The organism is Billgrantia sp. C5P2 (assembly GCF_051062895.2).
Genome location: NZ_CM128542.1, coordinates 2,726,709 through 2,839,600 on the forward strand (window position 1 = coordinate 2,726,709; position 112,892 = coordinate 2,839,600).

Below are 112,892 nucleotides of genomic sequence, written 5' to 3' on the forward strand. Positions count from 1 at the left end.
GAAGTCCAAAAGATCCTGATTGAGTCGCTCCTTGTGCGTGTCGGCCAGGCCGTGTGGGGCACCTTCGTAGACGATCAGCTCGGCATTCTCGACCAGTGCCGCCGATGCCCGTGCCGAGGTATCGAGCGGAACGATTTGATCGTCGCCGCCGTGGATCACCAGCGTGGGCACGTCGAACTTCTTCAGGTCGTCGCGGAAATCCGTCGCCGAGAAGGCTTCGATCGAGTCGTAGGTGTTCTTGTGGCCCGCTTGCATGCCCTGCACCCAGAAGGACTGGATCAGGCCCTGGGAAGGCGTGGCGCCAGGCCGGTTGTAGCCGAAGAACGGACCGGAGGCGATATCCAGATAGAGCTGCGAGCGGTTTTCCAGCGATGCCTGGCGCAGCCCGTCGAATACCTCGATGGGAAGGCCATCGGGGTTGCTGTCGGTCTGCAGCATTAGCGGCGGCACGGCAGCCACCAGGACGGCTTTCTTCACACGATCCGTGCCGTGGCGCCCGATGTAGCGCGCGACTTCGCCGCCACCGGTCGAGAAACCGACCAGGGTGACCTCCGTAAGCTCCAATGCTTCGAGCACCGCCGCGAGGTCATCGGCGTAGTGGTCCATGTCGTTGCCTTCCCACGGCTGGCTGGAGCGCCCATGCCCGCGGCGATCATGGGCGACGACGCGATAGCCCTGCGATGCCAGGAACAGCATCTGCGATTCCCAGCTATCGGAGTTCAACGGCCAGCCATGACTGAAGGCGACGACCTGGCCGTCGCGCGGCCCCCAATCCTTGTAGTAGAGGCTCACACCGTCGTTGGTCGCCACATAGCTTTCTGAGCGTTCCGCTATGACGGGTACCGCCGTGGTGTCACCACCGTTGGCGAGTTGGGTAGCGTCGGCGGCAACGGAGCTGGCGAGAGCCATGGCGGCAAGAGCCAGGGCGCGATTCAATGTGCTCATGATCATTCCTCGATGGGTGAAGGCTAGGCGGTATGCGCTAACCACAACGCCATGGTATCCATCAAGGATGTCGTATCGGCTGCAGATAGTCGCCGAAACCATGCAGATCGTCTAACAGTCTGCCTGGCCTCGGCGCTCGACTTGAAGTGCATAGCTTGGACTTGCTAGCCCTCGGCCAACTCGGTGGCCTTGAATGTCTTGGCAATGGCTTCGTGGGCGGTCTCCACCGCGTTCTGCCTCATCTCGTCACCCATTGCCACGCCTTCGGCACGGATCACGGTGACATCGTCGATGCCGATGAAGCCGAATACGGCGCGCAGGTAGCGCTCCTGGAAGTCGTTGCCGACATCCGGTCCTTGCGAATAAATCCCACCGCGCGAGGAGGCGACGATCACCTTGCGTCCCCCGGCCAGCCCCACCGCGCCGTTTTCGGTATAACGGAAGGTCTTGCCGGCCTGGAGAATGCGGTCGAGCCACGCCTTGAGCTGGCTCGGAATGGTGAAGTTGTACATCGGCGCACCGATCACGATCACCTCGGCCGCCAGAAACTCCTCCAGCAGCGTCTCCGTCAGCACCGCCTCCTCACGCTGACGCGCGTTGCGCTCCTCCTCTGACAGGCCGGCGCCGGCAAGGATCTCACCGGACAAGTGGCTGGGTGCATCCGCTATCAAGTCGCGGTAAACGACATCGAGCGAGGGCGTGGTGGCATGCAGACGTTCGACGATGCGAGCGGAAAGCTGGCGAGTGACGGATTGATCCTCGAACAGGCCGGAATCCAGATGCAGCAGCTTCATGGGTAGCTCCTCCGATGGGTGGCTGGCGTGATTGACGCCTCTGCGGCCACCTTAGGGGTTCTCCATATCTGCAACTAGATAGCGCTTGTTGAAATCATTGTTCCAATAATAAGACAATCAAAGCCCCTAACGGAGAGGCGGCATGCAAGATCTCAACGATCTCTATTTCTTCGCCCAAGTCGCCGAGTACGGCAGCTTTACCGCGGCGGCGCACGCCCTGGGCATGCCAAAATCCACGCTCAGCCGCCGCATCGCTCGGCTCGAGGAGCGGCTGGAGATCCGCCTGCTTCACCGGACCACGCGACGCCTGACCCTGACGGACACCGGCCGTGCCTACCTGGCCCACTGCCAGGATCTGCTGGCAGCGGCGGAAGCGGCTGAGAGCGTTGTCGAACAGGTGCAGGGGGAGCCGCGCGGGCGGGTCTTGCTGACCAGCCCCATCTCGATTTCCCAGTCGCTACTCGGGCGGGCACTGCCCGAGTTCATGGAGCGCTTCCCCAAGGTGGAAGTGGAGCTGGATGCCACCAATCGGCGGGTGGATCTCGTATCGGAAGGAGTGGACCTCGCCATTCGCGTTCGCCTACGCCTCGAGGATTCGTCGCTGGTATCGCGTCGATTCGCAGCCAGCCCCGCCATGCTGGTGGCCAGCCCTGGGCTGGTGGAACGCCTCGGCATGCCGGCGGACCCGCACGACCTGAAGCGATTCCCGAGCCTCTCCATGCGCTTTGCGGAGGGCCGCCACGTGCAGGAGTTCACCGATCCGAAGGGTAATCGTACGCCGATCTCGCTGTCGCCGCGCCTCGTGACCGACGACATGAGCGTGCTGCACGATGCGGCCATCGCCGGCATCGGCGTCGTGGTACTTCCGACCTTCATGTGTCGCCAGGCATTGACAACCGGCGAGCTGCTCTGGCTGCTACCGCAATGGCACCTACCCCAAGGGCAGTTGCACGCGGTGTATCCGTACCGACGCGGCCTACGCCCGGCGGTGCGCCACCTGATCGATTTCCTGGCGGAACGGCTGCCGACGCTTGCCGCGGAGACGGGGGTTTCCGAGGCGTGCCCGGCACCTAGCCCCACGGATGATGAAGTGCCGCCGAAACCGGCCATGACGAACCCACCGGTAGCGTGAGCATATCAACGACACTGAGCTGAAGGACATGGAGCGTCTCGGTGTGCCTGATGTGTGCCGCAGAGCAATGCGAAACGAGCCGTCTGCACTAAAAAACCCGAGCCGGTTATGGCTCGGGTTTGATTAACGTAGGCCGCACGCGATCAGGCCCCATAGGTACTAAAACTCGCTCCAGTCCTCTTCGGTCGCTGAGCGCTGGCGTGAACCAGTCGGCTTGGGATCGGTAAGTCGAACCAGCTGATGCGGTCTCTTCTCTTGCTTCGCCTTACCGCCTCGTTGCTCCCGCTGGGCATCGGCCTGGCGGTCGACCCTTGCCGTTGTCGAAGTGGCCCGCTCGTCGACGCGGAAGGTAGCGATCAGCGCGGCGAGGCGACTGGCCTGCTCTTCAAGCGAGGCAGCCGCGGCACTGGTCTGCTGCACCAGGGAGGCATTCTGCTGGGTGACCGAGTCCATTTCGGTCAGCGCCGTGTTGATCTGTTCGATACCGCTGTTCTGCTCCCGCGTGGCCGTGGAAATCTCACCCATCAGGGCGCTGACCTGGCGAATCGATTCGACGGTTTCGTTGATCGTCTCGCCGCTTCGCTCGGCCTGCTCGGCACCGCTGGCCACTCGGGTCGTGGTGTCCTCGATCAGCTTGCGGATCTCCTTGGCCGACTCCGCGCTGCGGCTGGCCAGCGAGCGCACTTCACTTGCCACCACGGCGAAGCCGCGGCCCTGCTCCCCTGCCCTGGCTGCCTCGACCGAGGCGTTCAGCGCCAGAATGTTGGTCTGGAAGGCGATGGAGTCGATGACGCCGATGATGTCGTTGATGCGCCGGGCACTGTCGGCGATCTCGCGCATCAGCTTCACGGTGCGCTCGACCTCCTGCCCGCCGGCCTCGGCAGTCTTTGACGCCGCGGCAGAGAGACGGTCGGCCTCGATCGAGGTATCAGTGTTCTTGCTGACGGTAGAGGCCATCTCCTCCATGCTGGAGGCGGTTTCCTGCAGGGCCGCAGCCTGTTGCTCGGTTCGCGACGAGAGATCCTGGCTGCCCGTGGCAATTTCGCCGGCGCCGGTAAAGACGTTCTCGCTGCTCTCGCGCAGCGAGACCACCAGCGTCTTGAGCTTATCCTGCATGCGACCCAGGGCGCTGTAGAGCTGACCGATCTCGTTGCGACCACGATCCTCGATGCGCGCGGTCAGGTCGCCATCGGCGATACGCTCGAAGTGGTCAATGGCTTCCCGCAGCGGCGTCACCACCACACGCATCAAGGCGATGCGAATCAGGAAGGCGGCCACCAATGCCGCTACCAGCAGTGTCGTGGCAACGATCGCCACGCGGCGATCCAGGGTCTCGACCGCCTCAATATCGTGGATGGAGCGCTCTTCGATGTAATGGATAAAAGCATCCATGGCCCGATCGAGCTGCGCGCCCAGTTCGGCCAATTGCTCCTGGTTGCGCTGGACCTGGAACGGCGCGGCATCCAGCAGCGGCACCAGGCCCTCGTTGACGAGCGCATCGTAAGCCTCGGTGATGGCCGCGACGTGTGGCGTACGAGTATCCGCCGGATCGAGAGGTACTTCGCGGAATTCAGCGAAGCGCTGCTGTGCCGTTTCTACAGCGGCCACGGCCAACTGCTGGTTCTCACCCGCCTTGTCCGGGTTGCCCTGGGTGCTCAGGCTGGCGTAGCGGTCCAGGAAGGTCTGCGCCCGCAGCACGTTCACCTGCGCGCGGTTGGCCGTGTCGGCCAGCTTCATGTTGGTTTCTGCCAGTTCGTGCAGGGCCGCTTCACCCTTGGCATTGGAGTAAAACCCCAACCCGCTGATCAAGCCGATCATCAGCACCAGGACCACTAATGCCGCTGTCAGGCTCCATTTGATGGATACGTTCTTCATCGCTAGCCCCTTGCATGGTGCGTTTTGGGTTTTGGTTTTTTTGGTTATTTCTCTTTTCAATCGGCAAAAGGGACGAAAAGTTGAGAAAGCGTGAGAGAGAAATTATGACTTTGGATATAAGCCGATAGCATAAGCAATCGGGATCAATCCGCCGCGATGCTGGTAACAAGCATGACCAGGTGCATAAACGCTATGCTGTGTACCAACAGGAGTCTTGTACTAGCACTGGGATGAGCCAATGGGAGAAAGGATGCAGGCCTCACGAGACACTGAACCGGATGAGCCGGCAACGGAACCGCACAATCTCGTCGAGCTGATGCGCGCCATCGAATCCATCGACACGCCCTCGGGGCGGATCCGCTTCGACGAGGTGCTCGATGCCATCGGCCGGCGCGCATTCGGCCCGCTGCTGCTGCTGGCTGGGCTGGTCACGCTGATGCCCATCGTCAGCGGTATCCCCGGCGTGCCCACGCTGATGGCGCTGTTCACGCTGCTGGTCTGCGCGCAGCTATTGATCGGCCGGCGCACCTTCTGGTTGCCGGGCTGGCTGCGCAACCGCACGCTGCCGAGCGACAAGGTCCACAAGGGGCTCAAGTGGATGTACAAGCCGGCCCGGTGGGTCGACAGGCTGCTGAACGCTCGCATCACCTTCATGACGGGGAAACAGGGCATACGCCTGACCGCCTTGGCGTGCTTCGTGCTGGCCCTGGCCATGCCCCCCATGGAGCTGATACCGCTGACGGTCAACATCGCCGGCGTGGCCCTGACCCTTTTTGGTCTGGCGATCATGGCTCGCGACGGCTTGCTGTCGATCCTGGCCTTCCTCATCACCGGCACCAGCCTGTTCGTACTTATCTACAATTTGCTGTAGGAGTGGCCCATGCTCCGGCTCGAACGCCTGCAGGCAGCCCAACGTCTCATTGCCGATACCCTCTTGCCTACGCCGCTACTGCTCGACCACGCGCTATCGGAGCGGTTCGCGCGACGCATCTGGCTGAAGGGTGAGCTGTTCCAGCGCACCGGATCGTTCAAGCCACGCGGTGCCCTGAACTGGGTGCGCACCGCCAGCCGAGAGGAACTGGCCGGCGGCCTGGCTGCGGTGTCCGCCGGCAACCATGCCTTGGGGCTTGCCTGGGCGGCGGGCCAGGCTGGCGTGCCGGTGACTATCGTGATGCCGGAGAACGCCAGCCGGTTCAAGGTGGAGGGCAGCCGCGAGCTGGGCGCCGAGGTGATCCTGCATGGTGACATCAATGCCGCCTGGGAGCGGATGCATGAGCTGGTGGCTGAGCGCGGCCTGACCTTGGTGCACCCCTACGACGATGAACGCATCATCGCCGGCCAAGGCACCGTCGGGCTCGAGATCCTCGAGCAGGCGCCTGAGGCCACGACCATTCTCTGCCCGGTGGGCGGTGGTGGACTGATCGCCGGCATCGGCTCGGCCGCCGCGGCGCTGCGCCCCGAGCTGGCAGTGTTCGGAGTGGAACCCAGCGGCGCCGCCAGCATGGCTCATGCCTGGTCGCAGGGCGCCCCCTCACGGCTGAAGAAGGTGGCAACCTGCGCCAAGAGCCTGGGCGCAGCCATCGTCGGCAAACACACCTACCCGCTGTGTCGCAAAACCACTCGGGCCCTGGTGCAAGTCGACGATGCCGCCATAGGCCGCGCCATGCGCCACCTGCTCTATCAAGCCAAGCTGATGGCGGAACCGGGCGCCGCCGTGGGCATTGCCGCCCTGTTGGAGGGAGCCGTCCCGCTGCCGACCGAAGGCGATGTGGTGGTGGTGATCACCGGCGGCAACATGAGCCGGGAGGAGCTGGAACCGTTCCTTTGACTCCCGCCGCCGCTGGCTGTCCTAAGCATTACGCCAGAATGAAGTAGACACAGGCCGCGGTGAGCCCTCCCATCGTCCAGTTGAAGATTCGCCAGGCGCGTGGCGTATCGAGCCACTGGCCGATGGCCACGCCGAAGCCTGCCCACAGCGCGATGCACGGCAGCCCGACCAGCTCGGCGAAGGCAGCCAGCAACAAGGCGTTCATTATCGGATCGCCGCCCTCCGGCAGAAAACCTGCTATCAGCGCCAGGCCCATCACCCACGCCTTCGGGTTGGCGAACTGGAAGGCCGCCGCCTGCCAGAAACTGAGCGGTTTGCCTTCACTCCTTTGGCGCATATCGGGCGGCGGCGCCGTGGCGATCTTCCAGGCCAGGTAAAGCAGATACGCGCTGCCAATGACGCGCAGGGTCATCTGTACCGCCGGGTAGCGCTCGAAGATCAACCCCAACCCCAGGGCGATGCCGGCGAACAATAGAAAACAGCCGCCCAGGATGCCAAAGATATGCGGCAGGGTGCGCATGAAGCCGTAGTTGGCTCCGGAGGCCGTGAGCATCATGTTGTTAGGGCCGGGAGTGATGGTCATCGAGATCATGTAGAGGGCCGCAGGCCCGAGGAACGCCAGAGCTTCCATGTCATTGAACCCATACAATTAAGAAATTCGATTGGATAGAGCGCACAATTGTCAGCATAATGAGTCCAGATATTCCGTCAAAGGTTTTATTGTCACCATGACAATGTGGGTCCCACAGCTTGCTGAAGATGGCGTTCGCTACCGTGCCATTGCCGATTCCATCGCCGTGGCGATTCAATCCGGTGAACTCTCCGCCGGGCAGAAACTGCCTCCCCAGCGCCGGTTGGCCGATCGCCTCGGGGTCACGGTGGGCACCGTGACTCGCGCCTATGCCGAAGCCGAGCGCCAAGGGTGGGTCGTGGCCAGAGTGGGCAGCGGCACCTTCGTGCGCGGCAACGAGGCTCCGTCAGGCCAGGACTTCCTGGCCAGCCGTCCCGTCGAGGACGGCATCGTCGACCTCAGCCTGAGCCTGCCGCCCCCGCATCCGATGCGTGTCGCCACCCTGGGACGCGTACTGCGTGAAATAGCCGAGCAGCCCGAGATTCTCCAGCGCGCGGTGGAGTACCAACCGGACCGCGGCGTACCTGCCCACCGCGAGCAGCTAGCCGACTGGATGACCCGCCTCGGCATGCCCGCCGAGCCCGAGTCGCTGGTCGTCACCCAGGGTGGGCAGCATGGGATCAATCTGGCGCTGCAAGCGCTGACGCGCCCAGGCGAGCGCATCGCCGCCGATGTCCTCACCTACCCCGGCCTGATCACCGCCGCCAGCCAAGCGCACCTGAAGGTGCTGGGCGTGCCGATGGATGACCAGGGTATGGACATGGACGCCCTGGCCCGGCTCTACGTTCAGCAGCCGCCACGCCTCGTCTATGTCACGCCGGACCAGAACAACCCCACCGGCACGCCGTTGAGCGAAGCCCGGCGCGAGCGTCTGGTGGCCCTGGCCCGGCGCCACGACTTCTGGATCGTCGAGGATGGCGTGCAGTACCTGCCCGAGGCGGAACGCGGCACGCCGATTTATCGCCTGGCCCCGGAGCGCACGCTGTTCATCTTCAGTACGTCGAAAGTGCTGGCTGGCGGCCTGCGCATCGGCACCCTGCTGACACCGCCGGCGCTGCGCGACCGGTTGGGCACGACGCTGCGTGCCCAGAGTTGGATGGTGCCGCCACTGATGGTCGAGGCGGTGTGCCGCTGGGTGGCCTGCGGCGACAGCGCCATTCTGCTCGAGTGGCTGACCGAGGAACTGGGTGAGCGCCAGCGCATGGCTCGGGAGCGCCTGGCCGGCTACACCACGAGCGGCCGCCCCCACGGCAACAACCTGTGGCTGCCGCTACCGGAAGGGCTGCGCAGTGCCGTGTTCGTGGAAGCACTGGCTCGTCGGGGGGTACTGGTCAGCAGCGCCGAACCCTTCTGCGTGGGCAGCGAGCCCGCGCCCCAGGCGCTACGGCTCTGCCTCAGCGCTGCGCCCTCGCGCGAGGCCCTGGCCCAAGCGCTGGATACGCTGGCCCAGCTACTGGCCGAGCCACCCGCCGCGCCGTGGCAAACGCTGTAACATCGACTGGATTCGTCAGGACAGGCGTAGCCGCAGCCCGCGAAAACGACGCCGATACCGGCTGGGCGTCAGCCCGACGCGACGCCCGAACAGGCGGCGGAAGAAGCTGGGATCGGCATAGCCGAGCTGTTCGGCAATCGCTTCGATGGGCTCGTCGCCCTGCTCCAGCAACTGCTTCGCTTCCTCCAGCCGCAGAGTGTGTACGTAGTCCATCGGCGTCATGCCAGTAGCGGCCTTGAAACGGCGCTTGAAGGCACGCTCCGACAGGCCGCTGACTTCCACCATTCCGGCCACCGGCGAATGGCAATCGTAATGCTGGGCGACCCACACCTGGCAGCGCGCGATGCAGGCGTCCGCCACCTGGCGCGAGCTACTGAGCACGGCATAGGGCTGCTGTCCGTCCTGGTGCCAGTCGATGAGATGGACACGGGCCAGACGCATTGCCTCGTCGGTGCCCAACAGTCGCGCCACCAGGTAGAGCGTCAAGTCGAACCAGCTGGTACCACCGCCGGCCATGACCAGCCGTTGCCCTTCCCCGCTGGCAACGAGGATTCGATGCGGATACACCTGCACCTGGGGATAGCGGCGCGCCAAGGCCTCGCAATACGCCCAATGAGTCGTAGCCTCCTCTCCTTCCAACATTCCCGCTTCGGCCAGCAGCATGGCGCCGGTGCAGGCCGCCGCCAGTAGCGCCCCCTTTTCATGGCACTCACGCAGCCAGGCGATTTCCGCCTCGTAACGCCCCGTCAATGGCTCATCGGGAGCAATGAAGAGATCGGGGATACAGGCCGCGGCGGGCAACGGACACTCGGCCAGGCTGCTGTCGGGCTGAATCCAGGCACCATTGGAGGCGCGAAACCCTTCGCCACTCTGCGAGACGATCAATGGGCGCAGCAGTGGCTCACCCAATCGACCGTGAATCAGGAAGTTCCAGTCCCGCCCCGCCGAACCGAACAGGTCGAACATGCCGTACAGCGTCGAGGCGGTCGCCTCGGGCGTGGCCAGAAGCGCAATGGTCAACGGTTCGTCGGCTTCGACATCGCTCCTCATGGCAGAAAACTCTCGATTACGTCGTATTGCTCTTGCGTAGCGCCGAACCGGCGGTCGTAACGTGGCTCATGCCGCTGCCATACACGGAATACGAGCACGGCCAAGACGATAGCCACAACAGAACAAAGGAGAGCGACCATGTGTGACATTCACGCGCTTGGTACCCAGCATGACAACACCAATATCAACATCGACGCTGCAACCGAAGCCTTCGAGGAGCGGCTGGTAAACGCACTCAACGAAAGCGGCTTGATGCTGCTGCTCTCGCTCGGCCATCGCACCGGCCTACTGTCGGCCATGGCCGGCGCAGCACCGGAAACCAGTGTGGCCCTGGCCATGCGCACCGATCTCGACGAACGCTACGTGCGTGAATGGCTAGGGGGCATGGTCGCCAGCGGCGTGGTCGAGACCGACCCGCAGGCTGGCACTTACTGGCTGCCGGAGGCTCATGCTCGTCTGCTGACGGACAAGGGCCCGGCCAATCTCGCCGTCTACTCGCAGTTTATCGCCATTCTGGGAAGTGTAGAGGACGACGTGGTGCGTTGCTTCCGTGAAGGTGGCGGCGTGCCCTATTCGCGCTACCCGCGCTTTCAGGAGGTAATGGCCAGCGACAGCGGCCAGACGGTGCTGCCGGCCCTGTTCGACGCCATCCTGCCGCTGGCCGAGGGTCTTATCGAGCGGCTCGAGAGCGGCATCAGGGTGCTCGACTGCGCCTGCGGTCGCGGCCGGGCACTGATGGCCATGGCCGAGCGTTACCCAGCCAGCCGTTTCGTCGGCTACGACCTCTCGCAGGAAGCCATTGATTGGGCGCGCCGCGAAACCGACCGGGCCGGCCTCGCCAACCTCACCTTCGAGGTGCGCGACCTGAGCGATTTCGATATCACCGCCGAGCCCGATGCCTTCGACTTGGTGACCACTTTCGACGGCATTCATGACCAGGCCCGCCCGCGCAGCCTGCTCAAGGGCATCCACCGCACCCTGGCACCGGACGGCGTCTACCTGGTGCAGGATATCCACGCTTCGAGCCACCACCATCTCGACCGAGAGCATCCCTTGGGCACCATGCTCTACGCGGTATCGGTAAGCCACTGCATGACGGTATCGCTGGCCCAAGGCGGCGAAGGCTTGGGCACCATGTGGGGGCGCGAGCGCGCGTTGGCTTATCTGGAGGAGGCTGGCTTCCGCAGTATCGAGGTTCACCAGTTGGAGCACGACATTCAGAACGACTATTTCGTGTGTAGGCTCTAGCGCGCCAGTTCGGCGGCGGTGTACCAGGCGATCATGCGCTCCTCGTCGGTGGGAACGACCCATAGCCCGAGCCGGCTGTCGGCGGCGGCGATATCGGTAGCATGGTCGGCATTGGCGTTGGCATCGAGCCGCGCGCCGAGCCACTCGCAGCCCTGGGCCACGGCGGCGCGCACCGGAGCGGCATGCTCGCCGATGCCGGCGGTGAAAACAAGATGGTCGAGCCCGCCCAGCGCCGCCGCCAGGCTGCCGATCTCGCGCACGATACGGTAGACGAACAGCTCGACGGCTTCGGTCGCCTCGGGCGCCTGGCTGGCCAGCAACTCGCGCATATCGCCGCTGATGCCGGACACGCCGAGCAATCCCGACTCCTTGTAGAGCATGCGCTGCACCACCTCGGCGGCCATGCCCTCGTGCAGGATCAAGTGCAGCACCAGGCCCGGGTCGAGGCTGCCGCTGCGGGTGCCCATCATCAGCCCCTCCACGGCGGTGAAGCCGGTGGTGGCGGCCACGCTCCTGCCATCGCGTAGCGCGCACAGGCTCGCACCGTTGCCCAGATGGGCGATGATCGTGCGTCCTCCAGACACCGCCTGGCGATGCTGCGGCAGCACCTGTTCGGTCAGGGCGCGGCTGACGTAGTCGAAGGAGAGGCCGTGGAAGCCGTAACGGATTACGCCCTGCTCGTGAAAACGACGCGGCAGTGGGAAGGTCTGCGCCACTGCTGGCTGAGTCGCGTGAAAAGCGGTATCGAAGCAAGCCACCTGGGGCAGCGACGGGCGCAGGCCAGCCAGTGCCCGCACCGGCGCCAGGCCATAGGGCTGGTGCAGCGGCGCCAGGTCGACCAGCGACTCCAGGCCCGCCAGGCTCTCCTTGTCGAGGCGCACCGGCTCACGGTACTGCGCCCCGCCATGGACAATCCTATGGCCCACGGCGTGGATGTCGCCCAGGGCCGGGCTAGCCTCGATCCACTCCAGCAGCCGAGCCAGCGCGCCTTGGTGACCCAGCATAAGCGGTACGTTACGCAGTGCGGCAGTACATGCTTCGTCAGCAGCTTCATCGAAACCCGTCCCCAGCTCGACTCGCGCCTGGTCGCCAAGCCCCGAGAACTGACCGCGACAACGCAGTTCCATGGCCATGGGGCTGTCGGCGCAGGCCGCGTCGAAGAGGGCAAACTTGAGGCTCGAGGAGCCGCTGTTGACGACCAGGATCTCGCGGCTCATGACAGCCTGACCTTCTTGTGCTGCTCCGCCACCAGCAGTGCCAGGGCGCAGGAAGCCATTCGGGTGATGGCATCGTCGGCGCGGCTGGTCAACACGATGGGCACCCGGGCGCCGACCACCAGCCCGGCACCTGTGGCATCGGCCAGGTAGGTGAGCTGCTTCATCAACATGTTGGCCGACTCGAGATCCGGCGCCACGAGGATGTCGGCGCGCCCCGCCACCGGTGAGACGATGCCCTTGGCCGCGGCTGCCGCCTCGGAAACGGCGTTGTCGAAGGCCAGCGGGCCATCGAGCACGCCGCCGCGAATCTGTCCCCGCTCGGCCATCTTGCACAACGCAGCAGCCTCCACGGTCGAGGCGATCTTGGGGTTGACCGTCTCCACCGCCGAGAGAATCGCCACCTTGGGCAACTCGTTGCCTACCGCCTGAGCCAGGTCGATGGCGTTCTGTATGATGTCCTTCTTGTCGCCAAGGGTCGGATAGATGTTGATGGCCGCATCGGTAATGAACAATGGTCGTGGGTAGGTCGGCACGTCGAAGGCCATCACATGGCTCAGGCAGCGCTCGGTGCGCAGGCCGGTGTCGCGCTTGACCACCTCATGCAGCAATTCCTCTGTGTGCAGCGCCCCCTTCATTAGCGCCTCCACCCGGCCTGCCCGGACCAATGCTACGGCCTCGGCGGCTGCGGCGTGGCTGTGCGGCACGTCGATGAGTTCAAACTCGGCGATGTCGATACCGGCGGCTTCGGCGGCAGCCTGTATCTTGGCCTTTGGCCCTACCAGTACCGGGCGAATCAGCCCCTGACGAGCCGATTCATAGGCCCCCAGGATCGAGACTTCATCCACCGGATGCACCACCGCCATGGTCACCGGCGCGGGATGCTCGGCGGCGCTGAGCATCTCGTGCAGGCGCGCCCGCTCGGCCAGCCGTACCCGCGGCAGCACGGCGCGAGGCCGTCGAATCTTCTCGGTGGGCGCCTGGACCTCCGCCTCGCCCTCGATGACGGTCTCGCCATTCTGGTTGGTGCACAGGCACGCGAAGGTGATGCGCTTGTGCTGGGTATCCTTGCGCTGGGCACGTACGCTGACCCTCAGCACGTCACCGAGGCGCACCGGCTTGCGAAAGCGGAGGGTCTGGCCCAGGTAGATAGTACCCGGCCCGGGTAGCTCGGTGCCCAGCACGGTGGAGATCAACGCCCCGCCCCACATACCGTGGGCCACCACTTCCTGGAAGCGCGTGCTCTTGGCGAAATCGTCGTCCAGGTGAGCCGGGTTGATGTCCCCGGACATGATCGCGAAGAGCTTGATGTCATCGAAGGTCAGGCGCTTTTCGAGCGATGCCGTATCGCCAACCTGTATCTCGTCGAAAGTGCGGTTCTCGATATGCCCGTTACCCGCCCACTGACTGTCCATGCGCTATGCCTTGTCCGGGAGTGAAATGAACCGAGAGGCGCCGAATACTGCAACGCAACAAGCCTCAGCCGATAGCATCGGATACGCTCCCCATGAAGGCAAGTGCTTGCGCCTCTTGAGCGAGACGCCACAATGACTGTGACAACAACCCAACGAGGCCCAGCCGCCATGCATCGCTTCCTCAACGATCCGACGCTTGCCGTTCCGGTCTTCCCGGGCAGTCACATTGCGATGGATGGCCACTATCTCTTCCTCTCCGGCCTGACGGTGACCGATATTCAGGGGGGGGAGGCCGTGCTGGGCGACATTGCCGAGGAGACCCGCTGGGTGATGCGCCGGCTGTCGCGCATGCTGGAATACGCCGGCGCCTCGATGGCCCACGTGGTGCGGGTCGACATCCACTTGACCAATCTGGATACCATCCACACCATGGATGCCGCCTATGCCGAATTCTTCGAGAACCATAGTTACCCGGCACGCACCTGCACCGAATCGCCGCGTCTCAGCGGCGGCGCCAATGTCGAGATCACTCTGATGGCGCGACAGCCGGCACCCGCCCCTCGCTCGGACCGTGATACCGACACCGAAGCATGACGCAACGTCTTCGCTCCCCCATCTCGACAAAAAAAGAGAGTTGCACCATACTGGCCGCGCTTGCGAGTGGGAATGATACTCAATAGCCAGTTTATACGTTTTCCTAGCGGGCCAGTACGCGAAATACGAGGCATCTTCAGCCGTTTCGACATTTGCTCCCGCCCCACACAGAGCGATGACCCAAAGCACATGGACAGCCACCTCTCGAAGGCTCTCTGCTGCACGGCGCTGGCTTTCAGCTGCGCCGTTGCACAGGCGGAAGAAATCACCGTTACCGATATCGCCGGACGCGACGTTACCCTCGATGTTCCCGTGGAACGCGTCATCCTCGGTGAAGGGCGCCAAGTCTATCTGCTCGGCGCCCTGCAGCCGGAAGACCCCTTTGCCCGCGTGGTGGGCTGGCGCGAGGACTTCTCCCAGGCCGATCCGGATAGCTACGCACGCTATGCCGCCAAATTCCCCGAGCTCGAAGAACTCCCCACCTTCGGCGGCTTCAAGGACGGCACCTTCGACGTCGAGCAGGCGGCATCCCTCACCCCCGATGTCGTGCTGATGAACCTGGAGGCCAGAGGGGCCACCGAGGATGCCGCCTACGACGCCAAGCTGGCGGAACTCGGCATCGCCATCGTCTACGTGGACTTTCGCGAGGACCCGCTAAGAAACACCATTCCTTCCATGCGTCTGCTGGGCCAGCTGTTTGGCGAAGAGGAGGATGCCGAGGCCTTCATCGAATTCTCCGAGTCCCAGATGGAACGAGTTAAGCAGGTAATCGAAGCCGAGGTCGCGGACGATGAGCGGCCGAGCGTCTTCGTCGATCGCGCCGGCGGCTATTCGGACGATTGCTGCATGAGCTTCGGTCCCGGCAACTTCGGCGAGTACGTCGAGATCGCCGGCGGCGACAACATCGCCAAGGACATCATCCCGACCACTTTCGGCACGCTGAACCCCGAACAGATCATCGCCGCCAACCCCGAGCACGTGGTGGTGACCGGCGGCAACTGGGACGCCTACGTCCCCGGTGGTGCCTGGGTCGGCGTGGGGCCGGGTGCCGACCTGGACGCAGCTCATGCCAAGCTCGAGGCGCTGACCGGGCGCACCGCCATGACCGGTATCACAGCCGTGGAGAACGACAATTTCCATGCCATCTGGCACCAGTTCTACAACAATCCCTACTACTTCGTCGCCGTGCAGCAACTGGCCAAGTGGTTCCATCCGGAGCTGTTCGACGACCTCGACCCCGAGGCCACGATGAAGGAGCTGCACGAGCGCTTCCTGCCCGTGGACTATGAACCCGGCTATTGGGTCACGCTGCATGAGCGCTGAGATCGCCCAGACCATCGAGCAGACCAAGGGACACGGTTTCTATCGTGCCCTTGTGCTGCGGCGCCAGCTCATCCTGCTGGCGCTCACGCTTGCCCTGGCACTGAGCTTCTGCATCGACCTGGCGCTGGGCCCTGCCCGCTTCAGCCTTGGTGAGGTAATAGCCGCGCTGGCAACGCCGGATGCCGTTAGTCAGCAGGCCCGGGTCATCCTGTGGGAAATCCGCATGCCGGTGGCGCTGATGGCGCTGGTCGTCGGTGCCAGCCTGTCGATAGCCGGGGCCCAGATGCAGACCATCCTCAGCAACCCCCTGGCCAGCCCCTTTACATTGGGCATCTCGGCGGGTGCAAGTTTCGGTGCAGCGTTGGCGCTGGCCTTCGGCGTGGTGATCGTCCCGGCCGCGGTGGAATACGTGGTACCGATCAATGCGTTCGTCATGGCCATGGTGACCGCCTTCCTCATCCATGCGATGAGCCTGCGGCGTGGGGTCACGATCGAGACCATCGTGTTGCTGGGCATTGCCATGGTGTTCATCTTCAACTCGCTCATGGCACTGATCCAGTTCTTCTCCAGCCAGCAGGCCGTGGCGGCAGTGGTGTTCTGGACCATGGGCAGCCTGACCAAGGCGACCTGGCCCAAGTTCTGGGTCGCGCTGACGGTGCTGGTTGCCGTGCTGCCGCTGCTCGCCCGCCACGGCTGGGCGCTGACCGCCATGCGCCTGGGCGATACCAAGGCCGAGAGCATGGGGGTGAATCCCCGCGCACTGCGCCTGGAGGTGATGGTACTGGTCTCGCTGCTGGCCGCCATTGCGGTGGCATTCGTCGGCACCATCGGCTTCATCGGACTGGTCGGGCCGCATATCGCACGCATGCTGGTGGGGGAGGATCAGCGTTTTTTCCTGCCTGGCTCTGCCCTGTGCGGCGCACTGATCCTGTCGATCGGCTCGGTACTGTCGAAGATCATCCTGCCCGGCACCGTCATTCCCATCGGCATCATCACGTCGCTGGTAGGCATCCCCTTCTTCCTGTTCCTGATCCTCAATCACAAGAAGGCCTCATGGTAACGCTACAGCTCGACCGCCTGTCGGCTCGCTACGGCCGCCGCCAGATTCTGGCGGAAATCACCACGCCCCGCTTCGAGGGCGGCCAGGTAGTGGCGCTGCTCGGCCCCAACGCCGCCGGCAAGTCCACCCTGTTCCGACGCATCTTCGGGCTGCTCAAGGGCGGCGGTGAAGTTCGAATCACGGGTGCCGGCACGCAGAAGCCAGTGGCCTACATGCCCCAGGACACCGGCGTCAATGCCGTGCTGACGGTGTACGAGTCGGTGCTGATGGCGCGGATGCAGGGGCGCACCCTGAAGGTGAGGGAGGAAGACCTGGCCAAGGTCGACCAGGCGCTGGACGAGCTGGGGATCTCGCCACTCGGAGCGCGCGATATCGGCGACATCAGTGGCGGCCAGCGCCAGCTCGTCAGTGCCGCCCAGGCACTGGTACAGGAGCCGGAGATCCTGCTGCTCGACGAGCCGACCTCGGCGCTGGACCTCAACCGTCAGATCGGACTACTGACCATCCTGCGGCGGCTCGCTCGGGAGCGCGAGATGCTCATCATGGTGGCGCTACACGATCTAGGGCATGCGCTGCGCTTCACCGATGAAGCCATGGTGCTGGAGAACGGACATTTGATCGCCTGCGGCAAGACCTGCGATGTGGTCACGCCGGAGTTGTTGCACAGGGTCTATCGGGTCGCGGCCCGTATCGAGCCCTGTTCGAAGGGCCAGCCCCAACTCATCGTCGAAGCCGACGTTTGAAACCAGGCTGCGGGATTGCCTATTCCGGCTTTGCTATAGCGTTCCACCGAGTTCGATCCGGTAGCCCAGGTCGATGGTGCGCTCCTCCAGCGCTCCGCCCTGGATGCGCCGCAGCAGCTCGGTCGCGGCGCGCTTGCCGATCGCTTGACGCGGCGTCACCACACTGGCCAGCCGCGGGCTCATCACCTGGCTCACGTCGTGGCCGTGGAAACCGGCGATGGCGAGCTGCTCCGGCACCTTGATGCCGCGCCTCAGACAAGCAAAGTAGGCCCCCACCGCGACGTCGTCATTGGTACCGAAGATGCCGTCGGTCTCGGGATGCTCTTCGAGAAGCTCGTTCAATAGCGCAGCACCCACGGAATAGGAAGAGCGCTGGCTGCGCTGCTTGGTCAATGGTTGCAGCCCGTGCTCCTCCATGGCTTGGCGATAACCCTGCTCGCGCTGCAGGGTTCGAGAGTCGAGACGCACGGCGAGGTAGACGATCCGGCGCCGGCCACGGTGAATCATCGCGCTCACCATGTCATAGGCGGCGCGCACGTTGTCGAAACCGATCGCCTGGTGCAGCGGCGGAGTCAGCGAATCCATGATTTCCACGATGGGTATGCCCGCGGTTTCGAGCATGCGGCAGGTTCGCGTGGTGTGGTGGCTGTCGGAAAGGATCACGCCGTCGACGTTGTACGAAAGCAGCGAGGCCAGGCTGCGCTCCTCCAGCTCCTGACTGTAGCCGTAATGAGAGAGCATCAGGTGGTAGCCCAGCGGCTCGGTGACCTCCTCGATGCCCACCAGCACGTCGGCGAACACCTGATTGGTCAACGACGGTACCAGCACGCCGATCGAGTGGCTGGTGGCGCGCGATAGGAGATCAGGTGCCCGGTTGGGGATGTAGCCGACCTGCTCCGCCGCGCTGAAGATGCGCTCGCGCAGCCCTTCCGATACGGTCGAGGGGTCGCGCAGGCAGCGACTCACGGTCATCTTGGTCGCCCCGACCCGGTCGGCGATGTCTTGCAGTGTCGGTCGTTTCTTTTTCACGATGCCCCGCTGGCAGCTGATGATACTGGCGCGTGCCAACGGCACCCGCCAGCATGATACCGGAGTCGCCGTGCCCGTGCCGTTGACGCTGCACCAGGCTCAGGGGTCGTACCGGCGGGAGGTCGGTAACGCCTTCAGGAAGACCTCGACGATCGCCTCGGGCGTGTCGGCGATACTGCACACCACGGCCTCCGTCTCGCCGGGAGGCTCGAGGTCCTGGAGCTGGCTATCGAGCATCGCCTCACCGCGAAAGAAGTGCTCTTCCCGCGCGGCCAGGCGTTGGCGCAGCTGCTCGCGCTGCCCTTCGAGAAACAGAAAGGCGAGCCCGGGGTCGCCGCGTCGCAACAAGTCGCGGTAGCGCCGCTTGAGCGCCGAACAGGCCAGCACCAGTGACGCATCGCGCCGCCGATGGTCGCCGATCAGCCCCGCCAGGGTTTCCAGCCACTCGCGGCGGTCGTCATCGTCGAGCGGGATACCGTTGGCCATCTTGTCAACGTTGGCCGGCGAGTGGTAATCGTCGCCATCGATGAAGGCGACGCCCAGGCGGCTGGCGAGCAAGGCGCCAATGTGCGACTTGCCCGACCCCGACACTCCCATCACCACGATGCGGTGTGTGCCATCCTTCACGAGACCTCCGGTCGTCAGTTGCCGCACTCAGTTTCCACGGACTGCGGCCATGTCGGGCAGCCAGGTCACGATCCCGGGGAAGGCGATCAACACCACCAGTACCACCAGCAAGGCCGCATAGTAAGGCAGCATCGCCCTGACAAGTTGCTCCATGCTGACCCGGCCGACACCACAGCCCACGTAGAGGCAGGTGCCCACCGGGGGCGTCAGCAGGCCGATACCGAGGATGAAGGCCATCAGCACGCCGAAGTAGACCGGGTCGACCCCCACCGAGGTGACGATCGGCGTCAGCATGGGTGCCATGATCACCATCGCCGGGGTCAGGTCCATCACGAAGCCCACCAGCAGCAGCAAGCCGGCCACGATCATCAGCAGCCAGAAAGGATCCTGTGTGATGGCCTGCACCTGGCGTACCAGAGTCTGCGGCACCATGTTGATGGTCAGGAACCAGGCGATGACGGTAGCGAACGCCAGCAGCAGCAGCACCATGCCGGTCAGGCGCGCGGTGCGGATCAACATGCCCCACAGCTCGCGCGGAGGAAATTCGCGGTAGACCACCAGCGAAATGAACAGCGAATAGAGCAGTGCCGCCACGGCGGCCTCGGTGGCGGTGAACACTCCGCCGAGAATGCCGCCGATCACGATCACCGGCAGCACCAGCGCCAGCCAGGCGGCCTTGAAGGCCTGCCACAGCCGGCCCAGTTCGAATTTGCGGGTCTGACCGGCGTGCTCGATGCTGGCCATGATGAAGGTAGTCACCATCAACGCGAAGCCGATCAAAAGGCCCGGCACGATGCCGGCGATGAACAGGCGGCTGATCGAGGTTTCGGTGACGATGCCGAACAGGATCAGCGGGATCGACGGTGGAATGATGATGCCGATTACCGAAGAGACGGTGTTGATCGCGGTGGCATGTGGGGCGGAGTAGCCCTGCTGCTTCATCGACGGGATCATCATCGCCCCGGTGGCGGCGGTATCGGCTACCGCCGAACCGCTGATGCCGCCGAAGAACATCGAGCCGGTGATCGCCACCTGCCCGAGCCCGCCACGTACGAAGCCGACCAGCGCGCCGGCGAGTTCCATCAACCGGCGGGCGATACCGCCGTTGCTCATCACCTCGCCTACCAGGATGAAGAACGGGATGGCAAGCAGCGGGAAATTGTTGACCCCGCGGATCGACTGCTCGATCAGGATCGACAGCGGGATATCGGAAAGAACGGCCATCACCACGGCGGCGACTCCGAGGCCAAAGGCGATGGGCAGCCCAATGATGATGGAGGCGAACAGGATGGCAAGGAAAATCCACAGCATGGGTCAGTCTCCCGCTTGCCGGACGGCGGCTTGAGGGTCGCGAATGAAGCGCAGGCATAGCCAGGCGCGCCAGAGAGCCACCGCGACGATGAACAGCGCACACAGCACCAGGGAGACGTTGATCAGGTTCCATGGTACGCCGAGGATGGCGGTACGGCCGGAGGAGCGTGACATCACCAGGTAGCCACCCCAGACGATGATGCCCATCAAGGAGGCGATGATCAGGTGCTGGAGCAAGAAGAGAGCATAGGCGGCCCGCGGCTTGAGCCGGCGCACCAGGAAATCCACGGCAATATGCTCGTAACGGGCGAAGGCCGCCGCGGCACCGACGAAGATCAGCCAGATGAACAGCATGCGTGCCAGTTCATCGGCCCAGGGCAGTGAGCGGTTGAATATCGAGCGGCCGATGACATTGGCCGACACCGAAACGATCAGGGCGACCAGAATCGTGGCGATAAGGTGTTCCATGGCCACGGTCAGCCAGCGAAAGGCCGCCGGACCACGGCGACCCTCGGTGTCGAGTTCCAGCGGTTCGCGATTGGGGTCGTCGAGATAGGCACTGGGATCGGCCGGAGGTGGGTTTGGCGTGGTCATGCAGCGCTCCGTGCAGGGCAAGGGGAAGCCCCCTGCCCTGCCAAGTCAGTCGGTTAATAGAATTACTGGTTGGCTTCGACGATACCCTGGATCTCGGCGATCAGGTCTTCACCGATCTTCGGTGCCCACTCGTCGTATACCGGCTGCACGGCTTCCTGGAAGGCGGCGATCTGCTCGTCGTCGAGACGGGTGATCTGCATGCCCTTCTCTTCGAGTTGCTCACGCGACCAGTCGTCGTACTCGGTAGCCAGCTGGATCTCGTACTCGGCCGACTGACGCGCCGCCTCCTGCACCAGCTCCTGATACTCCGGCGCCAGGCGATCCCAGGTGCGCTCGGAGATCATCATGATGAACGGCGTGTAGACATGACGGGTCTCGGAGCCGTAGTCCTGCACCTCGTGGAAGTTGGAGGTCAGGATGGTGCTCCAGGGGTTCTCCTGGCCATCCACGACACCCTGCTCCATGGCCGAGAACAGCTCACCAAACGCCATGGGAGTGGGGTTGGCGCCGAGAGTCTGCCAGATCGACAGGTGTACCGGGTTTTCCATGGTGCGAATGGTCAGGCCACGGACGTCGAGACCGGCCACGTCCTCTGGCGACTCCACCGGGCGGGCGCTGTTGGAAAGCTGACGATAGCCGTTCTCGGAGAAGGCCAACGCCTTGAGGCCGGTACCTTCGAAGCCGTCGAGCATGCGTTGGGCCGTGTCGCTCTGCATGACCGCGACAGCCGCTTCGCGAGTCGGCAGCAGGAACGGCAGGTCGAACACCGCCAGCTCCGACACGTACGTGGTCGCCGGCGATGAGGAGGGATAGGTCATGTCCAGCGAACCGGTCTGGAGCATTTCCATCATCTGCACGTCGTCACCCAACTGGCTGTTGGGAAAGACATCGACGGAAATACGCCCCTCGGTGCGCTGGTCGAGAATATCGGCGAAGTACTGGACGGAAAGATACTGCGGCGAACTTTCGGCCAGGCCGATGCCCATGCGCAGGGTATGGCTACCGTGGTCACCCACCACATCGCCCTCGATGGCGGGCGGGTCGGAAAGCTCGGGACTCTGGGCATAGGCAATGCCCAGGGAAAGGGTAGCAGCACTGGCGAGCGTGAGGGTGTTGCGCCAGATGGTGGTCATGGCGGACTCCAGTCGAATTATCGTTGTGAGTTGGGCGTCGAATGCCGGCGAGTTGTTACCGGTAACATTCGATGCTAGAAGGCTAGACATACGCTAATGGGCTGTCAATCTCGAATAGGGGCGACAAGAGTTAGACGTTCGTCGCACAAGAAGGCCAACCCAGCAGCTTCGACACGTTCCGTTCAGCCCTCGAACGCCCCCGCCTCCCTCACGGCACGCCCCACTGCGGCCAGCATCTGCTCGTTGCGCGCCAGATCGAGTTCGCCGTGCACGCAGGCTACGATCACCACACGGCGAGCGTCATCGCCCTGCCCCTGCGTGGCGATGCCCGCATCACAGGCATGGCGATGCTGGGTGCCAGTCTTGTGAGCCAGGCGAATGTCGCGACCCAGGCCGGCCTTGAGGCGCCGTTCGCCGCTGGCGGTGCGCGACATCACCGCGAGCAGCTCGGCGGTGGCAACCGGTCCCAGCGCCCTGCCCCGGGCCAATGCTTCGAGAACATCGCCGAAGGCATCGAGCCGGCCGCTGTTGAAGTCGGTAGCGTAATAGCGCCGAAACGCCTCGTCGATGCTCGGTAGCAGCAGCTCCTGCGGGGCCAGGCCAAGGCGCTGACGCAGCCACGCCACCCGGGCAGCATCGCCCTGTCGCTTGCGCAGCTCGATGAAATCCATGCCGCTCAGGTGGAAAGCATCCGGGTGCAAGTGGGAGTATGCATGACGGCGCACGTCGACCAGCGTCGTGATAGGTCCCAGCCCACCGGGTGGCGTGAGATGACGCGCGCGTGCGTTGATCGCTTCCAGCCCCAGGTGGCGCATCAGCAGGTCGCTTGCCGTGTTGTCGCTGACGGTCAACATCGATTCCAGCAATTGACGCAACGTGAGTGCGCTGCCGGGTGCCGCCCAGTTGGTGGAGCCGGCACCGTCGACATAGTCGCCGCGCGCAAGGGTCAGGCGCTCCTGCAAGGCCATCTCCCCCGCTTCGACCCGGGCCATCAGCTCGATCGCCACCGGCACCTTGACCAGCGAGGCCAGGTACCAGAATTCGTCGTCGCGCCAGCCGTGGCGCGCGCCGGTCTCGAGGTCTCGCACGTGCACGCCGAGTTCACCGTCAAAACCGGCTTCGAGCAGCGCCAGCCTGGCGTCCAGGCGTTCGGCCCAGGGCGGTTCCACCCAGGCCTCGACCTGCTCCGCCCAGCCGGGCTGGGCAACGGCCAACGACGGTATCGCCATGACCGTCAGCAACAGCGCCCGTACCAATCTCCTGCCCATCATTGACTCAACTCCCTGAATCGGCGCACCAGGGCAATCCAGCCCGCGGTGAGAAGTATCAGTGCCAGGCCGATTGCCAGCACCTGTGGATAGCTGTAGACCTGCCAGGCGCCCAACAGCAAGCGCAGCACCAGAAAAATGGCCACGATATGGAAGATGAACGCGCGCAGGGCATCGCTTCCGATCACGCTGAGAGGCGTGAGCCAGGTAGCTGCACGCCGACCGCCCAGCAGGCAGAGTGCCATGATCACCAGCGCTCCGCCGGTACTGAAGAGCATGAAGGGCACCTCCGGCGGATGCTTGCCGGCGTTCCAGGCCACCGCCATCAAGGCCTCGTACAGTTCAGGCAGGGAAAACGCCACGAAGCCAAGCAGAAATACCGCCCCGATTCCTGCCAGGCCGGCCACCAGGTGCCGCCGTGCGGTCGGCTCGCCATACCAGCGCAGGATGGCCTCGCCGATCAGCAAGCCCATCATCACCAATGGCAGCCTCGCGAGCTGGCCCCAAGTGTAATGGTCGGCGTCCTCGACCAGGAACGCCTTGAGGATGTCGCTGCCCCAGAAGTGAAAGTGGCGCTCGAGCATCACCGAGAGCACGCCCACGACCACCGGAACCAGCAGCCGCGACCACAACGGCATACGACACCACAGCGGCAGCACCCAAGGCAGCCACAGCAATGCCAGAGCATAGAAGCCGAGGATCTCCACCCAGATGGCGAAACGCTGGTAGAGAAGGGTCTCCAGAATCTCTTGGGGAGTGAACAGCGGGAGCATCTCGACGATAGTCAATGCCTTGTACCAGAACAGCACTTCCAACCCGCGCAGCATCAGCTTGCGCCGGCGTTTCGGCCAGTCGGGCGTGCCGACCTTGGGCAGGAAGGCCACCGCCAGGGCGATGCCGAACACCAGAATGAACAGCGATGAAGAGAATTTTGTGAGGAGATGGATCGGCACCATGCCCCAATCGGGGACCTGGCGAATCCCCAGCAAACCGCTGACCGCGTGACTGAGAATCATCAGTGCGATGGCGATGCCACGAGCCAGGTCGATGGCTTCGACCCGGGCGGGCAATGACGGCAGTTGCGGCCGCTGGCTGAGCCCGATCATGGCGGTTCCCTCGCTGTGGCGCGTTTTCCTTGCTCCTGCCTAGCGCCGCTCGACCGGCTCGATACTCTCGAGGGTCAAGCGACGTCCTTTGCTGGGAGAGTACTCGAAATCACCGACGACGCGCACCGTCTCGCCCAAATGGGGGGCGATCCGTTCCTGGGGAAAAATTTCCACCCGGTTCAGGTCCTCATCCTCGATCCAGTAATGAAGCGGGTCCTCGAAATACCGCACCGTTCCTTGGGTGGCCACCCGGAAGCCATCGAGTTGCTCGGCCTGGTCGACGAGCACCGCCAGGCTCGCTTCACGCACTTCGCCCGACGAATCCGAACAGGCCGCGAGGACCAGCAGTGCCAGTCCGGCCATGACACCATGACGTTTCGACTTCACTGCCTTTTCCCAGTCTGGTCGAGTTCAGGACAAGTCTACTCTACGGCGCACGATATTCATGCCTGCCTGCTAATCAACGCAGCCATGTCGCCACGTCCTTTTCAGCCGCGACAGCAGCAGCATAACTTGGAACTCGGCACCGGCCACGGCATCGCCGCTTCGGCTACAGCGATCAGGCGGCCTGACCGGCTTCGACGCGGTACAGCAGCGTATCGGCAAGCCGGCGCGCCTCGGCCTCTTTCAGGTACGGCAGGCTTTGGCGACCGTTGGCCAGTTCGAGCTGCAGGGTGGCAACGCCACGCCGACGCTGCAGCCAGCTCTGCTGGAGGCTCAATGTGATGAGATGGTGCATGGGAAATATTCCGGTGCGCTGCCCCAGCACCCCACGGCGGATACGCAGGTAGTCCCCGTCAACGGCCCAGGCGGTGGCCATCCAACGTAGCTGGGCCAGTCCCGCGGATGCCAGCAAGACCACCCCGACCAGCCCACCCCATACCGAGGCAGGCAGTTCCAGCGAAGCGAACGGAACCAGAACCAGCGTCGCAACTACCCCCAGCAGCAGCGCATGACGCAACAGCAAGACCCGCCGGTAGCTCGCATCCACCCGCTGCAGGGGACGTTCGGCGCAATACCCCGACCACAAGCGGGCCATCAGCTCGCCACCCTGCTTCCGGGTGAGACCCGGCACCACGAAGCGCCGCGACTCGGCCGCATCGCCGCCCAGTGCACCGAACTGGTGGCAGACCAGGTAGCCACGCCCCAGCAAGCGGCCAAGGCCCGTCTGCGCCCACTCCACTACCTGCAGCCGTGCCAGGCTCAACGCTTGCTCCTGGCGGTTGAACAGGCCACTGATCTGAACCTGACGATCGCCTTCGTCACGCAGTACATAGCCGTGGAAACGCCACCAGGCGGCGAGAACGGCCAGTAACGCCAGCAGTGTCACGATTGCCACGATGCCCAGTGGCACCGCCACCCAAAGTGAGGCAGGCAGCCAGGCGGCCAGGTCAAGCTGGGGTAGTCGCTCGTGCAGCCAACGCTCGAGCGGGCGCACCAACGGCGAGAGCATCGCCGCGATCACGTAGATCGAACGGCTGGCCAGGCCATGCAGAGCGATGGCCCGGTAGGTGATGGCAAAGAGCGGCTCATCGCCATGGGCAAGCTCCTTGGCATTGGTGTAAGCGCCTGGCTGGCGGTCGAGCCCTGCGCCTGACAGGCCGTCCGTAGCACGCAGGCGCTGGCCGAGGGCCTCGGCCCTGTCACGCCGGATACCGGGCAGTGTGATGCGCGAGGCCTCCCCCGCCAGCGTTTCCACTTCCCACAGCACCAGTCGGAAGGGACGCATGTAGGCCGGCTGGTGAATGGCAACGTGCTGCACGTGACGCGACGCCATCTTGAACTCGCGATGCTCCAGCAAGCCTTTCTGCACGATCAGCACATCGCCGTCGAAGCGGTAGCGAAAGCGTCGGTAATAGAGCAGGCTGACCAAGACCGCCAGGCCCAGCAGCAAGGCGCCGCCCAGCGCCAGCTCTCGCCACCCCACACGCTCGAGCAGCGCCAGGCTCGCACCCGCGCCGAGTACGAGCGGCATGTGCTGACGCAACAGCGTGGTCGCTCCGCTGAGCAGCAGCAAGATGACCGCCCAGGGCGAAAGGCGCTGCCACTGGGACAGATCGCTTGGCGTGTCGCCCGGCCGCATCTCTTCACTCATGGCACATCCGGCCCCGAATGCGTTTCCGGCGTACCCTCCAGTTGCGCCAGCAAGTGCTGGCGGATCGCCGCTGCACGCTCGGCCGTCAGGCCTTCGAGTACCATGTCCGCCCCTCGTCCGCCTGCCGTGAAGCAGGCCAGCCGTACCAGGCCAAAGGCTCGCTCTATCGGATTGCTCAGCGTTTCGACGTGCTGCAAGCGAACCAGCGGTAATACTTGAGTACGCCGCACCAGAAGGCCGCGACGATAGATCAGATCATGGAGGCGCAGCCCATAGGCCCGCCGGCGCGCATCGCACCAGCCCATCAGCACGCTGCTTCCCCCCAGCGTTGCAACGCCGACGAGCAACCATGGCAGCCACACGGCGAACTCTTCGCGAAGGAGGGGAAGAAAGCACGCCACCAGGGCAAGAAACAGCCAGTGCAAGGTGCGCAGCACCGCCTGGCACGGGGCCAGACGCCGCGATACGGGCTCGAGCAGAGCCTCCTCCAGCAGCGGAAGCCGTTGTGCCTCCAGCGAAGGGTTGGAAAACGTCACAAGGGTTCCTTCTCCAGGTTCAACGAAGGGCGATTTCAGCCCTCTCTCACCGCCCGTTAGCTATGCTGATGAGGCGAGGACACACCGCCGCAGGGAGGCACTCCACCCGCGTATGTCGGCCGCCGTGCCGAGGGAGACAGAATCATGGCTATCCCGGCAACCCTTCGGGAATACTTGAGAGCCTGTGATATCGATTACGAGGAGATCAAGCACGCCCGTGAAGTCAGCGCCAGCCGCGTTGCCCAGCAATCCCACATCACCGGCGAGCAGCTTGCCAAGGCCGTCATGCTGCACGGCAGCTCAGGCTACCGGATCGCCGTTCTGCCCAGCACCTGTGATGCCGACCTGGACAGCCTGTCCCGACTGTTCGACGAATCGGTAGAACTGGCAACGGAAGACGAGATCGTCAGCCGCTTTCGCGACTGCGACCCCGGCGCTACCACCCCCGTTGGCCAAGCATACGGCCTGCAGGTCTATGTCGACGATATATTGCGCCACCAGCCCGACATCTATTTCGATGCCGGCGATCACGAAACGCTGCTGCACATGAGCGGTAACGAGTTCGAGAAACTGATGGGCAACAGTCCACATGGCCAATTCAGCCGCCACCACTGAACGCGCCAGGAGCCAGACGACCTGTCGCGTACTCGCCCTCCTTCTCGGGCCTCGCCAACGACGAGGCCCGTTTCGTTGCTGCGGCCTGGCTCAGCGCTGGGTCATGGCTTCGAGCGTGGCCGCCAGTGCCACGGTGAGCCTGGTCATGGTGGTGTAATCGAGGCGGTCGTGGGTGTCACTGGGGCCATGATAGTAAGGATTGCGAAAATTAGCCGTGTCCGTCAGCATCATGGCGGGGATGTCCTTCTGCCAGAAAGCCCAGTGATCCGATCGGCGGATATCGCCGAGCTGCGGCGGCGCCGTCACCCCTTCGGAGGGCACTTCGGCGTGGCGGCGAAACGCACCAATGGCCCGATGGAGCAGGCGGCGCGACTCCAGGTTGCTGACGAAGGCGAGGAAATCGCCCGTATCCGGATAGAAACGGTCGAGCGGGAAAGGGTAGGTCTGGCTGCCTGGTTCGTTGCTGAAGTAGCCGAGCATTTCCAGCGAGATCATACCCACGATGTCCCGCCCCTCGGCACCGGCCTGCTGGACGTAGCGCAGGCTGCCCATCGCCTCGCTACCGAAGAACGGAATTTCCTCGTTGACGAACGCCACCAGGTGCAGGGAACGGTCGAGCTCGGCGTCGCGCAGGAGATGCGCCAGTTCGATCAGTACGGCGACACCGGAGGCATTGTCATCGGCCCCCGGGCTGCCTCGTACCGTATCGTAGTGCGCACCTACTACCAGCACTTCCTCCGCCAGTCGCCCACCCGGCAGGACCACCTCGATGTTATGGAACATCCGACTACCGGTCGGCACGGCCTGCCGCCGCGGCCGATGCCCAGCCGCCTGGAAGGAGCGCTCGATATAGTCGCCCGCTGCCTGCAGGGCTTCCGGTCGCCAATAGTGGCGCTCGCCGATTTCCTGCGATAGAGCCTGCACGTGGGAGCGGAGACGCTCGCGCAGGGATTCGCCCTCTTCCCCCAACGGGGCGGACTCACCGCGAAAGGACGTTCCCGGCATGTACAGCACCAGCCCGTATCCTCCCGCCAGCGCCATCAGCGCTAGAAGCGTAAGCGCACCCAGCAATAACGTCAGGAGCGAGCGCCTGCGCCTCACCATGCGCTCCTATCGGCGCCCCAGTCATCACCCTGCCACTCGTTTCGCCTGCTTCCGCTCATCGCCCCTCCCTGGCCTTGTTTCCCTTCCCTGGTCAAGATAGGTGCCCGGCATATGGCTGAACAGGAGAATCGCTACTGCATCTTGCGGCTCGCGGCGAAATCGTTGAATGGTTCGGCCTGGCATACCCGGTTACGCCCGCAGGCCTTGGCCCGGTAGAGTGCTTCATCCAGGCGCTTGTAGCATTGCGCTTCCGACTCATCGGGCTCCAGCTCGGCAACACCGAAGCTGCTGGTAATGCCGGGAACGGGGGCGAAGTCCTCCTCCTCCACCGCTCGACGCAGGCGCTCGGCCAACGTCACGGCGCCAGCCAGCGGCGTGCCTGGCAGCAACAGCATGAACTCCTCGCCACCCCAGCGGGCTAGCACGTCCACTTCGCGCAGCAGCGCACTGCAGGTGCGCACCAACTTGCCCAGCACCATATCGCCCACGCTGTGACCGTAGGTGTCGTTCACACGCTTGAAGTGATCGATGTCGAACATGACCAGGCTCGAGGGCCGGCCGTCGCGGCGAGCTTCCTGCCGCTCGCGCGCCAGCAGGTCGATGAAGCGGTTGCGGTTGACCGCCCCGGTCAGCGGGTCGTGGCCGGCATGATACTCGAGCTCCGCCTGGTAGCGCTTGGCCTGGCTGATGTCACGCATGATGGTGGCGATGCTTTCGACTCTGCCGCTCTGGTCTCGACGGGCGATGATCAGCTGCGAGACGGGAATTTCGCCATTGCGCCCCAGCACGGCGGTCTCTGCATACCAATGGCCGTGTTCGACGGCATAGGGGATGCCCTTCTCCTGGATCAGCCGGCGCGCCCATAGCGGGTGCGCGGCTATCAGCGCTTCCGATAGCGCTTCGGGAAGAATGCCCAGCTGCTCACGACCCGCCTTGTTGAGATAGACGACTCGCTGCTCGGCATCGGCAATCGTGACGATATCCGGCGACGCGTCCAACAAGTGGGTCAACCTGTCCTGGTTGACCTGAGCGGCGTGACGCGCCGTCACGTCCTCGACGATACCGCTGTAATCGACGCTGCCGTCCGAGGCGGTCTTGCGGTAAGCAGTGACTTCGGCATGGATGAGACGGCCCTTGAGGCTACGCAAGTTCAGCGGGCGGCGGATCACGGCGCCATCACGCTCGAGGTCCGTCATGAACTCACCGACCTGCTTGGGACACTCGTAGAGAGAGGTGATCCGTGCAGCGAAGAGTGCCTCGCGTGAATCCGCCTCGAAGATGCGCAGCATGGCGGGATTGGCAGCAGTGAACCGCCCTTTCGGCCCCGCCGTGTGGCGGTAGATGCCCACCGGCAGGTCGTGGAACAGATGGTTGTAGCCCTCCAACTGGGCGCAGTAGCGCTTTTCGTCGGTCACGTCGACGATGATCGAATGCAGGTATTCGCGGCCCTGCAGAAACACTGGCCCAGAATAGACGTGGACATCGCGAATCTCGCCATTGGCCAAGCGATGGCGGAATTCGAAGAAGAGCTGCTGGCAGGACTCTGCCCTGGCCAAGCTGGCATGCACCTCGTCGCTGCTCTGGCAATTGATGTCGGTGATCTTCAGACGCTTGAGGGCAGCGAGCGAATAGCCGTAGAACGCCACGGCAGAGGCATTGGCATCGACGATGCGTCCGTCGGAAGGATCGATCAGCAGCTTGATCGCCGGGTTGGTATTGAACATCTGCTTGTAGAAGGAGTCGCTCTCCAGGCGGGCGCCTTCCGCCAATGGAACCAGCGTCAGCTGCCACGCGTCCTGGCCTTGCCAGGTGGCACGACGCAGCAACGCCTCGAAGGGCGGCTTGCCATCGACCCCCTGGCACGTAACGCTGGCTTCGATGGGTTCCGGCTGGGCCAGGGCGATTTCGAGCGCCTGCCGATCGGCATCGCCAAAGCGTTGCAGCAGTGACTGGTCGTCGATACCGTCGGCAAGTTCGAAATAATGGCGGGCGGCATCGTTGGCATAGAGCAACCGCCACTCCCGCTCAACGCGAGCGACCAGTACCGGTAATGGCAGCACATCGAGAAGACGGCTCAAGTCGTCGCCAACCGATGCCGTCGAGTTACCTTCGTTCACAGCCGGATCCCTTGCGTATCGACGCTTTTGCCAGAATCGCCAAGGACCGTCATCTGTCCAGGAATCTGAAACTAGCGCCTTATAATAGTCGTTATTTCTAGTGGCATGTACGAGCTGAGCCGAAATCAGGATTTGAACTACTACTTACAGATTAGGCCTTCCTGGCGCGAATTAACAGATTCCGTGGGGTCAATTCCGAAGCACAGAACGTCCCTATTTCCACTGCATATCCCGACTCTTTCATCAGTAAAGCACGATCCAATACCAGCCATGTTTCCAACGGTCGCCGAAACAGGTGACGTACCAGTTCCATACGCTTCACTTCGGCCTGTCGCTGCCAGCCCGCCCGCTCGTAGGGCGTCAGATCGAGAGAGTCAGGCACAACGAGCCCCTTGAGTTGCGCCGCCCAATGGCAGAAGGCACCGAAGCTTTCGGGCATGCGGCCATAAGCCAGGCTGGGCACCGGCAGGTAGCCGTCCTCGCCGCGCAGCTCGCGCTGCAGCTCGTCGAAGCCCAGCCGCCAAGCATTGGCCTGCTCGCGGTGTCGGCGCACCCCTCTTGGAGCGGTGACGGTCTCCTGCACCGCCAGTGTCAGATCGTTGCGCTCGAGATGCAGCGAGTGCCTGACACACAGCTCGCGCCCTCGCCGGGAAACGGGACGGTAGTCGGCTTCCCGGGTACGGTGATAGCAGCACGGTGCGAGAGTCATCGCACTGCCTGATGCCGCTGTCAGCTCGAGCAGCCGCAGGTGCAGGTCACCGCAAGCGTGCAGGGCAACGACATGCGTCTGCGGGGTAAGAAAACGACCGGTTTCGACTGCCATGACGTCCTGCTGCTGCATATGCACGGGCGCCTGCTGTGCTGACGCCAAACGCCGCCCCTCCTCACACAGCGACGCCTGCCACTCCAGAGCGATGACCTCGGCGGAGTGACAGCGGGCCAGTGCCCGGGCGAGATGCCCCTTGCCGGCACACCAATCCAGCAGGGTGTCTTGCGGGGCCGCCTTGAGGTGTCGAGCGAAAGCCTCGATCTGTTGCCATTTGCGGCCTCCCACATGCTGACCCCAGGCTTGAGGCAGCGGCACGGCCTCGTCAGCGAGCGGCGGCAGACGTACCAGTTCGGCCATTTCGGCGACCGGCAGCCAGTCTCTCAGCGGCGAGTCGTGCCAGGGGTTGGCCTGAAGGCGTTCCACCTGGAGATCGTCCAGCCTCAGCAATACGTCGGCCAGGTCCGGATATAACTCTTGCCACGGGGGACGTCGATACATGAACGGCGCCGGGCGCCAGAGCGACTGCCACTCGGCCAATAGCGACGTGAGTCGGGCAAAGCGCGGCTCAGTACTCGATGCGGGATGCTTCGGCATCGAACTCCACCGATATGCCGATGCCTTCGTCTTCGACAGCCTCTTCCCCCAGTTCCTTCTGCAGGGCCAGGATTCCTTCCACCCTACCCGCCACATGCGCCTTGCTTCCCTGCCTATCGAAGGTGTGCAGGTTCAGGCGTACCGTAGCGTTGTCCGACGTGAACACCGGCGGCACGGCAGTGGCGCCGATGGGGTGCAGTACGTCGACCTCCGTCACTTCTCCCTCGACCAGGGTGATGCTGAGCGAAAGCGAATCTCGTACCCGCCAGTCATCGGCCTCGACGAAGCCGACCAGATCGATCTGAACCTGATCGCCGAGCTCGGTGAAGGTGGCATTGGAGTCGGCGTCCTGGCTCACGATGAACCATTCGCGCTCCTCCCCGTCGAGCAATCCCACCATGTTGCCGATGATCTCGGGCTCTTGCGGCGTACTGGCCGCGGCTGGAATGGCCAGTGCCAGTGCCAGTGGGCCTAGCCAACCCCACAGCGCGTGTTTACCCTTCATGTTTCCCCCTCGCCGTCGCTCGGCTCGCCTGCAGCCGTTCGGCGGCCATTCTCAAGGGCACCCGGTTACCTGACAAGCCCCAGGCGTTCGTGCCACTCCGCCAGGCTCTCGTCCGGGTAGTGCTCGAAGCGCTTGTCGCTCGGCCGGATGTCCGGCTCGACCCAGTTGGCCTTGCTATCCAGCAAAAGATGAACCCGCTCGGGCGGCACCGGCAGGGGCGTGTCGATGGCCGAGGCAAAGGGATGCACCAGGTCGGGCCAGCTCGGATCGTAGACCCACAGGGCACTGCCGCAGCGGGAACAGAAGTGCCGCTCGCCCGAACTTGGCTGGCCATCGATCACGGCGTGGTAGACCGAGATGCTCGATTCGCCTGTCACCCGCAGCGTGGCGTATTCGCCGCCCAGGTTGATGGCGTAGCCGCCGCCTCCCGCGGTCTTGCGACAGATCGAGCAGTAGCAGCGCTGATAGGGATAGGGATGCGGCGATTCGAGTTCGAACGTGACTGCGCCACAGTGACAGGAGCCTTGCAGGAGCATGGAATGGCCTCGCTGGTACGACGTGCGTGTTCATTCAGCGTAGCTGCTGTGGTGGCTCTGACGAGACATGCCCCAGGAGGAACGTTACGTCACGCCATGACGAAGTGGTAAGGTCTTGACAGCCTCTGTCGTACATTACTTACAAGGGCTCATCCCCCTCAGGCGCAAGGACAAGACGATGATCGACCTCTGGACCTGGAGCACGCCCAACGGCCGCAAGGTTTCCATCCTGCTCGAAGAGCTGGGCCTGCCCTATCGCACCCACGCCGTGGACATCACCCAGGGCGAGCAGCACGAGGCGGAATTCCTCGCGGTCAGTCCCAACAACAAGATTCCGGCCATTCGCGATGACGATACCGGCATGACGCTGATGGAATCGGGAGCCATCCTGATCTATCTGGCGGAGAAGACAGGGCGCTTCCTGCCCACTGGGTTCGAGCAGCGCCATCGCACCCTGGAGTGGCTGATGTGGCAGATGGGCGGCCTTGGCCCCTTCCTCGGCCAGGCGCACCACTTCCTGCAGTTCAACCCCGGCAAGGCGCCCTACGCCGAGGAGCGCTTCCATGGCGAGGCCAAGCGTCTCTACCGCGTGCTGGATACCCGCCTGGCCGACAACGCCTACCTGGCCGGCGACGAGTACACCATTGCCGATATCGCCTGCTGGCCCTGGGTGTCGCGCTACGAGTGGCAGCGTATCGATCTCGCCGACTATCCCAATGTGAAGCGCTGGTATGTCGAGATCGCCAGCCGCCCGGCGGTGCAGCGCGGCTACCAGGTGCCCAAGAAAGTCAACGAGATCCCACTGCCATGAGTGATGGGCCCTTGTCTGGAACCGGCACGGCACCGAGAAGCATCCTGGTTACCGGGTGCTCCAGCGGTATCGGCCATGCCGCTGCGCACGCCCTGGTACAGCGCGGCTGGCGGGTCTTTGCCACCGCTCGCCACCGGGAGGATCTCGATCGGCTGCGCCGGGAGGGGCTCGAGGCCGTGCCCCTGGAACTCGCCTCGAGCGAGTCCATCTCCGCCTGCGTGAGGCAGGTGCTCGAACGCACCGGTGGACGGCTCGACGCCCTGTTCAACAATGCCGGTTACGGCCAGCCGGGGGCTGTGGAGGATCTCACGCGGGATGTGCTGCGCACCCAGTTGGAAACCAACCTGCTGGGCACTCATGAGCTCACCTCGCGAATCATCCCGGTCATGCGCGAACAGGGTGCCGGGCGTATCGTGCAGAACAGCTCGGTACTCGGCTTTGCCGGCCTGCCTTACCGCGGGGCCTATGTGTGCTCCAAGTTCGCCCTGGAGGGTCTGACCGACACCCTGCGCCAGGAGCTGTACGGTAGCGGTATCCACGTCAGCCTGATCGAGCCCGGCCCCATTGCCAGCCGCTTCCGCGAGAATGCCTATCGCGCCTTTCTCGCCAACATCGATACCCGGCATAGTTATCATCGCGATACCTACCGCGCCGTGGAAGCCCGCTTGGCGGGCAAGGGCCCTTCAAGCGGCGCCTTCACCCTGGGTGCAGATGCCGTGGTCGACAAGCTGGTCCATGCCCTGGAGAGCCGGCGCCCCAAACCGCGTTATCATGTCACCCTGCCGACCCACCTGTTCGGCGTGCTGAAGCGGTTGCTCACCACGCGGGGCATGGATTGGGTGTTGTTGGCGTCGACGCGCGACGAGCGCAGAACCTAGCCTGCCATTCGATCAAAGGAAGGAGAAACACTTGGGTCGACTCATCTCGCTGCTTTTCATTGCCGCTCTCGCCTATGGCGGCCTCTATCTCTATTACGGTCATGTCGTCAGGCAGGCCATCGACGAGCAGCTCGAAGCACGCGGCCTCGATGCGCTGGAGGTGCAGCGAATCGACTATGACCCGCTGGCCCCCGTCAGCAACGAGGCCACGATACGAGCGGAAGTCAGCTACCGCGGCGCCGATGCCACGGTCACCATACGCCTCCAGGGCCATCCGATCTTCTCGGACGAGATGCGTATGGAGCTCGACGGCCTGCAAAACCTGCGGCTGAGGTTCGGGGCGGGCGGATAACGGCCAAGGAAACGCCCAGCCTGGGCTTTCGGTGTCGAAGGCCCTGCATGTTAAGCTGCGCGTTCTTGCATGACACTCACTTGGGCGGCACGCACGCCAACCCTTCATACAGGAGCACGATATGGCCAGGGCAACTGCACGGCACATTCTGGTAAACGACGAAGCGAAGTGTGAGGCCCTCAAGGCCGAGATCGAGGGCGGTCGCGATTTCGCCGAAGTCGCACGCGAGCACTCGAGCTGCCCCTCTGGCCGCCAAGGCGGCGATCTCGGGAGCTTCGGCCCGGGCCAGATGGTGCGCGAATTCGACGAAGTGGTGTTCTCCGGCGAATTGAACAAGGTGCACGGCCCGGTGAAGACCCAGTTCGGCTATCATCTGCTGGAAATCACCAGCCGCAGTTGAAGCCCGGCGCCGGGGCGGCCGCCCCGGCATGCCCTTGCAAAGCCGCCGTGCCTGCCACGGCGGCTTTGTCGTTTCCCCATGGGCCAACCTTGACCTCGCGAAAGCCTGGCCTGCTACCTTTAGGCATCCATGCAGGCAATAAGGAGCAGGATGTGACAAGGATGCAACACGAGCAGGATGCTCTTTTTCGCGATCGAGTGCCCGACCCGCCGCAAGGCAAGCAACGCATCAAGTGGTACGGTCCCGGCTTGCTGTGGATGCTCTCTGCCGTGGGTACCGGCTCGATACTCTTCACTCCGCGCGTGGCCTCCGCCTACGAGTACCAGTTGCTGTGGATACTGCTCCTCGTGGTGCTGTTCATGTGGGTCATGATTCGTGAGATGGCGCGCTATTCCATCGTGACTGGCCAGACCATGCTGGAAGGCATGCACACCCTGAGCGGGCCGAGGAACTGGGCCGTGTGGGTCATCTTCGTGCCGCAGCTACTGGCGGCGGCAATCGGTATCGCCGGCCTCGCCGCCGTCGTCGGTAGCGCACTGGGTGAGTTTCTGCCCGGCTCCAACACGCTGTACGCCATGGCCATGGTGGCGACCTCCACGCTGTTCACCGCCAGCGGGCGTTACTCGCTGATCGAGACCTTCAGCCGTGTGATGGCCCTGGCGCTGATGATAATGGCCATCATCACGGCGGTGATCGTCTTTCCCGACGTGGCACGCATTGCCCAGGGGCTGACTTTTAGCTGGCCGCACGACCCCGACCTCTACGTGGTCCTGCCTTGGGTAGGCACTATCCTGGCCGGCTCCATGGGCATCGTCTGGTTCGGCTACTGGACCGCCACCCGCGGCTTCGGCGGCGGGCTACAGAGCCGCGAACCCGACGACGAGATGCCCGACGACTCACGCAAGGAGATGAGCAGGACCCTCCCCAAGCCCCATGACACCCGTATCGACCACCTGAGGAAGTGGATCCGCACCATGACCATGACCGCGGCACTCGGCGTGGTCGGCGGCTTGGTGGTGATCTTCTCCTTCCTGGTGCTGGGCGCCGAGCTGCTGGCACCGGAGGGCATCATGCCCGAGGGACCGGAGGTCGCAGTGGACCTGACCAACATTTTCTCTGACGTGTGGGGCGAAGTTGGCCGCTATGTGCTGCTGGCCGCGATCGTCATCGCCTTGGGCGGTAGCATCCTGGCCAACCAGGACGGCTGGGGGCGCAGCTTTGCCGACATGACACTGATCGTGACCCGCAGCCACCGCGAGACCGGAAAGCCGAGCCTGCTGTCGAAGAGCCTGAATGCCCTCGACCGGTGGCTGCCATGGCCCATGTTCGAGCGGCGCTGGCTCAAGCGGCTGTACATCGTCAGCGTGACCGGCATCGTTCCGCTGCTCATCCTGCTTGCCTTCAGCGATCCGGTGCAGGTCATGTCCGTTTCAGGCATCATTGCGGCAGCCCATACGCCCTTCATTGCCCTGGCGGCCCTCTACGTCAACCGGACCCGCCTGCCACCGCAACTGCGGCCGGGAGGGCTGGCCACCATCACCATGACTGCTGCCGGCCTGTTCTACCTCGGCTTTGCGGTGCTCTATGTATTGAACATGGCTGGCGTGATGGGCGGCTGAAGCAAACGGCAAGGCGACGACGGCGCCCGGCGTGGGCTTCGCAACACGAACCCTGCGTCAGGCACCTGCACGCGCTAGGATAGGGCAATGTCGATTCGCACTCACCGAGACAGGGACGCCGCATGACCCTTTCAGTCAATCCCTTGCCGATCACCATGCCGCAGCAGGACAGCACCGAGGGTGGCAACGGCGGAGCCGGCACGCCGATCATCCAGGTCGAGAAGCTCTCCAAGACCTATGGCGACGGCTTCCAGGCGCTCAAGGAGGTGGATCTGACGATCCGCCGCGGCGAGATCTTCGCCCTGCTCGGCCCCAACGGGGCCGGCAAGACTACGTTGATCAGCGTGATCTGCGGATTGGTCAATGCCAGTGGCGGCAGCGTCCGGGTCGATGGCTACGACAACGTGGCCCAGTATCGCGAAGCCCGCGAACGCATCGGCCTGGTGCCCCAGGAGCTGACCAACGAGGCCTTCACCACGGTGTGGGACACCGTCAGCTTCAGTCGTGGCCTGTTCGGCAAGCCCCAGGACCCCGCTCACATCGAGAACGTGCTGCGCGCCCTGACGCTGTGGGACAAGCGCGACAACCGCCTGCTGGAGCTATCGGGCGGCATGAAGCGCCGCGTGCTGATCGCCAAGGCGCTCTCTCATCAGCCGCAGGTGCTGTTTCTCGACGAGCCCACCGCCGGGGTCGACGTGGAGCTGCGCCGTGAGATGTGGGAAGTGGTACGCGGCCTGCGCGACCAGGGCGTGACCATCATCCTCACCACTCATTACATCGAGGAAGCCGAAGAGATGGCCGACCGTATCGGCGTGATCCGGCGCGGCGAACTGGTGCTGGTGGAAAACAAGACCAGCCTGATGCAGCAGTTGGGGCGCAAGGAGCTGACCCTGCATCTCGCCTCGCCGTTGGAGGCAGTGCCCGCCGCCTTGGTCGGTCACGATCTGGAACTGGGCGAAGAGGGCCATGCGCTGGTCTACACCTACGACGTCACCCGCGTGGACGAGGGTACCGGCATCGCCGGATTGCTGGCGGACCTGGAAGCGACCGGCATTCGCGTCAAGGACCTGCATACACGGCAGAGTTCGCTTGAGGAGATCTTCGTCAACCTGGTCAGGGAGAGCGCATGAACCTGCAGTCGGTCAAGACCATCTACCAGGCCGAGATGGCCCGCAGCCTGCGCACCGTACTGCAGAGCATCGTCTCGCCGGTAGTCTCTACCTCGCTCTACTTCGTGGTGTTCGGCGCCGCCATCGGCTCACGCATCAGCGAAGTCGATGGCGTAAGCTACGGCGCCTTCATCGTGCCCGGGCTGATCATGCTGATGCTGCTGACACAGAGCGTCTCGACGGCCTCGTTCGGCATTTTCTTCCCACGTTTTTCCGGCTCGATCTACGAGATTCTCTCGGCGCCGATCTCCTATCTCGAGATCGTGCTCGGTTTCGTCGGCGCCGCGGCGACGAAGTCGGTCATCCTGGGGTTGATCGTGCTCGGCACGGCGCGCCTCTTCGTTCCCTTCTCCATTCAGTATCCGTTGATGATGCTGCTGTTCCTGATTCTCACCGCGCTGACCTTCAGCCTGCTCGGCTTCATCATCGGCATCTGGGCCGATGGCTTCGAGAAGTTGCAACTGGTGCCGCTGCTGATCGTCACGCCGCTGACGTTCCTCGGCGGCACTTTTTATTCCATCGACATGCTGCCGCCCTTCTGGCAAGCCGTGACCCTGCTCAACCCGGTGGTCTACCTGGTCAGCGGCTTCCGCTGGAGCTTCTACGGCACCGGTGATGTCAGCATCTGGGCCAGCCTCGCCATCATCACGCTGTTCCTCGGTATTGCACTAGCGGTCATCAACTGGATCTTCCGCACCGGTTATCGCCTCAAGCCCTGAGCCAGGCCAGGTGTTTGGCGTTTGGGCATAGTTCCGCCTGGCGCTCATCGCGGTTCTTGACCATCATGCTAAAGCCTTACCTTTTCGTTACAGTGGCGTAAGGGAGGAGCAGGTGCATTACCAGTCAGTTCAGGAAAAAACCAAGAAGAGCCGTTGAATGGTGTCAGGCGACCTAGGCACCATCTCTCAAGGGAATCACCGATGACTGCTGGCCAGAACGAGGCTGGGGAGGGGGCTTCGCTCGATTGGCGCGACGAGTTCCAGGACTCGTCGCTGGAGACCCTTTTTCGCCGTACCATGCAGATTCAGGATGCGGAACAGCTTTGCCGAGCGCTGTGGATCGTCGCTGGCATCTTTCTGCTCTTCATCGTGGCGGATTATCTGCTGCTCGGCCCCGGAGCCGGGTTCCTGGCCTTGGCCGCCATACGTATCGGCGTCGCGCTCTGCTGCCTGGCACTGGCGCGCCTCGTGGGCCGTCACCCGGCCCACGCCCATCGGCCACTACCGCTCAATCTGGTCTATTTTGCCGCCAGTACCGGCCTGCTGCTGACGATTCTTCTCCACCCTGGCAGTATCGGTCTGCACGTTTCCAGCATCGTGGTGGCAAGCCTAGCCATCTATCTCCTGGTTCCCAATCGCTTGCCGTGGATCTTGGCCTGGAGCAGCTACCTGGCGTTCGGATTCGTTCTGGTAGCCGCATTGTGGAAGCCACTCTCGCCCGGGATGCTGGCAAGCATTATTCTGATACTCGGCTTCGCCAACCTGATGGGCTGGTTGACCTATAGCCGTCTCAACCGGCTGCAGCGCAGGCAATTCGCGTTGCTGGTGGATGAGCGTGAAGCCAACCGCAGGCTGCAGAAGGAGATCGAAGAGCGCCAACTGCTGGAGGCCCAATTGCGGCACATGGCCAGTACCGATCCGCTGACCGGCATTGCCAACCGACGCCACTTCTTCGAGCAAGCAGAGCGAGAATTTCACCGTGCCCAGCGGGAAGGCACCCCACTGGCCATCTGCATGGTCGACATCGATCTATTCAAGACTCTCAACGACCACCACGGCCATGCCGTCGGCGACCTGGTGCTGACCACCGTCGCCTCCTGCTGCGCCTCGGTGCTGCGCGAGACGGACCTCATCGGCCGCTATGGCGGTGAGGAGTTTGTCATCGCCCTCCCCCAGGCCGACCTCGAGACTGCCACCTTCATCGCCGAGCGCTTGCGTCACAAGGTGACATCCCTGCGCCTGCCAATGCTCGACGAAAATCAGCGACTCTCGGTCACGGTGGGCATCAGCCAGGTAGAGCCTGGCGAGGCGCAACTCGAGTCGGCGCTGCAACGCGCCGATGATGCGCTCTATGCCGGCAAGTCCCAAGGCCGCAACTGCGTGATCGTCGCCGGCGAGGCGCCTCGTTCCATCGTTGCCCAGGCCTGAGGACTACCTGGCCAATGGCTTGAACTCGCCCATGAGCCCGGTATGATTCGCCTTTCTGCTTTCCGGCACAGTGCTCCCGTGCCCTCTCGCAGCCTCCCTTCGCTTCGCAGGATCACAGGTCATGCCGATACAGCACTGCATCGTTCACGACATCGACAAGGCCGGAAGCGAGCAGCCCGCCAGCTTGCGGCCGGCCACCACGGAGCTGGCGGCCTCGCCGCTGATGGAGGACCTGCTCTCGCGCTTCCACGATGCCTACCATGCCAAGACCAAGGCATGGGGCCATTTTCTCGGCAAGGACGAACTCGAGGCCGCCTCGACGCCCGCCTTTGCCCAGGCGCTGTCGGTTTACCTGGATGGCGGCAGCGATTTCGGCGAATTCAGCCGCAGCGTTGCCGAGCGACTGCTACCCTTGATCGATGCCCACCTCTCGGCTTCGGGGCATCTGCTGTGCATCGACTACCGCCAGGGCGAAACGCACTACTTCAGCCTGGCGCTTCTGCACCAGCGTGACGGCTTCGGTGTCGACGCCGCCCTGCAAGTGGTGCCCGCCGCCCAGCTCAATCTGGCACGAATGAGCCTAGCTCTACGTATCAATCTCACCCAATGGCGCGAAGGCGCCGCTTCGCGCCACTACCTCTCATGGATTCACGACCGCGGCGGCAAGAAGCTCTCCGAGGACCTGGCGACCCTGCTCGGCGCCACCGAGGGCATCGACGCCACCGGCGAGACCCGCACCCTGCTAAAGGCCTTCAGTGACTTCGTGGAGCAGGAGGACATGGCCGAGGAACAGAGCCGGGAAAAAACCGAAGCACTGATAGACTATGCCAACGAACAGGCCAGCCGCGGCGAGCCGATCACACTGGAAGAGCTCTCCGAGCTGCTCGACGAACAGCAGCCCAAGGCCTTCTACGACCATATTCGCAATGCCGACTATGGCCTTTCCCCCGAGATTCCCCCCGACAAGCGCACCTTGAGGCAATTTCGCCGTTTCACCGGCCGTGCCGGAGGCATGTCGATCAGCTTCGACTCCCATCTGCTCGGCTCCAGCATCGAGTACGACGAGAGCCAGGACCGCCTAATCATCAAGCAGGTGCCCAAGCAGTTGAAGGAACAGTTGAAGCAGCGCAAGGAGTAGCGTTCGGCGTCACTCGATATCGTACGCTGCTTCCGCATTGGCCAGCCATTCGCGCAGCACCTGCTGGCCTCGCTCCTTCAGACTGAGGCCATGGCGCATGGCCTGCTCGCGCAGCTCGACCGGATCGACCTCGGCGGCAGCCAGTTCGGCGGCGTGGCCGATCAGCCAGGGTTCGATCCTGGCCGGATCCACCTCGAGATGGAACTGCAAGCCCAAGACCTGGTTGCCCAAGGCAAAGGCCTGGTGCGAGCAGGGGTGGCTGTATGCCAAGCGGGTGGCGCCGGGAGGCGTCTCGAACATGTCGCCATGCCAGTGCAGCACCACGTCGGGATTGCCGATATGTCGCAGCGGCCCCTCCTGACCTTCACGGGTCAAGTAGACATCGGCAAAGCCGATCTCCTTTTCCGGCATCGGAAACACCCTTCCACCCATTGCCCGCGCAATGAGCTGGGCCCCCAGGCAGATGCCGAGCAGCGGTCGCCCGGCATCCAGTCGATGACGAATGGCATCCAGCTCGGCGCCCAGAAAGGGGTAGAGCGCATCGTCGTTGGCGCTTATCGGCGCCCCCAGGATCACTATCAGTTCGGGGCTGTCGACATCCAGCGCCTCGAGGGCGTCCGGCCCCAGCAGGCCCGGATCGAGATAGCGAATCCGATAACCGAACTCCTCGAGAATCGGCTCGAAGATGCCCAGATCCTCGAAGGCAACGTGGCGAATGGCAACGACACTCTTCATGCGCAAGAAGCTCCTTTTCCCTTCATGACGATACGCAAATCGGCGAAGCACCTTCGCAGCATAGACAACGGCGCTTGCACGAGGCGAAAAGTTGCGTTTGCCGTACTGGCACAAAGCCGACTAGCTTGAGTGTGCAGTAACCTAATGCCGTCAATGGATTGAAGAGGGAGCCCTGGCCATGCAGGACAAGGAAGCGGCAGCCCGAGGGAAACCGCTGGTGATCATTACGGGAGCGTCGGGAGGTGTCGGCACGGCATTGACCCAGAGCCTCAAGGATGACTATTTCATCATCGGCCTGGACAGGAGCGCCGGAGAAGAAGCCGATGAAAGCTACGAATTCGACCTGACGGACGTCGACTCCATCAAGCAGGTGCTGGCCAAGATCAGCGAGCGGCACGGACGCGACATCGCTGCAGTGGTCCACCTCGCCGCCTACTTCGACTTTACCGGCGAAGAGTCGCCGCTCTATGGGAAGGTCAACGAACAGGGCACTAGGAATCTGCTCGATGCACTCGAAAGCCTGAACGTCGAGCGCTTCATCTACTCCAGTACCATGCTGGTGCACGAGCCGCAGGTGCCGGGACACAGGATCACGGAAGACACCCCCATCGGCCCCACCTGGCCCTACCCGCAGTCGAAGGCACGTACCGAAGCGGTGATTCGCGAGCATGCCACCATGCCCTTCACGCTGCTGCGCCTGGCCGGCATGTACGACGAGAAGACCAGCGTTCCCACCCTGTCGCACCAGATTGCGCGCATCTACGAGCACACTTTCAAGAGCCACTTCTACTCGGGCAATACCAACGCCGGTCAGGCCTGCGTGCACAAGGAGGACATGATCGATGCCTTTCGCCGCACCATCGACCGTCGCCGCGAGCTGCCAGAGCACAACGAGATACTCATTGGCGAGGAGCACGCCGTCAGCTACGAGGCGCTGCAGAACCGCCTGGGCGAACTGATCCACGGCAAGAAGAAGTGGAAGACCGTGGTAATGCCCAAGCCGCTGGCCAAGACCGGCGCGCTGCTCGAGGAGAAGAGCGAGCCGCTGGTGCCGGACGATTTCGACAAGGGCGAGAAGCCCTTCATTCGGCCGTTCATGATCGACATGGCGGACGATCACTACGAACTCGACATTCGTCGCGCACGGGAACAGCTTGGCTGGGAGCCGCGCCATGACGTCTTCGACGTGCTCGAAGACATTGTCGATAACCTGCTCGCAGACCCTCACGGCTGGTACGAAGCGAATGGCATCACCCCACCCGACTGGGTCGAAGAGGCCGAAGAGAAGGGCATCAACGCCGAACAGGTGCTGGAAAGTTACGAGGCCCATGCCCAGCGCGAGCACTACCGCTTCCTGTGGGCACACTTCTTCAACGTCGGCCTGGGCGCCTGGCTGGTGGCCTCCCCTGCCACGCTGGGCTATGGCGGCGCCATTGCCTACAGCGACATGGCCTCGGGTCTGCTGCTGGCGCTGTTCGGCGCCCTCTCGCTGTCGTTGAAGCTGAGCTGGGCACGCTTCGCCTGCGCAGCCGTAGGCCTTTGGGTGCTGTTCGCCCCGCTGGTGTTCTGGAGCGAAAGCGCTGCGGCCTACCTCAACGGCACCCTGGTCGGTACGTTGGCCATCGGCTGCGCGGCACTGGTGCGACCGGCACCGGGCGTGTCGCCCGCGGCGGCAATGACCGGCCCCACCATGCCGCCCGGCTGGAACAACAACCCCTCGAGCTGGTTCCAGCGCATGCCGATCATCGTGCTGGCCTTCGTCGGCTTCTTCGTCTCGCGCTATCTTGCCGCCTACCAGCTCGGCCATATCGACGCGGTGTGGGATCCTTTCTTCGCCGGTACTCGCGGCGGGCTCAACGGCACCGAGGACATCATCACCTCGGCGGCGTCCGAGGCCTGGCCGGTGCCCGATGCCGGCCTCGGCGGCATCGTCTACATGCTGGAGATCCTGCTCGGCTTCATCGGCGCGGCCAACCGCTGGCGCACCATGCCTTGGGTCGTCGCCTCGTTCGGTGTGCTGATCGTTCCTCTCGGCGTGGTCTCGGTGACCTTCATCATCATTCAGCCAATCCTGATCGGCACCTGGTGCACCCTTTGCCTGATTCAGGCCGGCGCGATGCTGCTGCAGATCGCCTACGCCTTCAATGAATTCGTCGCCACCGGCGAGTTCCTCAAGCGGCGCCACAAGGCCGGCGCCCCGGTGCTCAAGATCTTCTTCACCGGCGACACCGACGAAGGCCCCAACGAGTCGCCGGACGAGAACTTCCAGCGCAAGCCGACCACGATCATTGGCGACGCGCTCGGCACCGGTGTGAACCTGCCCTGGAACCTAGCCCTGTGCATCCTGATCGGCGCCTGGCTGATGCTGACCCGCGTTACCCTCGGCGCCGAAGGCACCCTGGCCAACTGGGACCACCTGATCGGCGCGCTGATCATCACCGTGGGCGTGGTCGCCATGGCCGAGTCGGCCCGCCCTGTGCGTTGGCTGCTGATCCCGCTGGCGGCCATGCTGTTCTTCACCCCTTTCCTGCACGGTGCCGGCATGCCGGCGATGGTCAACAGCCTGGCCTGCGGAGCGGCGGTGATCGCACTGAGCCTGCGACGCGGGCCGATCCGCGGCGAGTACGGCAGTTGGAGCCGGCTGCTGGGCTGAGCCTGCGACGTGGAGCGCCTCTGTGGGCGCTCCACGTCGCTTTCATGCATGTACCCGGCCACACTGGTATCGTGTCGGCATGCCTGCCACGAGCGACCACCTCCCATGACCTCACGCCCCGACCCTCGGGTCCTGCTGCGCCTGCTGGCGCTGCTGGCCCCCTATCGCACCCGGCTGGCCATTGCCGCCCTGGCACTGCTGGTAGCCTCCGCCAGCGTCCTGCTGCTGGGCCAGGGGCTACGCCTGGTGATCGACCAGGGCTTTCTCGCCGAGAACGCCACCCGCCTCAACCAGACCCTGGCGGCCATGCTTGGCGTGGTCAGCCTGTTGGCGGGGGCGTCGGCACTGCGCTACTACCAGGTGAGCTGGATCGGTGAACGCCTGGCGGCGGATCTGCGCCGTCAAGTCTTCGACCGTCTGCTCGACCTCGAGCCGGCGTACTTCGAGAGTGCGGCCCACCGCGACCACGGGCCTGCCGAGATCGCCTCGCGCCTGACCACCGACACCAGCGTATTGCAGACCCTGTTCGGCTCGTCGATCTCGCTGGCGCTGCGCAACCTGGTGATGCTACTGGGGGCCGTGACGCTGATGCTGGTAACACAGCCCTGGCTCTCGGCTCTGGTGCTGATCAGCATACCCGCCACGGTACTGCCGATCCTGTGGTTCGGCCGCCGCGTGCGCCGTCTCTCCCGCTACAGCCAGGACCGGGTGGCCGAGCTGGGCCGCTACGCCAGCGAGACTCTCAATGGCATTCGCACGGTGCAGGCCTTCACCCACGAAACCATCGACCGGCACGACTACGGCGAGCGCGTCGAGCAGGCCTTCGATACCGCCGTGGTGCGCACGCGGCAGCGCGCCTGGCTCACGGGTGCCGCCATGCTGGCGGTATTCGCCGCGGTGGGGCTGATGCTGTGGCAGGGTGGCCAGGCGGTGCTGGCCGGTACGATGAGTGCGGGGGAACTCTCGGCCTTCGTCTTCTATTCGGTGCTGGCGGCAGGCGCAGTGGCGACCCTGGCAGAAGTCGCCGGCGACGTTCAGCGGGCCGCCGGCGCCGCCGAACGGCTGCTCGAGCTGCTCGACGCCGAGCCCGGCATTCGCCCGCCGGCGCGACCGGTGCCACTGCCTCAGCCGCTGCTCGGAGAGATACGGCTGGAGAGCGTGAGCTTTGCCTACCCGGGGCGCGAGATACCGGCGCTCGATGCCCTCGACCTGTGGATTCGCCCCGGCGAGCGTGTCGCCCTGGTAGGGCCCTCCGGCGCCGGCAAGAGCACCCTGCTCGGGCTGTTGCTGCGCTTCCACGACCCCGACCGGGGCCGCCTGACGCTGGATGGCATCGACCTGCGGGAACTCGATCCGCGCGAGCTGCGCGCCAGCATGGGCCTGGTGGCACAGGAACCCGTACTGTTCACCGGCACGGTGGCCGACAACCTGCGCTACGGTAAGCCCGATGCGAGTCTCGAAGAGCTTCGTGCTGCCGCCCGCGACGCCAATGCGCTGGGCTTCGTCGAGGCCCTGCCCCGTGGCTTCGATACCTCGCTCGGCCCCGGCGGCGTGCAGCTCTCCGGCGGCCAACGCCAGCGCCTGGCGATCGCCCGCGCGCTGCTCAAGGATCCGCGCGTGCTGCTGCTCGACGAGGCTACCAGCGCCCTGGACGCCGAGAGCGAGCGCCTGGTACAGCAGGCACTGGATCGGTTGATGGCCGGACGTACCAGCCTGGTGATTGCCCACCGCCTGGCTACGGTGACCGCCGCCGACCGCCTGCTGGTCTTCGACGAAGGGCAGTTGGTAGCCGCCGGCCGTCACGCCGAGCTGCTCGACCAGAGCCCGCTCTACCGTCACCTGGCGGAGCTGCAGTTCGGCCGACACCGGGCGGAAGCATGAATCCACAACGCACGGCCGAGCGCAGCCGTTTGCAGCGGTGCTCTCAAATAGTGTTGCGCAGGCCGAGCTCATACGGATGCGGGTCGAGGTAGGTCTGCTGTCGAATGTAGTCCGAACCGTGGCGCTTCACGTAGTGATTGAGTAGCCGCATCGGCACGGCGAGATGCACATGGCCCAGGCGGTACTCTTCCACCGCTTGCAGCAAATCCTGCTTGACTTCGCTGTCCAGCGCCTGCTTCAGGTAGCCCAGCACGTGCATCAGGGCGTTGGTGTGGGTCTTGCGCGTAGCGGGGCGCGACAACGCCGCCATGAAGCGCTGCAGGTAGCGGTGCTTCACCTCGTTCAGCGGCTGGGCATGGGCCTCGCTGCCCAAGTAGCGCCCCAGCTCGCGATAGGCTTCCACATGGTGCGCCATCAGCAGGTACTTCTGGCGGCTGTGGAACTGGATCAGCGCATGGAATTCTTTCGCGTCCTCGACGTGATGCTTCCAGTCGTCGAAGGCGAATACCCGGGTGATGAAGTTCTCGCGCAGCACGGCATCGTTCATGCGCGCTTCTTCTTCCAATGGCAACTCGGGGAAGTGCTCGCGCAGCACGCGTACGAATAGCCCCGAGTCGGCGTGGCTCGGCATGCCGTTCGCGTGGTAGACCTTGACCCGCTCGAGACCGCAGCTCGGCGAGCCCTTCATCAGGATGAAGCCACGCAAATGACGATGGCGGGCAACGAACGCCTCGCCGACCTCACGCAGTCGATCGGTGACGTCGAGATCGGGATCCACCGTTCCCTTCACCCGCGGCGCCTCGTCAGGCACACCGACGAGGCGAATCGGCTCCCGCGGCACCCCCAGTCCGGCCTCGAGTTCGGGGCAGAAGGGTTCTAAGGCGAAGCATTCCTGCAGCACTTCCAGGCAGTAGCGGGAGCGCTTGTGGCCACCGTTGTAGCGCACCTGCTCACCCATCAGGCAGGCGCTGATGCCCACCGGAATCCTCTTCGTGGACGACCGCGTATCAACCAAGGCAACGTTCCCTTTCAGCTCTCTTCCCATCGTCGCCCCTAGGCCGCTTCCGGGCAAGTACGCCGCACGCAGGCCAATGACCGGTAGGGCTCGTAGCTGGCACGCCTGGCCCTGTGCATGTACGTTCCCCTACCAACCGGGACTCGTTCGGGTGCGCCGAATTGTCATGTCCACATTGCCTGCCACTCCCAGCCGTCCTTTTGGACATAGGCCAGCCATATGCGCTGGCTCTCCAGCTCCTCGAGGTATTGGCGAAGCGCTTCGGGCGATTTGTCGAGAGCTATCGTGGCAGGCAGCCAGGCAGCATCGATTTCGGGAGCAAGGCTAGCTGGCCGAACGAAGTCGTGGCTCAGCACCGAGAGAAAACTCTCCAGTGAGTCGAGAGCCGCTTGCAGCTTGAAGCGCACCGAAGGGGTCAGCGACGTACGACCATGACAGACGAGGGTAAGCGCCTGATAGAGTCTGAACATAGCCACCGGCAAGGCTCTGCCGGGCTCGCCCTGGTGATAATAGTGCAGAATGGGATAAGCGAGGTGTTGCTGCCCGACACTGATAATGGTCGCCCTGAGGTTGTCGGCCTGATCGGCCAGCTCCTCGAAATTCCCCTCTCCTTCCAGGCGCTTCACGATCGCCGCCGGGGTTTCGCCAAGGGCATGGATCGAGATCGCCAACTGCCGCTTCTGTACCACGGCAGACATGACGGCCAGGATATAGGTGACCGCCAGTGTCAGGAGAAAAAAGCCATTGGCCGCCGCCATTACCGCCAGAACCTGCCATTTTCCTGTGCCGGCCACGAAGTCGCCATAGCCCAACGTGGTGATGGTGTAGCCGACGAAGTAGAGGCGCTCCAAGGGATTGGCGTAGGTTCCCGAATCGGGGTGATACACAGCCGACTCGTGGCTGCTGAATACCAGCCACCAGCCAAGCCAGATCAGTCCCACCCAAGTCATCATCAAGGCGACGGTAAGCCAGGGGCCGACGGCTTTCAGCAACCCATGCAGCGAGAACCGCTTGTGCAGCGTCAGGACTGAAAACCATGCGAGCCGCCCCAGCAGCCGGGTCATCGGCCCCGACCGGGAAGCCGCCAGGGTCGTCTGAACAGCATCGTAGACCACCAATGCCACCAGAAGAAAACCGCTTAGTGCAATGAATGTCGACATGCATCTCCCTCGCCTATTGAATGATCCTTGCCGATAACCTAGCCCAATCAAGGCGCCTTCAGCGCGATACGGCGATCCTGTTCGCAAGAAAAATAGCGTCGGGTAAAGTGACTTGCCGCCGTGGGCAATCTTTCGTTAGATCCGCAAACCTTTCTTTGCATTAGGAAACCCGTCTTGGGTTGATATACCGGTTGGCCATTCCTACGTTTAACCGTGATGGCAGACGCCAGCAGTGCCGGAACACCGGTAAATGGACGTACGATCTCGCGTGTTCTTCGACAGGCCAACCAGGAAGGAGATCTGACATGGCACAGCGCAACCAGAATCCAGGCACCTTTGCCAACGATCCGCAGAAGGCCTCCCAGGCCGGCCAGAAAGGCGGCCATGAAAGCAGCGGCAACTTTGCCAACGACCCGCGGCGCGCCTCTGAGGCCGGCCACAAGGGTGGCCAGCAGAGTGGCGGCAATTTCGCCAACGAACCGCAGCGTGCCTCCGAGGCCGGCCACAAGGGTGGCCAGCAGAGTGGCGGCAATTTTGCCAACAATCCGCAGCGTGCCTCCGAAGCCGGCCAGAAAGGTGGCCAGCACAGCGGCGGCAACTTCGCCAACGACCCGCAGAAGGCCTCCGAAGCCGGCCGCAAGGGTGGCAAGAACCAGGGCCGCTGATAACGACTCATTCCGTTCCAGTCATCAGGGATCGATAAGCGAACACGGAAGTTTCGCAGGAATGGAACCAGTTACGGCCCGAAAAGCTGTCAGGCAAGTCCTGGCAGCTTTTTTGCTTTCCACGCCGCCAACTACATCATGCACGACCATGGTCGAGTTGCGGCATCCAGGCCGAGCGCGCACCCTAGCCAGAAATAAAAAAGACCCCCCGGAGGGGGTCAGGTGGAGCACGCCAGCTCACATCGGTATATCGCCCACTGTTCATTACAGCTATTGGCGACATTGCTCAGGAAGGTTGAATATCACGCCGACCTTCCTGCAGCGTTGTTCGGTTAACAAATACAAAGCGATAACTGCGCCAACAATTATAGAAACATTGGAAAAACAAAGACCTGCAAGAAAAACAGCCAAGCAGGCTTTGTGCCATACCCCGACCGTTCCCCTTCCTGCACCACCGAAACTCACTTCAGGGCTGCATTGCCGCATTTTGATGCATCGCAAAATCAGCGAAACGGCATAAACCAGTCGAACGTCGCAGCGCATCATCCGACACGTCGCTAGAGCAACTCGCGGGTGACATCCATGACGCGCCCATCCACCGTGCGCTGCACCTTGTCCTCAATCTCGCTGCATAGCGACTCTACCTTTTGCCGCTCGTTACCGACCGCCACGAAGGTCCACTCGCTCGCTTCCAATCGGTCGTGCTCGCCGCTTTCGCACACCGCTACCGCCGGATTGCGGCCATAGCGTTCATGCAATCCGCCCATGCGTTGCCGCTTCTCTTTCAGCGATGCACAACCGGGCAGCGAAACATGCAGCGTCAGAATGGCTATGTGCATGCCTCTCCTCCTTGCAATGGTCTTCTGACCAGTCCTGACCAGTCCTGACCGGACACGACTTCACGCTAACACATCCATCCCCACCCAGGACCGGCAGTGCTTCGCGGTGCATTTCGCCCCATGCGAAACTGGCATGGGCCAGCGGCATCGCACCAATATCGCGACGCAGCATTGCGTGATATATAAGCGCTGAGTTCTTCCGCTCCTCCTCAGGATACACACCATGCCCCTCGGCTGTTCATCCTCTGCCCGGCCTCGAAACCTTCGTGGCCCGGCTTTGCTGTTGCTCGTCGTTGCTCTTACTATCGCCAGCCCGTTGGCACATGCCGCCACTGGACCGCTCTTGCTGACGAATTCTCTGGTCGGTTTAACCGCCATTGCGCTGTTCGTTCTGGCCTATGCCCTGGTGATGGCCGAAGAAAAAATTCACATGCGCAAGTCCAAGCCGGTACTTGTCGCTGCCGGTCTGATCTGGGCTATGATCGGTTGGGTCTACGTCCAGGCAGGCATGCCTGACGAGGCCGAACACGCCTTTCGCGAGACGTTACTCGAGTTCGCCGAGCTGATGCTGTTCCTGTTGGTGGCGATGACCTATATCAATGCCATGGAGGAGCGCCGGGTCTTTGACGCACTGCGCTCCTGGATGGTGCGCAAGGGTTTCAGCTACCGCCAATTATTCTGGCTCACCGGTGGACTCGCCTTCGTCATCTCGCCAGTGGCTGACAACCTGACCACCGCTATGCTGATGTGTGCGGTGGTGATCAAGGTGGCCGAGAGCGACAAGCGCTTCATCAACCTGGCCTGTATCAACATTGTGGTAGCGGCCAACGCTGGCGGGGCCTTCAGCCCGTTCGGCGACATCACCACGCTGATGGTGTGGCAGGCCGGCATGCTGCAGTTCTATGAATTCTTCGCCCTGTTGGTGCCCTCATTGGTCAACTTCCTGGTGCCGGCAGTGGCCATGAGCTTGTTTATCGGCGATCGCACTCCGGAGGGTGACGAAGAGGAGGTTGATCTCAAGCGCGGCGCACGACGCATCATCGTTCTGTTCCTGCTCACGGTAGCCACCGCCGTGGCCTGCCACTCCCTGCTACACCTCCCCCCGGTACTGGGCATGATGACCGGTCTAGGCTATCTGCAGTTCTTCGGCTACTACTTGCGCCGTACCCTGCCCCGCTCGCTGGAACGTAAACGCGAGCACTACATGCGGAGCGGTGACGAGCGCCGCCTGGCTCAGCTTGGCAGCGTGGTGCCGTTCGACGTATTCAACCGAGTGGCGCGAGCCGAGTGGGATACCCTGCTGTTCTTCTACGGCGTGGTGATGTGCGTCGGTGGCCTGGGCTTCCTGGGCTACTTGAGCTTGTTCTCTGAACTGCTCTACAGCGGCTGGGACGCCACTTGGGCCAACATCGCCTTGGGCCTGGTATCGGCCGTGGTCGATAACATTCCGGTGATGTTCGCCGTGCTGACCATGCAGCCGGAGATGTCCCACGGCCACTGGTTGCTGATCACGCTTACCGCCGGTGTCGGCGGCAGCCTGCTCTCCATTGGCTCCGCTGCTGGCGTCGCCCTGATGGGCCAGGCCCGGGGCTACTACACCTTTGCCGGGCACTTGCGCTGGGCGCCGGTGATCGCGCTGGGCTACGCCGCCAGTATCCTCGTCCACCTGTGGCTGAATGCCGATAGCTTTCACATCTTCAGTTGACCGAGTCACCGTTCTGCAACGGCACCAGGGACGGCGCCGTCTCCTATTGCTCCGGTGGCCACTCCGGGTGTGAAGGCAGCCCCTCGTAAGCTAACCAGGGAGAATCGTGGGAGGCCCAGATATGCGCCTGCGGCCGCGTACCCGGGTCGTCATCCAAGGTGGCGACCCGCACGATGACATGCGGCTGCCCCTCTCGCTCGGCCACGAGGTGCGAACCACAGGCCGTGCAGAACCAGCGCCGCTTGCCGGGTGAGGATTCGAAGCTGGCACGCGTCTCGTCGCCTGCGATCCAGCGAAAATGCTCGCGCATCACTCCTGCTGTAGTCGCAAAGGCCGCCGCATGTGCCTTCTGACAGGTGCGACAGTGGCAATGACGAATCGGCATGTCCAACTGGCCGATCTCGTAGGTCACAGTGCCGCAAAGACAGCTTCCCTTCATGGTGGATTCCCTCAGATATCAATGATCAGATCCGGCATGAACAGGGGCGGTTCGAACTCCCCCGGGTAACCGCCGGGGTTGGCCAGCACCCGTGTACCGCCCACTTCCCGATTCACCGGCTCGTGCACGTGACCGTGAATCCACACGTCCATGCGGCCCATCATCGCCGGCAGGTGCGAGGCGAAGGCCGGCGACAGCGCATCGCCCCGGTAGCGTGGCGGAATGCACTCGGCCAATGGCGCATGGTGGCTGATCACCACACGAGGCCCGTCGAAGGGCTTGGCCAGCTCCACCGCCAGCCAGGCCAGGGCTTCGGTATGCAGCCGCTGGCTTTCGGCCGGGCTGAACGTCTCCCCTTCCGGCTGCTCGATAATGCTGAAATCGGGCATCAGCCAGCGCGCCTTCTCCTCGGTCAGCGCGGGATCGTGGTCCGGATCGTCGGCATAAAGGGCGAAGTCGGTCCATAGCGTCGTGCCATGGAAGCGCACACCGCCCAGCGTGAGAGTCCGGTTGTCGAGCAGATGGACACCCAACCGCTCGGCCTCGGCTGCCAGGGCCTGACGCAGCAGCGGCATGGAGGCACCATAGAATTCATGATTGCCCGGCACGTAGAGGATCGGCACCCCAGCGAAGCGCTCGGCCGCCCAGGCCAACCCCTCCGCATGGCGGTGAATGTCCCCGGCGAGAATCACCACATCTGCCTCCACTTCCGGCAGCTCGCGCCCATCGTCGAAATGTTCCAGATGCAGGTCCGACAGTACTCTGAGCCGCATGACTCCCCCTTATTCGACGCATCGGACCATCCCTCGGCCCCTCGGTACGGGGTTCAGCATAAGCGGGAGACGGAAGACTCCGCCAGGCTTGGCTCATACGCCAGCTCGCGTCTATGTTGAGATGGCCTGTTGCAAAAGGCGCAACGACTCAATGGAGGAGTCTCATGAACGTGCAGAACACTACCGAGTCCAGCCAGGACGTCGTCGACATTCTCACCCTCGACCATCGTGACATGGAGGATCTGCTGGACCAGATCCAGCGTTCCCCCGATGCCGAGCAACGCCGCGACCTGACCGATACGCTGATCGCCGAAGTGATGCGTCACGCGGTTGCCGAGGAGATGTACGTCTACCCGGTGATGGAGAAGCGTATCCCCGGTGGGGAGGAGGAAGCTGAGCACGACAGGGAGGAACACGACGAGATCGTGCAGGTGATGAAGCAGCTGGAAGAGGCCGATGCTGCCGAGCCAGCCTTCATGGATCGCGTGCACAAGCTGGACGAACTGCTGCGCCACCACGCCAAGGACGAGGAAGCCGACCAGTTTCCCAAACTGCGTCAGCGCATCTCCGGCGAGGACCTCGTCGAGCTGGGAAGGAAGGTAGAAAAAGCCAAGCAACTGGCACCGACCCGCCCCCACCCCAGCGCGCCCCACTCTGAGCTGTTCCACAAGACCGTGGGCCCTGGCGTCGGCATGGTCGACCGCCTGCGCGACCAGCTCAGTGGCCGAATGACCGGCTGATCGTCGGGCCTTCGCTTCGCCCCGGTGCCGGTTTCGCTACGGCGCCGGGGCTTTGATCCAACGCTGCACAGCGCTCATTCGCCAATCACTGCCTCGCGCTGGTGGCGGTAAGTGTCGTAGTCCGGCGGAAGTCGTTCGAAACACTCCTCTCTCTGACTGGACGGCACCTGATGGCACTCAAGGGCATTGCTGTGTTTCAGCCCTTCGTACGTACCGCGCTGGGAGCAACCCAGCAAGAGCCAGGGCAAGCAAATGAAAAGCACGATATGCCGATAGCGATTCGCATCAAGCATGGTCCTCTCCGATAGGCGCTTATGGGCGCAGCACAACGTCAGCGATGCTCCTTGCAGACCTTTAGCGCAGCGACTGTGTCGTGCACGGCCTGGTTAGGCAGCGTCGTTCAGTGCTCGCCTCGATAGCCAGGCATGAATCAATCCTGCCTGAAAAAATTGCACGGGGAGCTCAAAGCCACCGGATTCAATGATAGAGGCAACCTTGGCCGGAGGAAGTACACCAACATCAGTGGCGTAGGCTTTGCGCATCCGCTCCACCGCTTCCGATGAAATATCCGCGGCTGACATCATGTTCATCCAAGCACGGAGTAATTCTTCATATTCCAGTGACTCGACATCTGAGGCCAAATCGGCGCTAGCGAGTATCCCACCTGGCTTAAGTCTATCTGCAATTTCACTGAAAAATCTGGAGCGCTCGCTCTCATCCAAGATGAACTGGGACACCAGGAAGCAGGTCGCAGCATCGTGCGGCTCGATAACGGGAAGTGAGCCGAGGTAGCCCTCGTGAAAAGTACAGCGAGACGCAATGCCCTCTTTCTCTGTTCTTTGCCGACAGATATCAAGCATGGCGCCGGATGGCTCTACAGCAGTAAAGCTCCAGCCAGGATGCTCAGAGGCAAGATAGAGAAGCTCATCACCCGTTCCTACCCCGACGCATAGAACCTTTGCATCTGCAGGCAACTCGGCGAACATCGACCCAAGAAGCAGATGTAGGCAGTTTCGAATCGGTGCAGTCTTCGCCCACTGTGTATCGTAGCTTGCAGCCTGCTGGTCAAATAAGGCTTTTATTTCTTCTTGGTTCATCTACTTCTCCGCCTTTGGCAATCTTCGCTGACGCGCATCACCCCGCATAACAGGCAAAGGCATTTATCAGCCTCCGTCCCGTATGCGTGACGAATATAGTTACTGGCGCAAAATCTTGTCCAGCGCCTTACCCTTTGCGAGCTCATCAACAAGCTTATCCAGATAGCGAACCTTTCGCATGAGAGGATCTTCAATCTCTTCCACACGCACCCCACATACAACGCCTTTGATGAGCGAAGCGTTTGGGTTGAGCCTTGGCGCTTTGGCAAAGAATGCCTCAAAATCGCTTTCCATTTCGATCTGGCATTGAAGCTCTTCACGACTGTAACCTGTTAACCAGCAGATGACTTGGTCAACTTCTTCCTTCGTGCGATTCTTGCGTTCGGCCTTCTGAACATACAACGGGTAAACGCGCGAAAATTTCATCCGGTATATTTGATGTTGAGGCATCGCCGATTCTCATTTCGCTCGCAGCCCGCTTTGCTGGCCGCCCTTAGGACGGCTAACAGTGGCGTGACAGCTAAAAATACAGTACTCAAGGACAGCTGTATGCACACACAAGCGTTACCAGGGATCGTAGGTGCCGAAGTTCCAGAGGTGCCCCTCCAGGTCACGGCAACTGAAGCCCCGGCCACCGTAATCCTCGTCCTTGATCTCGATAACTATCTGGGCACCTGCCGCTTTGGCACGCTCGTAGACATCATCAGCGTCCGAGACGATGAGGTAGGCGCATTGAGTTTCGGCACCATCGGTTTCGTCCGGCTGCTTCATCAGGCGGCCGAATTCGCTGTCCGTGGCCGATCCCAGCATGATCATGCCATTGCCGAACGTCAGTTGGGCGTGGGCAATGGTTCCATTCTCGTTGGCGGCAACGAACTGCTTCTCGAAACCGAAGGCCCGGCAAAGCCATTCGATGGCAGTTGGCGCATCACGGTAGCGAAGGCATGGAATCACCGTGGCCCGTGTATTCTTGGCGATGCTCGACATCTCACGAACTCCTCTACATGAAATCAAGGCGAACGTATCGTTCGTAGTTGGCTCCTTTGCCTAGAAACGCCAGGTCACCCCCAGCAGCGGGCCACCCATCGAAATGTCGAGCCGCATACCCTCTTCGTCACGATCCAGTGCCAGATGGCGATAGCCAGCGGATAGATAGAGGGCATCGTTCACCCGATAGTTCGTGGTTGCCACCACTTGCCAGGTGCTGTCGGCACCGATCCCGAAGCCGCCCACATCGGCATGCACCAGCGTAGACCAGCGTGGGCTCCACTCCGAGCGCAAACGTGCTATCAGAATCGGATCGACCCAGCGCTCGGTGTCACGCAAGTCGAGCCCAAAAGCCGGAACAGCGGCTTCAGCCTCCATGCGCCAGGCCCGCGCGCCGGCCAGCAGATCCAGATAATGCCCGTGTTCGCTAATGGCCTGATAACCGCCCGCCGCCGTGAAGGAGCGTTGCCGCACCCTGCCTTCGGCGGTCAATCCCGCCGGGATCACGCCGCCATGGCTGAGCGAAGCGTAGGTGAAGTCCCCAAACAGCACCCAGCGCTCGTAACGAGCGCTGCCAGAAATAAAGAAAGCCCCTTCCAGATCGTCCAGGATCTCATCGAAAGAGCGCGAAGTGCTGACAGTGGGAGCACCTCTCAACGGGCGAATATCGCCGGACAGGTTGGCTAACCAAATGTATGGCGTGAGCTGAAAGCGCCAGGTGTCTTCACGCGCCTGGGCCTGGGCTTCAGCCGTGAAGCCTACAGTCACGATGACCAAGGCAACGACAAGGAATCTGTCGATCATGGTTAGCCTCACAGGTTGTTCTTGTAGATGCGTCCATCCTTCATGATCAGGCGCAGATTGCGCTCCGGGTCGGTCAGAAAGTCGAGGTCGCGACTCGGGTCGCCATCCACTACCAAGAGATCGGCAAATGCACCCTCCTCAATGCGCCCCAGCGTGCCGGGATAAGGGCTGCGAGGGCCGGAGAGCGTGAGCAACTCCCCATTCTGGCCGGTAGCCATGGCCAGCACCGTGAGCGGATCGTAAAAGCGTGTCAGCTTGGCCAGATGGCGCAAATGATTAGGCGCGTTCTGAGGGCTGAAAAGGATATCAGTGCCCCACGCCAGCCTGACGTCGAAGCGCTGCGCCAGCTCATAGGCACGCTCGGTACCCTCTGCCACTTGACGCTGGGCCATACGGCGGGTCTCGTCGGGGTAAACGTTGGCGTCCTCATCCTGAAGAAAAGGCTGCAGACTCCACCAGGTGCCCTCCCCAGCCATCATTCGAACACTCTCTTCATCAGCGAGCTGGCCGTGTTCGATGGATTTGGCCCCGGCCCGGATGGAGCGTTGGATGCCGGGCGGAGTGTAGACGTGCACCATCACGTAGGTGCCCCAGTCCTCGGCCGCTTCAACGGCAGCACGCAGCTCGCGCTCCGTGAACTGCGTACTGTCCAGAGGATCGTAGGTCGAGGCGACCCCGCCACCGCCCATCAGCTTGATCTGGGAGGCGCCGAGCATCAGTTGCTCACGGGTGCGTCGTAACACTTCGGCCTCGCCATCAGCGATCGCCACCACGCCTTGGCGCTCCGGCTCGCTGAGGGGTGTCGTGGTGCCGCGGGGTACGTCATAACGCATGCGGAAATCACCGTGTCCCGATGTTTGGGAAATCATCGCGCCAGCGGGGAATATCCTTGGTCCCATGACGACCTCCTCATCGATGGCGCGCTTCAGCGCGAAGGATGGACCACCGGCATCCCGCACTGAGGTGATTCCACGCATCAGGGTGCGCTCCGCCTCTCTGGCTGCGACCAAATGCAGATAGCCCGGATCGGCTGTCATCGCTGCCGCCTGGGTGATAGCAACCAGGGTGCTGTGCCAATGAGCGTCGATCAGACCGGGCATCAGCACACGGCCGCCGCAGTCGATCACTTCGGCGCCCTCGGGCTCGGCATCGGCGGCCAGCAGCGCCTGGATGCGGCTTTCGTTCACCCGGACGGCCACATTCTCGCGCAGCGTTCCGCCGCTACCATCGAAGAGCTTGAGATTGGAGAACAGCAACGGTCCTCTGCGGTCTTGCGGCTGAGCGCTTACGGCCTTCGGCGCGTGCAGGCCGGCAAACAGCGCCATGACGGCCGCCGTGCCTCCGAGGAAATAACGCCGGGAGATATCGGCCATCATGCGTTCATGGAAGCGCTGCAGCAGCGGCGAACCGCAACAGCAGGCACCATGAGCATGGACAGCCGAATGAGGCCAGGCAAGCATGGAATGGCTGGTGGTTGGCATGTTGAGGTCCTCATCCTAAGGGCGCCTCAAGATCAGCGAATACTGCCGCCCACCTGCACGGTGCGCCCGTTTTCTGTTGCGAACTCATGAGCGGGCACGCACGGCGAACAATCATGCGCTCCACAAAGTAACAATATGAAACTAGTCCGGGGCCAGACTCCGCGCCACTAACCTTCTCAATAGCTGGCTCGCTCGAGCAGACGGGCCACTTCGCGGCGCTGCAGCAAGTCTTGCTCTAATCGAGCGTGTGTCACGTTGATCGGTGCTTGTCAGGTATGGCCTGACGAGAGGCGAACTTGCGAAAACATGCCAATATATAGGGCCAGCCGTACTCGGAAGCCATGGCGTCACGATACTCCTCGGCCCCATCGCCGTGGTTTCGAAAGTCACTATGTTTCAGCACCAGGCGAGTAGCATTTGGCCCATTCTCATGGAAACGAACCTCCACCGTGCTGGCATACGCAGGGTCGGGCTGAGGCACTCGGTTGGGGCCGATCTGCCAGGTAATGAGCAAGCGCACCGACGGCTCCCAGGCCAGCACGCGCCCCCAGTCCACCTGGAAGCCGTGCGGCCCCTCCTCGGTACAGCGTCCCCCCTGCCGCGGCTCGATGCCGATGGTGCCCAACGTCGACTGGGACCAGGTGTATTCCGCCGGCCACCAGGCAGCAAATCGCTTGGTGAATAGCTGGAAGGCTTGGTCCCTGGAGAGAGGAAGGACGACTTCGTGCACAGTCAGATCACTTCTTGGTGTCATCTTAGGCTTCCTTTCCTGCGTCTGTCCTCAAGCGTAGCCATGCCTAAACCAACTGGCCGCACTTCCCGCCACCCCAGCTTTCGTGCCAAGCCTAACTGCTAGAGTGAACGAAAGGATTCGCCACCGGTAATCGGCTCAGTCAGGAGGACGCCATGAGAAACAGCATACCGACCCCGAATCGAGGGGGTGCCTTCGATATCATTGCGCGATGGGGTTACGCCGCACGTGGCATTGTGTATCTGCTAGTTGGTGGCCTGGCCGCACTGGCGGCGATTGGGCAAGGTGGCCAGACGACGGATAGCCGCGGTGCGCTGGAGAGCCTGATGGACGCCGCATGGGGCGACGTACTGCTCGTTGCTATCAGCCTGGGCCTTTTGGGGTATGCCTTGTGGCGCTGCATCCAGGCCATCAAGGACACTGACCGCCACGGTACCGACGCCAAGGGCATGGCCATCCGTGCGGGCCTGCTGGTGAGCGCAGCCACGCACACACTGCTGGCGTTTTTTGCCGCGAGCCTGATCTTCACTCTGGGTGGGGGTTCAGGAGATTCCGGGGGTGGCTCGGAGGGCCTGGCGAGTTGGTTGATGCAACAGCCGTACGGTCGCTGGCTGGTGGGCGCCGTCGGCCTGGCCATTATCGGTGCCGGTGTTGCCCATGGCATCAAAGGCTGGAAAGCGAAATTCGATCGTCACTTCGACATGCCGGCGCGGACCCAGCGCTGGGCCTACCCAATCTGCCGCTTCGGCCTGGTAATCCGTGGCCTGGTCTTCCTGATCATCGGCATGTTCTTCATCATCGCCGCTTACCAGATAGATCCTGAACAGGCAGGCGGTCTCGACGATGTCTTCAACACACTTCGTAGCCAGGCATTCGGCCGCTGGCTGCTGGCTTTCGTTGCCTTGGGCCTGTTCGCGTTCGGTCTCTATAGCCTGTTGGAGGCCGTCTACAGGCGAGTGAATGCGCCGGGATGAGCGGGGCTCTGGTATTGATGGAAAACCCTTCCATCGCTCATGCTAGGCATTCTGCTGCTGGCCCAACCTGGAGAAACGAAATGCCTCAACCCCGCCTCGGTTTCATCGGCCTCGGCCTGATGGGCGACCCCATGACACGTCGCCTGCTGGATGCCGGCTTCGACGTGACGGTGTGGAACCGCACCGTGGAAAAGTGCGCGCCGTTGCTCGAAGCTGGAGCTACGCTAGCCGGCTCAATCGCCGAGTTGATGCAGTGTGTCGATGTGGTGATGCTGTGCCTGGCCAATACCGCCGTCGTAGAGGATGTGGTCTTCGGCGAAGGCGGCGTGGCGACCCATGGTCGGGCGGGGCAAAGGCTGATCGATCTCTCCAGCAGCGACCCGGCGGCAACGCGCGCCTTTGCCGAGAAGCTGGAGGAAGAGTGTGGCATGTGCTGGGTGGATGCCCCGGTCTCCGGCGGCGTAGCGGGGGCCGAGGCGGGGAGCCTGGCCATCATGTGCGGCGGTACAGAAGCGGATGTCGAGGCCGTACGCTTCCTGCTCGCCCCGCTCTCGGCGCGGGTCACGCACATGGGCCCGGTGGGTGCGGGCCAGGTTACCAAGGTGTGCAACCAGATGATCGTCGGCTGCCAGGCGGCGGTGATCGCCGAGATGGTGGCCCTGGCCGAGGCCAGCGGCGTGGATGCCGGCCGACTGACCGAGGCGCTGGCTGGCGGCTTTGCCGATTCCAAGCCGTTCCAGATTCTCACCCCGCGCATGGCGGCAAGCGAGTATGCCGATCCGGCCTGGCACCTGCGCACCCTGCTCAAGGACCTCGACATGGCCATGGCCCAGAGCCAGCGCGCCGGAAGCGCCACGCCCATGAGTGGGCTAGCCGCCCAATTGTTGCGCGTCCACGTCAATCGTGGCCACGCCGAGCACGACCCGGCAACTCTGGTAGAGGCGTATCGCCGCAAGGAGAACTAACCTTGCGACTCCTGCCCGCGGCTCTGCACAGCGGGAGGCTTGGGGTTCAGCAGGGGCTGGATCAGCATGCGATCCAGCCTCAGCTCGCGGGGCTCGCGGAACGCTTCGATGCCCAGCGTCATGCCGAGATGCCCGGCGGCGGGCTGGTCGCGATAGGTGCCGAACAACCAGTCCCACCAGGGCAGGTTGAAGCCGAAGTTGCTGTCGGTCTCGCGGCGTACGATGGAATGGTGAACGCGGTGCATGTCCGGCGTCACCACAACGAGGCGCAGCCGGCGGTCGAGCCACGCGGGAAGGCGCACGTTGCCATGGTTGAACATGGAGGTGGCGTTCAGCACGACTTCGAAGATCAGCACCGCCACGGCCGGTGCGCCCAGCAGCGTTACCACGGCCACCTTGATGCCCATCGAGATCAGGATCTCCAACGGATGGAAACGCAGGCCGGTGGTCACGTCGAACTCGAGGTCCGCGTGGTGCATGCGGTGCAAGCGCCACAGCCAGGGCACGGCATGAAACAACCGGTGCTGAAAGTAGATTGCCGCATCGAGCAGCAGCACCGAGAGCGGCAGCGCCAGCCACAGCGGCGCCGAGACCAGATGGAACAGCCCCCAGCCGTGCTCGGCAGCCGCCAGGGCGGCCCCCACCGCCGCCAGGGGAAACACCAGGCGAACCGCCAGGGTGTCCAGCACCACGATCGAGAGGTTGCCGGGCCAGCGCTGCCAGCGCCGGATTCGCTGCTGGCGACGCGCGGCGAGGATTTCCCACAGGGCCATCATCGCCAGTACCAGCAAGAAAATGCCGAGGCGGATCAGCGGCTCGTGAAGGATAAGAGTCTCGCTCATGTTCATGGCTCCCTGCCGGCGTGCAACGGCAGGCCGGCCCACTGTCTTATGCGATGGTATCGCTTTTCGAACTCGATTTGTCCCTTGCCCTACCCTTCCGTACACTTGTTTGACTTCCCCCAGACGCTAATCGCCGAGGCACGACCATGGCTTTCGATTCAACCTCTACCTATGTGGCTACCGATGCCTTGAAGCAGGCGGTGAATGCCGCCGTGACCCTGGAGCGCCCGCTGCTGATCAAGGGTGAGCCGGGCACCGGCAAGACCCTGCTGGCCGAGGAACTGGCGGCCTCGCTGGGTACGCAGCTGATCACCTGGCATATCAAGTCCACCACCAAGGCGGCCCAGGGGCTCTATGAATACGACGCGGTGAGCCGCCTGCGCGACTCCCAGCTCGGCGTCGAGGGCGTGGAGAACGTCGAGAACTACATCAAGCCCGGCAAGCTATGGGAAGCCTTCACCGCCGACGAGCGCGTGGTGCTGCTGATCGACGAGATCGACAAGGCCGACATCGAATTCCCCAACGACCTGCTCCAGGAGCTGGATCGCATGGAGTTCCATGTCTACGAGACCGGCGAGACCATCTCCGCCCGCTATCGGCCGATCATCGTGATCACCTCGAACAACGAGAAGGAGCTGCCCGACGCCTTCCTGCGCCGCTGTTTCTTCCACTACATCGAGTTTCCCGACCGCGAGACCATGCAGGCCATCGTCGACGTGCACTTCCCCGACATCGCGCCGAAGCTGGTCAGCCAGGCGCTCGAGGTGTTCTTCGACCTGCGCCAGGCGCCGGGGCTGAAGAAGAAGCCCTCCACCTCGGAGCTGGTCGACTGGCTGAAACTGCTGATGAGCGACGAGCTGGCCCGCGAAGCGCTCTACCACCGCGACCCGGTGAAGGCGATCCCGCCGCTGGCAGGCGCCTTGGTGAAGAACGAGCAGGACACCCAGTTGCTCGAGCGGCTGGCCTTCATGATGCGTCGCCAAGGCAACCAGAGGCGCTGAGCCATGTTCATCGGCCTGTTCGAGACCCTCAAGCGTGCCGGCGTACCGGTGTCGCTGCGCGAACTGCTCGACCTGCATGCCGTCGTCGAGCGCGGCGTGGTGTTCGCCGACATGGAAGCGTTCTACCAGGTGGCGCGCACCGTGATGGTCAAGGACGAACGCCACTTCGACCGCTTCGATCGCGCCTTCGCCGCCTGGTTCGACGGCCTGGAGAACCTGGATGCCGCCATCGAGGCGCTGATTCCCGACGACTGGCTGCGCCGCGAGTTCGAAAAACAGCTCAGCGAGGAGGAGAAGGCCCAGATCGAGTCGCTGGGCGGGCTCGAGAAGCTGATCGAGACCTTCAAGAAGCGCCTTGAGGAGCAGAAGGAGCGTCACGCCGGAGGCAACAAGTGGATCGGCACCGGCGGCACCAGCCCCTTCGGCGCCTACGGCTACAATCCCGAAGGCATTCGCATCGGCCAGGAGGGCTCGCGCCATCGCCGGGCGATCAAGGTGTGGGACGAACGCCGCTTCCGCGACTACGACGACTCGCTCGAACTCGGCACACGCAACATCAAGATGGCGCTGCGCCGCCTGCGCAAGTTCGCCCGCCAAGGGGCGGCCGAGGAGTTCGACGTCGATGCCACCATCCGCGATACCGCCCGCGACGCCGGCCTGCTCAACGTGCGCATGCGCCCGGAGCGTCACAATGCAGTAAAGGTGCTGCTGTTCCTCGACGTGGGCGGCTCCATGGACGACCACATCCGCGTCTGCGAGGAGTTGTTCTCCGCCGCCCGCTCGGAGTTCAAGCACCTGGAGCACTACTACTTCCACAACTGCTTGTACGAAGGCGTCTGGCGCAACAATTACCGCCGCACCAGCGAGCGTATTCCCACCATGGACGTGCTGCACTCCTACGGGCGCGACTATCAGGTGGTGATCGTCGGCGACGCCGCCATGTCGCCCTATGAGGTGACCCATCCCGGCGGTAGCGTAGAGCACTTCAACGACGAGGCCGGCGCGGTGTGGCTGAAACGCCTGGCCGACAAGTTCCCGCGCCTGGCCTGGCTCAACCCCATGCCGCCGCGCGCCTGGGAGTACACCCACTCCACCCAGTTGATTCGCCAGTTGATCGACGACCGCATGTACCCCATGACCCTGGAGGGTCTGGAGAACGCCATGCGCGAGTTGGCGCGCGGCTAGAAGCTGCCGAGGCCGGGATCGATAGCCCTGCGATGGCTTGCCCATTCTCGGGCGACTCCCTATACTGTATTTTCATACAGGTTTTGTATGACGAGACATGTCATCCGCCTGGTCTTGGGCAAGCGTCGATAGCGGACAATTCGCCATAACCTTTTTTGGTTATAAATTTGAAAAATAACCCTTAGGGGCTATTATCTCTCCATACCTCATGTAGAGCGGGCCTATGGTGCAGCGCATTGCCGTACTCACGGGCGACCTTGTCGATTCACGCAAGGCCAGCGACCCGAAGCGACTCTTCAAGGAGCTCGATGCCGCCCTCGAGGCGATTACCGACCGCTACGGCGGCCAGGGTGAGCGGTACCGTGGAGACGGATTTCAGATCGCCCTTCCCGACCCCGCGACAGCCATGCATGCTGCGGTGTTGTTGCGTGCGGCACTGATTCGCCATTCGGAGGAAGACCAACGCTGGGATGCCCGCATCGCCGTCGCCATCGGCAAGGATCGCTGGCACCCCGAACAGCGGGTCACCGAAGCCAGCGGCGAGGTGTTCGTGCGCTCCGGTCAGACCCTGGACGCCATGAGCGAAGGCGCTTCCCACCTGTGCCTAAAGCTGGTCGAGGAGTCCGAGAGCGAGTGCCTGACCCTGCTGACCCGCTTCGTCGACGACCTGATCGATGGCTGGTCACGCTACGCCGCCGAAGCCGTCTACCTGAGCCTGTGGCACGATGAGTCCCAGCAGGCGCTCGCCAAGCGGCTCGGTATCAGCCAGCCCGGCGTGCACAAGCGGCTGCGGGCCGCCCGCTGGTCGCTGCTCGACGATTATCTCCGCTACCTCGGCCAACGATTCAAGGACGACTCCCGATGAACGCCGATCTCTCGCTGCTGCTGGGGCTGGTGCTGGTCCATCTGCTTGGCGATTTCGCCCTGCAGCCAAGGCGTTGGGTCGAGGCTCGCTACGTGCGCAAGGTGCGCTCCCCGCAACTCTACCTGCACGCAGCGCTGCATGGCGGCTTGGCCTTCGCGGTGTTGGGTGCGGCCACCCTCACCCATTCGAACGCCACCACCTCCTTGGCCATGGTGCTGGGAGGCGCGCTTGCTGTCGCCGTGAGCCATATGGCTATCGACCTCGGCAAGTCCTACCTGTCGCCATCAAGGCTGCGCTGGTTCATGCTCGACCAGGCGTTGCACCTGCTGGTGCTGCTGGGTGTATGGCTGGTCTGGTTGGGCAGTTGGCAGCCGTTGGTCACCTTCTGGCAATGGTTGTTCACCCCGCCGGTACTCGGCATCGTCGTCGCGTACCTGGTCGTCACCCGCCCACTGTCGATCGTCATCGCCCTGGTCATACAGCGCTGGAGTGCCGAAATCGACAACCCGGGCACGCTCATTGCTGCCGGGGCACGCATCGGCATGGCCGAGCGCGTGCTGGTGCTGACCCTGGTACTGCTCGACCAGTTGACCGCCATTGGCTTCCTGCTCGCCGCCAAGTCGGTGCTGCGCTTCGGTGAACTGCGCGGTGCGCAGGATCGCAAGCTGACCGAATACGTGCTGATGGGCACCCTGCTCAGCGTCTCGAGTGCCATGGTGCTCGGTTTGTTGATCCGGCTAGTGATACAGGGGAGCTGATGATGGCGAATCGCTGGACCGCCATCGCGGGCATCGTCATCGCAACCACCTGGTTGAGCGGTTGCGCCACACCGAAGTCTCTCGAACAGCGCGACGGCTACGTAGTGGATCACACCCACGTTTCGTCCTCGCATACCAGCCGGGTGCGCCACCTGGTGTTGCACTACACCGATGTCGACGAGGCAGAGTCGCTGGCCGTGCTCACCGGCCCTCACGTCAGTGCCCATTATGTGCTGCCGTTGCCGCCGCGCGACCAACGCGGTCTGCCGCTGGTCTACCAGCTCGTCGACGAGGAGCGCCGCGCCTGGCACGCCGGCGCCAGCGCCTGGAAGGGTCGCACCAACATCAACGACACCTCGATAGGCATCGAGATCGTCAATACCGGGCCCGATCGTCCCTACGCCGAGGTGGAGCGGTTGCTGGAAACGCATCCCGAGGCCGCCGTGGAGGTAAAGTGGGCGTCTTATCCAGACGAGCAGATCGAGGCGCTGATCGCACTATCGCGGGACATCATCGAACGCCATGGCATCCACCCCATCGACGTGGTAGCCCATTCCGACATTGCGCCGTCGCGCAAGATCGACCCCGGCCCGCGCTTCCCATGGCGCGAACTCCATGAGGCAGGTATCGGCGTATGGCCGGGGGAGGAAGCGGTATCGCGCTGGCAAGCCCACTTCGAGGCAGAGGCATTACCGCTCGGCACTCTGCAGGAGGCGCTGCGCGCCTGGGGCTATCCGCTGGAGACAACGGGTGAGCTGGACCGCCAGACCCGCGCGGTACTGCGTGCCTTCCAGATGCGCTTCCGGCCCGCCGATTACCGCGGCAAGCCGGACGTGGAGACCCAGGCCATTCTCTGGGCGCTGCTGGAGGAGTATCGCCCGGCAGCGCTGGAGGATCTCGGTCAGCCGTTGCGGAACAGATAACTATAAGCGCTCAACGCCGGCACGCCGCCCAGGTGGGCATAGAGCACGCGTGAGCCCTCGGGGAACTCACCGTTGCGCACCATATCGATCATCCCATGCATCGACTTGCCCTCGTAGACCGGATCGGTCAGCACGCCCTCGAGGCGGGCGCAGAGACGAATCGCTTCCAGCGTCCCTTCACTGGGCAGGCCGTATTCGGGGCCGCCATAGCGGGCATCCAGCACCACATCTTCGTCGGCGATCCCCCCTTCCAGCTCGACCAGTTCGGCAGTGTGCCGAGCGATGCGCAGGATCTGCTCACGAGTTCGCTCCGGCTTGGCCGAGGCATCGATGCCAATCACCCGCCGCGCCCGGCCATCGGCGGCGAAACCGACCACCATGCCGGCCTGGGTACTACCGGTCACCGAGCAGACCACGATGTAGTCGAACGTGAAGCCGAGCGCCAGCTCCTGCTGGCGTACCTCCTCGGCAAACCCCACGAAGCCCAGGCCGCCATAAGGGTGCTCGGAGCAGCCGGCGGGAATCGGGAACGGCTTGCCGCCACGCTGGCGCACATCCTCCAGCGCCTGCTCCCAACTGGGGCGGATACCGATGTCGAAGCCCGCCTCGTCGAGGCGCACCTCGGCCCCCATGATGCGCGACATCTCGATGTTGCCCACCCGGTCGTACACCGCATCGGAATAGTTGACCCAGTCCTCCTGGACCAGCACGCACTGCATGCCGAGGTGGGCCGCCACGGCGGCGACCTGACGCGTTTGATTGGACTGGATACCGCCGATGGAAACGAGCGTGTCGCAACCCTGCTCCAGGGCTTCGGGGATCAGGTATTCGAGTTTGCGTGTCTTGTTGCCGCCGAACGCGAGGCCGCTGTTGCAGTCTTCGCGCTTGGCATACAGCTCGACTCTCCCGCCCAGATGCTCGCCGAGGCGCTTCAGAGGAGTGATGGGCGAAGGCCCGAAGGTCAACGGATAACGAGGGAAACGCTGCAAGTTCATTGAGTTTCTCCTGCTGGCTAGGCAATGGCGGCGGCCGTTCGGCTCGGACCGCCGGGCTCACGAGTGACGCGATCGACCTTTTTCATACTAATGGCCATGGAGAGTTGCTTGGTTGCAAAATAGCGCCGATTATTCAAACACAATCCCGACAAATTCCTTTTTTACATGTGCATGATTTCTTAGAATCCAAAGAATGAGAAATTAAATTGCGTAAGACAGATACCCATCCCGCTCCTGCCACCGCTGCCGAGCTGGACCGCATCGACAAGCGCATCCTCAAGACACTGCAACAGGACGCCTCGATCTCCAACGTGGCGCTGGCGGCCGAAGTGAATCTCAGCCCACCCGCCTGCCTGCGACGTGTAGAGCGGCTGAAGCGGGAAGGACTGATCCGCGGCATCGTTGCGCATCTCGATCCCGAACGGCTCAATGCCGGCATGGTGGTATTGATAGGGGTAGTGCTGGATCGCTCGACGCCGGAATCATTCGCCGCCTTCGAGGAGGCCGCGCAGCGCGTCACCGGCTGCATGGAATGCCATGTGGTGACCGGCGAATTCGACTACTTCATGCTGGTCAGGACTCGCGATAGCCAGAGCTTCAACAAGCTGCACGCCGAGCAATTGCTGTACTTGCCCGGGGTGCGACAGATTCGCTCGTTCATGGGGTTGAAAGAGGTGGTATCGACCCACCAGGTACCCCTGTAGAGGGGGAAGAGGACCGGCCTGCCATCACTTGGCAGGCCGCAGGGGAAAACACGCCTCCTCTTGTGGAGGAGTTACATCGTGGCCAGACGCTCGCGGTCGTTGATTCCGGCCATGCGCACCAGGGCCAAGGCCTCCTCGAGGCTTTCCACCTCTTCGACCCGCACCATCTCGCTGTCCAGGCTGACCGACTTGCCGGTCTTCTCGGAGAGCAGTCTCTCAAGGGTGGGCACGTCCATACCCTCTTCCATGTGCAGGACATCGACACTGGCGCTGTCGTGCGTACCGGGCAGGTAGATGGTGCCGTTGGAGAAGTCCACGGCGTAGGCGATCACGCCGGGGACGATGAAGAACAACAGGCCAACGCCGTTGGCAATGGCGATGACGGGATCGATGCGGCCACTCATCTGGCCCTTGCGTTCGGGATGGAAGACGGTACCGCAGCCCACCAGGGCGGTGATGGAAACTCCTACCACCAGGCCAGTCAGGGCACGACGGATTCGGGTCTTCATGCAGAGGTCGCTCCGTAGCAGTTCGTGTCATCGACACCGGGACGATTGCCGCCCTCGGCGCCGCCATGGAGAATGGCGGCAGATTACCACAACCCCGATTTATACGAACGTTTACATTTTTCACGGAGGCGTCATGAGCGAGATCACACTGCACACTTGCCAAGGCAACGCCATCGAGTCACGGCTGGACGCGCTGGCTCACCTGCGAATCACCGTGTTTCGCGATTTTCCTTACCTCTACGACGGCAGTTTCGACTACGAGGCCAACTATCTGCGCCGCTACGCAGAGTGCCCCGAGAGCCTGTTCGTGCTGGCCGAGGATGGCGATGCTCTGGTCGGTGCCGCCACGGGCATGCCGTTGGCCGAGGACGTGGAGGAGTTCCGCACCCCCTTCGAGCAGGCCGGCTTCGATATCGGCAGTGTCTTCTACTACGGCGAGTCGGTACTGCTGCCAAGCTACCGTGGCCGTGGCATCGGCAAGGCCTTTCTCGCCGAGCGCGAGCGACATGCGGCCCGCCATGGCTTCTCCACCGTGGCCTTCTGTGCCGTGGAGCGCCCCGACGACCATCCGCTGAAACCGGAGGGCTACGTGCCGCTGCACGGTTTCTGGCGCTCGCAGGGTTACGAGCGGCATCCGGAGCTCGCCACCACCTTCCGCTGGAAGGACATCGGCGAGCCGGAGGAGACCGACAAGCCGATGGTGTTCTGGCTGAAGTCGTTGACCTGAGTCCATATGCCGACAAGGGGACGAGGGGCGCCGGGGACAGGGCGAAGAGGAGGTCCGATTCCAGGGATGGAATCGGTAGCGCCCAGGGATGGGTTCACAGCGCCTCCTCGTAGCTCTGTCGACGGAGCAGCCCCGAGTGACGAAGCCAATGGCGATGCCTTTTGCCGCCATTCCTCGTTGGCCGTACAATGCCCCGAACGCCGCCTGCGCGGCATCTCGACTCATGTCAGCCCATGCTGGAAGGAAACGCCGGACCCATGCGCGCCACCCAACTGTTGATCGCCACCCTCAAGGAAACTCCCTCCGATGCCGAGGTCGTCAGCCATCAGCTGATGCTGCGTGCCGGCATGATTCGTCGCCTGACCTCGGGCCTGTACACCTGGCTGCCGGTCGGCCTGCGTACTCTGCGCAAGGTGGAGCGCATCGTGCGCGAGGAGATGGATCGATCCGGAGCCCAGGAGGTGTTGATGCCGGCGGTACAGCCCGCCGAACTGTGGCAGGAATCCGGCCGCTGGGAGCAGTACGGTCCCGAGCTGCTGCGCCTGAAGGACCGCCACGAGCGCGACTACTGCGTCGGCCCCACCCATGAAGAGGTGATCACCGACCTGATGCGCCGCGAGCTCTCCAGCTACAAGCAGCTGCCGGCCAACTTCTACCAGATCCAGACCAAGTTCCGCGACGAGATCCGCCCGCGCTTCGGTGTGATGCGCTCGCGTGAGTTCATCATGAAGGATGCTTACTCCTTCCACATCGACCAGGACTCCCTGAAGGAGACCTACCAGGCGATGTACGACGCCTACGTGCGGATCTTCACTCGCCTGGGGCTGGACTTCCGCCCGGTCCTGGCCGACAACGGCGCCATCGGCGGCACCGGTTCCCACGAGTTCCACGTGCTGGCTGCTTCGGGCGAAGACGATATCGCGTTCTCCACCGAATCCGACTATGCCGCCAATATCGAGAAGGCCGAGGCGCTGCCTGCGCCGCTGGGCACCAATGCCGAGCGCGCCGCGCCGAGCGAAGCATTGCGCCTGGTCGACACGCCCAACGCCAAGACCATCGCCGCCCTGGTGGAACAGCACGGCCTGCCCATCGAGAAGACCATCAAGACGCTGATGGTGCGCGCTACCGAGGGCGGCCTGATCGCCCTGCTGGTGCGCGGCGACCACGAGCTCAACGAGGTCAAGGCCGAGAACCTGCCCGAGGTAGCCGCACCGCTGACCATGGCCACGGAAGAAGAGATTCGCGCCGTGGTCGGCGCCGGCCCCGGCTCGCTGGGCCCGGTGAACCTCGACATGCCGATCATCATCGACCGCAGCGTGGCCCTGATGAGCGACTTCGGTGCCGGCGCCAACGTCGATGGCAAGCACTACTTCGGCATCAACTGGGAGCGCGACGCGGCACTGCCCAAGGTGGCCGACATTCGCAACGTGGTCGAGGGCGACCCCTCGCCGGACGGCAAGGGCACGCTTTCGATCAAGCGTGGTATCGAGGTCGGTCACGTGTTCCAGTTGGGCAAGAAGTACTCCGAGGCAATGAACGCCACGGTGCTCGACGACAACGGCAAGGCAGCCCACCCCTGGATGGGCTGCTACGGTATCGGCGTGACCCGCGTGGTCGCCGCCGCCATCGAGCAGAACCACGATGAGAACGGCATTATCTGGCCCAACGCCATCGCGCCCTTCCAGGTCGCCCTGGTACCGATGAACGCGCACAAGTCGCAGCGCGTGCGGGAGGAGTCCGAGCGGCTCTACCAGGCCCTCACCGCAGCCGGCCTTGACGTGCTGATGGACGATCGCGACCTGCGCCCCGGGGTGAAGTTCGCCGATCAGGAACTGATCGGCATTCCCCATCGACTGGTAGTCGGCGACCGCGGACTGGACAATGGCGAACTGGAGTACAAGGGACGGCGTGACAGTGAAGCGACCATGGTGCCTGCCGACAGCATCGTCGAATTCCTGCGCGAGCGGACCGGGGTGTAATCGTCGGCTGGCCGCGGTGTTGCTGGTCGCGGCCAGCCTGCTTGGCACCCAGCCAACTTCCGCGCGGGAGCAAGGCGAGACTACCGACGGTGGGGAATCGGGCTTTCTCGACGCCTTGCCCGTGGCCCTGCAGGCCCCGCCCGCTCGGCGGATTCGGGTGGAGCCCGACATCCCCCCTTCGCTGCGCCAGACCCTCGACACGCTGGTCACCACGCCGCCCTCGCCAGACCAGATATGGGCGGCACGCCAGTGGATGAGCCAGATGGAGCCCAAGCTCGCACGCTTCGTGCGCGACGAGGCCCTGCGCGGCGAGATGCTCACGCGTATCTACCACGAGGCCCGGCTGGCGGGGCTGGCGCCTGAAATCGTCCTGGCGGTGATTCAGGTCGAGAGCGCCTTTCGCGCCGATGCCGTCTCCTCCGCCGGCGCGGTGGGGCTGATGCAGATCATGCCGTTCTGGATCGGAGAGCTGGGTCGCAGTGCCGACGACCTGATGGATCCCTGGCTCAACCTTCGCTACGGCTGCACGATACTTGCGCACTATCTGGCCGTCGAACGTGGCGACCTCACCCGTGCACTGGCCCGCTACAACGGCAGCCTGGGCCAGACCTGGTATCCCGAGCGGGTGATGCGTGCCTGGACCGACCACTGGTGGGTCGGGCGCTGATGCGACGTGGCAAATCATCGGAAATAAAAATGCCGGCCCAATTGGGCCGGCTACTGGGGGGAAAACTCCCCCCTCCCCTGACGACTTGCTCTGCAGACTGGCTCAGTGCTTGCGCTTGCGACGATGATCGCGAATCACGAAGCCGATCCAACCTGCCATGAAAGCGACCATCATCGCGACGGTTACCAGCCCGAAAACGACTGCATCATCCCAGTACATGGTGGTTTCTCCCCGTCACCTGATGTGATGGGTTCACTCTAGCCGTTTGACGCACATGGAAAACTGACCTGAATCAAATTCCGCCTCGGCCGCGGCGAGTGCCGCGCAACGAATTGACACAGGTCAGTTTTTCGAGCGGATTCGAGCTTCTTGAGGGGTCAGGGAGCCTTGCGATCTTCGACCTGGGACGGTTCGATACCCGCGGGAAGCGGATGTCCCTTGGCCAGCTCGGCACGAGTCGCCTCGCGCACGTCGAGCACTTCCAGTGCATAGCTCAGGGTGTGCCCGGCCAGGGGGTGGTTGGTGTCGATGAGCACGCTGTCGTCACGCACCTCGAGCACCGTGACGACCTGAGGACCGTCGTCGCCGGGGGTCTGGAAGCGCATTCCAGGCGCCAGGTCGTCCTGGGGGAAGGCACCGCGGCCGACCTCCTGGATCAGGCTGTCGTTGCGCTCACCGTAGGCTTCGCGTGGCGTCAGTGTCACGCTCAACTTGTCGCCGACCGCGTAGCCCGTCAGAGCCCTTTCGAGGCCCGCCATGATGTTGTCGTGGCCATGCAGGTACTCGAGGGGCTTGGTACGGGCACGCGAGTCGTCGAGCACTTGGCCCTGCTCGTCACTGAGCATGTAGTGCAGGGTAACGACCCGCTGCGGAGCAATATTCATGGCGGTCTCCTTTGGTCGGTTGGCGAGGCTGGCGCCAGGAGGGATCAAGTCCGCGGGCGCAGGTTCGCCACGGGCATCTCCAGTTGCTGCTGTCGATTGAGCAGGTTGAGCAGCACGATAGCCCGCTCGTCGCCCTTGTGGCTGGCAAAGACCGCTTGCAGATCCTTGAACGGCCCCTCAGTGATCTCTACCTTCTCGCCGGCGCGGAAATAGACGTTGGCGACATTCTCCTGCCCTTGGGCGCCTCGCTCCCGCAGCATTGCCACCAACTCGTCGTCGACCGGCAACGGGTGGTCGCCGAAAGTGACGATCCGGAGTACGCCCCGGGTCGAGCGGATCGGCCGCCAGTTGCTGGCAATACGGTCGAGGCGGATGAACAGGTAGTGGGGAAACAGCGGCTCGTCCAGCCATACCAGCTTGCCACCGCGCTTCTTCTGCACCTGCAGAATGGGGTGGAACAGCTCATACCCCTGGTTGGCCAGATGCTCTGAGGCACGGAAGGATTCGCCTCCCTTGCATTGCACGACGTACCAACGCGGCAGGCTGTCGTGCTCGTCGTCGATCGGCTGACGTTCGCTGTGACTCATGAAGGCCTCCTACCGGGATATCCTGCTGGCATCAATGCCGGGGCTCTGCAACAATCGAGCGGCCGGAAGTTGGGGCCTACTGGGCCGCCCACCTCCACCGCGCGGTGGGCCATTCTAACACTGTTGCTGGCAGCAGGCCGCCCCTGGCCACTGTTCTTCAAGGAGTTTCGCCACGCATGACCATCCCTACCGCTCAGCGCAGTTGGGGAGCTGCCCTGGCCATTTATCTACGCGCCCCCGTCATCACCATGCTGTTCCTGGGCTTTTCGGCCGGCCTGCCGTTCCTGCTGGTATTCTCGACCCTGTCGGCCTGGCTGCGCAGCGACGGTGTCCAGGTGGCCGCCATCGGTTTCTTCGCCTGGATCGGCATGCTCTATTCGATCAAGTTCTTCTGGGCACCGGTGGTGGATCGCCTGGCGTTGCCGGTGTTGACGCGCGCTCTAGGCCAACGGCGCGGCTGGATGCTGGTGGCCCAGGCCATGATCATCGGCGGCCTGGTGGGCCTGGCGAGCCTCGAGCCACAGCAGAACCTGACGCTGGTGGCCGCTTTCGCCCTGCTGGTGGCCTTCGGCTCGGCCACCCAGGACATCGCCATCGACGCCTTCCGCATCGAGTCGGCGCCGGATGACATGCAGGCGGCCATGGCCTCCACCTATATCATCGGCTATCGCGGCGGGCTGCTGGCCGCCGGAGCCGGTGCCCTGTACGTGGCTTCGTGGTTCTCCTGGCAGGCTGCCTACCTGGCCATGGCGGTACTGGTCGGCGTTGGCGTGATCACGGTACTGCTGCGCCCCGAACCCAAGCGCCTGTCATTGACCACCCAATTGATCCACGAGCCTCGCGTACGCGCCTTCATCCGCGCCAGCCGTGGCAAGCCGCGCCTGCTGCGCCGCCTGGGCGCCTGGCTGATCGGTGCGGTGGTCTGCCCCTTCACTGACTTCATTACCCGGCACCGGCTCAAGGCGCTGTGGCTGCTGGTCTTCGTGGCCGTATTCCGCATCAGCGACCTGGCCATGGCATCGATGGCCAACCCGCTCTATATCGATATGGGCTTTTCGCTGGAAATCATCGCCAAGGTCACCAATGTGTTCGGCATCGCCATGAGTATCAGCGGCGGCATCATGGGTGGGTTGATGGTGGCACGCTATGGTATCGGACCGATCCTGGTGCTCGGCGCGGCAGCGGCCACCCTGACCAACCTGCTGTTCGCCGCCCTGGCGCTGGCCGGCCAGAGCCTGCCGATGCTGGTGATGGCCATCGTCGGCGACAATCTGGCCAACGGCCTGGCGAGCGCGGTTTTCATCGCCTTCCTGTCGAGCCTGACCTCACGCGCCTATACCGCGACCCAATACGCGCTGTTCTCGTCGCTGATGACCTTGCCCGGCAAGTTCCTGAGCGGCTTCGGCGGGCTAGTGGTAGAGGCGCAGGGCTACGCCACCTTCTTTCTCATCTCCACGGCCCTGGGGCTGCCGGCCATCGCGCTGGCGATCTGGATCAGCCGCGACAAGGCCCTGGTGCCGCCGCCCACCCCTCGCCCGGCCTGACGAGGCGCTTCAGTCGTCGAGCATCTCCTGCAACCAGGCCAGGGCGCCCGGCGTGGCACGCCACTGATCGCGCATCAGCGTGCGATACTGCCACGCCTCGGCGCGGGTGCCGGGCTCGGCGACGCTGTCCGGCCCCAGATGCACCGGGCGGGTCTGCTCGGCGCACAGCATCGGCATGGCATGAGGATTGTGACGATGCACTTCGCGCAGCGCCTCGTTGGCCTCGTCGATACGCTCCAGCCGGAACAGCGCCAACGCCCGTCCCATGAGAAGCCCCAGCACCGGCGTGTCGTCGCCCCGGGTCTCGGTCATGGCCAAGGCCTCGCGGTCGCGTCCCTCGCGCAGCAACTGGTCGAGTACCAATTCCTGCAGGCCCAGGCTGTCCTGGTCGTCGAGCGACAGCAATCGTTCGGCCAGGCGCCGGGAACGCTCCCGGGCGCCCCGCTCCATGCCGACCACGAGCGCCAGGCCGGTACGCAGCAACACGGCATTGTCGGCGCTATCCCACAGGAAGGCCCCCTCGCCCTCGCCCCGTACCCGCTCGAGCCAGCGTTCCAGGCGATCGGCCAAGGGCTCGAACAGGCTCGGTGACATCCACGGCAGGCTGCCGAAGCGGCTGGTCAGGGCCAGAGTGAGCGATTCCACCACGCGCGGCGAATCGAGCCATTCGGGATGGGCACAGATTTCACGCAGCCAGTCCCCGGCCTGGACCCAGGGATCGCCCTTGAGGCCCAGGGCGCTCTCGTCATCCACTTCCACCTGGAAGACCTTTTGCCAGGCGGCAAACAGAGTGTCCTCGCGGGCACTGCTGTGATACTCCAACTCCCCCGTCTCGGTGCGGCGCACGTCCAGACCACGCGCCGTGGGCAGCTCCGACAGCAGCTCCTGCAAGGCGGCCAGCGGCTCCGCCAGGTCCTCCTCGGCATTGAGCAACTGATCGGCCAGGGTGGCGCCGGGGTTCTCCGCCAGGTCGGCCAGGAACTGCAACTGGTCGGGCTCCAGTTCGCCCTTGCGAGACAGGCGCCGGAACCAGAAGCGCGCGCGCTCCGCGGCTTCCTCCTCGTGCCCCTCATGCAGCAGCAGCATGGCTTCGATATAGGCCAGGGTCGGCGAATCGGGCAGCGCCTGCTGGGCTCGCACGAAGGCGGAACGGGCGCTGTCGAGGTCGTCGTTGTCCAGATGCATCAGGCAAAGCCGCTCCAGGGCCACACCGCGCAGGAACAGCGGGCCGCGGTCGAGCACTTCGTCGAGCAGCTCGGCGCGCTTGCGGATGAAGCCGCGCTCCTGATAAAGATCGATCAGCAGTTCGAAGGCGGGCTCGGCCTGGGCCGGCAGACGTGACCAGTCGGCACGCTGGAACAGCGATTCGAGGATCTGCTGCGCACGCCCGCGCTGACCCGTCTCGGCGGCGATCAGCCCGGCCTCGAGCAGGGCCTGGGCGGGGGCGTTGCCGCTCTCGAGAGCGGCCTTGAGGGTCGGCCCCTTCCAGTCGCGCAGCGAGAGCATCCACATCAGATGGTCGGGCACTTCGGCGGGCATCGAGACGGCCCCGCAACAGTGCTTGGTCTTGCGCCCGGAATCGCACCAGCAGGGTTCGTTGCGGCCGGGCGGTGCCAAGGGCTCGCAGGTAAAGCCGGCGCGTTCGAGCGGAGTCTGGCTCCACAAGATGGGCGCGAGTGCCTGGGCCATGGCCAGGTCGCCGCCCATCAGCACGGCACCCTCCTCACGCGCCCAGGCCATGAAGGCCGGGTAGCGCTCCTCTTCACGGATGGCTGCCAAGGCACCCGAAGCATAGCCCAGCAGCTGTTCCACCCATACTGCCAGCATCACTCTCTCCGCCAGTTCAAAAGGCGCATATAGTAACAGGGAAGCGTGGTTCGATGCTGCACACAAGCCAGGCATCGCCGCATGGGCTCATTGGCGCGCCCAGGCCAGCAGCGGGCGGGTGCGGGCATGCATGTCGAGGCGCGCCCCCAGGCGCACCAGGTTCCAGTAGTGCCCGTTCAGCGTACGCGACAGCAGCAGCACGTCAGCCGGCGGCTGCAAGCGATCCATGGCCGCCCACACCTTGGGGGTGAGATCGCGCAGACGGCGGTGCACCCGGACGTCGGAGAAGTCCTGCGGGCCGGGTTCGAACAACGGCGCCACCGCTTCGGCGGATTCGCGATAGAGCGCCAGCGGCGCACCCTGCCCCTGGCGGCCACCCAGCCGGCACAGGGCGTCGTCCATGGCCATGGGATCGGCCGCCAAGGTGGCATCGAGCAGTTGCATCGTCGCCTTCAGGTGCGCTTCCGGCACCGCGATCACCGCACCCAGGTCGTAGATCACCAGCCGGCCCTCGGCGTCGACGGCAAAGTTGCCGGCATGCGGATCGGCATGCAGCTCGCCGTAGGTGAAGAGCTCTTCGGTGAGCCAGTCAGCCAGGGTCGCGGCGACACGCTGCCGCTTGGCATCATCCGCCCCTTCCAGCTCGCGTAGCGGCGTGCCCGCCACGTAGCGCATGGCCAGCACCCGCGGGCCGGAAAGAGTGGGTAGTGGCTCGGGAATGAGCAGGTTTGCGACATGCGCATAGCGCTGCCGATAGCGTTCCAGCGCACGCGCCTCGGCATGGTAATCGAGCTCGCTGCGCAGGCTGGCGGCGAGCTCCTCGAACAGGGCGTCCAAACGTGCCTGAGGTACCCTGAGCCAGCGGCCGAGGCGCATGATACGCCTGAGCTGGGCCAGATCACTCTCCAGAATGTCGGCCAGCCCCGGATACTGCACCTTGAGCACCAGCACCTCGCCGCCCCGGGTCACCGCACGGTGCACCTGCCCCATGGAAGCACTGGCGAAGGGCATAGGTTCTATCTCGTGGAAGTGAGCATCGAGTTCGCCATATTGCTCGATCAGGGTACTCCGTATGCCCTCCCAGGGCATGGGCTCGGCCTGGCGCTGCAGGCGCGCCAGCTCGTCGGCGAGATCCGGCGGCAGCAGGTCGTCCCACTGCGCCATGATCTGGGCCAGCTTCATGGCCGGGCCTTTCAACTCGGAGAGCCCCTCGAACAGCGCCTCGCCCAGCGCGCGCCAGTCGGCCTCGCCACCGAGCCGGCTGCGCAGCAGGGTGCCGCCGGTACGCGCCCCGAGACCCAACAGCCGCCGCGTCCTTCCTCGTTCCCGCATGATGGCGCTCTCCTCTCCCTGTTGAACTCCCGCTAGCGCATTGTACAGCTCATGGTGTTTTCGACCTCTGGTCCTGCCGGCCGATAACTGTAAGAATATCCAGAAATGACGCGACTCGACTGCAACGGAAAGGTGACATGCGCCTGATCATCGCCGAAAAACCCAGCCTGGCCCGAGCCATCGCCGAGGCCCTGCCGGGCGGTGCACGCCGTGAGGACGGCGCACTTCACGCCGGTGAAACCATCGTCACCTGGTGCTTGGGCCATCTGCTGGAGCAGGCGCCCCCCGACGCCTACGATCCCGCCTTCAAACAGTGGCGGTTGGACCATCTGCCGATCCTGCCATCTCGCTGGCAGCTCAGTCCGCGCCCCAAGGCCAGGGGACAGCTCGCCGTCATACGCAAGCTGCTCAAGCAGGCTCGGGAAGTGGTGCATGCCGGCGACCCGGACCGGGAGGGGCAACTGCTGGTGCAGGAAGTGATCGAGCACCTAGGCTGGAAGGGGCCCGTGTCGCGCCTGCTGGTCAGCGACCTCAATCGGCCCGCGGTGCAGCGTGCCCTGGCGCGGCTTGAGGACAACGCCCGCTACCAGTCGCTCTACCGTGCCGCCGAGTCGCGTTCCCGCGCCGACTGGCTGTACGGCATCAACTTGACCCGCGCCTGGACCCTGACCGGGCGGCAGGCCGGCCATGACGGCGTGCTTTCGGTGGGTCGGGTGCAGACCCCGGTACTCGGGCTGGTAGTGCGTCGCGACGCCGAGATCCGCGACTTCCGGCCCTACCCCTTTCATGTGCTGTGGGCCGACCTGGCGGTGGCCGGCGGCCAGCTACGCGCCTGGTGGCAGCCCAGAGAGAACCACCGGCTCGACGACCAGGGTCGCCTGCTCGAGCGCGCTCCGGCCGAGGCGCTGGCAGCGCAACTGCCCGGCGCCGAGGGAAAGCTGACCTCGCTCGAGACCCGCCAGAAACGTCAGTCCGCCCCACTGCCCTACTCGCTCTCGGCGCTGCAAGTGGACGCCGCGCGGCGCTTCGGCCTCTCTGCCCAGGCCGTGCTGGACACCTGTCAGCGGCTCTACGAACGACACAAGCTCATTACCTACCCGCGTTCGGACTGTCGCTACCTGCCCGAGGAGCACCTGGCCCAGGCGCGTGCCACCCTGACGAGCGCCTGCAGCCAGGACGAGACCCTGCGCAGCTGGCTGACCGGCGCTGACTTCTCGCTACTCTCCAAGGCCTGGGACGACAAGAAAGTAGGCGCCCACCATGCCCTGGCCCCCACCGGGAAACCGGCCGAACTCGAGCGGCTGGAGCGCGCCGAAGCCGATGTGTTCCGCCTCATCGCGCGCAATGTGCTGGCGCAGTTCTACCCACCACTGGTCGCCCGCGAGGTGAAGGCGGAGTTCACCATCCTCGCCGAGTGCTTTCGGGCCAGCGGCCAGGAACTTCTCCAGCCGGGCTGGAAACCGCTGTTCAGCACACGCGAGGAAGCCCCACCGCTGCCGCCCCTCACGGAGGGCGAAAGCTGCCGGGTCATGGCATGCGAGGTCGAGGACCGCGAGACACGCCCGCCGGAACCCTTCACCGATGCCAGCCTGATCAAGGCGATGATGAACATCGCCCGCTACGTCGACGACCCCGAGGTCAGGCGCACCCTGCGTGAGCATGACGGCTTGGGTACCGAGGCAACCCGCGCCGGCATCATCGAAACGCTGATCGAGCGCGGCTACCTGGTGCGGCAGAAGAAGACGCTGCGCGCCACCCGCCTGGGCAGCGGCCTGATCGCTTCGCTGCCCGAGGCCGCGTCCCGGCCGGAGCGTACCGCGCTATGGGAACAGCGGCTGACGGCCATCGCCGAGCGGGGCGACGACCCGGCACCGTTTCTCTCCGCCCTGATCGAGGACCTGCGCGGCCTGCTGGGCAGTGCCGACGCGAATCGCCTGCGCCAGGCCATGGCCACGGCCCAGGGCGAGGCCGCAGCCGCCGCACCGAAGCGGCGCGGAGCGACGGGCAAGAGCCGGCGCGGCCGCAGCACTGCGGGACGGACACGCCGCAAGCCGCGTACGAGTGCTTGATGGCACGGACTGGCATCCGCCTACCGAGCACCGGTATGCTGCCCCTGTTCGATGACCAAGGCACATCATGAACGACCAGACCCATCTGATCGTAGGCCCCGGCGCCGTGGGCCGGCTGCTGGCCCTGCACCTGGCCGATGTCGCGCCGGTGGTCCTGGCCGGTCGCCGGCCGCTGCCCGCCGAGCAGACACTGACCACGTCGGAAGGCACGCAACGTACGCGGCGCCTCGTTACGCTTGAAATCGACCGACTGCCGCCCGCGCCCCCGACTTTCCTGCACCTGACCACCAAGGCCTATGCCGCCGATGCCGCCTACGCCGCCGCCATGGCTCGGCTGGATGGCGCGCCGACGCTGGTCCTGTGGCAGAACGGCTACCAGGTGCAGCCCGAACTCGACCGTCGTCATCCTGGCCCCGTGCTGTGCGCCTCGACCACCGAAGGTGCCTGGATCAATGACGACGAACGTGTGACCCATGCCGGTCGTGGCATCACCTACATCGGCGATCTCGACAACCGGCACGCCCCATCATGCCGAGAATTGGCCGCCCTGCTCGACCAGGCGGGCCTGGTCGCCGTGGCGGTCGAGGACATCGGCGTACGGCTCTGGCACAAGCTGGTGGTGAACGCCGCCATCAATCCGCTGGTGGCACGCTTTCGCATTCGCAACGGCCAGTTGCGCGACCGTCCTTTTCGGCCCATGGTGGAGAGAATCATCGACGAAGTCGCCACGATAATGGCCGCCGAGGGCATCGCGCCTCCGGCAGCGGGTTGGCACGCCCTGGTATGGCAGGTGGTCGCGGCAACCGCCAACAATCGTGCCTCCATGTTGCAGGACGTGATGGCCGGGCGACCCACCGAACGCCAGGCTATTCTTCAGCCGCTGCTGTCAGCCGCCCATCGGCACGGCATTGCCACCCCCAGCCTGGACGGACTCGACGACTCGCTGGCGCAAAGCAGTACTCAGCCTCAGCGTTGATGAGCCGCCTGGCGAACAGGACGCCCGGCTGCTAAGCTCTTGTAATTAGCTTCGTACGCCCAAGCTAGATGCGCGTTTCGCTTTGAGAGTTCGGGTAAGCGAACCGCTTCGTACAGGGAATGAGTCAGGGAACATGACAACGTGTTTCAGAGGTGCCATCACCTTGGCTGTCGGCCTGACGCTATCGTCTCTCGTGGCCATGGCAGACACGAGCGCGCCCCACGGGGAGAGCGCGCTCCTGTACAGCGAGCCTGCCGCCTATGCCGAGGCCTCGCACGATCTGCTTGCCTCGCTGACGCCGACTTCCCTGAACCGACCCTCCTATGCCAGTAGAACCAGCGACCTGATGTACCTCGACAATGGCGTGGTGCTGGAAGGGGGCGACCTCGAGACGATCGATGGTTATACCTCCGGCTTCCGCGTGACGGCGGGCTTCTCGCCGACAAACCTGCCGCATCTCGATCTCGGAGCCGAGTTCACCTACCGTGAAAGCGACGAGGTCCCGACCCGCTATTCCGACCAGGCCATGCTGGTCAACACCACGACACTGGGCGGAAGCCTGGTGGCCGGAGTGCGCATGGGTCAGCTTGGGTTCTACGCCAAGTCGGGCTTCGCCGAATGGGAGGGCGACCCGGTGACCCAGGGCGAGCCGCTGTATGCAGCCACGACCGGGACCGCCCGCATCCAGGGCTTCGGTGCGCGGCTGCAACACAATCGGCTGGTCAGCCGCCTGGAGTTCGAGGAGATCGACGCTCCCAGCATGGCCCACCTGAACCTGATCACGGCCTCGCTCCATTACGCCTTCTAGGACACAGTGCGACAGCAACCGGCACCCTGACTCGATACACCATACACCGGGTCGAGGAGCGTTCCACAGCATCCCGGCTGGGCATGTTCTATATTCAATCAGCGCTGCATGGCGACATGCGGCGCTACTACATGAACTCATGATCCTGGAGTCACTACGATGAGTCTCAGAATCGGCGATACCGCGCCAGATTTCACTGCACAAACCACTCAGGGAACCTTGAATTTTCATGAATGGATCGGCGACAGCTGGTGCATTCTTTTTTCGCACCCAAAGGATTTCACGCCGGTATGCACCACTGAGCTGGGCTATATGGCCAGGCTCAAGCCCGAGTTCGACAAGCGCAACACGAAGATTATCGGCCTTTCAGTGGACCCCGTGGACAACCATGCCGCCTGGTCCAAGGACATCGAGGAAACCCAGGGCACGGCGCCCAACTATCCGATGATCGGCGACGACAAGCTGGAGGTCGCCAAGCTCTACGACATGCTGCCCGCCGAGGAGCCGGGCACCGCCGAGGGCCGCACCCCCGCCGACAACGCCACGGTGCGTTCGGTGTTCATCATCGGGCCGGACAAGAAGGTCAAGGCGATGCTGGTCTACCCGATGACCTCCGGACGCGACTTCAACGAGGTGATGCGCCTGCTCGACTCGATCCAGCTCAATGCCAAGCATACCGTGGCCACGCCGGTGAATTGGCGACCCGGTGACGACGTGATCATCCCACCCGCTGTCAGCGACGAGGAAGCAAGAAAGAAATACCCGGAAGGCTTCACCACCATCAAGCCCTACCTGCGCACCGTCAAGCAGCCTAACTGAAGCCACACCAGGCTTCGTTGACGACACCGCCCCGGCAACATGCCGGGGCGGTGTCGTATGGCCGAGCGCAGTCGCTTTCCAGCCCCAATTACATTCAGCCGGTGTTACGCAGACCTGCGGCAATCCCTGCCATGGTCACCATCAGAGCGCGTGAAAGCTCCCCGCTGATGGCACCGTCGGCGTCGCGATTACGCTGCAGCAGCTCGGCCTGCAGCCCATGCAGCGGGTCGATATAAGGATTGCGCACCTCGATGGCCTGACGGATCAACGGCGTCTGGTCCAGCAACTGCGGTTGGTCGAGAATCTCCAGCACGACCGACTGCAGCTTGGTGAAACGCTGGCGCAGTTGAGTACCGAGCTCCTTGAGGGCGGGCTCATCGACCAGGCGCTGCTCGTAATAGGAAGCAATGCCCACGTCGCCCTTGGCCAGCAGCATCTCGAGCATGTCCAGGTAGGTGCCGAAGAAAGGCCAGCGGTCGCGCATCTCGCGCAGGACTTCGAGGCCGCCCTCCTCTTCCATGCGTGTGGAAAAGGCTTCGCCGCTGCCCAGCCAGGCCGGTAGCATCAGGCGGATCTGGGTCCAGGCGAAGATCCAGGGAATCGCACGCAGGGTCTCCACGCCGCCATCCTGGCGTCGCTTGGTCGGGCGCGAGCCCAGCGGCAGATGCCCCAGCACCCCCTCGGGGGTCACCGCCCGGAAGTAGGGCACGAAATCGGGATCCTCGCGTACCACGCCGACATAGGCACGGTGTGCGATCTCGGCCAGGCGGTCCATCTCCTCGCGCCAGCGGGGCTCGGGTGCCGGCGGGGGCAGCAGAGTCGCCTCCAGCACCGCACAGGCGTAGATCTCCATGGAACGCAGGGCGATGTCCGGCTGACCGAACTTGAAGCGGATCATCTCGCCCTGCTCGGTGACACGCAGGCTGCCGTTCACCGAACCCGGCGGCTGCGACAGGATGGCCGCATAGGCCGGGCCACCGCCACGCCCCACTGCCCCCCCCCGGCCGTGGAACAGGGTCAGGTCGACGCCGTGGCCTCGGCACACTTCCACCAATCGCTCCTGAGCCCGATATTGCGCCCAGGCGGCAGCCAACTGACCGGCATCCTTGGCCGAGTCGGAATAGCCGATCATGACCTCCTGGCGGTCGCCGGCCAGCGCTCGGTAACCCGGCAGCGCAAGCAGTCGATCGATCACGTCGCCGGCGCGGTTGAGGTCATCCAGCGTCTCGAACAACGGAGCGATGGGCAACGAGACGACACCGCCGACCTCTTTCATGAGCAGGGCGACCGTAAGCACGTCGGAGGGCTGGGCGGCCATGGAAATGATATAGGTACCGAGCGCTTCGGACTGCTCGCTGGCAATGACCATGAAGGTGTCGAGCACTTCGCGAGTCTCGGCCGAGCACTCCCAGCGCCGCGGAATCAGGGGACGGCGCGACTCCAGCTCGGCGAGCAGGAAGGCCTGCCGTTGCTCCTCGCTCCAGTCGCGGTAGTGGCCGAGCTCGAGGGCCTGGGTCAGTTCCTCCATGACCATGGCGTGGCGACTCGCTTCCTGGCGAATGTCGAGCTTGGTCAGGGTCACGCCGAACACCGCGACTCGGCGCAGGGTGTCGAGCAACGCGCCATTGGCAATGGTGTCGAGTCCGACGTCGCACAGCGAGCGGTAGCAGGTCAGTAGCGGCGCGTAGAGCTGGTCACTGTTCTCGATGATCGGACCGCCCTCGTAGCTGCGCCCGTCGAGCTGGGCCTTGGCCCAGTCACGGGTCGCCTCGACTCGCTGCAGCAGGCGCTTGAGCAGCTCACGGTAGGGTTCGGCGACGTTACCGACCTCGGCCCGCAGCGCGCTGTTGCATTTCCACATGGAGAGTTCGGCCTTGAGCTGCTCCAGGTCGCGCAGGTAGAGATCCGCTGCCATCCATCGTCCCAGCAGCAACACTTCGCGTGTCACCCGTGAGGTCACGTTGGGGTTGCCGTCGCGATCCCCACCCATCCAGGAGGCGAACACGATCGGCGCGGCATCCAGCGGCAGCCGCTCTCCGGCGGATTCCAGCAGCAGGCTGTCGAGGTCACGGTGGAATGCCGGTACCGCGTGCCACAGCGAATTCTCGATCACCGCAAAACCCCACTTGGCCTCGTCCACCGGCGTGGGCCGCTCATGGCGGATCTCATCGGTGTGCCAGGCCTGGCTGATCAGCTCCTCGAGGCGCCCGCGGGCGCGGCTGGCACGCTCGGGATAGTCCAGCGAGGACTCGATGACGGTGAGACATTCATCGATCGCGTCGTACTTCTGGATCAGGGTGCGCCGGATGACCTCGGTGGGATGCGCGGTCAGCACCAGCTCGACGCGCATGGTGGCCAGGCTCTCGACCAGCTTGCGCGGCGCATGACCGGCGCCGCGGGCCCGCGCCAGCAGCTCGGAAAGCACCGGTTGCGAACCGGGCCTGTAGTCCTCGACGCGGCGAAAGCGTGCGCGGTAGTGCTGCTCGGCGATGTTGGCCAGGTTGAGGAACTGGTTGAAGGCACGCGTCACCGGCAGCAGGTCACGATCGGGCAGCTTGCGCAGGTACTCGATCAGCTCACGGCTGCTCTGCACGTCTCCCTGCCGGCCACTCTTGGCCAGGCCGCGGATGGTCTCGATGCGATCGACGAAGCCTTGACCCAGGTCGTCGGCGATGGTGCGGCCCAGGCTGTCGCCGAGGATACGTACATTGTCGCGTAGGGATTCGTGCAGATCGCCGCTCATGGCCGATCACCTCCTGAAGACGATTCGGAATGTCCAACTGACGTTTCGGAAACTGCGCTCTCGAGCCGCTTGGCCTCTTGCCAATGACGCTCCATGGTGTCCAGGTCGACGTCGCGGGGGGTCATGCCGCACTCGGCCAAGGCCCACTCGACATGGCGAAAGCGGCGCTCGAACTTGGCATTGGTGTCGCGTAGGCATCGTTCGGGATCGGCCTTGAGAGTACGTGCCAGGTTGGTCACGGCGAAAAGCAGGTCGCCCACTTCCATGGCGGCGTGGTCGCGGTCGCCCTCGGCCAGGGCCTGTTCGACCTCGTCGAGCTCCTCGCGAATCTTGGCGATCACACCCGTGGCATCGGGCCAGTCGAACCCCACACGGGCGGCACGCTTGGAGAGCTTGGCAGCACGTGACAGCGCCGGCAGCGTGCGCGGGATATCGTCGAGCACCGAGGCGCCCAGCGGCTCCTCGCTGCGCCCGGTTCGCTCCTCGGCCTTGAGCGACTCCCAGCGACTGTGGACCTGGCGGGTCTCTACCTGCTCGGCGCTGACACCGGCAGGGCGTCGCGACTCCAGGGTACCCTCGGGGAAGACGTGCGGATGGCGGCGCACCATCTTGGCGGTCAGGGTGTGCACCACGTCGTGGAAATCGAAATGCCCTTCCTCGCGGGCGAACTGGCTGTAGTAGACCACCTGGAACAGCAGGTCGCCGAGCTCCCCCGGCAACTCGTCGAAGGCGCGGCGTTCGATGGCATCGGCCACCTCGTAAGCCTCTTCCAGGGTATGCGGCACGATGCTGTCCCAGTCCTGCTCGAGGTCCCAGGGACAGCCCTGCTCCGGATCGCGCAGCACGGCCATCAGCACCAGCAGGTCATCGATGCCGTGTCGGATCTCGCTCATGTATTGCTCCCCTTGCGCTTCATCCCCTTCGCCCCCGTACGCAGGCGCTGGACCTCGATCACGTTGGACAGCTGCTGGATGCGTGAGAAGAGCCTGCCCAGCATCTCCAGGCCATCGACCTCCACGGTAATGCGCATGCGGGCAATGCCGTCGCGGGTATCGGTCAGGGTGTTGACCGAGAGTACGTTGACCTTCTCGTTGCCGAGAAGCCCGGTGACGTCACGCAGCAGACCCGAGCGATCCCAGGCCTGGATCTCGATATCGACCGGATACTGGGTACGGGCGCGCTGCCCCCACTCCACCTCGATGACCCGCTGCGGCTCGTCCAGACGCAGCTGCAGGATGTTGGGGCAATCCTGGCGGTGCACGGTGACCCCGCGACCCTGGGTGATGAAACCGACGATCGGCTCGCCGGGCACCGGGTGGCAGCAGTTGGCCATGCTGGTCTTGAGGTTGCCCACGCCCAGCACAGTGATGTCGCTGGTCGTGCTCCTCCCTTGGTCGCGCCGCGGCTTGGCCAGCAGGCGGTCGAGCTGCTCCTGGTCGTCGGTCTCGCCGAACAGCTGCTGGGCCTGGTGCAGCACCTGGCCGATGCGCAGGTCGCCCGCGCCCAGCGCGGCGTACATATCCTCGGGGGTCTGGTAGTTGACCTTGTGCGCCAGGGTGTCGAGGTCCATGTCCTCCACGTCCAGGCGCTTCATCTCACGATCGAACAGCGCCTTGCCCTCCTCTACGTTCTGCTCGCGAGCCTGGTGCTTGAACCACGACTGGATCTTGGCCCGCGCCCGCGAGGTGCGCACGTAACCGAGGCTGGGGTTGATCCAGTCGCGGCTGGGCCCACCCTTGCTGGCGGTGAGAATCTCGACCTGCTGTCCGGTCTTGAGCTTGTAGGTGAGCGGCACGATGCGGCCGTCGACCTTGGCCCCGCGGCAACGATGACCGACCTCGGTATGCACCCGATAGGCGAAATCGATGGGTGTGGCGATGCGCGGCAGGTCGATGACGTGGCCGTCCGGCGTGAACACGTAGATACGGTCCGGCGCCACATCGCTGGAGAGACCTTCGCGCAGATCGCTGAAGTCGCCGACCTCGTCCTGCCATTCGAGCACTTGGCGCAGCCAGGCAATCTTCTCCTCGTAGCTGGAGCTCTTGCCCCCGGTATCATGGCCCTTGTAGCGCCAGTGGGCGCAGACACCGAGCTCGGCCTCGTCATGCATGGCGAAGGTGCGGATCTGAATTTCCAGCACCTTGTTCTCCGGCCCCAGCACGGCGGTGTGCAACGACTGGTAGCCGTTCTTCTTGGGATTGGCGATGTAATCGTCGAACTCGTTGGGCACGTGGTGCCAGCGCGAATGAACCAGCCCCAGCACGGTGTAGCAGTCGGCCACCTCCGGCACCAGGATGCGAACCGCGCGTACGTCGTTGACCTGGGAGAAATCGATGCGCTTGCGCTTCATCTTGCGCCAGATCGAATAGATGTGCTTGGCGCGTCCGCTGACCTCGTACTGGTTGATGCCCTGCGCCTCGAGCATGCCCTTGAGCACGTCCACCACATCGTGGATGTAGCGGTCGCGATCCAGGCGCTTCTCGGCCAGTTGACGCGCGATCGTCTTGTAGTCGTCCTCGTGCAGGTAGCGGAAGGAGAGATCCTCGAGTTCCCATTTGACCTGGCCGATGCCCAGGCGATGGGCGAGCGGCGCATAGATGTCGAACACCTCGCGGGCGACCTGCAAGCGCTTCTCGCGGGGGGCATCCTTGACCTGGCGCAGCGCGCAGGTGCGCTCGGCGATCTTGATCAGCGCCACGCGCACGTCGTCGATCATGGTTACCAGCATCTTGCGCAGGTTGTCCTGCTGGTCGTGCTGGACCAGTCCTTGGCTGGGAACCTGGGCGTTGCTGATGGCCGCCATCTGCAACACGCCCTCGATAAGGTGCGCCACTTCTCCGCCGAAGCGCCGGGCCACGGCATCGACCGAAATCAGTCCCTCACGCACGGCACGATAGAGCACCGCCGCCTCGAGCGCCGGCTGGTCGAGCTTGAGCTGGGCCAGGATGTCTGCCATCTCCAGGCCCATGCGGTAGGTCGTGTCCCGAGGCAGCCAGGCCTTGTGGGAACGATCGGCTTCCTGCGCAAGGCGCTTGGCCTGTTCGCAGGCCTCGCGCATTTCAGCGGGATCGCGCAGCTTGACGTCTTCCTGAAGGCGTTCCAGCCAGTGACTGATATCGACGTCACCATTGACTGTCAGTGGCTGATCGTCGCGAACTTTCACCATCTCTCTAGGCTCCTTGCGATGACGGCTGCGTTGCACCGTGTTCGAGCAACAACAGAGACTCCAGGTGCGAGGTGTGCACGAACATGTCGGCTACCGACACCCGAGTGATGCGATAACCGCCATGCACGAGTCGTGCCGCATCGCGCGCCAGCGTGGCAGGGTCACAGGCAATGTAGACCAGCCGCGGCACAGGGCGTTCGATCAGCGCACGACATACCGCATCGGCACCGTCACGGGGCGGGTCCAGCACCACCGTCTCGGGCGCAAGGCGGGCAAGGAGTGCCGTCACGGCCGCTTGGTCATTGAGGTCGAGCTGCAGGGCCTCGATGTCTAGCCCATTGCTATTCGCATTGTACTGCAGTCGGGTCACCATGGCGGGGTTGCCCTCCGCCGCCGTGACCGCGGCACCATCGGCTGCCAGCGGCAGACCGAAGTTGCCGATGCCGGCGAACAGGTCCAGCACGCGTTGGCCGGCAATCGGCGCCAACCAGTGCCGCACCGCGGCCACCAGCTCACGATTGACCTGCTCGTTGACCTGCACGAAATCGCCCGGCGCAAAGCCGAGCTCGAGCTCACCGTTGCCCCCCGGCAGCCGATAGCCGAGCACCGGCGCTTGTCCTAGCCATTCGAGGGTCGGCTCCTCGCGTCCCAGCAGGCACGCGACGGCCACGCCATGCGCTTCACCGAATGCGCACCAGCGCTGCCGGTCTGCTTGGTTGTCACGCAATTGACGCACCACGACCACTCGGGAAGAGTCGGCGGCGATCAGTTCCAGATGCCCCACCAGGCGCGGCGCCTCGAGTTCGGCCAACAGCTCCCTGAGCGGCCCGACCAGTGCCGCCAGCTCGGGTACGAGCACTTCGCAACCCTGGATATCGACCAGGCGCCTGGCGTGGCGCGCACGGAAGCCGAGGTGCACGCCATCCTCGGCATCTACCTTGACGCCCAGCCGGGCGCGGCGACGGTAGCCGAGCGGCTCACCGGCCAACAGGCCGGGCGGTTCAGGCAGCTCGATGCCCTCTCGCTGGAGCAGCTCGGCGAGCACCGCGCGCTTGTGTTCGCGCTGCGCCTCGACGGCCAGATGCTGCAGGTCGCAGCCGCCACACTGGCCATAGTGCACACAGGGCGGCTTGACTCGCTCCGCCGACGACTCGAGCAGCTGGCGGACATGCGCCTCGTCGTAGCGCTTGCGCGTGCGGTTTACGGCCACTTCTACGCGCTCGCCCGGCAGCGCTCCTTCGACGAACAGGGTCTTGCCGCTGGCGGCACGCGCCACGCCCCGGCCATCGTGGGCCAGCCGTTCGATGGTCACCGCCGAATCCGCGGCCGGTGGCGCTGCAGGAGGACCTTCGCCCGGGCCTCGCTGCAGCCCCGAGACGCCGGAGCGCTGGCGCGCCGGACGTCGCTTGCCAAGCATTGCCACCTCAAGCCTCCGGGGCGAACAGCCCGGTCGAGAGATAGCGATCGCCACGGTCGCAGACGATGAAAACGATCACGGCATTCTCGACTTGTTCGGCAATGCGCAGCGCACCGGCGAGGGCTCCCCCGGACGACACGCCGGCAAGGATGCCTTCTTCGCGAGCCAGCCGACGCATGTGCTCCTCGGCTTCGTACTGGCCGATGTCGAGCACTTGGTCGACGCGCGTGGCATCGAAGATGCTCGGCAGGTACTCCTTCGGCCAGCGCCGGATGCCGGCAATGCTGGCGCCATCTTCCGGCTGCAGGCCGACGATCTGAATCTCGGGATTGCGCTCCTTGAGGTAGCGCGACACCCCCATGATGGTTCCCGTGGTGCCCATGGAACTGACGAAGTGCGTGATCGTGCCCTCGGTCTGTTCCCACAGCTCGGGGCCGGTACCACGGTAATGGGCCAACGGGTTGTCGGGGTTGGCGAACTGGTTGAGCGGCTTGCCCTCACCGCGCGCGATCATTGCCTCGGCCAGGTCGCGCGCCTCCTCCATGCCCCCTTCCTTGCTGACCGTGATCAGCTTGGCGCCATAGGCCGCCATGGCCTGCTTGCGCTCGCTGGAGGCGCTCTCGGGCATGATGAGGATCAGGCGGTAGCCCTTGATCGTGGCCGCCATGGCCAGTGCGATGCCGGTATTGCCCGAGGTGGCCTCGACCAGCGTGTCGCCCGGCGTGATGTCGCCACGTGCTTCGGCCTGCTCCAGCATCGACAGCGCCGGACGGTCCTTGACCGATCCGGCAGGATTGTTGCCTTCCAGTTTGGCCAACAGGGTGTTGTTGCGGCCCGCCGCGATACGCTTCAGCCGCACCAGCGGCGTATGGCCGACGACATCCTCGATGGTGGGAAATTGCATGTAACCGTCCTTAGGGTAACGTCTTTTCGCTAGTATATCCGTGGTGCCATCCACTGGACAGGCATGCCCCGTCAATGTGGCATACTGAACGGAAAGGCCGTAACCAAGGAACACCGATGTCGCTCGGAAATCGCCTGACACTGTGGATACTGTGTCTTCCCCTGTTGGTGCTGCTGCTCGTGGCGGTTTTCGTGCTGCACCTGGATACCGAATGGCGCAAGTCAGCCCTGCACGACCGCGTCATTACCGCTGTCGAGCAGCAGGCGCCGGAAATGGCTCGGGCCGTCATCGAGGCAGATCAGCCGCGACTGGACGGCATGGCCAGGCGCCTGTTGGACATCGACGAGGCGCGCGGCGTGGGGATCTACACCAATAGCGATATGATCCAGCTGGAGCTGGGCCGCAACCGCGCCCAGGTCGCGACGACGCCACCGCTCGAGAGACATCTCGACACCAGCAGCGACCTTTGGCGTCTGATGGTGCCGCTTACCCCGGCAGAGCTGGAAGGCAGCGTGACCAGCCGGGCCTGGCTCGAACTCGATATCGACAGCCGCCCGCTCACCCTCGACTACTATCGGCGCCTGGCCACGACGGGCCTGGGCCTGCTGATCCTCGGCCTGCTGCTGTTCGTCATCGCCTCGGCCCTCGGCCGACGCGTGGACACCAGCCTGGACGATGCCGCCGAGGCGTTGAGGCGCCTGCGTAGCGGCGATTTCGAGGCGAGCCTGCCAGAGGTGGGAGCCCCCGAACTGCGCCGACTGGCCCGACACGTGAATGCGCTGGGCGACGAACTGAAGCAGTCTCACGAGAACATGCAGCGCCAGATCGAGCAGACCACCATCGACCTGGAAGAGTCGATGGAAACCATCGAGATCAAGAACATCGAGCTCGACCTGGCCCACCGCAGGGCGCTGGAAGCCAATCGGATCAAGTCCGAGTTCCTGGCCAGCATGAGCCATGAAATTCGTACTCCGCTCAACGGCATCGTCGGCTTCTGCCGCCTGCTGGGGCGTTCTCGCCTCGAGCCACGCCAGCGGGAGTGGCTCGATCAGGTACAGATTGCCTGCGACAACTTGCTTGCCCTGGTCAACGACGTGCTCGATTTCTCGCGCATGGAAGCAGGCCGCCTCGAGCTGGATCGTGCCGAGCTCGACATGGTATCGCTGGTCGACGAGGCGCTGAGCCAACAAGCGCCGCTGGCCCACCAGAAGGGGCTGCATCTGCTGGGGCTGGTCTACGACGACGTTCCTTCTCTGCTGCGTGGCGACCCTCTGCGTATCCGGCAGGTGCTGACCAACCTGATCCACAATGCGCTCAAGTTCACCGAGCAGGGGGAAGTCATCGTGCGGGTGATGCTCGAGGAGCAGAATGCCCAGGGGCGCGCGCTGTTGCGCGTCAGCATCAGCGATACCGGGATCGGTCTCACGCCGCAGGAGCAGCACAGCCTGTTCCAGGCCTTTCGCCAGGCCGCCGCCAGCCACTCCCGCCATTACGGTGGCTCGGGGCTGGGCCTGGCCATCAGTCGACAGCTGGTCGAGCAGATGGGCGGGCAGATCACCGTGGAGAGCGAACCGTCACGGGGCTCGACCTTCTCCTTCACCTTGCCGCTGGACGTCATCGACAGCGGTGAGATCGCCGTCGAAGCCATTCTCGACAATGACCGGGTCGCCCTCTACGAACCGCATGATCCCACCCGTCATGCACTGAATCACCTGCTTACGCTCTGGGGAGGCCAGGTGGAGGAACTCCACCAACCGGAGCTGACGCCTCCCTACCCTTCGCTGCTGGTTGCCGCCCTACCCACCGACCTGAACGAAACACTGCTCGAGGAATGGCGAGCCAGACTCCAGGCAAGCCCTTGCCCGGTGCTGCTGCTGGTCAACGTGCCCCCGCTCGAGATGCCGGACCTGCACCTGCCCAGCGGCTGCGAGATCCTGAGCAAGCCGGTATCGCGTCAGGCTCTGGTAGATGCCCTACGCCGCTGCAGCAAGGCGAAACGCTGCCCCGAAGTCGTGGAAAAACGCCAGACTCGCGTGCTGGTCGTCGATGACAATGCCATCAACCGCCGACTGCTTCGGGAGCTATTGCAGCGCCCCGGCCTGGAGCTCGTCGAAGCCGATAGCGGCGCAGAGGCCCTGGCACAGGCCGAAGGTCCTCCGTTCCAGCTGGTCCTGATGGACATCCGCATGCCGGGAATGGATGGCATCGAAACCACCCAGGCATTACGGCGGCTGGGGGGACACTGGGCGCACTGCCCGGTCATCGCGGTCACCGCCCATGCCCACGATAGCGAACGCGAGCGGCTGCAAGCCGCGGGCATGCAGGAGGTACTGGTCAAGCCGGTGGATTCCAACCGGCTAGAGGCCGTCCTGCATCGCCATATCGGCCTGGTGACGCTACCCCACGCGCCGCCCCTGCCCGCGGCCCAGGAAGCCGGGCCCGCCAGCGAACTGGCCGTCGTCGACATGGAACTCGGTACTCGCCTGGCAAACGGCAACGCGAACCTGGCGCGCGAGCTGCTGGACAAACTCGTCGCCTCGCTGCCGGAAACCGTGAGCGAGCTGCGCGACGCGCTCGCCACCGGCAACCCGGAGACCCTGCTGGATGTCGTACACGCGCTCAACGGCGCCTGCCGTTACTGCGGCGCGCCCGAACTCGCCCTGGTGGCGGAAACGCTGGAGACCCGGTTACGTTCGCGCGGAATGACGGACGTCGACATGCTGATCGACGACCTGTTCCAGGCCATCGAACGGCTACGCGGCTGGCATACCGAGAGTCAGGACGCGCCCTCCAGCACGACCATCGCCAATGCCAGTTCCGCCTCGTCGCTCAAGGACAAATGAATGGCCCTGACACCCGCCGCGGTGGCCAGTTCGTGGGCCCGCCCCGAGAGCATCAGTGACGGGCGGCCCAGGGCATCGCTGGCGACCTGAATCTCGGCCCAGCGCATGCCATGGCGCAACCCTGTACCCAGCGCCTTGACGAAGGCCTCCTTGGCCGCGAAACGCTTGGCGAGGAAAGACGCCTTGTCGTGTCGCCGGGCCAGGTGTTCACGCTCCAGCTCACCGAGTATGCGTTGCGGGAAGCGCTCCCCATGGCGAGCCATCGCGGACTCGAAGCGCGCCACCCGAGCAAGATCGGTGCCGATGCCGATAATCATGCGTGGTCGTGGTCATCGTGATGATCGTGGTCGTGCTCTTCCAGCGAGGCGATGAAACCCGCCTCCTGGCCGGCGATCATTAGCCGCTTCATCTCGGCCACGGCCTCCTTGAGCCCGACGAACAGCGCGCGGGCGATGATGGCATGGCCGATATTGAGTTCATGCAGCCCCGGAATCGCCGCAATCGCCTCGACATTGTGGTAATGCAGGCCATGCCCGGCATTGACCGTGAGTCCCAGCTCCAGCGCCATCTCAGTCGCTGCCGTCAACCGGGCATGCTCCTCGCGGGCCGCCCGCCCCGTGCACTCGGCATAGGCTCCGGTATGCAGCTCGATAACCGGCACCCCAGCGCGCTTGGCCGCCTCGATCTGGGCAGGTTCAGGGTCGATGAACAGCGATACCTCGCAGCCCACCGCCGCCAGGCGGCGACAGGCGGCAGCGATCGCATCGAAACCGCCAATCACGTCCAGTCCACCCTCGGTGGTCAGCTCCTCGCGCTTCTCCGGCACCAGACAGACGTGCGCTGGGCGGATCTCCTCGGCCAGCATCAGCATCTCCTCGGTGACCGCCATCTCCAGGTTCATGCGCGTGTTGAGCACCTCGGCGAGAATTCTCACGTCGCGCTCCTGGATATGCCGCCGGTCTTCGCGCAAGTGAACCGTGATGCCATCGGCACCGGCCTCCTCTGCCAGCAGCGCCGCCTGGACCGGATCGGGATAGCGTGTGCCACGAGCCTGACGCAGCGTGGCAATGTGATCGATGTTGACGCCAAGCAGAATGCGCGGGGGGTGCATGAGGATCTCCAGCTGCAGGTCGGGGGATAACGCGATCAGTTTGAAGGGGAACGACGCCGTTCGGCAAGCTGACGCATCAGCTCGCGTGAACGCAGCGGCCGCGTGCCGAGCAAGGGAGCAAGCGCCGCGCGCACGACCGCCTTGGCCGGACCGGCCAGGCCGGGAGCCGCCCAGTCGCCACCGGCCAGCAGACGCAGGGTACGTCCATCGAGACCGGGCTCGCCGGGCACGAAGGCCCGCGTGGCGGTATCGAAGCGGTAGCGGCACTGAGGGTCGAGCTCACCACCCTCCGGCGTGGTGTAGCGCGGCGCGGCATCCAGCGTATCGAGCAGGGAGAACTCCAGGCGGCGCAGCGCCACGGCACGGCCATCGGGCCGCGGCAGCGCCTCGAGCAGCGCCGTATAGAATGCGAACACCTCCGCCGCCGGCAGCTCCACCGGCAGGGTTCGTGTCAGCAGTTCGTTGGCATAAAGGCCGCATAGCAGGCCCTCACCGGCCAGCAACGCCGCAGCACCACGGCTCTCCATCAGGCGCAGGCGCTTGAGCTCACCCTCTCCCACCCAGGTCACGTGCAGCGGGGCGAAGGGCTGCAGACGCCCGCGCGAACGCGACCCGGGGCGCTGTACGCCCTGGGCCACCGCACGCACGCGGCCATGTTCGAGGGTCAGCAGCTCGACCAGCGCACTGGTCTCACGGTAGGGGCGCTTGTGAAGGAGAAAGGCCGGCTGCGGCTGCATGTCAATCTAGATCGTAACCAAGGCTCTTGAGCGCCCTCTCATCATCCGACCAGCCGCGCTTCACCTTGACCCATAGATTGAGCATTACCTTGGCATCCAGGGCACGCTCCATGTCGAGCCGAGCCTCACGGCCGATACTCTTGATCCGCTCGCCCTTGTCGCCGATAAGGATCTTCTTCTGGCCGTCACGCTCCACCAGGATCAGGGCGCTGATGTGAACCACCCTGCCCTCGTCGCGGAACTCCTCGATCTCCACCGTCACCTGGTAGGGCAGCTCGTCACCGAGCTGGCGCATGATCTTCTCGCGTACCAGTTCGGCGGCAAGGAAGCGCTGGCTGCGATCGGTGACCTGATCGTCGGGGTAGTGGTGGATGCCTTCCGGCAGGTGCTTGGCCACCTCCGCCTCCAGCTCTGGCACGTTGGTACCGTGCTTGGCGGAAAGGGGGATGATAGCGGCGAATTCACGTCGCGCTCCGGCCTCGGCAAGCCACGGCAGCAGCGTGCTCTTGTCCTCGAGCCGGTCGACCTTGTTCACGGCCAGGATCACCGGTGCCTCGACGTGCTCGAGACGCGTGAGCACGACCTGGTCCTCTTCGGTCCAGCGGGTGCGGTCGATGATGAAGACCACGCAATCCACGTCGCGCAGGGCCTGGGTGGCCGCCTGGTTCATGAAACGGTTGATCGCCTTGTTGCGATCGCGACCCAGGATATGGATGCCCGGCGTGTCGACGTAGATGAACTGTGCCTCGCCTTCGGTCTTGATGCCCATCACCTGGTGCCGGGTCGTCTGGGGACGGCGCGAGGTGATCGAGATCTTCTGGCCGAGAATACGGTTCATCAGTGTCGACTTGCCGACGTTGGGGCGACCAACGATGGCCACGAAGCCACATGTCTCGCTCATGATTTCTGCCCCTTGCGATTCTCGAGCTGGAGCAGCGCAAGCTCGGCGGCCTGTTGCTCGGCATGGCGACGGCTGGACCCGGTGCCCAGAGTGTGCGAATCCAGCAGCTCGATGTGACACTCCACGGTAAAAGTCTGGTCGTGGGCCTCGCCCTCCACCGTGACCACCTCATAGCGCGGCAGCGGCGACTGGCGCGACTGCAGGAATTCCTGCAAGCGGGTCTTGGGGTCCTTCTGGGTGTCCTGCAGGTCGATCGCTTCCAGGCGCTCGGCGTACCAGGCCAGCACCCGAGTCCGGGCCACGTCCATGCCGGCGTCGAGATAGATCGCTCCGAGCACGGCCTCGACTGCGTCGGCCAGGATCGAATCACGCCGGTGCCCGCCGCTCTTCATCTCACCGGAACCCAGGCGCAGGCACTCGCCGAAGGACATTTCCCGGGCCAGCTCGGCCAAAGTCTGGCCACGCACCAGGCGCGCGCGCAAGCGCGAAAGCTGCCCTTCACGGGCCTGCGGGAAACGCTCGTACAGAGCCTCGGCGATAACGAAGTTGACGATGGAGTCACCGAGGAACTCCAGCCGTTCGTTGTTCTGGCCCCCGAAGCTGCGGTGGGTCATGGCCAGTTCCAGCAACGCGTCGTCGCGGAAACTGTGGCCGATACGGCGGCTGAAGACGGTAAGGGATTTGGTCACGAAATTCCTGTTATTTCTGGTCCATCAATGGATGCGGCGAACCTGGGTGAAGCTGGGCAAGCCGCCGTCCCAGTGCATCCACACGGCAAACGCCCGGCCGACGACGTTCTCTTCAGGCACGAAGCCCCAGTAGCGGCTGTCGTTGGAGTGGTCGCGGTTGTCACCCATGGTGAAATAGTGCCCTTCGGGCACGACGATCTCGCGCACCCGGGGACCCGAGTCACGTGGGTTATTGTAGATACGATGGCTGACCTCGCCCAGTTGCTCCTCGAGCAGCCACTCGCCTGGCGCGGCAGCAGGCGCTTCATCCAGCAGTTGCTTGGGCACCAGCTCGCCATTGACATAGAGCTGCTTGTCCTCGTAGCGCACGGTGTCGCCCGGCAGCCCCACCACCCGCTTGATGAAGTTCACCGAGGGTTCACTGGGAAAGCGAAACACCATGACGTCGCCCCGCTGGGGCTCACCGAACTCGACGATGCGGGTATGGGTCACCGGCAGACGCAGACCATAGGCATACTTGTTGACTAGGATGAAGTCGCCCACCTCAAGGGTCGGGCGCATGGAACCGGAAGGTATCTGGAACGGCTCAACCAGGAAACTGCGCAGCAGCAACACCACCAGCAGCACCGGGAAGAAGGAGCGCGCATAGTCCACCGGCCAGGGCTCCTTCATCGCCCGCTCGCGGGCGGTCTCGTCGAGCCCCTCCGTGGTACCCACCTCCACGGTGGCCAGCTTCCGACGGCGAACGGAGCGCCACCAGACGATATCGAGCAGCCAGATCAGTCCAGTGATGGCGACAGCCACCACCAACAGAAGAGAGAAATCCATAATAGTATCGCCGGTCCTAGTCGTTCACCTTGAGCACGGCCAGGAAGGCGTCCTGGGGAATTTCCACCCGACCGACCTGCTTCATGCGTTTCTTGCCCGCTTTCTGTTTCTCGAGCAGCTTCTTTTTGCGCGTTACGTCGCCACCATAGCACTTCGCGGTAACGTTCTTGCGCAGCGCCTTGACGGTGGAGCGTGCCACCACCTGACCGCCGATGGCCGCCTGGATCGCCACATCGAACATCTGGCGTGGAATCAGTTCCTTCATCTTCTCGACCAGCAATCGGCCACGGCCATGGGCATGATCACGGTGGATGATCACCGCCAAGGCATCGACACGGTCACCATTGATCAGCACGTCCAGGCGTACCAGCTTGGCCGCTTCGAAACGCTCGAAGTTGTAGTCCAGCGAGGCATAGCCCTTGGAGATGGACTTGAGGCGATCGAAGAAGTCCATCACCACTTCGCTCATGGGCAGTTCGTAGACGAGCTGGATCTGACTACCGAGGAACTGCATGTCGAGCTGGTTGCCGCGACGGTTCTCGCACTCCATGATCACGTTGCCGACGTACTCCTGCGGCACCAGGATACTGGCGCGCACGATCGGCTCGCGCATCTCCTCCACGTCGGCCATGTCGGGCAGCTTGGAAGGGTTGGAGACGTACCTGACGTCACCGTTCTTCATCGCCAGTTCGTAGACCACGGTAGGCGCCGTGGTGAGCAGGTCCATGTCGTACTCACGCTCGAGCCGCTCCTGGATGATCTCCATGTGCAGCGTGCCGAGGAAACCGACGCGGAAGCCGAAACCCAGGGCGTCGGAGTTCTCTGGCTCGTACTCCAGCGAGGCGTCGTTGAGCGCCAGTTTCTCCAGGGCATCGCGAAAATCTTCGTAGTCGTCGGCGCTGACCGGGAACATGCCGGCATAGACCTGCGGCTTGACCTTCTGGAAGCCGGGTAGACGCGGCACGTCCGGCGTCTTGGCGTGAGTGATGGTATCCCCCACCGGGGCGCCCTGGATTTCCTTGATCCCGGCTACCACGAAGCCCACCTCGCCGGCGCGCAGGATGTTGGTTTCCTTACGCAGCGGCGTGAAGATGCCCACCTCGTTGGCCTGCCAATCACGGCCGGTGGACTTGATGCGAATCTTCTCGCCCTTCTTCAGGGTGCCGTCGAACACGCGAACCAACGAGACGACGCCCAGATAATTGTCGAACCAGGAGTCGATGATCAGCGCCTGAAGCGGTGCCTCCCGGTCACCCTTGGGCGGCGGGATATCTCGCACCAGGCGCTCGAGCAATTCATCGATGCCCAGGCCGCTCTTGGCCGAGATCTGGCAAGCGTCGGTGGCATCCAGTCCGATGATCTCCTCGATCTCGTGGGAAACCTTGTCGGGGTCGGCCTGTGGCAGGTCCATCTTGTTCAGCACCGGCAGAACTTCAAGTCCTTGCTCGATGGCGGTATAGCAATTGGCGACCGATTGGGCCTCGACACCCTGAGCTGCATCGACCACCAGCAGCGCCCCCTCGCAGGCGTAGAGCGAGCGCGACACCTCGTAGGAGAAGTCGACGTGCCCGGGCGTGTCGATGAAATTGAGCTGATAGGTATTGCCGTCCTGAGCGTGGTAATCCAGCGTGACCGACTGCGCCTTGATGGTGATACCGCGCTCGCGCTCGAGGTCCATCGAGTCGAGCACCTGCTCCTTCAATTCACGCTCGGTCAACCCACCGCAGCTCTGGATCAGACGATCCGCCAGGGTCGACTTGCCGTGGTCGATATGGGCAATGATCGAGAAATTCCGAATGTGCTTCAGTTTTTCGTTGCTTGCTTCGTTGCTCATCTAGCCCAATCCGGTGTTCGACACGAGCGCGGCAGCAGCAGAGTCATCGGCGCCCGCTAACGTCATGAGAATTCAATGGCCGGTATTGTACCGGCATGACCATGGGTTGGACAGCACAGCCGCATGAGGCCGCAGAAACACGAACACCTCCCGCCATGGGCGGGAGGTGTCCCGTCGTTCAGCCGGGGCCAGGTCGCGACTCAGCCGCGTCCCAGACGCAACGCCACGAACAGGGAACGTCCCTCGCGATACAAGCGCACGGGCACGGCACGATCGGTGGGCAGCGAGTCGATCAGCTCACGCAACTGTTCGCCGTTCTCCACGGCATGGTGATCGAGGCTGACGATCACATCGCCCGGCAGGATGCCGGCTTCGGCGGCCGCTCCACTGGGAGCCACGTCTCGCACCAGCACGCCACTGTCGATACCGAGTCGTTGACGCTCGGTTTCATCGAGCTCGGCCACGGCGATTCCCAGGCGCGCCTGGGCGTCCGATCCACCAGCGCGAGCCTGTGCCGGTTCTTCGCTGTCGGGCCAGTCGCCAATCGTCACCGCCAGATTCTGGCGCTCACCGTCGCGCATGATGGTCAGCTCGGCATCGTCGCCTGGAGTCACCCGGCCGATGAGCCGCGGCAGGTTGCGCGAACGCTCCACCTCCTCGCCATCGACCTCGAGCACGATGTCGCCCGCTTGCAGGCCTGCCTTTGCCGCCGGTCCCTCGGGGTCCAGGTCGGCGATCAGGGCGCCGCTGGGGCTGTCCATGCCGAACGACTCGGCCAAGTCGCGCGACACCGGCTGAATCATCACCCCGAGCCAGCCACGGCGCACGCGACCATCGTCACGCAGTTGGCTGGCCACGTCCATGGCCACATTGATGGGAATGGCGAAAGACAGCCCCATGAAACCACCGCTGCGGGTGAAGATCTGTGAGTTGATCCCTACCACTTCACCGTCGAGGTTGAACAACGGCCCACCCGAGTTGCCCGGGTTGATCGCCACGTCGGTTTGAATGAAAGGCACGTAGGCGTCGCGCGGCAGCGTACGGTTGATCGCACTGACGATGCCGGCGGTCACCGAGTGGTCGAAGCCGAAGGGGGAACCGATGGCGGCCACCCACTCACCCACGCGAAGCTGATCGGAATCCCCCATGTTCAGCGTCGGCAGGTTCGAGGCATCCACCTTGAGCAGCGCCACGTCGGTCTGGGTGTCCGCCCCGATCAGCTCGGCCTGCAGTTCACGGCGGTCATTGAGGCGCACGAGGATCTCGTCGGCCCCCTCGACCACATGGGCATTGGTCAGGATATAGCCGTCCTCGCTGATGACGAACCCGGACCCCAGCGACTGCCGCTCCTCGCCTCGACCGGGGCCACCCGGTCCCGGGGGCACCGGGAAGCGGTCGCCGAAGAAGTGCCGGAAGATATCGGGAATCTCCTGGCCACCAAAACCTTCGAAAGCTTGCGAACGACCCGGTATGACCCGAGTGGTGGAAATGTTGACCACTCCCGGAGCGGCCTGCTCGACCAGCTCGGTGAAATCGGGCAGGTCACGGGCGAAGGCAGACTGCCACGACAGCAGCACGGCCAACAGCAGCGCCCAGAGAGAGAACTGTCGCATCAATGGCATCATAAGAGCTCCTGCATCAGCTTTTACTTCGTCTCAAGCGGTAACTTTCTCAAGCGGTACCTGGTACCTAGGGAACCATGCATCGTTTTTCAAGATGACTCGTTCATTCAAAGAGGTCAGGGCGAGTTGCGCGTAACCGAGCGATCACTCCGGCGTCTCGCGCCAGGCCAGATTCTCCGCCACCTGCACGAGCACCCGAGGGGGCAACTCGCCCATGACGACGACCTGCAGGGGGCGTTCGTCCGCCATCACGTGACGCACCACGGCAAGCGAGATACCCAGCCGATGCAACCCGGGGATGAGGCGCTCGTGCCCTTCCTCGATGGGTTCGACGAACAGGCTGAGCGTAGAGAGTCCATCGCTGTAGATGCGATGTCCCACCGCCCGATCCTGCCGTTCCGCATTGCCGTCAACAGGCTGGTCGACGAAACCTTCGGGTAGCCAGGCGGGATACCACGGCTGCTGTCGAGGTTCACGGTAGGTATCCATCACCACGCCGCCTTCATGCAGCCGCGGTGGCTGCAGTTCGGTCAACTGGAACGTCTCCACGACGCGGCCACGGTCGTCGATCAGCTCGCGCTTCAGCGGCAAGGCCGTCTCGGCGTCGAGCCACAGGCGCTGGCCGAAGCGCATTCCATCGAGCGGCTCGATATCGAGTCGCACCGCGCTGCGGTTGGCAATACGCTCATCGTTGCCCAGGGAGAGGCGGTAATACTGGTCGATATGGCGTGCGATACCCGCTGGCGAGGCAGATACATTCTCGTCGTCGCTGGACCAGTTCATGCGACCGATACGCCCACGGCGCTCGAAGAAGACCGGCGGCCCGTCGAGAAAGCGGGCCACTTCACGTTCGATACCGTCCTGAATGTCACGCGACAGCGCCAGCGTGCGCACCCCATCGATGCCGATGCGCACCGCACGCGCCTGGAATACGAGACAATGGCTGGCCCATAGGCTGCGCTCGAACCACTCCAACGGCGATTCGGGCTGTTCCCAATCGACCAATTGGCGACAGTCGAATTGCTCGGTAGCGGACTGTCCTGGCGTGGATTCGGCAACGGCAGGCGACAGCTGGGCCAGAAGCGCAGCGCTGCTGAGTAGAGCCAGGCGCCTTGCGATACGCCTGCCTGCCATTAGCGCTGCCCCAGACTCTCGTTACCCGATCCACGCAGCAAAGGCATCCATACATCGCCACTGCGATAGGTCGCGCCTTCGGCATGACGATCGAGATAGGATTGCAGCAGCCGCGCCTGCTCCTGGTCGGAACGCTGAGACTGGCGGGGGTTGGGCGTCATGAACAAGGGAGAATCGAAGCTCGCCCCCACCGGCATCACGCCGGATTGGCCATTCGAGGCAGCCGGGGAGAAGAGCGGCATGCCAACGGGGGTCGCCTGTCCGCCACTACCAGCCTGAGCCGCGAGACCGGGCTGCGACGGAGTGGAGGATGAGCGCGCATCACCATCGGCCAGCTGGGCATCGCCGCCGGTGCTGGTGAAACCGTTGCCTTGATAGAACTGTACCCCGGTGATCACCATCAGGGAGACGGCGGCAGCGATGCCCGCACTGCGGGCGAAAGGGTAGGCACGGCGCGGTGCGGCAGGCGCCTCTTCCATGACCGGCGCCGGTTCGGCTTCCAGCCTGGCCATGATCCCGGCCGAGAGGTCCGTGCTGACATCGATGTCATGATCCCGCCGCAGCAGGCTGCGCATCAAGTGATAGCGCCGCCACGCCTCTGCCGCATCCGGCTCGTCCTCGAGGGACTTCAACACCCGGCGCAGCTCGAGATCATCACCTTCGCTGTCCATCAGGGCAGAAAGCGATTCCCGTGCATTCTGACTCATTCCTCATACCCCCACATCGACAAGGCACCCTGCCTCGCTATCAATGATTCCGGCATTCCAGACGCACCCAACCGAAATGCCGACAGCCCATGTTGTCGCTGTCATACAGCGGTCAATGGTTCAGACGTCATCGACGCAAGACAGTTCAGCGTCGAAGCGAAAACATTGTCGAAAAACTTCACTCTGTCATCGACTCACGCGTTCGCGATGTTGTTACCAGCGGCTGGATATGTTGGTCCACCGCCTCGCGGGCACGGAAGATTCGCGAACGAACCGTGCCCACCGGACACTGCATGATATTGGCGATGTCCTCATAGGAAAGCCCGTCGAGTTCGCGCAGGGTTATCGCCGTGCGCAAGTCGTCGGGCAGGTTCTCGATCGCTTCGAATACCGCCGCCTCGAGCTGGTCCCGAGCCAGCGACGACTCGGGGGTCTCGATGTCGGACAAACGTCCGCTGTGATCGAGAATCTCGGCATCGGCAATATCGAGATCGCTGCCGGGTGGCCGCCGCCCCCTGGACACCAGGTGGTTCTTCGCCGTGTTGATGGCAATGCGATACATCCAGGTATAAAAGGCGCTCTCGGCACGAAATTTGCCCAGCGCTCGATAGGCCTTGATGAAGGCCTCCTGAGCCACGTCCTGCACCTCGGCGTGATCCTGTATATAGCGTCCAATCAGCCCGATGATCTTGTGCTGGTATTTCTTGACCAGCAAATCGAAGGCTCGCGTATCGCCCTTCTGTGCACGCTCCACGAGCTGTTGATCGGTTTCCCGGTTACCCATTCACGCTCTCCCCGGCAGGGAGGTACCCTGAAGCGGGATGAGCGTCGAATGCGTCGTTAGGTAGTCTGCATGCATGGTATCAACCTGGAGCCCGTTGGCCGCTGTAAGTCCCTGGACGTCATCGTCCGTTTCGACAAGTGTTCCTGTTTCTTGGCCGCGCATCAAGCGGCCGCCATGCCGCCCGCGCTGTGACAACCCCGGCGTCGCCCGGTTCCGTTGCGATTGCAGATTTCTTCCTCGGCGGGTGTATAGTAGTTCATCCTCTTGCCATCAACGCACCACGACACAGGTAGCAACATGTCAGATCAGCAGGTCAGCAACCTCAACGTCCTGTCACAGGACGTACTGATCACCCCCGAAGCCCTCAAGAATGAGATCCCCCTCGGCGAAGCCGCCGAGAGAACGGTGATCGAAGGACGCCGGACCATACAGAACATACTCGACGGCAGCGACCCGCGGCTGCTGGTGGTGATCGGCCCCTGCTCGATCCATGACGTCGATGCCGCCATGGACTATGCGCGCCGTCTGCGCCGCCTGGCCGATGAAGTGAAGGACAGCCTTTATGTCGTTATGCGCGTCTATTTCGAGAAGCCGCGCACCACGGTGGGCTGGAAGGGTCTGATCAACGACCCGCACCTCAACGGCTCCTTCGAGATCGAGGAAGGCCTGCATATTGCGCGCAAGCTGCTGGTGGAACTTTCCGAACTCGGCCTGCCACTGGCCACCGAGGCGCTGGACCCGATCTCGCCTCAGTACCTGCAGGATTGCATCAGCTGGTCGGCGATCGGCGCACGCACCACCGAATCCCAGACTCATCGTGAGATGTCGTCCGGCCTCTCCAGCCCCGTCGGCTTCAAGAACGGCACCGACGGCAGCCTCGACGTGGCAATCAATGCCCTCCAATCGGTATCGCACCCGCACAACTTCCTCGGCATCAACCAGAGCGGCCAGGTGGCGATCATCCGCACCCGCGGCAATGCCTACGCCCACGTGGTGTTGCGCGGCGGCAACGGCAAGCCCAACTACGACAGCGTCAGCGTGGCACTGGCCGAGCAGGAGCTCAAGAAGGCCGGCATCAAGCCCAACATCATGATCGACTGCTCTCACGCCAACTCCAACAAGGACCCGGCGCTGCAGCCGTTGGTGATGGACAACGTCACCAACCAGATCCTCGAAGGCAACCACTCCATCATGGGCCTGATGGTCGAGTCCAATCTCGGCTGGGGCAGCCAGAAGATCTTGGAGGACCATAGCCAGATGCAGTACGGCGTCTCGGTCACCGATGCCTGTATCGACTGGCCGACCACCGAAGAGACGATGAACAAGATGGCGCAGAAGCTCGCCCCGGTGCTGGCCGAGCGACGCCAGGGCTGACACTCGGACGCTCTCGTGAAAGGCCCGCATCGATGCGGGCCTTTTTGCTTGGCGCTCTGCGCTAGCGGCTAGGCACCGTCGATCTCTCGCGTGAACGGCGGCAAGGCGTCGAGCAACGCCTGGCCGTAGCGCCTGGTGAGCACGCGGCGGTCGAGCAGCGTGATGCGCCCCTGGTCGGCCTCCTTGCGGATCAATCGGCCGCAGGCCTGCACCAGCTTGATCGAGGCGTCGGGCACGCTGATGCGCATGAAGGGGTTGCCGCCGCGACTCTCGATCCACTCGGCAAGGGTCGCGCCGACGGGATCGTCGGGTACGGCGAACGGCAGCCGGGTGATGACCACGTGGGTCAGGTAGTCGCCGGGCAGGTCGATACCCTCGGCAAAACTCGCCAGGCCGAAAATCACGCTGCCTTCGCCGGCATCCACCCGCGCCCGGTGGCGCTCGATCAGTTCGCGCTTGGGCAGTCGATCCTGGGCCAGCACCCGCTCGCGCCACTTGGAAGGAAGCGCCTTCTCCACTGCACGCAACTGTGCCCGTGCCGAAAACAGCATCAGCACCGCCTCCTTCTCGCCGAGCCCGGTGACGAAGTCGACGATGGCCCGTTCGTGAGCGTCGCGATCACCAGGGTCGACGGCCAGCCGCGGCACGCTGAGCACTGCGCGGGAGTAGTCGAAGGGGCTCGGCAAACGCTGGTAGCGGTAGCGATTGGCCAGCCCGGCTCGCTCCTGCAAGCGCTCGAAGCGACCCAAGGCGGTGAGTGTGGCCGAGGTCACCACGGCACCGAAGCAGCTCCCCCACAGGGTCCGGGCCAGGGTCGGCGCGGCCGAGACGGGGCTCGCGGCAAAGGTCAGCTCGGGGTCGGCCCCGAAGCGCTCGAGCGTCAGCCAGCGCGCTCGCGGCGGCTCGCCTTCCACGTCCGGCTCGGCATAGGCCTCCCACAGGCCATGCGCCTCCAGCGCCCGGCCATGCAATAACGCCAGCAACGGCAGCCAGGCCTCGGCCTGTTCGCGCTCGAGTCCGGTGTGCTTGTCGGGGTCGAGGCTCTCGCGCAGGATCTCGCTCATGGTCTCGAGCGTACGAGAGAGTTCGGCGAACCCCACCAGCAGGGTGCCGGCGTGCTCGCGCAGGGCACCGGGCAGTTGCCCCATGGGAAAGCGATACTGGTGGCTCTCTTCGCCCTCCTCCAGCCCATGCAGCCGACCGGCCAGCTGGTGACCCAGCGAGAAGGCCTCGCCCAGGCGCGGCTCCAGCGCGGCTATGGTTTCCGGCAGGCCCGCCAGTAGCCGGGCCAGGGTCGGCTGTATCGCCAGCGCCTGATGAAGTTCGGTCAGCGACTTCTTGAGGTTGCCGAGCCAGCGCAACGCGCCGTTGACGCCCATGCGATGAGCGAAATGGGTCAGTGCCTTGTCCGGCAGATGGTGGCCTTCGTCGAAGACGTAGATGCAATCTCCGGGAGGCGGCAGCACCACACCGCCACCCAGTGACAGGTCGGCCAGCACCAGGTCGTGGTTGGCGACGATGATGTCGGCGCTCTCGAGGTCGCGGCGGGCACGGAAGAAGGCGCAGGCGGCGAAGTGGCCGCAGCGGCGGTTGGTGCACTGGCGATGGTCGATGGTCAGGCGCCGCCAGTCGCTGTCCTCGATCGAATCGGGCCAGCTCTCGCGATCCCCTTCCCAGCGACCGCTGCCGTAGGCGTCGGCCATCTCCTGCACCAACGCCTGGAAGTGGTCGCCGCCACCCTGCGCCAGGCTCTGCTCGAACAGCGACAGGGTGGGGTTGTCCTCGACGCCATCGAGGGCTTGCTCCAAACGCGTCAGGCACAGGTAGCGACCGCGCCCCTTGGCCAGGGCGTAGTCGAAGTCCAAGCCGCTGTGGGCCTTGAGGGTCGGCAGGTCCTGCAGCAGCACCTGCTCCTGCAGGGCGATGGTGGCCGTGGCCACCACCAGGCGCTTGCCCTTGGCCTTGGCCACGGGCAGCGCCGCCAGCAGGTAGGCCAGGGTCTTGCCGGTGCCGGTGCCCGCTTCGAGTACGCAGACATGCTCGTCGGAGACCCGCCGGCCGGCATCATCGGCCTCGATGGCACCCAACGTACGGGCGATCTCGGCGATCATCAGTCTCTGGCCGTAGCGTGGCGTCAGCCCCTGGGCCTCCAGCACGCGGCGGTAGGCGGCCTGTATCTCGCCCTTGAGGGCCTCGTCGAGCATGGGCGTTACAGTAGCCCCTCGGGCGGATGCACGCAGGGCAGCTTGTCCTGGATGTAGCGCTCGATTTCCGGCAGCGAGAAGGCATCCTCCTCGCCGACGAAGCTGATCGACACTCCCGCAGCCCCGGCACGACCGGTACGGCCGATGCGGTGGACGTAGTCCTCCGGGTCCTCGGGCAGGGTGTAGTTGATCACGTGGCTGACGTCCTCGATATGGATGCCGCGCCCAGCCACGTCGGTGGCCACCAGCACCTGCACCTCGCCTTCGCGGAACAGCTCCAGGGTCTTGATGCGCTGGTTCTGCGGCACGTCGCCGGAGAGCATGGCAACGTTGATGCCGGCCTTCTTCAGCAGGCCCTCGAGCTTGCGCACCAGGTCGCGACGATTGCCGAACACCATCACCCTGTCGAAGCTTTCTTGCTTCAACAGATTGACCAGCAGGCGCGCCTTGTCATCGTCACTGACCATGTAGACGCGCTGGTCGATGTTGGCCTTGTTGTCGACCGTGACCTCGATCTCGACGTGAGCCGGCTGGTGGGTCCACTGGCTGGCGAGATCGAGGATGTCATGAGAGAAGGTGGCGGAGAAGAGGAAGGTCTGGCGCTCCTCCTTCTTCGGCGTGTGGCGAATGATGCGCTTGACGTCGGGAATGAAGCCCATCGAGAGCATACGGTCGGCCTCGTCGAGCACCAGCACTTCGACCTGGGTCAGGTCGACGTCACGCTTCTCGTGGAAGTCGAGCAGCCGCCCGGGCGTGGCCACCAGGATGTCGAGCTTCTTGCCCAGATGCTCGCGCTGCTTCTGGTAATCCATGCCGCCGACGACGCTGGCCACGTTGAGCTCGGTGAAGCGAGCCAGCGCCTTGGCATCCTTCTCGATCTGCAGGGCCAGTTCACGGGTCGGGGCTACGATCAAGGCACGTGGCGCCCCCGGCTTCTGGCCTTCAGGCGTCTCTTCCTCGAGGAAGTAGGCCATTATCGAGATCAGGAAGGCCGCGGTCTTGCCGGTGCCGGTCTGGGCCTTGCCGACCACGTCACCGCCCAGCAGCGTGTGGGCCAGCGCCTCGGCCTGGATCGGGGTGCAGTACTCGAAGCCCAGGGCGTGGATGGCGCGCATCAACGGCAAGGGCAGATCGAAGTCGTGAAAGCGCCACTTGCCCGCCACGGCAGGCACCTGAAACTGGCGCAGATCCCAGTTCGACTGGCGGCGGCGCGGCTTGCGACGACGACGCTTGGGCTTGCGGTTCTCGGCCGGGGCTGTGGTCTGTTCCGACTCGCTCATAGGCTATGTATCACGTCCGTAGCAATGGATGAAGGAAACACTGCACGAATGCCTGCGCGGCCGAATCGCTACGTTGCGCTTCAACCCGCTCGCCGATTCGTTCAGCGTTTCTTGAACTTCGTACAGCCGCATATTGTACCAGCCTATGGCGTCGAGGGCGCGCCTCTTGCATTGGACTGGTAGAATGACGCTTTGCTGCTACTCGACACCATGGAGCCAGGCCTGATGACACGCCGCAAGAAGACCCGCTCGCTGGCCGACAAGGTGACCATCCGCACCGGCAAGCGCAAGGACTACAAGAAGTGGCGCCACGAGAACCCCGACCAGGTGGTCTCGTCGCGCCGCTTCACCCAGAAGAAGCGCCAGCAACGCAAGCTGCAGGCAGCGCGCAAGCTGGCTCGCCAGGATCAGGGAGCGAGCATCACCATTCATCCCGAACCCAACACAACGACTAGCGAGGAGCGCGACGAGTGATACGCCTGGTCTCGTTCAACATCAATGGACTACGCGCCCGACTGCACCAGCTCGAGGCGCTGATCGCCACCCACCAGCCGCTGGTGATCGGCCTGCAGGAAACCAAGGTGCATGACGACGAGTTTCCCTGTGAGGCGGTCGAGGCCATGGGCTATCACGTCCATTTTCATGGCCAGAAGGGCCACTACGGGGTTGCCCTGTTGTGCCACAAGGCGCTCTGTCCGAATGGACCGGAGGAGGTCTTCTTCGGCCTGCCCGGCGACGGCGAGGAGTCCCAGCGGCGGCTGATCGGCGCTCGGCTGCGCACCACCGACGGCGAAGCATTGACCGTATGGAACGGCTACTTCCCCCAGGGCGAGAATATTGCTCACCCTACCAAGTTTCCCAACAAGCGCGAGTTCTACACCCAGTTGATACAGATGCTGCGCGACCGGCACCGCCCCGACGAGCGGCTGGTGGTGATGGGGGATTTCAACATCTCCCCCGAGGACATCGACATCGGCATCGGCGAGGCCAGTCGCAAGCGCTGGCTGCGTGAGGGCAAGACCAGCTTCCAGCCCATCGAGCGGGAGTGGCTGGGCACGCTCAAGTCGTGGGGGCTCAGCGACAGCTATCGGGTGCGCCACCCCGAAGTGGACGACCGCTTCAGCTGGTTCGACTATCGCTCCCGCGGTTTCGAGCGCGAGCCCAAGCGCGGCCTGCGCATCGATTACATCCTGGCAACGGCCCCCTTGGCCGAGCGCGTGCATGCCGCCGGCATCGACTATGACCTGCGCGGCATGGAGCGCCCTTCGGACCATGCGCCGGTTTGGACTGATTTCGAGGTCTGAAGCCTTGGCGCCTCGAGTCGAGGGAATCTCGCCCTATCGGGTCGAGAGCCAGCGCTCGTCCACTTCACTACCCAGCGCCTGAGCCTGCTGCATGGCCTCACGGGCCAGCTCGAGCCGCCCCCAGGCGTGCGCCAGCAAGCCCAGGCGCTGCCAGTCCTCGCCGCTATCGCTTCGTTCCGCGACCGTGCGCCAGGCGTCTAGCGCCCGCTCACGGTCGCGGGCCTCTTCCCAGGCACGGGCCAGCAGGCGGCGGTTGGCCAGGGTGTCGGGCAGCGTCTCGCCGGCCAGCGCCGCCTCCATGTATTCCGCCGCCCTTGCCGGAGTACCGGCAGCCAGGTGCAGCTCGATCCGCTGGCGCAGATCCTCCTCACCCGCCAGCACGCCCAACCGCCAGCCGGCTTCCCATATCGCCGCGGCCCGCTGCGCGTCGCCGAGGCCATGAGCCAGCGCCGCGGCACGCCGCCACGCCTCGGGCTCGGCCTGTGCGTTCAGCGAGGCTTCCAGGTTCGCCAAGGCCTCCTCGCCGCGTCCGGCGCGTTGGAATACGACGGCCGCCAGCTCCTGCCGACGTTCGCCCGGGTCGGGGTCGTCGACCAGGGCACGCTCGACCCAGCTCGCGGCTTCGTCCCAGCGCTCCAGCTCGGCCAGGGCACGGGCCAGGCGCCAGCGATCGTCCACGCTTCCTGAGTGTCTTGAATGCCACTCTTCCAGCAGGTCTACCGCCGCCTCGACCTGCCCCGCCGCCAGGCGCAAGCGTGCCTCCTCGCGTAGCCAGCGGTCACGCTGGGATTGCGGCGCCTCCTGGGTCCTGCGGGCCTGGCGCAATTGGTCGGCAGCCGCTTCGTGACGCCCCGCCCCGGCCTCGGCGCCGGCGGCCAACTGCCGATAGAGCGCGCTGGCCCAGCGATCGGCGGCATTGCCGCCTTCGAAGCGACGCGCCTGTTCGCGGGATCGTTCGCTCACGCTGTCGTGTTCACCCTGCTGCAGCTCGCGCTGGAGGCGCTCGAGATCGGCGATGATGTCGCCGGACAGCGCCGGTGTGTCGGCCAGCACCGGAGTGACCAGCAGCCATCCCATACAGGCCATGGAGATCACGGCACGAGACTTCATGCAATCACCTCAGTTGGAACTCGAGACGCTGCCGCGCACGACGTACGCCTTGTGCCGGCTCGAACTGCCAGCGCGCCACGGCCTGTTCGGCGGCCGAGTCGAAGACGTTGCGCGGCTGCGATTCGACCACGCGGATCGACGAGCGATCGACGCTGCCGTCGGGACGAATCAGGAACTGCAGTTCCACGTGTCCTTCAAGACCGCGACGCTGCGCACGGGAAGGGTACTCCGGCGGCACGCGGCTGGTCGGGGCGATCTGTCCGACATCCACCGGCCCCTGCTCGGCGGGAGCCGCCTGCTCGGCTGCGGGCTCCGGCGCGGCGCTCGGCGCCGCCGTTGACGGGCTTGGCTCGGGCGCTGGCTCGGGTGTCGGTTCGGGTTCAGGCTGTGGCTGAGGAGCCGGCTCGGGGGGCGGCTCGGGCTGCGCTTCACTCAACTCGGGCAAGCTGGTATCGAGCTCAGGCGTTTCCACCGGCTCAGGCGGCAACTCCGGCTCGGGCATGGCGATACTGCTTTCCAGCGGTGGCAGCGGCTCCGGCCGTGGCGGAGGCGCCGCTTCAACCTGTGGTGGCGGTGTCTCGGCGCTGGGCTCGACCACTTCCTCCTCCACCGGCTCGGGCGCCTCGACCATGCTCATCGTCATGCTGACGTCCTGCACGTCGAACTCCTCCTCCGGCGGTGTCACCAGCAGACCCAGCAGCCAGAACAGCAGCAGTGCCAGAGCCACACCACCCAGCG

The 112,892-nt window shown here is 64.0% G+C and carries 106 protein-coding genes (2 of these 106 cut by a window edge); 44 read left to right on the forward strand and 62 right to left on the reverse strand.

What is annotated here, in order from left to right; translation table 11 throughout:
* Window positions 1-945: the 5' portion of an alpha/beta fold hydrolase gene (locus ACRWQA_RS12615; protein WP_434227346.1), read on the reverse strand. Its footprint begins 12 nt before the window's first position; only the first 945 of its 957 coding nucleotides appear in the window; its start codon is at window positions 943-945; its stop codon lies beyond the left edge, outside the window.
* A gap of 164 nt (window positions 946-1,109) precedes the next feature.
* The gene (locus tag ACRWQA_RS12620; RefSeq protein ID WP_263583552.1) at window positions 1,110-1,739 is read right to left on the reverse strand and encodes an FMN-dependent NADH-azoreductase; all 630 of its coding nucleotides are present in this window, start codon (window positions 1,737-1,739) and stop codon (window positions 1,110-1,112) included.
* 142 nt (window positions 1,740-1,881) lie between these two features.
* Here ACRWQA_RS12620 and ACRWQA_RS12625 point away from each other — a divergent pair, with 142 nt between their 5' ends.
* On the forward strand, window positions 1,882-2,871 hold the full coding sequence (locus ACRWQA_RS12625) for a LysR substrate-binding domain-containing protein (protein WP_434227348.1): 990 nt from the start codon (window positions 1,882-1,884) through the stop codon (window positions 2,869-2,871).
* A gap of 159 nt (window positions 2,872-3,030) precedes the next feature.
* Here ACRWQA_RS12625 and ACRWQA_RS12630 read toward each other — a convergent pair whose 3' ends face one another.
* Window positions 3,031-4,746: a methyl-accepting chemotaxis protein gene (locus tag ACRWQA_RS12630; protein WP_434227350.1), complete on the reverse strand. Its 1,716-nt coding sequence runs from the start codon at window positions 4,744-4,746 to the stop codon at window positions 3,031-3,033.
* Between the two features lie 250 nt (window positions 4,747-4,996).
* Between ACRWQA_RS12630 and ACRWQA_RS12635 the strand changes: the two genes are divergently transcribed.
* Both ACRWQA_RS12635 and ACRWQA_RS12640 read left to right on the forward strand, forming a co-directional pair.
* The gene (locus ACRWQA_RS12635; RefSeq protein ID WP_263583549.1) at window positions 4,997-5,617 is read left to right on the forward strand and encodes an exopolysaccharide biosynthesis protein; all 621 of its coding nucleotides are present in this window, start codon (window positions 4,997-4,999) and stop codon (window positions 5,615-5,617) included.
* Between the two features lie 9 nt (window positions 5,618-5,626).
* Window positions 5,627-6,574: a threonine ammonia-lyase gene (locus ACRWQA_RS12640; protein ID WP_434227352.1), complete on the forward strand. Its 948-nt coding sequence runs from the start codon at window positions 5,627-5,629 to the stop codon at window positions 6,572-6,574.
* Window positions 6,575-6,602: 28 nt separating this feature from the next.
* On the opposite strand, the gene ACRWQA_RS12645 is transcribed toward ACRWQA_RS12640, so the two are convergent.
* Window positions 6,603-7,205, reverse strand: coding sequence for a LysE family translocator (locus tag ACRWQA_RS12645; RefSeq protein ID WP_263583547.1), 603 nt, complete (start codon window positions 7,203-7,205; stop codon window positions 6,603-6,605).
* A 97-nt stretch (window positions 7,206-7,302) separates the two neighbouring features.
* On the opposite strand from ACRWQA_RS12645, the gene ACRWQA_RS12650 reads away from it, so the two are divergent.
* Entirely contained in the window at window positions 7,303-8,697 is a 1,395-nt protein-coding gene (locus tag ACRWQA_RS12650) for an aminotransferase-like domain-containing protein (RefSeq protein ID WP_434227354.1), read from the forward strand.
* Window positions 8,698-8,712: 15 nt separating this feature from the next.
* On the opposite strand, the gene ACRWQA_RS12655 is transcribed toward ACRWQA_RS12650, so the two are convergent.
* A complete protein-coding gene (locus tag ACRWQA_RS12655; RefSeq protein WP_263583545.1) occupies window positions 8,713-9,747 on the reverse strand; it encodes a GlxA family transcriptional regulator in 1,035 nt (344 codons plus the stop codon).
* A gap of 138 nt (window positions 9,748-9,885) precedes the next feature.
* On the opposite strand from ACRWQA_RS12655, the gene ACRWQA_RS12660 reads away from it, so the two are divergent.
* Complete coding sequence (locus tag ACRWQA_RS12660) at window positions 9,886-10,995, forward strand: class I SAM-dependent methyltransferase (RefSeq protein WP_434227356.1); 1,110 nt, start codon at window positions 9,886-9,888, stop codon at window positions 10,993-10,995.
* Here ACRWQA_RS12660 and ACRWQA_RS12665 read toward each other — a convergent pair.
* Together ACRWQA_RS12665 and ACRWQA_RS12670 are read right to left on the reverse strand one after the other, a co-directional pair.
* Window positions 10,992-12,212 (reverse strand): acetate/propionate family kinase, encoded by a 1,221-nt coding sequence (locus ACRWQA_RS12665; RefSeq protein ID WP_434227358.1) that lies wholly within the window; start codon window positions 12,210-12,212, stop codon window positions 10,992-10,994. The genes ACRWQA_RS12660 and ACRWQA_RS12665 overlap by 4 nt on opposite strands.
* Window positions 12,209-13,624: a bifunctional enoyl-CoA hydratase/phosphate acetyltransferase gene (locus ACRWQA_RS12670; protein WP_263583542.1), complete on the reverse strand. Its 1,416-nt coding sequence runs from the start codon at window positions 13,622-13,624 to the stop codon at window positions 12,209-12,211. Before ACRWQA_RS12670 ends, ACRWQA_RS12665 begins: the two co-directional genes overlap by 4 nt.
* Window positions 13,625-13,756: 132 nt before the next feature.
* On the opposite strand from ACRWQA_RS12670, the gene ACRWQA_RS12675 reads away from it, so the two are divergent.
* From ACRWQA_RS12675 to ACRWQA_RS12690, 4 genes are all read left to right on the forward strand, one after another.
* Window positions 13,757-14,218, forward strand: coding sequence for a RidA family protein (locus ACRWQA_RS12675; RefSeq protein ID WP_318153178.1), 462 nt, complete (start codon window positions 13,757-13,759; stop codon window positions 14,216-14,218).
* Window positions 14,219-14,407: 189 nt separating this feature from the next.
* Entirely contained in the window at window positions 14,408-15,541 is a 1,134-nt protein-coding gene (locus ACRWQA_RS12680; protein ID WP_434227361.1) for an ABC transporter substrate-binding protein, read from the forward strand.
* On the forward strand, window positions 15,531-16,601 hold the full coding sequence (locus ACRWQA_RS12685; protein ID WP_434227362.1) for a FecCD family ABC transporter permease: 1,071 nt from the start codon (window positions 15,531-15,533) through the stop codon (window positions 16,599-16,601). The genes ACRWQA_RS12680 and ACRWQA_RS12685 overlap by 11 nt, the downstream gene beginning before the upstream one ends.
* Window positions 16,595-17,344, forward strand: a complete 750-nt coding sequence (locus tag ACRWQA_RS12690; RefSeq protein WP_263583539.1) for an ABC transporter ATP-binding protein — start codon at window positions 16,595-16,597, stop codon at window positions 17,342-17,344. The genes ACRWQA_RS12685 and ACRWQA_RS12690 overlap by 7 nt, the downstream gene beginning before the upstream one ends.
* A 33-nt stretch (window positions 17,345-17,377) precedes the next feature.
* On the opposite strand, the gene ACRWQA_RS12695 is transcribed toward ACRWQA_RS12690, so the two are convergent.
* The 10 genes from ACRWQA_RS12695 to ACRWQA_RS12740 all read right to left on the reverse strand — a co-directional run bounded on the left by ACRWQA_RS12695 (window position 17,378) and on the right by ACRWQA_RS12740 (window position 27,043).
* Window positions 17,378-18,373: a substrate-binding domain-containing protein gene (locus ACRWQA_RS12695; RefSeq protein WP_263583538.1), complete on the reverse strand. Its 996-nt coding sequence runs from the start codon at window positions 18,371-18,373 to the stop codon at window positions 17,378-17,380.
* 99 nt (window positions 18,374-18,472) lie between these two features.
* Entirely contained in the window at window positions 18,473-19,000 is a 528-nt protein-coding gene (locus ACRWQA_RS12700; protein ID WP_263583537.1) for a gluconokinase, read from the reverse strand.
* A 27-nt stretch (window positions 19,001-19,027) separates the two neighbouring features.
* On the reverse strand, window positions 19,028-20,311 hold the full coding sequence (locus ACRWQA_RS12705) for a TRAP transporter large permease (protein WP_263583536.1): 1,284 nt from the start codon (window positions 20,309-20,311) through the stop codon (window positions 19,028-19,030).
* Between the two features lie 3 nt (window positions 20,312-20,314).
* Window positions 20,315-20,905, reverse strand: coding sequence for a TRAP transporter small permease (locus tag ACRWQA_RS12710; protein WP_263583535.1), 591 nt, complete (start codon window positions 20,903-20,905; stop codon window positions 20,315-20,317).
* Window positions 20,906-20,967: 62 nt separating this feature from the next.
* Complete coding sequence (locus ACRWQA_RS12715; RefSeq protein ID WP_263583534.1) at window positions 20,968-22,038, reverse strand: TRAP transporter substrate-binding protein; 1,071 nt, start codon at window positions 22,036-22,038, stop codon at window positions 20,968-20,970.
* Between the two features lie 182 nt (window positions 22,039-22,220).
* Window positions 22,221-23,309, reverse strand: coding sequence for a serine hydrolase (locus ACRWQA_RS12720; RefSeq protein WP_263583533.1), 1,089 nt, complete (start codon window positions 23,307-23,309; stop codon window positions 22,221-22,223).
* Entirely contained in the window at window positions 23,306-24,412 is a 1,107-nt protein-coding gene (locus ACRWQA_RS12725; protein ID WP_263583532.1) for a DUF1624 domain-containing protein, read from the reverse strand. Before ACRWQA_RS12725 ends, ACRWQA_RS12720 begins: the two co-directional genes overlap by 4 nt.
* 39 nt (window positions 24,413-24,451) lie before the next feature.
* Entirely contained in the window at window positions 24,452-24,799 is a 348-nt protein-coding gene (locus ACRWQA_RS12730; protein ID WP_263583531.1) for a hypothetical protein, read from the reverse strand.
* A gap of 172 nt (window positions 24,800-24,971) precedes the next feature.
* On the reverse strand, window positions 24,972-26,507 hold the full coding sequence (locus ACRWQA_RS12735; RefSeq protein WP_434227366.1) for a PH domain-containing protein: 1,536 nt from the start codon (window positions 26,505-26,507) through the stop codon (window positions 24,972-24,974).
* On the reverse strand, window positions 26,504-27,043 hold the full coding sequence (locus ACRWQA_RS12740; protein WP_263583529.1) for a PH domain-containing protein: 540 nt from the start codon (window positions 27,041-27,043) through the stop codon (window positions 26,504-26,506). The genes ACRWQA_RS12735 and ACRWQA_RS12740 overlap by 4 nt, the downstream gene beginning before the upstream one ends.
* A 144-nt stretch (window positions 27,044-27,187) precedes the next feature.
* Here ACRWQA_RS12740 and ACRWQA_RS12745 point away from each other — a divergent pair, with 144 nt between their 5' ends.
* Window positions 27,188-27,658 carry an aminoacyl-tRNA deacylase gene (locus ACRWQA_RS12745; protein WP_263583528.1) on the forward strand — a complete coding sequence of 157 codons (471 nt, stop codon included), beginning with the start codon at window positions 27,188-27,190 and terminating at the stop codon, window positions 27,656-27,658.
* 90 nt (window positions 27,659-27,748) lie between these two features.
* On the opposite strand, the gene ACRWQA_RS12750 is transcribed toward ACRWQA_RS12745, so the two are convergent.
* From ACRWQA_RS12750 to ACRWQA_RS12770, 5 genes are all read right to left on the reverse strand, one after another.
* The gene (locus tag ACRWQA_RS12750) at window positions 27,749-28,762 is read right to left on the reverse strand and encodes a M28 family peptidase (protein WP_434227368.1); all 1,014 of its coding nucleotides are present in this window, start codon (window positions 28,760-28,762) and stop codon (window positions 27,749-27,751) included.
* A 131-nt stretch (window positions 28,763-28,893) separates the two neighbouring features.
* On the reverse strand, window positions 28,894-30,840 hold the full coding sequence (locus ACRWQA_RS12755; RefSeq protein ID WP_263583526.1) for a sensor domain-containing diguanylate cyclase: 1,947 nt from the start codon (window positions 30,838-30,840) through the stop codon (window positions 28,894-28,896).
* Between the two features lie 190 nt (window positions 30,841-31,030).
* On the reverse strand, window positions 31,031-32,242 hold the full coding sequence (locus ACRWQA_RS12760) for a methyltransferase (RefSeq protein ID WP_434227371.1): 1,212 nt from the start codon (window positions 32,240-32,242) through the stop codon (window positions 31,031-31,033).
* Window positions 32,214-32,747, reverse strand: a complete 534-nt coding sequence (locus ACRWQA_RS12765; RefSeq protein WP_434227373.1) for a hypothetical protein — start codon at window positions 32,745-32,747, stop codon at window positions 32,214-32,216. The genes ACRWQA_RS12760 and ACRWQA_RS12765 overlap by 29 nt, the downstream gene beginning before the upstream one ends.
* 65 nt (window positions 32,748-32,812) lie before the next feature.
* Window positions 32,813-33,283 carry a GFA family protein gene (locus tag ACRWQA_RS12770; protein ID WP_263583523.1) on the reverse strand — a complete coding sequence of 157 codons (471 nt, stop codon included), beginning with the start codon at window positions 33,281-33,283 and terminating at the stop codon, window positions 32,813-32,815.
* A gap of 178 nt (window positions 33,284-33,461) precedes the next feature.
* Here ACRWQA_RS12770 and ACRWQA_RS12775 point away from each other — a divergent pair, with 178 nt between their 5' ends.
* The 9 genes from ACRWQA_RS12775 to yejK all read left to right on the forward strand — a co-directional run bounded on the left by ACRWQA_RS12775 (window position 33,462) and on the right by yejK (window position 41,797).
* Complete coding sequence (locus ACRWQA_RS12775; RefSeq protein WP_434227375.1) at window positions 33,462-34,094, forward strand: glutathione S-transferase family protein; 633 nt, start codon at window positions 33,462-33,464, stop codon at window positions 34,092-34,094.
* Window positions 34,091-34,972, forward strand: a complete 882-nt coding sequence (locus tag ACRWQA_RS12780) for an SDR family NAD(P)-dependent oxidoreductase (protein ID WP_263583521.1) — start codon at window positions 34,091-34,093, stop codon at window positions 34,970-34,972. The genes ACRWQA_RS12775 and ACRWQA_RS12780 overlap by 4 nt, the downstream gene beginning before the upstream one ends.
* 31 nt (window positions 34,973-35,003) lie before the next feature.
* Complete coding sequence (locus ACRWQA_RS12785; protein WP_263583520.1) at window positions 35,004-35,324, forward strand: SNARE domain-containing protein; 321 nt, start codon at window positions 35,004-35,006, stop codon at window positions 35,322-35,324.
* Window positions 35,325-35,445: 121 nt separating this feature from the next.
* Window positions 35,446-35,724, forward strand: a complete 279-nt coding sequence (locus ACRWQA_RS12790) for a peptidylprolyl isomerase (RefSeq protein ID WP_263583519.1) — start codon at window positions 35,446-35,448, stop codon at window positions 35,722-35,724.
* Window positions 35,725-35,885: 161 nt separating this feature from the next.
* Complete coding sequence (locus tag ACRWQA_RS12795; protein WP_263583949.1) at window positions 35,886-37,343, forward strand: Nramp family divalent metal transporter; 1,458 nt, start codon at window positions 35,886-35,888, stop codon at window positions 37,341-37,343.
* Window positions 37,344-37,498: 155 nt separating this feature from the next.
* Window positions 37,499-38,473, forward strand: coding sequence for an ABC transporter ATP-binding protein (locus ACRWQA_RS12800; RefSeq protein WP_434227431.1), 975 nt, complete (start codon window positions 37,499-37,501; stop codon window positions 38,471-38,473).
* Complete coding sequence (locus tag ACRWQA_RS12805; protein WP_263583518.1) at window positions 38,470-39,231, forward strand: ABC transporter permease; 762 nt, start codon at window positions 38,470-38,472, stop codon at window positions 39,229-39,231. The genes ACRWQA_RS12800 and ACRWQA_RS12805 overlap by 4 nt, the downstream gene beginning before the upstream one ends.
* Window positions 39,232-39,432: 201 nt before the next feature.
* A complete protein-coding gene (locus ACRWQA_RS12810) occupies window positions 39,433-40,659 on the forward strand; it encodes a GGDEF domain-containing protein (protein ID WP_263583517.1) in 1,227 nt (408 codons plus the stop codon).
* A gap of 121 nt (window positions 40,660-40,780) precedes the next feature.
* Window positions 40,781-41,797 carry a nucleoid-associated protein YejK gene (gene yejK, locus ACRWQA_RS12815; RefSeq protein WP_263583516.1) on the forward strand — a complete coding sequence of 339 codons (1,017 nt, stop codon included), beginning with the start codon at window positions 40,781-40,783 and terminating at the stop codon, window positions 41,795-41,797.
* 9 nt (window positions 41,798-41,806) lie between these two features.
* Here yejK and ACRWQA_RS12820 read toward each other — a convergent pair whose 3' ends face one another.
* Window positions 41,807-42,532 carry a glutamine amidotransferase gene (locus ACRWQA_RS12820; protein ID WP_434227378.1) on the reverse strand — a complete coding sequence of 242 codons (726 nt, stop codon included), beginning with the start codon at window positions 42,530-42,532 and terminating at the stop codon, window positions 41,807-41,809.
* Window positions 42,533-42,710: 178 nt separating this feature from the next.
* On the opposite strand from ACRWQA_RS12820, the gene ACRWQA_RS12825 reads away from it, so the two are divergent.
* Window positions 42,711-45,185, forward strand: a complete 2,475-nt coding sequence (locus ACRWQA_RS12825) for an NAD-dependent epimerase/dehydratase family protein (protein ID WP_434227380.1) — start codon at window positions 42,711-42,713, stop codon at window positions 45,183-45,185.
* Between the two features lie 105 nt (window positions 45,186-45,290).
* Complete coding sequence (locus ACRWQA_RS12830) at window positions 45,291-47,066, forward strand: ABC transporter transmembrane domain-containing protein (protein ID WP_434227382.1); 1,776 nt, start codon at window positions 45,291-45,293, stop codon at window positions 47,064-47,066.
* A 43-nt stretch (window positions 47,067-47,109) separates the two neighbouring features.
* On the opposite strand, the gene ACRWQA_RS12835 is transcribed toward ACRWQA_RS12830, so the two are convergent.
* Together ACRWQA_RS12835 and ACRWQA_RS12840 are read right to left on the reverse strand one after the other, a co-directional pair.
* Window positions 47,110-48,111: a YbgA family protein gene (locus ACRWQA_RS12835; protein WP_446326183.1), complete on the reverse strand. Its 1,002-nt coding sequence runs from the start codon at window positions 48,109-48,111 to the stop codon at window positions 47,110-47,112.
* 134 nt (window positions 48,112-48,245) lie between these two features.
* Entirely contained in the window at window positions 48,246-49,145 is a 900-nt protein-coding gene (locus ACRWQA_RS12840; RefSeq protein ID WP_434227386.1) for a potassium channel family protein, read from the reverse strand.
* A 401-nt stretch (window positions 49,146-49,546) separates the two neighbouring features.
* On the opposite strand from ACRWQA_RS12840, the gene ACRWQA_RS12845 reads away from it, so the two are divergent.
* Entirely contained in the window at window positions 49,547-49,906 is a 360-nt protein-coding gene (locus ACRWQA_RS12845) for a con-10 family general stress protein (RefSeq protein ID WP_434227388.1), read from the forward strand.
* 557 nt (window positions 49,907-50,463) lie between these two features.
* Here ACRWQA_RS12845 and ACRWQA_RS12850 read toward each other — a convergent pair.
* Window positions 50,464-50,745 (reverse strand): DUF503 domain-containing protein, encoded by a 282-nt coding sequence (locus ACRWQA_RS12850; RefSeq protein WP_263583510.1) that lies wholly within the window; start codon window positions 50,743-50,745, stop codon window positions 50,464-50,466.
* Window positions 50,746-50,968: 223 nt separating this feature from the next.
* Here ACRWQA_RS12850 and nhaD point away from each other — a divergent pair, with 223 nt between their 5' ends.
* Complete coding sequence (nhaD, locus tag ACRWQA_RS12855) at window positions 50,969-52,450, forward strand: sodium:proton antiporter NhaD (protein WP_263583509.1); 1,482 nt, start codon at window positions 50,969-50,971, stop codon at window positions 52,448-52,450.
* A 43-nt stretch (window positions 52,451-52,493) separates the two neighbouring features.
* Here nhaD and ACRWQA_RS12860 read toward each other — a convergent pair whose 3' ends face one another.
* Both ACRWQA_RS12860 and ACRWQA_RS12865 read right to left on the reverse strand, forming a co-directional pair.
* Window positions 52,494-52,889: a GFA family protein gene (locus ACRWQA_RS12860; protein ID WP_263583508.1), complete on the reverse strand. Its 396-nt coding sequence runs from the start codon at window positions 52,887-52,889 to the stop codon at window positions 52,494-52,496.
* An 11-nt stretch (window positions 52,890-52,900) separates the two neighbouring features.
* Window positions 52,901-53,662 (reverse strand): metallophosphoesterase, encoded by a 762-nt coding sequence (locus ACRWQA_RS12865; protein WP_434227389.1) that lies wholly within the window; start codon window positions 53,660-53,662, stop codon window positions 52,901-52,903.
* Between the two features lie 164 nt (window positions 53,663-53,826).
* Between ACRWQA_RS12865 and ACRWQA_RS12870 the strand changes: the two genes are divergently transcribed.
* Window positions 53,827-54,402: a hemerythrin domain-containing protein gene (locus tag ACRWQA_RS12870; RefSeq protein ID WP_434227390.1), complete on the forward strand. Its 576-nt coding sequence runs from the start codon at window positions 53,827-53,829 to the stop codon at window positions 54,400-54,402.
* 386 nt (window positions 54,403-54,788) lie between these two features.
* Here ACRWQA_RS12870 and ACRWQA_RS12875 read toward each other — a convergent pair whose 3' ends face one another.
* From ACRWQA_RS12875 to ACRWQA_RS12900, 6 genes are all read right to left on the reverse strand, one after another.
* The gene (locus ACRWQA_RS12875) at window positions 54,789-55,499 is read right to left on the reverse strand and encodes a class I SAM-dependent methyltransferase (protein WP_434227391.1); all 711 of its coding nucleotides are present in this window, start codon (window positions 55,497-55,499) and stop codon (window positions 54,789-54,791) included.
* A gap of 99 nt (window positions 55,500-55,598) precedes the next feature.
* Window positions 55,599-55,949, reverse strand: a complete 351-nt coding sequence (locus tag ACRWQA_RS12880; protein WP_434227393.1) for a DUF2200 domain-containing protein — start codon at window positions 55,947-55,949, stop codon at window positions 55,599-55,601.
* A gap of 114 nt (window positions 55,950-56,063) precedes the next feature.
* Window positions 56,064-56,486, reverse strand: a complete 423-nt coding sequence (locus ACRWQA_RS12885) for a VOC family protein (RefSeq protein WP_263583502.1) — start codon at window positions 56,484-56,486, stop codon at window positions 56,064-56,066.
* 60 nt (window positions 56,487-56,546) lie between these two features.
* A complete protein-coding gene (locus ACRWQA_RS12890) occupies window positions 56,547-57,290 on the reverse strand; it encodes a hypothetical protein (protein WP_434227395.1) in 744 nt (247 codons plus the stop codon).
* A gap of 8 nt (window positions 57,291-57,298) precedes the next feature.
* Window positions 57,299-58,663, reverse strand: coding sequence for a metal-dependent hydrolase family protein (locus ACRWQA_RS12895; RefSeq protein WP_434227396.1), 1,365 nt, complete (start codon window positions 58,661-58,663; stop codon window positions 57,299-57,301).
* A 358-nt stretch (window positions 58,664-59,021) separates the two neighbouring features.
* The gene (locus tag ACRWQA_RS12900; RefSeq protein ID WP_434227398.1) at window positions 59,022-59,525 is read right to left on the reverse strand and encodes an SRPBCC family protein; all 504 of its coding nucleotides are present in this window, start codon (window positions 59,523-59,525) and stop codon (window positions 59,022-59,024) included.
* A gap of 152 nt (window positions 59,526-59,677) precedes the next feature.
* Between ACRWQA_RS12900 and ACRWQA_RS12905 the strand changes: the two genes are divergently transcribed.
* Entirely contained in the window at window positions 59,678-60,496 is an 819-nt protein-coding gene (locus ACRWQA_RS12905; protein WP_263583500.1) for a DUF1206 domain-containing protein, read from the forward strand.
* Between the two features lie 80 nt (window positions 60,497-60,576).
* Window positions 60,577-61,461: an NAD(P)-dependent oxidoreductase gene (locus tag ACRWQA_RS12910; RefSeq protein WP_434227399.1), complete on the forward strand. Its 885-nt coding sequence runs from the start codon at window positions 60,577-60,579 to the stop codon at window positions 61,459-61,461.
* Here ACRWQA_RS12910 and ACRWQA_RS12915 read toward each other — a convergent pair.
* On the reverse strand, window positions 61,458-62,303 hold the full coding sequence (locus ACRWQA_RS12915; RefSeq protein ID WP_434227401.1) for a sterol desaturase family protein: 846 nt from the start codon (window positions 62,301-62,303) through the stop codon (window positions 61,458-61,460). The two genes, ACRWQA_RS12910 and ACRWQA_RS12915, sit on opposite strands and share 4 nt — an antisense overlap.
* A gap of 146 nt (window positions 62,304-62,449) precedes the next feature.
* Here ACRWQA_RS12915 and ACRWQA_RS12920 point away from each other — a divergent pair, with 146 nt between their 5' ends.
* The 5 genes from ACRWQA_RS12920 (at window position 62,450) to ACRWQA_RS12940 (ending at window position 67,035) form a co-directional block, all read left to right on the forward strand.
* Complete coding sequence (locus ACRWQA_RS12920) at window positions 62,450-63,304, forward strand: AAA family ATPase (protein ID WP_263583497.1); 855 nt, start codon at window positions 62,450-62,452, stop codon at window positions 63,302-63,304.
* Between the two features lie 3 nt (window positions 63,305-63,307).
* Window positions 63,308-64,489, forward strand: a complete 1,182-nt coding sequence (locus tag ACRWQA_RS12925) for a vWA domain-containing protein (RefSeq protein ID WP_434227403.1) — start codon at window positions 63,308-63,310, stop codon at window positions 64,487-64,489.
* A gap of 223 nt (window positions 64,490-64,712) precedes the next feature.
* Window positions 64,713-65,354: a helix-turn-helix domain-containing protein gene (locus ACRWQA_RS12930; protein WP_434227405.1), complete on the forward strand. Its 642-nt coding sequence runs from the start codon at window positions 64,713-64,715 to the stop codon at window positions 65,352-65,354.
* Window positions 65,351-66,112 (forward strand): DUF3307 domain-containing protein, encoded by a 762-nt coding sequence (locus tag ACRWQA_RS12935; protein ID WP_263583494.1) that lies wholly within the window; start codon window positions 65,351-65,353, stop codon window positions 66,110-66,112. The genes ACRWQA_RS12930 and ACRWQA_RS12935 overlap by 4 nt, the downstream gene beginning before the upstream one ends.
* A complete protein-coding gene (locus ACRWQA_RS12940; RefSeq protein WP_446326184.1) occupies window positions 66,112-67,035 on the forward strand; it encodes an N-acetylmuramoyl-L-alanine amidase in 924 nt (307 codons plus the stop codon). Before ACRWQA_RS12935 ends, ACRWQA_RS12940 begins: the two co-directional genes overlap by 1 nt.
* Here ACRWQA_RS12940 and ACRWQA_RS12945 read toward each other — a convergent pair.
* A complete protein-coding gene (locus ACRWQA_RS12945; protein ID WP_263583492.1) occupies window positions 67,014-68,030 on the reverse strand; it encodes a 1-aminocyclopropane-1-carboxylate deaminase in 1,017 nt (338 codons plus the stop codon). The genes ACRWQA_RS12940 and ACRWQA_RS12945 overlap by 22 nt on opposite strands.
* Before the next feature lie 206 nt (window positions 68,031-68,236).
* Between ACRWQA_RS12945 and ACRWQA_RS12950 the strand changes: the two genes are divergently transcribed.
* The gene (locus ACRWQA_RS12950) at window positions 68,237-68,734 is read left to right on the forward strand and encodes an Lrp/AsnC family transcriptional regulator (protein ID WP_263583491.1); all 498 of its coding nucleotides are present in this window, start codon (window positions 68,237-68,239) and stop codon (window positions 68,732-68,734) included.
* 71 nt (window positions 68,735-68,805) lie between these two features.
* On the opposite strand, the gene ACRWQA_RS12955 is transcribed toward ACRWQA_RS12950, so the two are convergent.
* Window positions 68,806-69,243: a hypothetical protein gene (locus ACRWQA_RS12955; protein WP_263583490.1), complete on the reverse strand. Its 438-nt coding sequence runs from the start codon at window positions 69,241-69,243 to the stop codon at window positions 68,806-68,808.
* Between the two features lie 133 nt (window positions 69,244-69,376).
* Between ACRWQA_RS12955 and ACRWQA_RS12960 the strand changes: the two genes are divergently transcribed.
* The 3 genes from ACRWQA_RS12960 (at window position 69,377) to ACRWQA_RS12970 (ending at window position 72,616) form a co-directional block, all read left to right on the forward strand.
* Window positions 69,377-69,970, forward strand: coding sequence for a GNAT family N-acetyltransferase (locus ACRWQA_RS12960; protein WP_434227409.1), 594 nt, complete (start codon window positions 69,377-69,379; stop codon window positions 69,968-69,970).
* A gap of 257 nt (window positions 69,971-70,227) precedes the next feature.
* Complete coding sequence (locus ACRWQA_RS12965) at window positions 70,228-71,949, forward strand: proline--tRNA ligase (protein WP_263583488.1); 1,722 nt, start codon at window positions 70,228-70,230, stop codon at window positions 71,947-71,949.
* Between the two features lie 16 nt (window positions 71,950-71,965).
* Entirely contained in the window at window positions 71,966-72,616 is a 651-nt protein-coding gene (locus tag ACRWQA_RS12970; RefSeq protein WP_412031201.1) for a lytic transglycosylase domain-containing protein, read from the forward strand.
* 102 nt (window positions 72,617-72,718) lie between these two features.
* Here ACRWQA_RS12970 and ccoM read toward each other — a convergent pair whose 3' ends face one another.
* From ccoM to rfaH, 3 genes are all read right to left on the reverse strand, one after another.
* A complete protein-coding gene (ccoM, locus tag ACRWQA_RS12975) occupies window positions 72,719-72,835 on the reverse strand; it encodes a cytochrome c oxidase subunit CcoM (RefSeq protein ID WP_276571223.1) in 117 nt (38 codons plus the stop codon).
* A gap of 158 nt (window positions 72,836-72,993) precedes the next feature.
* Window positions 72,994-73,500 (reverse strand): FKBP-type peptidyl-prolyl cis-trans isomerase, encoded by a 507-nt coding sequence (locus ACRWQA_RS12980; RefSeq protein ID WP_263583487.1) that lies wholly within the window; start codon window positions 73,498-73,500, stop codon window positions 72,994-72,996.
* A gap of 44 nt (window positions 73,501-73,544) precedes the next feature.
* Window positions 73,545-74,087: a transcription/translation regulatory transformer protein RfaH gene (gene rfaH / locus ACRWQA_RS12985; protein ID WP_263583486.1), complete on the reverse strand. Its 543-nt coding sequence runs from the start codon at window positions 74,085-74,087 to the stop codon at window positions 73,545-73,547.
* A gap of 176 nt (window positions 74,088-74,263) precedes the next feature.
* On the opposite strand from rfaH, the gene ACRWQA_RS12990 reads away from it, so the two are divergent.
* Complete coding sequence (locus tag ACRWQA_RS12990) at window positions 74,264-75,631, forward strand: AmpG family muropeptide MFS transporter (protein ID WP_263583485.1); 1,368 nt, start codon at window positions 74,264-74,266, stop codon at window positions 75,629-75,631.
* A gap of 9 nt (window positions 75,632-75,640) precedes the next feature.
* Here ACRWQA_RS12990 and ACRWQA_RS12995 read toward each other — a convergent pair whose 3' ends face one another.
* The gene (locus ACRWQA_RS12995) at window positions 75,641-77,458 is read right to left on the reverse strand and encodes an SEC-C domain-containing protein (RefSeq protein WP_263583484.1); all 1,818 of its coding nucleotides are present in this window, start codon (window positions 77,456-77,458) and stop codon (window positions 75,641-75,643) included.
* Between the two features lie 87 nt (window positions 77,459-77,545).
* Entirely contained in the window at window positions 77,546-78,790 is a 1,245-nt protein-coding gene (locus tag ACRWQA_RS13000) for an ABC1 kinase family protein (protein ID WP_263583483.1), read from the reverse strand.
* A 137-nt stretch (window positions 78,791-78,927) separates the two neighbouring features.
* Between ACRWQA_RS13000 and ACRWQA_RS13005 the strand changes: the two genes are divergently transcribed.
* The 4 genes from ACRWQA_RS13005 to ACRWQA_RS13020 all read left to right on the forward strand — a co-directional run bounded on the left by ACRWQA_RS13005 (window position 78,928) and on the right by ACRWQA_RS13020 (window position 83,462).
* Window positions 78,928-80,859, forward strand: a complete 1,932-nt coding sequence (locus ACRWQA_RS13005; protein ID WP_434227414.1) for a DNA topoisomerase III — start codon at window positions 78,928-78,930, stop codon at window positions 80,857-80,859.
* Window positions 80,860-80,926: 67 nt separating this feature from the next.
* Window positions 80,927-81,835, forward strand: coding sequence for a ketopantoate reductase family protein (locus ACRWQA_RS13010; RefSeq protein WP_434227416.1), 909 nt, complete (start codon window positions 80,927-80,929; stop codon window positions 81,833-81,835).
* 133 nt (window positions 81,836-81,968) lie between these two features.
* Entirely contained in the window at window positions 81,969-82,643 is a 675-nt protein-coding gene (locus ACRWQA_RS13015) for a hypothetical protein (protein ID WP_263583480.1), read from the forward strand.
* 159 nt (window positions 82,644-82,802) lie between these two features.
* Window positions 82,803-83,462, forward strand: a complete 660-nt coding sequence (locus ACRWQA_RS13020; RefSeq protein ID WP_263583479.1) for a peroxiredoxin — start codon at window positions 82,803-82,805, stop codon at window positions 83,460-83,462.
* A gap of 94 nt (window positions 83,463-83,556) precedes the next feature.
* On the opposite strand, the gene ppc is transcribed toward ACRWQA_RS13020, so the two are convergent.
* Genes ppc through cysM form a run of 5 tightly spaced genes read right to left on the reverse strand, consistent with a single transcriptional unit; the run spans window position 83,557 to window position 91,692 of the window.
* Entirely contained in the window at window positions 83,557-86,205 is a 2,649-nt protein-coding gene (gene ppc, locus ACRWQA_RS13025; RefSeq protein ID WP_434227419.1) for a phosphoenolpyruvate carboxylase, read from the reverse strand.
* Window positions 86,202-87,098 (reverse strand): nucleoside triphosphate pyrophosphohydrolase, encoded by an 897-nt coding sequence (gene mazG / locus ACRWQA_RS13030; RefSeq protein WP_434227420.1) that lies wholly within the window; start codon window positions 87,096-87,098, stop codon window positions 86,202-86,204. Before mazG ends, ppc begins: the two co-directional genes overlap by 4 nt.
* Entirely contained in the window at window positions 87,095-89,371 is a 2,277-nt protein-coding gene (gene relA / locus ACRWQA_RS13035) for a GTP diphosphokinase (RefSeq protein WP_263583476.1), read from the reverse strand. The genes mazG and relA overlap by 4 nt, the downstream gene beginning before the upstream one ends.
* 4 nt (window positions 89,372-89,375) lie before the next feature.
* A complete protein-coding gene (locus ACRWQA_RS13040) occupies window positions 89,376-90,794 on the reverse strand; it encodes a TRAM domain-containing protein (protein ID WP_263583475.1) in 1,419 nt (472 codons plus the stop codon).
* A gap of 1 nt (window position 90,795) precedes the next feature.
* Window positions 90,796-91,692 (reverse strand): cysteine synthase CysM, encoded by an 897-nt coding sequence (cysM, locus tag ACRWQA_RS13045; RefSeq protein WP_263583474.1) that lies wholly within the window; start codon window positions 91,690-91,692, stop codon window positions 90,796-90,798.
* A 116-nt stretch (window positions 91,693-91,808) separates the two neighbouring features.
* Between cysM and ACRWQA_RS13050 the strand changes: the two genes are divergently transcribed.
* Entirely contained in the window at window positions 91,809-94,535 is a 2,727-nt protein-coding gene (locus tag ACRWQA_RS13050) for a HAMP domain-containing sensor histidine kinase (protein ID WP_263583473.1), read from the forward strand.
* Here ACRWQA_RS13050 and acpS read toward each other — a convergent pair.
* The 11 genes from acpS to rpoE form a co-directional block, all read right to left on the reverse strand.
* Window positions 94,469-94,852: a holo-ACP synthase gene (gene acpS, locus ACRWQA_RS13055; protein WP_263583472.1), complete on the reverse strand. Its 384-nt coding sequence runs from the start codon at window positions 94,850-94,852 to the stop codon at window positions 94,469-94,471. The genes ACRWQA_RS13050 and acpS overlap by 67 nt on opposite strands.
* Window positions 94,849-95,646: a pyridoxine 5'-phosphate synthase gene (gene pdxJ / locus ACRWQA_RS13060; RefSeq protein WP_263583471.1), complete on the reverse strand. Its 798-nt coding sequence runs from the start codon at window positions 95,644-95,646 to the stop codon at window positions 94,849-94,851. Before pdxJ ends, acpS begins: the two co-directional genes overlap by 4 nt.
* Before the next feature lie 35 nt (window positions 95,647-95,681).
* Window positions 95,682-96,383, reverse strand: coding sequence for a DNA repair protein RecO (gene recO, locus ACRWQA_RS13065; RefSeq protein ID WP_263583470.1), 702 nt, complete (start codon window positions 96,381-96,383; stop codon window positions 95,682-95,684).
* Window position 96,384: 1 nt separating this feature from the next.
* Window positions 96,385-97,284: a GTPase Era gene (era, locus tag ACRWQA_RS13070; RefSeq protein ID WP_263583469.1), complete on the reverse strand. Its 900-nt coding sequence runs from the start codon at window positions 97,282-97,284 to the stop codon at window positions 96,385-96,387.
* A complete protein-coding gene (gene rnc / locus ACRWQA_RS13075) occupies window positions 97,281-97,973 on the reverse strand; it encodes a ribonuclease III (RefSeq protein ID WP_263583468.1) in 693 nt (230 codons plus the stop codon). Before rnc ends, era begins: the two co-directional genes overlap by 4 nt.
* A gap of 24 nt (window positions 97,974-97,997) precedes the next feature.
* Entirely contained in the window at window positions 97,998-98,801 is an 804-nt protein-coding gene (gene lepB / locus ACRWQA_RS13080) for a signal peptidase I (RefSeq protein WP_263583467.1), read from the reverse strand.
* A 16-nt stretch (window positions 98,802-98,817) separates the two neighbouring features.
* A complete protein-coding gene (gene lepA, locus ACRWQA_RS13085) occupies window positions 98,818-100,635 on the reverse strand; it encodes a translation elongation factor 4 (protein WP_263583466.1) in 1,818 nt (605 codons plus the stop codon).
* 200 nt (window positions 100,636-100,835) lie between these two features.
* The gene (locus ACRWQA_RS13090; RefSeq protein ID WP_263583465.1) at window positions 100,836-102,260 is read right to left on the reverse strand and encodes a DegQ family serine endoprotease; all 1,425 of its coding nucleotides are present in this window, start codon (window positions 102,258-102,260) and stop codon (window positions 100,836-100,838) included.
* Between the two features lie 141 nt (window positions 102,261-102,401).
* Window positions 102,402-103,391, reverse strand: coding sequence for a MucB/RseB C-terminal domain-containing protein (locus tag ACRWQA_RS13095; RefSeq protein ID WP_263583464.1), 990 nt, complete (start codon window positions 103,389-103,391; stop codon window positions 102,402-102,404).
* Window positions 103,391-104,098, reverse strand: a complete 708-nt coding sequence (locus ACRWQA_RS13100; RefSeq protein ID WP_263583463.1) for a sigma-E factor negative regulatory protein — start codon at window positions 104,096-104,098, stop codon at window positions 103,391-103,393. Before ACRWQA_RS13100 ends, ACRWQA_RS13095 begins: the two co-directional genes overlap by 1 nt.
* 178 nt (window positions 104,099-104,276) lie before the next feature.
* Window positions 104,277-104,882: an RNA polymerase sigma factor RpoE gene (rpoE, locus tag ACRWQA_RS13105; RefSeq protein ID WP_263583462.1), complete on the reverse strand. Its 606-nt coding sequence runs from the start codon at window positions 104,880-104,882 to the stop codon at window positions 104,277-104,279.
* A 297-nt stretch (window positions 104,883-105,179) separates the two neighbouring features.
* On the opposite strand from rpoE, the gene ACRWQA_RS13110 reads away from it, so the two are divergent.
* Window positions 105,180-106,256 carry a 3-deoxy-7-phosphoheptulonate synthase gene (locus ACRWQA_RS13110; RefSeq protein ID WP_263583461.1) on the forward strand — a complete coding sequence of 359 codons (1,077 nt, stop codon included), beginning with the start codon at window positions 105,180-105,182 and terminating at the stop codon, window positions 106,254-106,256.
* Between the two features lie 68 nt (window positions 106,257-106,324).
* Here the strand turns inward: ACRWQA_RS13110 and dinG are convergent, their stop codons facing one another.
* The gene (gene dinG, locus ACRWQA_RS13115; RefSeq protein ID WP_263583460.1) at window positions 106,325-108,460 is read right to left on the reverse strand and encodes an ATP-dependent DNA helicase DinG; all 2,136 of its coding nucleotides are present in this window, start codon (window positions 108,458-108,460) and stop codon (window positions 106,325-106,327) included.
* A gap of 5 nt (window positions 108,461-108,465) precedes the next feature.
* Entirely contained in the window at window positions 108,466-109,740 is a 1,275-nt protein-coding gene (gene rhlB, locus ACRWQA_RS13120) for an ATP-dependent RNA helicase RhlB (RefSeq protein ID WP_263583459.1), read from the reverse strand.
* A 225-nt stretch (window positions 109,741-109,965) separates the two neighbouring features.
* On the opposite strand from rhlB, the gene ACRWQA_RS13125 reads away from it, so the two are divergent.
* Together ACRWQA_RS13125 and xthA are read left to right on the forward strand one after the other, a co-directional pair.
* Entirely contained in the window at window positions 109,966-110,214 is a 249-nt protein-coding gene (locus tag ACRWQA_RS13125; protein ID WP_263583458.1) for a hypothetical protein, read from the forward strand.
* Window positions 110,214-111,044, forward strand: a complete 831-nt coding sequence (xthA, locus tag ACRWQA_RS13130; RefSeq protein ID WP_434232233.1) for an exodeoxyribonuclease III — start codon at window positions 110,214-110,216, stop codon at window positions 111,042-111,044. The genes ACRWQA_RS13125 and xthA overlap by 1 nt, the downstream gene beginning before the upstream one ends.
* A 33-nt stretch (window positions 111,045-111,077) precedes the next feature.
* Here xthA and ACRWQA_RS13135 read toward each other — a convergent pair whose 3' ends face one another.
* Together ACRWQA_RS13135 and ACRWQA_RS13140 are read right to left on the reverse strand one after the other, a co-directional pair.
* A complete protein-coding gene (locus tag ACRWQA_RS13135; protein WP_434232221.1) occupies window positions 111,078-112,154 on the reverse strand; it encodes a tetratricopeptide repeat protein in 1,077 nt (358 codons plus the stop codon).
* 4 nt (window positions 112,155-112,158) lie between these two features.
* Window positions 112,159-112,892, reverse strand: the 3' portion of a protein-coding gene (locus ACRWQA_RS13140) for an energy transducer TonB (RefSeq protein ID WP_434232222.1). The gene runs 22 nt beyond the window's last position; only the last 734 of its 756 coding nucleotides appear in the window; its start codon lies off the right edge, out of view — the gene reads right to left on this strand; its stop codon occupies window positions 112,159-112,161.

Bases quoted from the DNA above. Each gene is read 5' to 3' on its own strand.
- ACRWQA_RS12720 (WP_263583533.1), bottom strand. From the start codon at position 23,309: ATGATGGGCAGGAGATTGGTACGGGCGCTGTTGCTGACGGTCATGGCG.
- ACRWQA_RS12885 (WP_263583502.1), bottom strand. From the start codon at position 56,486: ATGTCGAGCATCGCCAAGAATACACGGGCCACGGTGATTCCATGCCTT.
- ACRWQA_RS12735 (WP_434227366.1), bottom strand. From the start codon at position 26,507: ATGAGTGAAGAGATGCGGCCGGGCGACACGCCAAGCGATCTGTCCCAG.
- ACRWQA_RS12955 (WP_263583490.1), bottom strand. From the start codon at position 69,243: ATGAAGACCCGAATCCGTCGTGCCCTGACTGGCCTGGTGGTAGGAGTT.
- ACRWQA_RS12965 (WP_263583488.1), top strand. From the start codon at position 70,228: ATGCGCGCCACCCAACTGTTGATCGCCACCCTCAAGGAAACTCCCTCC.
- ACRWQA_RS12830 (WP_434227382.1), top strand. From the start codon at position 45,291: ATGACCTCACGCCCCGACCCTCGGGTCCTGCTGCGCCTGCTGGCGCTG.
- ACRWQA_RS12800 (WP_434227431.1), top strand. From the start codon at position 37,499: ATGCCGCAGCAGGACAGCACCGAGGGTGGCAACGGCGGAGCCGGCACG.
- ACRWQA_RS12960 (WP_434227409.1), top strand. From the start codon at position 69,377: ATGAGCGAGATCACACTGCACACTTGCCAAGGCAACGCCATCGAGTCA.
- ACRWQA_RS13110 (WP_263583461.1), top strand. From the start codon at position 105,180: ATGTCAGATCAGCAGGTCAGCAACCTCAACGTCCTGTCACAGGACGTA.
- ACRWQA_RS13095 (WP_263583464.1), bottom strand. From the start codon at position 103,391: ATGGCAGGCAGGCGTATCGCAAGGCGCCTGGCTCTACTCAGCAGCGCT.
- ACRWQA_RS12710 (WP_263583535.1), bottom strand. From the start codon at position 20,905: ATGACCACGCCAAACCCACCTCCGGCCGATCCCAGTGCCTATCTCGAC.
- ACRWQA_RS12880 (WP_434227393.1), bottom strand. From the start codon at position 55,949: ATGCCTCAACATCAAATATACCGGATGAAATTTTCGCGCGTTTACCCG.
- nhaD (WP_263583509.1), top strand. From the start codon at position 50,969: ATGCCCCTCGGCTGTTCATCCTCTGCCCGGCCTCGAAACCTTCGTGGC.
- lepA (WP_263583466.1), bottom strand. From the start codon at position 100,635: ATGAGCAACGAAGCAAGCAACGAAAAACTGAAGCACATTCGGAATTTC.
- ACRWQA_RS12745 (WP_263583528.1), top strand. From the start codon at position 27,188: ATGGCTATCCCGGCAACCCTTCGGGAATACTTGAGAGCCTGTGATATC.
- ACRWQA_RS12675 (WP_318153178.1), top strand. From the start codon at position 13,757: ATGACTGTGACAACAACCCAACGAGGCCCAGCCGCCATGCATCGCTTC.
- ACRWQA_RS12780 (WP_263583521.1), top strand. From the start codon at position 34,091: ATGAGTGATGGGCCCTTGTCTGGAACCGGCACGGCACCGAGAAGCATC.
- ACRWQA_RS12895 (WP_434227396.1), bottom strand. From the start codon at position 58,663: ATGGCCGATATCTCCCGGCGTTATTTCCTCGGAGGCACGGCGGCCGTC.
- ACRWQA_RS13125 (WP_263583458.1), top strand. From the start codon at position 109,966: ATGACACGCCGCAAGAAGACCCGCTCGCTGGCCGACAAGGTGACCATC.
- ACRWQA_RS12875 (WP_434227391.1), bottom strand. From the start codon at position 55,499: ATGAACCAAGAAGAAATAAAAGCCTTATTTGACCAGCAGGCTGCAAGC.
- pdxJ (WP_263583471.1), bottom strand. From the start codon at position 95,646: ATGCACCCCCCGCGCATTCTGCTTGGCGTCAACATCGATCACATTGCC.
- ACRWQA_RS12690 (WP_263583539.1), top strand. From the start codon at position 16,595: ATGGTAACGCTACAGCTCGACCGCCTGTCGGCTCGCTACGGCCGCCGC.
- ACRWQA_RS13000 (WP_263583483.1), bottom strand. From the start codon at position 78,790: ATGCGGGAACGAGGAAGGACGCGGCGGCTGTTGGGTCTCGGGGCGCGT.
- ACRWQA_RS12840 (WP_434227386.1), bottom strand. From the start codon at position 49,145: ATGACCCGGCTGCTGGGGCGGCTCGCATGGTTTTCAGTCCTGACGCTG.
- rhlB (WP_263583459.1), bottom strand. From the start codon at position 109,740: ATGAGCGAGTCGGAACAGACCACAGCCCCGGCCGAGAACCGCAAGCCC.
- ACRWQA_RS13135 (WP_434232221.1), bottom strand. From the start codon at position 112,154: ATGAAGTCTCGTGCCGTGATCTCCATGGCCTGTATGGGATGGCTGCTG.
- ACRWQA_RS12915 (WP_434227401.1), bottom strand. From the start codon at position 62,303: ATGAGCGAGACTCTTATCCTTCACGAGCCGCTGATCCGCCTCGGCATT.
- ACRWQA_RS12750 (WP_434227368.1), bottom strand. From the start codon at position 28,762: ATGGTGAGGCGCAGGCGCTCGCTCCTGACGTTATTGCTGGGTGCGCTT.
- rfaH (WP_263583486.1), bottom strand. From the start codon at position 74,087: ATGAGTCACAGCGAACGTCAGCCGATCGACGACGAGCACGACAGCCTG.
- ACRWQA_RS12870 (WP_434227390.1), top strand. From the start codon at position 53,827: ATGAACGTGCAGAACACTACCGAGTCCAGCCAGGACGTCGTCGACATT.
- ACRWQA_RS12765 (WP_434227373.1), bottom strand. From the start codon at position 32,747: ATGAAGGGTAAACACGCGCTGTGGGGTTGGCTAGGCCCACTGGCACTG.
- ACRWQA_RS13090 (WP_263583465.1), bottom strand. From the start codon at position 102,260: ATGATGCCATTGATGCGACAGTTCTCTCTCTGGGCGCTGCTGTTGGCC.
- ACRWQA_RS12650 (WP_434227354.1), top strand. From the start codon at position 7,303: ATGACAATGTGGGTCCCACAGCTTGCTGAAGATGGCGTTCGCTACCGT.
- ACRWQA_RS12660 (WP_434227356.1), top strand. From the start codon at position 9,886: ATGTGTGACATTCACGCGCTTGGTACCCAGCATGACAACACCAATATC.
- mazG (WP_434227420.1), bottom strand. From the start codon at position 87,098: ATGAGCGAGATCCGACACGGCATCGATGACCTGCTGGTGCTGATGGCC.
- ACRWQA_RS12625 (WP_434227348.1), top strand. From the start codon at position 1,882: ATGCAAGATCTCAACGATCTCTATTTCTTCGCCCAAGTCGCCGAGTAC.
- ACRWQA_RS12760 (WP_434227371.1), bottom strand. From the start codon at position 32,242: ATGCCGAAGCATCCCGCATCGAGTACTGAGCCGCGCTTTGCCCGACTC.
- ACRWQA_RS12940 (WP_446326184.1), top strand. From the start codon at position 66,112: ATGATGGCGAATCGCTGGACCGCCATCGCGGGCATCGTCATCGCAACC.
- ACRWQA_RS12805 (WP_263583518.1), top strand. From the start codon at position 38,470: ATGAACCTGCAGTCGGTCAAGACCATCTACCAGGCCGAGATGGCCCGC.
- ccoM (WP_276571223.1), bottom strand. From the start codon at position 72,835: ATGTACTGGGATGATGCAGTCGTTTTCGGGCTGGTAACCGTCGCGATG.
- ACRWQA_RS12890 (WP_434227395.1), bottom strand. From the start codon at position 57,290: ATGATCGACAGATTCCTTGTCGTTGCCTTGGTCATCGTGACTGTAGGC.
- ACRWQA_RS12930 (WP_434227405.1), top strand. From the start codon at position 64,713: ATGGTGCAGCGCATTGCCGTACTCACGGGCGACCTTGTCGATTCACGC.
- ACRWQA_RS12910 (WP_434227399.1), top strand. From the start codon at position 60,577: ATGCCTCAACCCCGCCTCGGTTTCATCGGCCTCGGCCTGATGGGCGAC.
- ACRWQA_RS12665 (WP_434227358.1), bottom strand. From the start codon at position 12,212: ATGAGCCGCGAGATCCTGGTCGTCAACAGCGGCTCCTCGAGCCTCAAG.
- ACRWQA_RS12630 (WP_434227350.1), bottom strand. From the start codon at position 4,746: ATGAAGAACGTATCCATCAAATGGAGCCTGACAGCGGCATTAGTGGTC.
- ACRWQA_RS12820 (WP_434227378.1), bottom strand. From the start codon at position 42,532: ATGAAGAGTGTCGTTGCCATTCGCCACGTTGCCTTCGAGGATCTGGGC.
- ACRWQA_RS13010 (WP_434227416.1), top strand. From the start codon at position 80,927: ATGAACGACCAGACCCATCTGATCGTAGGCCCCGGCGCCGTGGGCCGG.
- ACRWQA_RS12775 (WP_434227375.1), top strand. From the start codon at position 33,462: ATGATCGACCTCTGGACCTGGAGCACGCCCAACGGCCGCAAGGTTTCC.
- ACRWQA_RS12790 (WP_263583519.1), top strand. From the start codon at position 35,446: ATGGCCAGGGCAACTGCACGGCACATTCTGGTAAACGACGAAGCGAAG.
- ACRWQA_RS12620 (WP_263583552.1), bottom strand. From the start codon at position 1,739: ATGAAGCTGCTGCATCTGGATTCCGGCCTGTTCGAGGATCAATCCGTC.
- ACRWQA_RS12825 (WP_434227380.1), top strand. From the start codon at position 42,711: ATGCAGGACAAGGAAGCGGCAGCCCGAGGGAAACCGCTGGTGATCATT.
- ACRWQA_RS12810 (WP_263583517.1), top strand. From the start codon at position 39,433: ATGACTGCTGGCCAGAACGAGGCTGGGGAGGGGGCTTCGCTCGATTGG.
- rpoE (WP_263583462.1), bottom strand. From the start codon at position 104,882: ATGGGTAACCGGGAAACCGATCAACAGCTCGTGGAGCGTGCACAGAAG.
- ACRWQA_RS12925 (WP_434227403.1), top strand. From the start codon at position 63,308: ATGTTCATCGGCCTGTTCGAGACCCTCAAGCGTGCCGGCGTACCGGTG.
- ACRWQA_RS12640 (WP_434227352.1), top strand. From the start codon at position 5,627: ATGCTCCGGCTCGAACGCCTGCAGGCAGCCCAACGTCTCATTGCCGAT.
- ACRWQA_RS12685 (WP_434227362.1), top strand. From the start codon at position 15,531: ATGAGCGCTGAGATCGCCCAGACCATCGAGCAGACCAAGGGACACGGT.
- ACRWQA_RS13020 (WP_263583479.1), top strand. From the start codon at position 82,803: ATGAGTCTCAGAATCGGCGATACCGCGCCAGATTTCACTGCACAAACC.
- ACRWQA_RS12680 (WP_434227361.1), top strand. From the start codon at position 14,408: ATGGACAGCCACCTCTCGAAGGCTCTCTGCTGCACGGCGCTGGCTTTC.
- ACRWQA_RS12900 (WP_434227398.1), bottom strand. From the start codon at position 59,525: ATGACACCAAGAAGTGATCTGACTGTGCACGAAGTCGTCCTTCCTCTC.
- ACRWQA_RS12725 (WP_263583532.1), bottom strand. From the start codon at position 24,412: ATGATCGGGCTCAGCCAGCGGCCGCAACTGCCGTCATTGCCCGCCCGG.
- lepB (WP_263583467.1), bottom strand. From the start codon at position 98,801: ATGGATTTCTCTCTTCTGTTGGTGGTGGCTGTCGCCATCACTGGACTG.
- ACRWQA_RS12865 (WP_434227389.1), bottom strand. From the start codon at position 53,662: ATGCGGCTCAGAGTACTGTCGGACCTGCATCTGGAACATTTCGACGAT.
- ACRWQA_RS12770 (WP_263583523.1), bottom strand. From the start codon at position 33,283: ATGCTCCTGCAAGGCTCCTGTCACTGTGGCGCAGTCACGTTCGAACTC.
- ACRWQA_RS12905 (WP_263583500.1), top strand. From the start codon at position 59,678: ATGAGAAACAGCATACCGACCCCGAATCGAGGGGGTGCCTTCGATATC.
- yejK (WP_263583516.1), top strand. From the start codon at position 40,781: ATGCCGATACAGCACTGCATCGTTCACGACATCGACAAGGCCGGAAGC.
- ACRWQA_RS12945 (WP_263583492.1), bottom strand. From the start codon at position 68,030: ATGAACTTGCAGCGTTTCCCTCGTTATCCGTTGACCTTCGGGCCTTCG.
- relA (WP_263583476.1), bottom strand. From the start codon at position 89,371: ATGGTGAAAGTTCGCGACGATCAGCCACTGACAGTCAATGGTGACGTC.
- ACRWQA_RS12715 (WP_263583534.1), bottom strand. From the start codon at position 22,038: ATGACCACCATCTGGCGCAACACCCTCACGCTCGCCAGTGCTGCTACC.
- ACRWQA_RS12920 (WP_263583497.1), top strand. From the start codon at position 62,450: ATGGCTTTCGATTCAACCTCTACCTATGTGGCTACCGATGCCTTGAAG.
- recO (WP_263583470.1), bottom strand. From the start codon at position 96,383: ATGCAGCCGCAGCCGGCCTTTCTCCTTCACAAGCGCCCCTACCGTGAG.
- ACRWQA_RS12850 (WP_263583510.1), bottom strand. From the start codon at position 50,745: ATGCACATAGCCATTCTGACGCTGCATGTTTCGCTGCCCGGTTGTGCA.
- era (WP_263583469.1), bottom strand. From the start codon at position 97,284: ATGAGCGAGACATGTGGCTTCGTGGCCATCGTTGGTCGCCCCAACGTC.
- dinG (WP_263583460.1), bottom strand. From the start codon at position 108,460: ATGCTCGACGAGGCCCTCAAGGGCGAGATACAGGCCGCCTACCGCCGC.
- ACRWQA_RS12935 (WP_263583494.1), top strand. From the start codon at position 65,351: ATGAACGCCGATCTCTCGCTGCTGCTGGGGCTGGTGCTGGTCCATCTG.
- ACRWQA_RS12990 (WP_263583485.1), top strand. From the start codon at position 74,264: ATGACCATCCCTACCGCTCAGCGCAGTTGGGGAGCTGCCCTGGCCATT.
- ACRWQA_RS12670 (WP_263583542.1), bottom strand. From the start codon at position 13,624: ATGGACAGTCAGTGGGCGGGTAACGGGCATATCGAGAACCGCACTTTC.
- ACRWQA_RS12995 (WP_263583484.1), bottom strand. From the start codon at position 77,458: ATGCTGGCAGTATGGGTGGAACAGCTGCTGGGCTATGCTTCGGGTGCC.
- ACRWQA_RS12835 (WP_446326183.1), bottom strand. From the start codon at position 48,111: ATGGGAAGAGAGCTGAAAGGGAACGTTGCCTTGGTTGATACGCGGTCG.
- ACRWQA_RS13015 (WP_263583480.1), top strand. From the start codon at position 81,969: ATGACAACGTGTTTCAGAGGTGCCATCACCTTGGCTGTCGGCCTGACG.
- ACRWQA_RS12645 (WP_263583547.1), bottom strand. From the start codon at position 7,205: ATGGAAGCTCTGGCGTTCCTCGGGCCTGCGGCCCTCTACATGATCTCG.
- ACRWQA_RS12655 (WP_263583545.1), bottom strand. From the start codon at position 9,747: ATGAGGAGCGATGTCGAAGCCGACGAACCGTTGACCATTGCGCTTCTG.
- ACRWQA_RS12795 (WP_263583949.1), top strand. From the start codon at position 35,886: ATGCAACACGAGCAGGATGCTCTTTTTCGCGATCGAGTGCCCGACCCG.
- ppc (WP_434227419.1), bottom strand. From the start codon at position 86,205: ATGAGCGGCGATCTGCACGAATCCCTACGCGACAATGTACGTATCCTC.
- ACRWQA_RS12980 (WP_263583487.1), bottom strand. From the start codon at position 73,500: ATGAATATTGCTCCGCAGCGGGTCGTTACCCTGCACTACATGCTCAGT.
- acpS (WP_263583472.1), bottom strand. From the start codon at position 94,852: ATGATTATCGGCATCGGCACCGATCTTGCTCGGGTGGCGCGCTTCGAG.
- ACRWQA_RS13050 (WP_263583473.1), top strand. From the start codon at position 91,809: ATGTCGCTCGGAAATCGCCTGACACTGTGGATACTGTGTCTTCCCCTG.
- cysM (WP_263583474.1), bottom strand. From the start codon at position 91,692: ATGCAATTTCCCACCATCGAGGATGTCGTCGGCCATACGCCGCTGGTG.
- ACRWQA_RS12860 (WP_263583508.1), bottom strand. From the start codon at position 52,889: ATGAAGGGAAGCTGTCTTTGCGGCACTGTGACCTACGAGATCGGCCAG.
- ACRWQA_RS13005 (WP_434227414.1), top strand. From the start codon at position 78,928: ATGCGCCTGATCATCGCCGAAAAACCCAGCCTGGCCCGAGCCATCGCC.
- ACRWQA_RS12635 (WP_263583549.1), top strand. From the start codon at position 4,997: ATGCAGGCCTCACGAGACACTGAACCGGATGAGCCGGCAACGGAACCG.
- ACRWQA_RS12705 (WP_263583536.1), bottom strand. From the start codon at position 20,311: ATGCTGTGGATTTTCCTTGCCATCCTGTTCGCCTCCATCATCATTGGG.
- ACRWQA_RS13100 (WP_263583463.1), bottom strand. From the start codon at position 104,098: ATGAGTCAGAATGCACGGGAATCGCTTTCTGCCCTGATGGACAGCGAA.
- ACRWQA_RS12845 (WP_434227388.1), top strand. From the start codon at position 49,547: ATGGCACAGCGCAACCAGAATCCAGGCACCTTTGCCAACGATCCGCAG.